General features: G+C 69.2%; 112 protein-coding genes. 60 read left to right on the top strand and 52 right to left on the bottom strand.

Features of this window, described 5'->3' with window-relative positions; translation table 11 throughout:
• Positions 1-191: 191 nt before the first annotated feature.
• Both ABZV40_RS26900 and ABZV40_RS26905 read right to left on the bottom strand, forming a co-directional pair.
• Positions 192-653 carry a hypothetical protein gene (locus tag ABZV40_RS26900; RefSeq protein WP_355447089.1) on the bottom strand — a complete coding sequence of 154 codons (462 nt, stop codon included), beginning with the start codon at positions 651-653 and terminating at the stop codon, positions 192-194.
• Positions 650-964 carry a hypothetical protein gene (locus ABZV40_RS26905; protein WP_355447092.1) on the bottom strand — a complete coding sequence of 105 codons (315 nt, stop codon included), beginning with the start codon at positions 962-964 and terminating at the stop codon, positions 650-652. The genes ABZV40_RS26900 and ABZV40_RS26905 overlap by 4 nt, the downstream gene beginning before the upstream one ends.
• A 189-nt stretch (positions 965-1,153) precedes the next feature.
• On the opposite strand from ABZV40_RS26905, the gene ABZV40_RS26910 reads away from it, so the two are divergent.
• The 8 genes from ABZV40_RS26910 (at position 1,154) to ABZV40_RS26945 (ending at position 9,050) form a co-directional block, all read left to right on the top strand.
• Positions 1,154-1,645: a GNAT family protein gene (locus tag ABZV40_RS26910; protein WP_355447095.1), complete on the top strand. Its 492-nt coding sequence runs from the start codon at positions 1,154-1,156 to the stop codon at positions 1,643-1,645.
• A 75-nt stretch (positions 1,646-1,720) separates the two neighbouring features.
• The gene (gene thrS / locus ABZV40_RS26915; RefSeq protein WP_355447411.1) at positions 1,721-3,727 is read left to right on the top strand and encodes a threonine--tRNA ligase; all 2,007 of its coding nucleotides are present in this window, start codon (positions 1,721-1,723) and stop codon (positions 3,725-3,727) included.
• A complete protein-coding gene (locus ABZV40_RS26920; RefSeq protein ID WP_355447098.1) occupies positions 3,724-4,272 on the top strand; it encodes an HIT domain-containing protein in 549 nt (182 codons plus the stop codon). The genes thrS and ABZV40_RS26920 overlap by 4 nt, the downstream gene beginning before the upstream one ends.
• Positions 4,273-4,578: 306 nt before the next feature.
• Entirely contained in the window at positions 4,579-5,418 is an 840-nt protein-coding gene (locus ABZV40_RS26925; RefSeq protein ID WP_355447101.1) for a helix-turn-helix transcriptional regulator, read from the top strand.
• Positions 5,419-5,492: 74 nt separating this feature from the next.
• Entirely contained in the window at positions 5,493-6,095 is a 603-nt protein-coding gene (gene pgsA / locus ABZV40_RS26930) for a phosphatidylinositol phosphate synthase (RefSeq protein ID WP_355447104.1), read from the top strand.
• A complete protein-coding gene (locus tag ABZV40_RS26935) occupies positions 6,092-6,994 on the top strand; it encodes a phosphatidylinositol mannoside acyltransferase (RefSeq protein ID WP_355447107.1) in 903 nt (300 codons plus the stop codon). Before pgsA ends, ABZV40_RS26935 begins: the two co-directional genes overlap by 4 nt.
• On the top strand, positions 6,991-8,103 hold the full coding sequence (locus ABZV40_RS26940; protein ID WP_355447110.1) for a glycosyltransferase family 4 protein: 1,113 nt from the start codon (positions 6,991-6,993) through the stop codon (positions 8,101-8,103). The genes ABZV40_RS26935 and ABZV40_RS26940 overlap by 4 nt, the downstream gene beginning before the upstream one ends.
• Entirely contained in the window at positions 8,100-9,050 is a 951-nt protein-coding gene (locus ABZV40_RS26945; protein WP_355447113.1) for an NUDIX domain-containing protein, read from the top strand. Before ABZV40_RS26940 ends, ABZV40_RS26945 begins: the two co-directional genes overlap by 4 nt.
• Positions 9,051-9,107: 57 nt before the next feature.
• On the opposite strand, the gene ABZV40_RS26950 is transcribed toward ABZV40_RS26945, so the two are convergent.
• The 6 genes from ABZV40_RS26950 to ABZV40_RS26975 form a co-directional block, all read right to left on the bottom strand.
• Positions 9,108-9,299, bottom strand: a complete 192-nt coding sequence (locus tag ABZV40_RS26950) for a hypothetical protein (protein ID WP_355447116.1) — start codon at positions 9,297-9,299, stop codon at positions 9,108-9,110.
• An 18-nt stretch (positions 9,300-9,317) separates the two neighbouring features.
• Entirely contained in the window at positions 9,318-10,160 is an 843-nt protein-coding gene (locus ABZV40_RS26955) for a hypothetical protein (protein ID WP_355447119.1), read from the bottom strand.
• A 577-nt stretch (positions 10,161-10,737) separates the two neighbouring features.
• Positions 10,738-11,736 (bottom strand): TIGR03842 family LLM class F420-dependent oxidoreductase, encoded by a 999-nt coding sequence (locus ABZV40_RS26960; protein WP_355447122.1) that lies wholly within the window; start codon positions 11,734-11,736, stop codon positions 10,738-10,740.
• A 14-nt stretch (positions 11,737-11,750) separates the two neighbouring features.
• Positions 11,751-13,136, bottom strand: coding sequence for a dihydropyrimidinase (hydA, locus tag ABZV40_RS26965; RefSeq protein ID WP_355447125.1), 1,386 nt, complete (start codon positions 13,134-13,136; stop codon positions 11,751-11,753).
• Positions 13,133-13,975, bottom strand: a complete 843-nt coding sequence (locus ABZV40_RS26970; protein ID WP_355447128.1) for a nitrilase-related carbon-nitrogen hydrolase — start codon at positions 13,973-13,975, stop codon at positions 13,133-13,135. The genes hydA and ABZV40_RS26970 overlap by 4 nt, the downstream gene beginning before the upstream one ends.
• On the bottom strand, positions 13,972-15,480 hold the full coding sequence (locus tag ABZV40_RS26975) for an NCS1 family nucleobase:cation symporter-1 (protein WP_355447131.1): 1,509 nt from the start codon (positions 15,478-15,480) through the stop codon (positions 13,972-13,974). Before ABZV40_RS26975 ends, ABZV40_RS26970 begins: the two co-directional genes overlap by 4 nt.
• A gap of 155 nt (positions 15,481-15,635) precedes the next feature.
• Here ABZV40_RS26975 and ABZV40_RS26980 point away from each other — a divergent pair, with 155 nt between their 5' ends.
• Entirely contained in the window at positions 15,636-16,349 is a 714-nt protein-coding gene (locus tag ABZV40_RS26980) for a hypothetical protein (protein ID WP_355447134.1), read from the top strand.
• On the opposite strand, the gene ABZV40_RS26985 is transcribed toward ABZV40_RS26980, so the two are convergent.
• Genes ABZV40_RS26985 through ABZV40_RS27000 form a run of 4 tightly spaced genes read right to left on the bottom strand, consistent with a single transcriptional unit; the run spans position 16,321 to position 19,453 of the window.
• Positions 16,321-17,529 carry a hypothetical protein gene (locus ABZV40_RS26985; RefSeq protein WP_355447137.1) on the bottom strand — a complete coding sequence of 403 codons (1,209 nt, stop codon included), beginning with the start codon at positions 17,527-17,529 and terminating at the stop codon, positions 16,321-16,323. The two genes, ABZV40_RS26980 and ABZV40_RS26985, sit on opposite strands and share 29 nt — an antisense overlap.
• Positions 17,526-18,029, bottom strand: coding sequence for a hypothetical protein (locus tag ABZV40_RS26990; protein ID WP_355447140.1), 504 nt, complete (start codon positions 18,027-18,029; stop codon positions 17,526-17,528). The genes ABZV40_RS26985 and ABZV40_RS26990 overlap by 4 nt, the downstream gene beginning before the upstream one ends.
• Positions 18,030-18,080: 51 nt before the next feature.
• Positions 18,081-18,686: a class I SAM-dependent methyltransferase gene (locus ABZV40_RS26995; RefSeq protein WP_355447143.1), complete on the bottom strand. Its 606-nt coding sequence runs from the start codon at positions 18,684-18,686 to the stop codon at positions 18,081-18,083.
• Between the two features lie 59 nt (positions 18,687-18,745).
• Positions 18,746-19,453 carry a MerR family transcriptional regulator gene (locus ABZV40_RS27000; protein ID WP_355447145.1) on the bottom strand — a complete coding sequence of 236 codons (708 nt, stop codon included), beginning with the start codon at positions 19,451-19,453 and terminating at the stop codon, positions 18,746-18,748.
• A 127-nt stretch (positions 19,454-19,580) separates the two neighbouring features.
• Between ABZV40_RS27000 and ABZV40_RS27005 the strand changes: the two genes are divergently transcribed.
• Positions 19,581-20,039, top strand: a complete 459-nt coding sequence (locus ABZV40_RS27005; protein ID WP_355447148.1) for a hypothetical protein — start codon at positions 19,581-19,583, stop codon at positions 20,037-20,039.
• A gap of 63 nt (positions 20,040-20,102) precedes the next feature.
• Here the strand turns inward: ABZV40_RS27005 and ABZV40_RS27010 are convergent, their stop codons facing one another.
• Entirely contained in the window at positions 20,103-21,695 is a 1,593-nt protein-coding gene (locus ABZV40_RS27010; RefSeq protein WP_355447151.1) for a PucR family transcriptional regulator ligand-binding domain-containing protein, read from the bottom strand.
• A gap of 107 nt (positions 21,696-21,802) precedes the next feature.
• Here ABZV40_RS27010 and ABZV40_RS27015 point away from each other — a divergent pair, with 107 nt between their 5' ends.
• A complete protein-coding gene (locus ABZV40_RS27015) occupies positions 21,803-23,086 on the top strand; it encodes an aspartate aminotransferase family protein (protein WP_355447154.1) in 1,284 nt (427 codons plus the stop codon).
• A gap of 11 nt (positions 23,087-23,097) precedes the next feature.
• Entirely contained in the window at positions 23,098-24,579 is a 1,482-nt protein-coding gene (locus tag ABZV40_RS27020; protein WP_355447414.1) for a CoA-acylating methylmalonate-semialdehyde dehydrogenase, read from the top strand.
• Between the two features lie 86 nt (positions 24,580-24,665).
• On the opposite strand, the gene ABZV40_RS27025 is transcribed toward ABZV40_RS27020, so the two are convergent.
• Entirely contained in the window at positions 24,666-25,451 is a 786-nt protein-coding gene (locus tag ABZV40_RS27025; protein WP_355447157.1) for an amidohydrolase family protein, read from the bottom strand.
• Between the two features lie 103 nt (positions 25,452-25,554).
• On the opposite strand from ABZV40_RS27025, the gene ABZV40_RS27030 reads away from it, so the two are divergent.
• Both ABZV40_RS27030 and ABZV40_RS27035 read left to right on the top strand, forming a co-directional pair.
• On the top strand, positions 25,555-25,911 hold the full coding sequence (locus tag ABZV40_RS27030) for a MerR family transcriptional regulator (protein WP_355447160.1): 357 nt from the start codon (positions 25,555-25,557) through the stop codon (positions 25,909-25,911).
• 6 nt (positions 25,912-25,917) lie between these two features.
• The gene (locus ABZV40_RS27035; protein WP_355447162.1) at positions 25,918-26,556 is read left to right on the top strand and encodes a class I SAM-dependent methyltransferase; all 639 of its coding nucleotides are present in this window, start codon (positions 25,918-25,920) and stop codon (positions 26,554-26,556) included.
• Here ABZV40_RS27035 and ABZV40_RS27040 read toward each other — a convergent pair.
• Positions 26,511-28,568 carry an elongation factor G-like protein EF-G2 gene (locus tag ABZV40_RS27040; protein WP_355447165.1) on the bottom strand — a complete coding sequence of 686 codons (2,058 nt, stop codon included), beginning with the start codon at positions 28,566-28,568 and terminating at the stop codon, positions 26,511-26,513. The genes ABZV40_RS27035 and ABZV40_RS27040 overlap by 46 nt on opposite strands.
• A gap of 206 nt (positions 28,569-28,774) precedes the next feature.
• Between ABZV40_RS27040 and pdxS the strand changes: the two genes are divergently transcribed.
• The gene (pdxS, locus tag ABZV40_RS27045; protein ID WP_355447417.1) at positions 28,775-29,707 is read left to right on the top strand and encodes a pyridoxal 5'-phosphate synthase lyase subunit PdxS; all 933 of its coding nucleotides are present in this window, start codon (positions 28,775-28,777) and stop codon (positions 29,705-29,707) included.
• A gap of 75 nt (positions 29,708-29,782) precedes the next feature.
• On the opposite strand, the gene ABZV40_RS27050 is transcribed toward pdxS, so the two are convergent.
• The 3 genes from ABZV40_RS27050 to ABZV40_RS27060 all read right to left on the bottom strand — a co-directional run bounded on the left by ABZV40_RS27050 (position 29,783) and on the right by ABZV40_RS27060 (position 33,395).
• Positions 29,783-30,442, bottom strand: a complete 660-nt coding sequence (locus ABZV40_RS27050; protein WP_355447167.1) for a hypothetical protein — start codon at positions 30,440-30,442, stop codon at positions 29,783-29,785.
• Positions 30,443-30,556: 114 nt separating this feature from the next.
• Positions 30,557-32,758: an RNA polymerase recycling motor ATPase HelR gene (gene helR, locus ABZV40_RS27055; RefSeq protein WP_355447170.1), complete on the bottom strand. Its 2,202-nt coding sequence runs from the start codon at positions 32,756-32,758 to the stop codon at positions 30,557-30,559.
• An 82-nt stretch (positions 32,759-32,840) separates the two neighbouring features.
• On the bottom strand, positions 32,841-33,395 hold the full coding sequence (locus ABZV40_RS27060) for an XRE family transcriptional regulator (RefSeq protein WP_355447173.1): 555 nt from the start codon (positions 33,393-33,395) through the stop codon (positions 32,841-32,843).
• Positions 33,396-33,452: 57 nt separating this feature from the next.
• Here ABZV40_RS27060 and ABZV40_RS27065 point away from each other — a divergent pair, with 57 nt between their 5' ends.
• The 3 genes from ABZV40_RS27065 (at position 33,453) to ABZV40_RS27075 (ending at position 36,894) form a co-directional block, all read left to right on the top strand.
• A complete protein-coding gene (locus tag ABZV40_RS27065; RefSeq protein ID WP_355447176.1) occupies positions 33,453-34,151 on the top strand; it encodes an AzlC family ABC transporter permease in 699 nt (232 codons plus the stop codon).
• The gene (locus ABZV40_RS27070; RefSeq protein ID WP_355447179.1) at positions 34,130-34,438 is read left to right on the top strand and encodes an AzlD domain-containing protein; all 309 of its coding nucleotides are present in this window, start codon (positions 34,130-34,132) and stop codon (positions 34,436-34,438) included. The genes ABZV40_RS27065 and ABZV40_RS27070 overlap by 22 nt, the downstream gene beginning before the upstream one ends.
• 74 nt (positions 34,439-34,512) lie before the next feature.
• Positions 34,513-36,894, top strand: a complete 2,382-nt coding sequence (locus tag ABZV40_RS27075; RefSeq protein ID WP_355447182.1) for a BREX system ATP-binding domain-containing protein — start codon at positions 34,513-34,515, stop codon at positions 36,892-36,894.
• On the opposite strand, the gene ABZV40_RS27080 is transcribed toward ABZV40_RS27075, so the two are convergent.
• Positions 36,891-37,331, bottom strand: a complete 441-nt coding sequence (locus tag ABZV40_RS27080; RefSeq protein WP_355447185.1) for an Lrp/AsnC family transcriptional regulator — start codon at positions 37,329-37,331, stop codon at positions 36,891-36,893. The two genes, ABZV40_RS27075 and ABZV40_RS27080, sit on opposite strands and share 4 nt — an antisense overlap.
• Before the next feature lie 74 nt (positions 37,332-37,405).
• Between ABZV40_RS27080 and ABZV40_RS27085 the strand changes: the two genes are divergently transcribed.
• From ABZV40_RS27085 to ABZV40_RS27095, 3 genes are all read left to right on the top strand, one after another.
• A complete protein-coding gene (locus ABZV40_RS27085) occupies positions 37,406-38,593 on the top strand; it encodes a PLP-dependent transferase (RefSeq protein WP_355447188.1) in 1,188 nt (395 codons plus the stop codon).
• Between the two features lie 137 nt (positions 38,594-38,730).
• Positions 38,731-40,074 (top strand): amino acid permease, encoded by a 1,344-nt coding sequence (locus ABZV40_RS27090; RefSeq protein WP_355447420.1) that lies wholly within the window; start codon positions 38,731-38,733, stop codon positions 40,072-40,074.
• Positions 40,075-40,195: 121 nt separating this feature from the next.
• Positions 40,196-40,492 carry a hypothetical protein gene (locus ABZV40_RS27095; protein ID WP_355447191.1) on the top strand — a complete coding sequence of 99 codons (297 nt, stop codon included), beginning with the start codon at positions 40,196-40,198 and terminating at the stop codon, positions 40,490-40,492.
• Positions 40,493-40,555: 63 nt separating this feature from the next.
• On the opposite strand, the gene ABZV40_RS27100 is transcribed toward ABZV40_RS27095, so the two are convergent.
• Complete coding sequence (locus ABZV40_RS27100) at positions 40,556-41,005, bottom strand: helix-turn-helix domain-containing protein (protein ID WP_355447194.1); 450 nt, start codon at positions 41,003-41,005, stop codon at positions 40,556-40,558.
• An 84-nt stretch (positions 41,006-41,089) separates the two neighbouring features.
• On the opposite strand from ABZV40_RS27100, the gene ABZV40_RS27105 reads away from it, so the two are divergent.
• From ABZV40_RS27105 to ABZV40_RS27120, 4 genes are read left to right on the top strand one after another with little or no spacing between them, the layout of a single operon-like run.
• Complete coding sequence (locus tag ABZV40_RS27105) at positions 41,090-41,683, top strand: dihydrofolate reductase family protein (protein ID WP_355447197.1); 594 nt, start codon at positions 41,090-41,092, stop codon at positions 41,681-41,683.
• Positions 41,680-42,057: a PPOX class F420-dependent oxidoreductase gene (locus ABZV40_RS27110; protein ID WP_355447200.1), complete on the top strand. Its 378-nt coding sequence runs from the start codon at positions 41,680-41,682 to the stop codon at positions 42,055-42,057. Before ABZV40_RS27105 ends, ABZV40_RS27110 begins: the two co-directional genes overlap by 4 nt.
• A 43-nt stretch (positions 42,058-42,100) precedes the next feature.
• On the top strand, positions 42,101-42,703 hold the full coding sequence (locus ABZV40_RS27115; RefSeq protein WP_355447202.1) for a PadR family transcriptional regulator: 603 nt from the start codon (positions 42,101-42,103) through the stop codon (positions 42,701-42,703).
• On the top strand, positions 42,700-43,137 hold the full coding sequence (locus tag ABZV40_RS27120) for a hypothetical protein (RefSeq protein WP_355447205.1): 438 nt from the start codon (positions 42,700-42,702) through the stop codon (positions 43,135-43,137). The genes ABZV40_RS27115 and ABZV40_RS27120 overlap by 4 nt, the downstream gene beginning before the upstream one ends.
• 13 nt (positions 43,138-43,150) lie before the next feature.
• On the opposite strand, the gene ABZV40_RS27125 is transcribed toward ABZV40_RS27120, so the two are convergent.
• Positions 43,151-44,146 (bottom strand): Rieske 2Fe-2S domain-containing protein, encoded by a 996-nt coding sequence (locus tag ABZV40_RS27125; protein ID WP_355447208.1) that lies wholly within the window; start codon positions 44,144-44,146, stop codon positions 43,151-43,153.
• 134 nt (positions 44,147-44,280) lie between these two features.
• Here ABZV40_RS27125 and pdxT point away from each other — a divergent pair, with 134 nt between their 5' ends.
• Positions 44,281-44,913, top strand: a complete 633-nt coding sequence (gene pdxT / locus ABZV40_RS27130; protein ID WP_355447211.1) for a pyridoxal 5'-phosphate synthase glutaminase subunit PdxT — start codon at positions 44,281-44,283, stop codon at positions 44,911-44,913.
• The gene (locus tag ABZV40_RS27135) at positions 44,910-45,659 is read left to right on the top strand and encodes a YebC/PmpR family DNA-binding transcriptional regulator (RefSeq protein WP_355447214.1); all 750 of its coding nucleotides are present in this window, start codon (positions 44,910-44,912) and stop codon (positions 45,657-45,659) included. Before pdxT ends, ABZV40_RS27135 begins: the two co-directional genes overlap by 4 nt.
• Positions 45,660-45,725: 66 nt before the next feature.
• Here ABZV40_RS27135 and ABZV40_RS27140 read toward each other — a convergent pair whose 3' ends face one another.
• Positions 45,726-46,295, bottom strand: a complete 570-nt coding sequence (locus tag ABZV40_RS27140) for a helix-turn-helix domain-containing protein (protein WP_355447217.1) — start codon at positions 46,293-46,295, stop codon at positions 45,726-45,728.
• A gap of 35 nt (positions 46,296-46,330) precedes the next feature.
• Between ABZV40_RS27140 and ABZV40_RS27145 the strand changes: the two genes are divergently transcribed.
• Complete coding sequence (locus ABZV40_RS27145) at positions 46,331-47,089, top strand: SDR family NAD(P)-dependent oxidoreductase (protein ID WP_355447220.1); 759 nt, start codon at positions 46,331-46,333, stop codon at positions 47,087-47,089.
• Here ABZV40_RS27145 and ABZV40_RS27150 read toward each other — a convergent pair.
• Both ABZV40_RS27150 and ABZV40_RS27155 read right to left on the bottom strand, forming a co-directional pair.
• A complete protein-coding gene (locus tag ABZV40_RS27150) occupies positions 47,067-47,225 on the bottom strand; it encodes a DUF397 domain-containing protein (RefSeq protein WP_355447223.1) in 159 nt (52 codons plus the stop codon). The genes ABZV40_RS27145 and ABZV40_RS27150 overlap by 23 nt on opposite strands.
• Entirely contained in the window at positions 47,222-48,061 is an 840-nt protein-coding gene (locus ABZV40_RS27155; RefSeq protein WP_355447226.1) for a helix-turn-helix transcriptional regulator, read from the bottom strand. Before ABZV40_RS27155 ends, ABZV40_RS27150 begins: the two co-directional genes overlap by 4 nt.
• 113 nt (positions 48,062-48,174) lie before the next feature.
• Here ABZV40_RS27155 and ABZV40_RS27160 point away from each other — a divergent pair, with 113 nt between their 5' ends.
• Both ABZV40_RS27160 and ABZV40_RS27165 read left to right on the top strand, forming a co-directional pair.
• A complete protein-coding gene (locus tag ABZV40_RS27160) occupies positions 48,175-48,675 on the top strand; it encodes a DUF4262 domain-containing protein (protein WP_355447229.1) in 501 nt (166 codons plus the stop codon).
• On the top strand, positions 48,672-49,133 hold the full coding sequence (locus ABZV40_RS27165) for a GNAT family N-acetyltransferase (protein ID WP_355447232.1): 462 nt from the start codon (positions 48,672-48,674) through the stop codon (positions 49,131-49,133). The genes ABZV40_RS27160 and ABZV40_RS27165 overlap by 4 nt, the downstream gene beginning before the upstream one ends.
• A 197-nt stretch (positions 49,134-49,330) precedes the next feature.
• Here ABZV40_RS27165 and ABZV40_RS27170 read toward each other — a convergent pair whose 3' ends face one another.
• Together ABZV40_RS27170 and ABZV40_RS27175 are read right to left on the bottom strand one after the other, a co-directional pair.
• Positions 49,331-49,993 carry a glycoside hydrolase family 75 protein gene (locus ABZV40_RS27170; RefSeq protein ID WP_355447235.1) on the bottom strand — a complete coding sequence of 221 codons (663 nt, stop codon included), beginning with the start codon at positions 49,991-49,993 and terminating at the stop codon, positions 49,331-49,333.
• Between the two features lie 85 nt (positions 49,994-50,078).
• A complete protein-coding gene (locus ABZV40_RS27175) occupies positions 50,079-50,642 on the bottom strand; it encodes a TIGR03086 family metal-binding protein (RefSeq protein ID WP_355447238.1) in 564 nt (187 codons plus the stop codon).
• A 148-nt stretch (positions 50,643-50,790) separates the two neighbouring features.
• Here ABZV40_RS27175 and ABZV40_RS27180 point away from each other — a divergent pair, with 148 nt between their 5' ends.
• On the top strand, positions 50,791-52,260 hold the full coding sequence (locus ABZV40_RS27180; protein WP_355447241.1) for a peptide MFS transporter: 1,470 nt from the start codon (positions 50,791-50,793) through the stop codon (positions 52,258-52,260).
• A 97-nt stretch (positions 52,261-52,357) separates the two neighbouring features.
• The gene (locus ABZV40_RS27185; RefSeq protein WP_355447243.1) at positions 52,358-52,699 is read left to right on the top strand and encodes a hypothetical protein; all 342 of its coding nucleotides are present in this window, start codon (positions 52,358-52,360) and stop codon (positions 52,697-52,699) included.
• A 216-nt stretch (positions 52,700-52,915) separates the two neighbouring features.
• Here ABZV40_RS27185 and ABZV40_RS27190 read toward each other — a convergent pair whose 3' ends face one another.
• The gene (locus ABZV40_RS27190; protein ID WP_355447246.1) at positions 52,916-54,196 is read right to left on the bottom strand and encodes a cytochrome P450; all 1,281 of its coding nucleotides are present in this window, start codon (positions 54,194-54,196) and stop codon (positions 52,916-52,918) included.
• A 31-nt stretch (positions 54,197-54,227) separates the two neighbouring features.
• Positions 54,228-54,821 carry a helix-turn-helix domain-containing protein gene (locus tag ABZV40_RS27195; protein WP_355447249.1) on the bottom strand — a complete coding sequence of 198 codons (594 nt, stop codon included), beginning with the start codon at positions 54,819-54,821 and terminating at the stop codon, positions 54,228-54,230.
• 167 nt (positions 54,822-54,988) lie between these two features.
• On the opposite strand from ABZV40_RS27195, the gene ABZV40_RS27200 reads away from it, so the two are divergent.
• On the top strand, positions 54,989-55,141 hold the full coding sequence (locus ABZV40_RS27200) for a hypothetical protein (protein ID WP_355447252.1): 153 nt from the start codon (positions 54,989-54,991) through the stop codon (positions 55,139-55,141).
• A 221-nt stretch (positions 55,142-55,362) separates the two neighbouring features.
• Positions 55,363-57,849 carry a PQQ-dependent sugar dehydrogenase gene (locus tag ABZV40_RS27205; protein WP_355447255.1) on the top strand — a complete coding sequence of 829 codons (2,487 nt, stop codon included), beginning with the start codon at positions 55,363-55,365 and terminating at the stop codon, positions 57,847-57,849.
• A gap of 45 nt (positions 57,850-57,894) precedes the next feature.
• On the opposite strand, the gene ABZV40_RS27210 is transcribed toward ABZV40_RS27205, so the two are convergent.
• Both ABZV40_RS27210 and ABZV40_RS27215 read right to left on the bottom strand, forming a co-directional pair.
• Entirely contained in the window at positions 57,895-59,241 is a 1,347-nt protein-coding gene (locus ABZV40_RS27210; RefSeq protein WP_355447258.1) for a S8 family serine peptidase, read from the bottom strand.
• A gap of 207 nt (positions 59,242-59,448) precedes the next feature.
• Positions 59,449-60,006 (bottom strand): hypothetical protein, encoded by a 558-nt coding sequence (locus ABZV40_RS27215; protein ID WP_355447261.1) that lies wholly within the window; start codon positions 60,004-60,006, stop codon positions 59,449-59,451.
• Positions 60,007-60,174: 168 nt separating this feature from the next.
• Between ABZV40_RS27215 and ABZV40_RS27220 the strand changes: the two genes are divergently transcribed.
• The 6 genes from ABZV40_RS27220 to ABZV40_RS27245 all read left to right on the top strand — a co-directional run bounded on the left by ABZV40_RS27220 (position 60,175) and on the right by ABZV40_RS27245 (position 67,737).
• Positions 60,175-61,374: a glutamate-cysteine ligase family protein gene (locus tag ABZV40_RS27220; RefSeq protein ID WP_355447264.1), complete on the top strand. Its 1,200-nt coding sequence runs from the start codon at positions 60,175-60,177 to the stop codon at positions 61,372-61,374.
• Positions 61,371-62,660, top strand: coding sequence for an ergothioneine biosynthesis protein EgtB (egtB, locus tag ABZV40_RS27225; RefSeq protein ID WP_355447267.1), 1,290 nt, complete (start codon positions 61,371-61,373; stop codon positions 62,658-62,660). The genes ABZV40_RS27220 and egtB overlap by 4 nt, the downstream gene beginning before the upstream one ends.
• 4 nt (positions 62,661-62,664) lie before the next feature.
• Complete coding sequence (gene egtC / locus ABZV40_RS27230; RefSeq protein ID WP_355447270.1) at positions 62,665-63,390, top strand: ergothioneine biosynthesis protein EgtC; 726 nt, start codon at positions 62,665-62,667, stop codon at positions 63,388-63,390.
• A complete protein-coding gene (gene egtD, locus ABZV40_RS27235) occupies positions 63,387-64,358 on the top strand; it encodes an L-histidine N(alpha)-methyltransferase (protein ID WP_355447273.1) in 972 nt (323 codons plus the stop codon). The genes egtC and egtD overlap by 4 nt, the downstream gene beginning before the upstream one ends.
• 59 nt (positions 64,359-64,417) lie before the next feature.
• Positions 64,418-66,019, top strand: coding sequence for an alpha/beta hydrolase (locus ABZV40_RS27240; protein WP_355447276.1), 1,602 nt, complete (start codon positions 64,418-64,420; stop codon positions 66,017-66,019).
• Positions 66,020-66,126: 107 nt separating this feature from the next.
• On the top strand, positions 66,127-67,737 hold the full coding sequence (locus ABZV40_RS27245) for an alpha/beta hydrolase (RefSeq protein WP_355447279.1): 1,611 nt from the start codon (positions 66,127-66,129) through the stop codon (positions 67,735-67,737).
• Here ABZV40_RS27245 and ABZV40_RS27250 read toward each other — a convergent pair.
• Both ABZV40_RS27250 and ABZV40_RS27255 read right to left on the bottom strand, forming a co-directional pair.
• Entirely contained in the window at positions 67,682-68,650 is a 969-nt protein-coding gene (locus ABZV40_RS27250; protein ID WP_355447282.1) for a hypothetical protein, read from the bottom strand. The genes ABZV40_RS27245 and ABZV40_RS27250 overlap by 56 nt on opposite strands.
• A complete protein-coding gene (locus ABZV40_RS27255) occupies positions 68,647-69,351 on the bottom strand; it encodes a sulfite exporter TauE/SafE family protein (RefSeq protein ID WP_355447285.1) in 705 nt (234 codons plus the stop codon). The genes ABZV40_RS27250 and ABZV40_RS27255 overlap by 4 nt, the downstream gene beginning before the upstream one ends.
• Positions 69,352-69,530: 179 nt before the next feature.
• Here ABZV40_RS27255 and ABZV40_RS27260 point away from each other — a divergent pair, with 179 nt between their 5' ends.
• Positions 69,531-71,297: a LamG-like jellyroll fold domain-containing protein gene (locus tag ABZV40_RS27260; RefSeq protein WP_355447288.1), complete on the top strand. Its 1,767-nt coding sequence runs from the start codon at positions 69,531-69,533 to the stop codon at positions 71,295-71,297.
• On the opposite strand, the gene ABZV40_RS27265 is transcribed toward ABZV40_RS27260, so the two are convergent.
• Complete coding sequence (locus ABZV40_RS27265; protein ID WP_355447291.1) at positions 71,257-72,174, bottom strand: sigma-70 family RNA polymerase sigma factor; 918 nt, start codon at positions 72,172-72,174, stop codon at positions 71,257-71,259. The genes ABZV40_RS27260 and ABZV40_RS27265 overlap by 41 nt on opposite strands.
• Positions 72,171-73,133, bottom strand: coding sequence for a YafY family protein (locus tag ABZV40_RS27270; protein ID WP_355447294.1), 963 nt, complete (start codon positions 73,131-73,133; stop codon positions 72,171-72,173). Before ABZV40_RS27270 ends, ABZV40_RS27265 begins: the two co-directional genes overlap by 4 nt.
• Before the next feature lie 180 nt (positions 73,134-73,313).
• Between ABZV40_RS27270 and ABZV40_RS27275 the strand changes: the two genes are divergently transcribed.
• Complete coding sequence (locus ABZV40_RS27275; protein ID WP_355447297.1) at positions 73,314-73,505, top strand: S1 RNA-binding domain-containing protein; 192 nt, start codon at positions 73,314-73,316, stop codon at positions 73,503-73,505.
• Positions 73,506-73,548: 43 nt separating this feature from the next.
• Here ABZV40_RS27275 and ABZV40_RS27280 read toward each other — a convergent pair whose 3' ends face one another.
• The 3 genes from ABZV40_RS27280 to ABZV40_RS27290 are packed head-to-tail and all read right to left on the bottom strand — an operon-like array spanning position 73,549 to position 75,755.
• Positions 73,549-74,424 (bottom strand): hypothetical protein, encoded by an 876-nt coding sequence (locus tag ABZV40_RS27280; RefSeq protein WP_355447299.1) that lies wholly within the window; start codon positions 74,422-74,424, stop codon positions 73,549-73,551.
• Positions 74,406-74,867 carry a hypothetical protein gene (locus tag ABZV40_RS27285; RefSeq protein ID WP_355447302.1) on the bottom strand — a complete coding sequence of 154 codons (462 nt, stop codon included), beginning with the start codon at positions 74,865-74,867 and terminating at the stop codon, positions 74,406-74,408. Before ABZV40_RS27285 ends, ABZV40_RS27280 begins: the two co-directional genes overlap by 19 nt.
• A 15-nt stretch (positions 74,868-74,882) precedes the next feature.
• Positions 74,883-75,755 (bottom strand): alpha/beta hydrolase, encoded by an 873-nt coding sequence (locus ABZV40_RS27290; protein WP_355447305.1) that lies wholly within the window; start codon positions 75,753-75,755, stop codon positions 74,883-74,885.
• A gap of 50 nt (positions 75,756-75,805) precedes the next feature.
• Here ABZV40_RS27290 and ABZV40_RS27295 point away from each other — a divergent pair, with 50 nt between their 5' ends.
• Positions 75,806-77,455, top strand: coding sequence for a BTAD domain-containing putative transcriptional regulator (locus tag ABZV40_RS27295; protein ID WP_355447308.1), 1,650 nt, complete (start codon positions 75,806-75,808; stop codon positions 77,453-77,455).
• Here ABZV40_RS27295 and ABZV40_RS27300 read toward each other — a convergent pair.
• Positions 77,450-77,926, bottom strand: a complete 477-nt coding sequence (locus ABZV40_RS27300; RefSeq protein WP_355447311.1) for a hypothetical protein — start codon at positions 77,924-77,926, stop codon at positions 77,450-77,452. The genes ABZV40_RS27295 and ABZV40_RS27300 overlap by 6 nt on opposite strands.
• The gene (locus ABZV40_RS27305; protein ID WP_355447314.1) at positions 77,926-79,359 is read right to left on the bottom strand and encodes a helix-turn-helix transcriptional regulator; all 1,434 of its coding nucleotides are present in this window, start codon (positions 79,357-79,359) and stop codon (positions 77,926-77,928) included. Before ABZV40_RS27305 ends, ABZV40_RS27300 begins: the two co-directional genes overlap by 1 nt.
• A gap of 381 nt (positions 79,360-79,740) precedes the next feature.
• Here ABZV40_RS27305 and ABZV40_RS27310 point away from each other — a divergent pair, with 381 nt between their 5' ends.
• The 5 genes from ABZV40_RS27310 (at position 79,741) to ABZV40_RS27330 (ending at position 83,760) form a co-directional block, all read left to right on the top strand.
• On the top strand, positions 79,741-80,235 hold the full coding sequence (locus ABZV40_RS27310) for a hypothetical protein (protein WP_355447317.1): 495 nt from the start codon (positions 79,741-79,743) through the stop codon (positions 80,233-80,235).
• A gap of 9 nt (positions 80,236-80,244) precedes the next feature.
• The gene (locus ABZV40_RS27315; protein WP_355447320.1) at positions 80,245-80,643 is read left to right on the top strand and encodes a Rieske (2Fe-2S) protein; all 399 of its coding nucleotides are present in this window, start codon (positions 80,245-80,247) and stop codon (positions 80,641-80,643) included.
• A 106-nt stretch (positions 80,644-80,749) separates the two neighbouring features.
• Positions 80,750-81,214 (top strand): Rieske (2Fe-2S) protein, encoded by a 465-nt coding sequence (locus ABZV40_RS27320; RefSeq protein WP_355447322.1) that lies wholly within the window; start codon positions 80,750-80,752, stop codon positions 81,212-81,214.
• Positions 81,215-81,256: 42 nt separating this feature from the next.
• On the top strand, positions 81,257-83,173 hold the full coding sequence (gene uvrC, locus ABZV40_RS27325) for an excinuclease ABC subunit UvrC (protein WP_355447325.1): 1,917 nt from the start codon (positions 81,257-81,259) through the stop codon (positions 83,171-83,173).
• A complete protein-coding gene (locus ABZV40_RS27330; RefSeq protein ID WP_355447327.1) occupies positions 83,173-83,760 on the top strand; it encodes an HD domain-containing protein in 588 nt (195 codons plus the stop codon). The genes uvrC and ABZV40_RS27330 overlap by 1 nt, the downstream gene beginning before the upstream one ends.
• Here ABZV40_RS27330 and ABZV40_RS27335 read toward each other — a convergent pair.
• Positions 83,742-83,864: a hypothetical protein gene (locus ABZV40_RS27335; RefSeq protein ID WP_355447330.1), complete on the bottom strand. Its 123-nt coding sequence runs from the start codon at positions 83,862-83,864 to the stop codon at positions 83,742-83,744. The two genes, ABZV40_RS27330 and ABZV40_RS27335, sit on opposite strands and share 19 nt — an antisense overlap.
• 222 nt (positions 83,865-84,086) lie before the next feature.
• Here ABZV40_RS27335 and rapZ point away from each other — a divergent pair, with 222 nt between their 5' ends.
• From rapZ to whiA, 3 genes are read left to right on the top strand one after another with little or no spacing between them, the layout of a single operon-like run.
• Entirely contained in the window at positions 84,087-84,965 is an 879-nt protein-coding gene (rapZ, locus tag ABZV40_RS27340) for an RNase adapter RapZ (RefSeq protein WP_355447333.1), read from the top strand.
• A 5-nt stretch (positions 84,966-84,970) separates the two neighbouring features.
• Positions 84,971-85,939: a uridine diphosphate-N-acetylglucosamine-binding protein YvcK gene (gene yvcK, locus ABZV40_RS27345; RefSeq protein ID WP_355447423.1), complete on the top strand. Its 969-nt coding sequence runs from the start codon at positions 84,971-84,973 to the stop codon at positions 85,937-85,939.
• The gene (gene whiA / locus ABZV40_RS27350; protein WP_109637858.1) at positions 85,930-86,916 is read left to right on the top strand and encodes a DNA-binding protein WhiA; all 987 of its coding nucleotides are present in this window, start codon (positions 85,930-85,932) and stop codon (positions 86,914-86,916) included. The genes yvcK and whiA overlap by 10 nt, the downstream gene beginning before the upstream one ends.
• A gap of 128 nt (positions 86,917-87,044) precedes the next feature.
• Here the strand turns inward: whiA and ABZV40_RS27355 are convergent, their stop codons facing one another.
• The gene (locus tag ABZV40_RS27355; protein WP_355447336.1) at positions 87,045-89,399 is read right to left on the bottom strand and encodes a LuxR C-terminal-related transcriptional regulator; all 2,355 of its coding nucleotides are present in this window, start codon (positions 89,397-89,399) and stop codon (positions 87,045-87,047) included.
• Between the two features lie 123 nt (positions 89,400-89,522).
• On the opposite strand from ABZV40_RS27355, the gene ABZV40_RS27360 reads away from it, so the two are divergent.
• The 6 genes from ABZV40_RS27360 (at position 89,523) to ABZV40_RS27385 (ending at position 93,604) form a co-directional block, all read left to right on the top strand.
• Positions 89,523-89,732 carry a hypothetical protein gene (locus tag ABZV40_RS27360; protein WP_355447339.1) on the top strand — a complete coding sequence of 70 codons (210 nt, stop codon included), beginning with the start codon at positions 89,523-89,525 and terminating at the stop codon, positions 89,730-89,732.
• A 114-nt stretch (positions 89,733-89,846) separates the two neighbouring features.
• Positions 89,847-90,851 (top strand): type I glyceraldehyde-3-phosphate dehydrogenase, encoded by a 1,005-nt coding sequence (gene gap, locus ABZV40_RS27365; RefSeq protein ID WP_355447342.1) that lies wholly within the window; start codon positions 89,847-89,849, stop codon positions 90,849-90,851.
• 20 nt (positions 90,852-90,871) lie between these two features.
• Positions 90,872-92,065 carry a phosphoglycerate kinase gene (locus ABZV40_RS27370; RefSeq protein ID WP_355447345.1) on the top strand — a complete coding sequence of 398 codons (1,194 nt, stop codon included), beginning with the start codon at positions 90,872-90,874 and terminating at the stop codon, positions 92,063-92,065.
• Positions 92,065-92,853 carry a triose-phosphate isomerase gene (gene tpiA / locus ABZV40_RS27375; protein ID WP_355447348.1) on the top strand — a complete coding sequence of 263 codons (789 nt, stop codon included), beginning with the start codon at positions 92,065-92,067 and terminating at the stop codon, positions 92,851-92,853. Before ABZV40_RS27370 ends, tpiA begins: the two co-directional genes overlap by 1 nt.
• 95 nt (positions 92,854-92,948) lie before the next feature.
• Positions 92,949-93,194, top strand: a complete 246-nt coding sequence (gene secG / locus ABZV40_RS27380) for a preprotein translocase subunit SecG (protein WP_355447351.1) — start codon at positions 92,949-92,951, stop codon at positions 93,192-93,194.
• A gap of 65 nt (positions 93,195-93,259) precedes the next feature.
• On the top strand, positions 93,260-93,604 hold the full coding sequence (locus ABZV40_RS27385) for an RNA polymerase-binding protein RbpA (RefSeq protein WP_053738343.1): 345 nt from the start codon (positions 93,260-93,262) through the stop codon (positions 93,602-93,604).
• Positions 93,605-93,714: 110 nt separating this feature from the next.
• Here ABZV40_RS27385 and ABZV40_RS27390 read toward each other — a convergent pair whose 3' ends face one another.
• A complete protein-coding gene (locus tag ABZV40_RS27390; RefSeq protein WP_355447354.1) occupies positions 93,715-94,464 on the bottom strand; it encodes a hypothetical protein in 750 nt (249 codons plus the stop codon).
• 223 nt (positions 94,465-94,687) lie between these two features.
• Between ABZV40_RS27390 and ABZV40_RS27395 the strand changes: the two genes are divergently transcribed.
• Both ABZV40_RS27395 and ABZV40_RS27400 read left to right on the top strand, forming a co-directional pair.
• Entirely contained in the window at positions 94,688-95,401 is a 714-nt protein-coding gene (locus ABZV40_RS27395) for a hypothetical protein (protein ID WP_355447357.1), read from the top strand.
• Positions 95,398-97,005, top strand: coding sequence for a serine/threonine-protein kinase (locus tag ABZV40_RS27400; protein ID WP_355447360.1), 1,608 nt, complete (start codon positions 95,398-95,400; stop codon positions 97,003-97,005). Before ABZV40_RS27395 ends, ABZV40_RS27400 begins: the two co-directional genes overlap by 4 nt.
• A 111-nt stretch (positions 97,006-97,116) precedes the next feature.
• Here ABZV40_RS27400 and ABZV40_RS27405 read toward each other — a convergent pair whose 3' ends face one another.
• The 3 genes from ABZV40_RS27405 to ABZV40_RS27415 form a co-directional block, all read right to left on the bottom strand.
• Positions 97,117-98,379: a histidine kinase gene (locus tag ABZV40_RS27405; RefSeq protein ID WP_355447363.1), complete on the bottom strand. Its 1,263-nt coding sequence runs from the start codon at positions 98,377-98,379 to the stop codon at positions 97,117-97,119.
• A gap of 134 nt (positions 98,380-98,513) precedes the next feature.
• A complete protein-coding gene (locus ABZV40_RS27410) occupies positions 98,514-99,143 on the bottom strand; it encodes a DUF4360 domain-containing protein (RefSeq protein WP_355447366.1) in 630 nt (209 codons plus the stop codon).
• Between the two features lie 73 nt (positions 99,144-99,216).
• Positions 99,217-99,948: a DUF4360 domain-containing protein gene (locus tag ABZV40_RS27415; RefSeq protein WP_355447368.1), complete on the bottom strand. Its 732-nt coding sequence runs from the start codon at positions 99,946-99,948 to the stop codon at positions 99,217-99,219.
• A gap of 92 nt (positions 99,949-100,040) precedes the next feature.
• Between ABZV40_RS27415 and ABZV40_RS27420 the strand changes: the two genes are divergently transcribed.
• Positions 100,041-100,430 (top strand): response regulator, encoded by a 390-nt coding sequence (locus tag ABZV40_RS27420; RefSeq protein ID WP_355447371.1) that lies wholly within the window; start codon positions 100,041-100,043, stop codon positions 100,428-100,430.
• Here ABZV40_RS27420 and ABZV40_RS27425 read toward each other — a convergent pair.
• The 7 genes from ABZV40_RS27425 to tkt all read right to left on the bottom strand — a co-directional run bounded on the left by ABZV40_RS27425 (position 100,418) and on the right by tkt (position 111,646).
• Positions 100,418-103,360, bottom strand: a complete 2,943-nt coding sequence (locus ABZV40_RS27425; protein ID WP_355447374.1) for a substrate-binding domain-containing protein — start codon at positions 103,358-103,360, stop codon at positions 100,418-100,420. The two genes, ABZV40_RS27420 and ABZV40_RS27425, sit on opposite strands and share 13 nt — an antisense overlap.
• Before the next feature lie 135 nt (positions 103,361-103,495).
• Complete coding sequence (pgl, locus tag ABZV40_RS27430) at positions 103,496-104,275, bottom strand: 6-phosphogluconolactonase (protein ID WP_355447377.1); 780 nt, start codon at positions 104,273-104,275, stop codon at positions 103,496-103,498.
• On the bottom strand, positions 104,272-105,300 hold the full coding sequence (gene opcA / locus ABZV40_RS27435; RefSeq protein ID WP_355447380.1) for a glucose-6-phosphate dehydrogenase assembly protein OpcA: 1,029 nt from the start codon (positions 105,298-105,300) through the stop codon (positions 104,272-104,274). The genes pgl and opcA overlap by 4 nt, the downstream gene beginning before the upstream one ends.
• The gene (gene zwf / locus ABZV40_RS27440) at positions 105,297-106,838 is read right to left on the bottom strand and encodes a glucose-6-phosphate dehydrogenase (RefSeq protein WP_355447382.1); all 1,542 of its coding nucleotides are present in this window, start codon (positions 106,836-106,838) and stop codon (positions 105,297-105,299) included. The genes opcA and zwf overlap by 4 nt, the downstream gene beginning before the upstream one ends.
• On the bottom strand, positions 106,835-108,421 hold the full coding sequence (locus ABZV40_RS27445) for a glucose-6-phosphate isomerase (protein WP_355447384.1): 1,587 nt from the start codon (positions 108,419-108,421) through the stop codon (positions 106,835-106,837). Before ABZV40_RS27445 ends, zwf begins: the two co-directional genes overlap by 4 nt.
• Positions 108,422-108,446: 25 nt before the next feature.
• A complete protein-coding gene (tal, locus tag ABZV40_RS27450) occupies positions 108,447-109,559 on the bottom strand; it encodes a transaldolase (RefSeq protein ID WP_355447387.1) in 1,113 nt (370 codons plus the stop codon).
• Positions 109,556-111,646: a transketolase gene (gene tkt, locus ABZV40_RS27455; protein ID WP_355447390.1), complete on the bottom strand. Its 2,091-nt coding sequence runs from the start codon at positions 111,644-111,646 to the stop codon at positions 109,556-109,558. The genes tal and tkt overlap by 4 nt, the downstream gene beginning before the upstream one ends.
• Between the last annotated feature and the right edge of the window lie 146 nt (positions 111,647-111,792).

A 111,792-nucleotide genomic window follows, 5' to 3' on the forward strand; every position in this document is an offset into this window, starting at 1 on the left:
CCGGGCGGAACGCACGCCTCCGCGGAACGAGGGGTATTATTCCCGCGGAGGCGTGCGTTCCTGGCTTTCGGGGTGCGCACGACGCGCGTCGTCGGGGATTGGGGCAGAAACGCGCGTCGTGCGCTCGGTCGGCGGGATGAAGGGCTCCTTGCTCCACCTGAGGTGGATGAAAGAGCCCTTCATCGACCTGGTTACCGGTCCCCGCGGTTGCCGTGGTCGCCGAACGGGCCGCGCTGGTCGAAGCCGCCGCGATCCTGGCCGCGGTCGCCGCGGTCGTACATCCGGACGTGGCCGGGGCCGGAGCGGTGGTCGATGCGGTTGGCCGCGACCGCGCCCACGATGCCGCCGCCGAGGACGAGGCCCAGCAGGCCCACGGCGACGAGCTGGGTGGCGCGGTGGCCGGCGAACCGCCGCACGCGGCCACGGGTGACCGGTGCCGCCGCCGGATGCGTGACGGGTGCTTCCGGTGCCGCGCCGGGGTGCCCGGCGGGTGCTTCTGCGGCCGTCGCCGCCGGTTGTTCGGCAGCGGGTTGCTGACCAGGCGCGGCCGGTGCGTCGGCGGGCAGCGGCGTGGTTGCCTGGTCCGGTGCAGGCCGGGCCGCCTGCGGTTCGTTCTGTGCCCCGTCTCGGGGCGACGGCTCCTGCTCGCTCATGTCCTCAACGATGCGCCGTTCGGCTGAGCTGAGCCTGACAGCCACCTGTTCGTTTCCTGAAGCCGGTCGGGGTGCTTCGCGGAGTTGATCACCGGACGCGAGGCGGAGAAGATGTGCCGCTGGTCGGCGTAGGTGGCGCCGAAGAGCTCCGGGGCGAGGTCGCCCGACCACACGAAGTGCAACGTCGTGCGCGTGCCGTCACGGGCGTCGCGGCGCGCGTAGTGGTCGCGCAGGTCGGCGTACAGCAGGCGCAGTTCGTCCCGGTTGGACTCGGTGAGGCGGACCGGGCACTCGACCACCAAGTCGTGCATGACGGTGCTCCTTAACGCGCGGCAGGCGGGGGCACACAGACTGCTCGCCCTGCCCACTGAGGCGCATCCGAAAAACCACCTGGAACCGGCTGCGCAGCAGAACCACCCGGACGAGTTACCCGGCCTGTGACGCGCGTGCCGCGCCGCCGATTCCGGAAAGGAGTTGCGGGCACCCGGTTCGATGGAGCCATGGAACTCGTACCCCTGCGCAAGGAGTTCGCCGCTCAGATGCACGCGGGCGGCCCGGACCAGGCCGAGGTCATGAAGCTGACCGGCACGCACGCCACGTTCGAGCCGGCGGACTACGAGGCGTACATCGAGCGGACCCTGAACGACCCGGACCGCTACACCCGCGCCATCACCGAGGACGGCCGGTTCCTCGGCGAGGTCGTGCTCACGGTCAACCCGCACAACCGGTCCGCCGGCTTGCGGATCTTCCTGCAGGACGGGTTCGGCAAGGGCTACGGCACCGCCGCGCTCAAGCACGTCCTGGACCACGCGTTCGGGGAGCGGAACCTCCATCGGGTGGAGCTGGAGGTGTACGAGTTCAACGACAGGGCGATCCACGTGTACCGGAAGCTCGGCTTCCGCGAGGAGGGCCGTCGCCGCGACGCCCTGCTCTGGGACGGGCAGTTCTACGACTCGATCGTCATGTCCATCTTGAGCACCGATAACATCTGATCCGCAAACCCAACACCTGATCTAGGAGTCATCGTGTCCGAGTCGCGTCCAGCCCTCGCCCAGAACCCGCCTCGCGTGGTGGTTCCGGCTGGGACGACGGCGGGCACGGCCGTGCGCGAGGCCGGGCTGCCGGGCAAGGGGTCCGACGCGATCGTCGTCGTGAAGGACGCCGAGGGCCACCTGCGCGACCTGTCGTGGACCCCGCAGGTCGACGTCGAGGTCGAGGCCGTCGCCGCGGACACCGAGGACGGCCGCAGCGTCATCCGCCACTCCGCCGCGCACGTGCTCGCGCAGGCGGTGCAGCAGCAGTTCCCCGAGGCCAAGCTCGGCATCGGCCCGCCCGTGAAGGACGGTTTCTACTACGACTTCCAGGTCGACAAGCCCTTCACCCCCGAAGACCTGCAGGCGCTGGAGAAGCGCATGAAGCAGATCATCAAGGGCTCGCAGCGGTTCTCCCGCCGCGTGGTGGAGTCGGTCGACGCGGCCAAGGCGGAGCTGGCGTCCGAGCCGTTCAAGCTGGAGCTCGTCGACATCAAGAGCGACGTCGACACCAGCGAGGTCATGGAGGTCGGCGGCGGCGAGCTGACGATCTACGACAACCTCGACCCGCGCACCGGCGAGCAGGTGTGGGGCGACCTGTGCCGCGGCCCGCACGTGCCGACCACCAAGCACATCCCGGCGTTCAAGCTGACCCGCGTGGCCGCCGCGTACTGGCGCGGCAACGAGAACAACCCGCAGCTGCAGCGCATCTACGGCACCGCGTGGGAGTCGCAGGAGGCGCAGGACGCGTACCTGGAGCGGCTCGCCGAGGCCGAGCGCCGCGACCACCGCAAGCTGGGCGTGGAGCTGGACCTGTTCTCGTTCCCGGACGAGATCGGCTCCGGTCTCGCGGTGTTCCACCCCAAGGGCGGCATCATCCGCAAGGCCATGGAGGACTACTCCCGGCAGCGGCACACCGAGGCGGGCTACGAGTTCGTCTACTCGCCGCACATCACCAAGGGCAACCTGTTCGAGGTCTCCGGTCACCTGGACTGGTACCGCGACGGCATGTACCCGGCGATGCACCTCGACGCGGAGCTCAACGAGGACGGCACGGTCCGCAAGCCGGGCCAGGACTACTACCTCAAGCCGATGAACTGCCCGTTCCACGACCTGATCTTCAAGTCGAGGGGCCGTTCGTACCGCGAGCTGCCGTTGCGCATGTTCGAGTTCGGCTCGGTGTACCGCTACGAGAAGTCCGGCGTGGTGCACGGCCTGACCCGAGTGCGCGGCATGACGCAGGACGACGCGCACATCTTCTGCACCCGCGACCAGATCCGCGACGAGCTGAAGTCGCTGCTGACGTTCGTGCTGGACCTGCTGCGCGACTACGGCCTGGACGACTTCTACCTGGAGCTCTCGACCAAGAACCCCGAGAAGTACGTGGGTGCGGACGAGATCTGGGAGGAGGCGACCGAGACGCTCGCGTCGGTGGCCCGCGAGTCCGGACTGGAGCTCGTGCCGGACCCCGGTGGCGCCGCGTTCTACGGCCCGAAGATCTCGGTCCAGTGCCGGGACGCGCTCGGCCGCACCTGGCAGATGTCGACCATCCAGCTCGACTTCAACCTGCCCGAGCGGTTCGAGCTGGAGTACACCGGGCCCGACGGCTCGCGCGTGCGCCCGGTCATGATCCACCGCGCGTTGTTCGGGTCGGTGGAGCGGTTCTTCGGCGTGCTGACCGAGCACTACGCGGGCGCGTTCCCGGCGTGGCTCGCGCCGGTGCAGGTCGTGGGCATCCCGGTGACCAGCGACAACGCCGACCACCTGTTCGCGGTGCGTGAGGTGCTGCGCAAGAAGGGCATCCGCGTCGACGTCGACGCGTCCGACGACCGCATGCAGAAGAAGATCCGCAACCACACCATGCAGAAGGTGCCGTTCATGCTCCTGGCCGGCGCCAAGGACGTGGAGGCGAACGCGGTGTCGTTCCGGTTCCGCGACGGCACGCAGATCAACGGCGTGCCGGTGGAGCGGGCCGTCGAGCAGATCGTCGACTGGGTGCAGCGCCGGGAGAACGCGTCGCCCACCGCGGAACTGCTCTCGTGACGCCTGAGTTTTCGGAACAGGACGGTGTCGGGGTTCACGACGCTTTGCAGCGTTTGTGGACCCCGCACCGCTTGTCTTATGTCAAGGGTGAGGGCAAGGCGCTCGGCGATGAACCCGAGGGATGCCCGTTCTGCCGTGTTGTCGAGCTCGACGACTCGGCGGGGCTGATCATCGCGCGCGGTGCCGAGGTCTTCGCTGTTTTGAACCTTTACCCGTACAACCCCGGTCATCTGATGGTGCTGCCGTATCGGCATGTACCGGACTACACGGATCTGACGCTGTCGGAGACCGCGGAGTTCGCCGCGTTCACGCAGAAGGCGATGAGGGTGGCGCGGCACGTGGCGGCACCGCACGGGTTCAACGTCGGTATGAACCAGGGTGACGTCGCGGGGGCCGGGATCGCCGCTCATCTGCACCAGCACGTCGTGCCTCGGTGGGGCGGGGACGCGAACTTCATGCCGGTCATCGGGCACACCAAGGTGCTGCCGCAGCTGCTCGGGGAGACCCGTGACCTGCTGTCCGAGGGCTGGAAGGCCGTCGACTGACCAATCGCCGATTCGCTGAACACCGCGTTTAGCGAACTCTGTGATTGAAAGCCGTACCATTTCATGGACAAAAGAGTGACAAAAACCACCCCTCGTTGTCCGGGAGGGACAATCCGGACGGTTTCCACGTGGCAAGGAATGGTTCGGTTGCAACTTTCGGGTGTTTCTCCTCAACCGATCGAGACGTAACGCCAGTACAAAACGATTCCAGGTAGGTGAGATCACCCACCTGGAGGTGTCAACTGCGAGTCAAGTCCCCGCCTATGGCCGATCGTCTCAACGTGTGCAGATGGTTACGGTGCGAACATGACCGCACCTGAGCGTTCGCGATTAGCACGAGAACGGCTTTCGCGTGAGTTACGCCGGTTGCGCACCGAGGCGAAGATGACCGGCACGGCCACCGCCCGTGCCACCGGGATGAGCCAGTCCAAGCTGTCGAAGATCGAGAACGGCATGCTGCTCCCGTCCGTCACCGACGTGGAGCGTCTCGTCGCAGAATTGGCTGCGACGAGAGAGACGCGCATCGAACTGGTCGAACTCGCCAGGTCGCTGCACGCGGAGGCGGAAACCCGCCGCGTCGTGCTGCACCGAGGAGCGCACCGCCACCAGCAGACGATCAGCCGCGTGGAGGCGCGGGCGGCGACATCGAGGTTCTTCCAGGTAAACCTGGTGCCCTCGCTGCTGCAGTCCGAGTCCTACCTGCGGATCGTGCTGGGGACGATGCCGCAGTCGGAGCAGGAGGCCGCTGTGGCCGCGCTGCGGATACGGCGTGCCCGGATGGACGACCTGGCGAAGCAGTTCGTGTTCCTGCTGACCGAGAGCGCCCTGCGCTGGCGGATGGGGTCGGCGGAGCTGATGGCGGAACAGGTCGAGCACCTGACCGCGATCCAGCGCCGTCCGAACGTCCGGCTGTGCGTGGTGCCGTGGTCGGCGGACGCGAACGTCGTCGCCCTGCACGGTTTCCAGATCTACGACGAACGCGTGGTCACGGTCAGCGTGCTCACCGGCAACGCCACCATCACCGACCCCCTGGACGTGCGCGAGTACCTCGCGTTGTTCGGGCGGCTGGAACGGCTGGCGGTGCGGGGGGAGGAGCTGCAGGCGTTGCTGAAGCGGATCGCCGAAGATCACCGGCGACTGGGCTGAACCCGGTTCGCTCGCGGGTGCCGCCTCACCCGCGAGCAGCGCGTTTCAGCAGTCCAGCTAGGCTGCGACACGCCATGCTGAACATCTTCGCTCGCGCGTCCGTCTCGCGCGTCACCGATCCGATCGGGGCGTGGCTGCTGGCGCGTGGCCTCACGCCCAACGTCGTCACCGTGGTCGGCACGGCCGGTGCCGTCGCCAGCGCGCTGTGGTTCATCCCCCGCGGGCAGCTGTTCCTCGGCTGTGCGCTCGTCACGTTCTTCGTGCTGCTCGACCTGATCGACGGGGCGATGGCCCGCGCGCAGGGGCCCACGAAGTTCGGCGCCGTCCTCGACGCCACCTGCGACCGCATCGCGGACGGGGCGCTGTTCGCGGCGCTCACGTGGTACGCGTTCGACACCGGTGCGCGCTGGACGGCCGTGGCCGGCTTCATCTGCCTGGTCGCCTCGCAGGTCATCTCGTACGTGAAGGCGCGTGCCGAGGCGTCCGGGCTCAGCGCCGACGGCGGCCTGGCCGAGCGAGCCGAGCGCTTCATCGTCGCGCTGGTCGGCGCCGGCGTGCAGGGGCTGGGCGTGCCGCACCTCATGGACATCGCGCTGTGGCTGCTCGCGGTCATGACGGTGGCGACGGTGCTGCAGCGGGTCCTGGCCGTGGCGAAGTCCGCGCGGGAGGCCGCGTGAACCTCGCGACCGCCGGGTACACGGCCGGGTGGCGGCTGATCCGCCTGCTGCCGGAGAAGTGGGCGCGCGCGCTGTTCCGCGTGGGTGCCGACTACGCGGCCAGACGCGGCGGTGAGGGAGTCCGGCAGCTGCGCACGAACCTGCGCCGGGTCGTGCCGCAGGCGGGCGAGGAGGAGTTGGACGAGCTCGTGCGCGACTCGCTGCGGTCGTACGCGCGCTACTGGTGCGAGGCGTTCCGGCTGCCGTCGATGGACCTGCGCGCGGTCTACGAGAAGTGCGACTCGATGATCAGCGGCGTGGAGAACCTCGACGCCGCGCTGAAGGAGGGCACGGGCGCGGTCGTCGCTCTGCCGCACAGCGGCAACTGGGACATGGCCGGGGTCTGGCTCGTGGGTCACTCCGGCACGTTCACGACCGTGGCCGAGCGGCTGAAGCCGGAGTCGCTGTACCGGAAGTTCGTCGAGTTCCGCGAGACCCTCGGGTTCGAGGTGCTGCCGCTGCACGGCGGCGACCGTCCACCCGCGACGGTGCTGGCGCAGCGGCTGCGGGCGAACAAGGTCGTCTGCCTGCTGGCCGACCGCGACCTGACCTCCTCGGGCGTCCCGGTGACGTTCTTCGGCGAGCAGACCCTGATGCCCGCCGGACCCGCGCACCTGGCCGCGACGACGGGCGCCGCGCTGCTGCCGGTGGGCTGCTGGTTCACCGACGACGGCTGGCACTTCCGCATCCACCCGCCGATCAAGGTGAGCACCGTCCAGGCGGCCACGCAGGCGGTCGCCGACGTGTTCGCCGCCGACATCGCCGCCCACCCGGCCGACTGGCACATGCTGCAGAAGCTCTGGCTGGCCGACCTGCCTGCGAGCCGTCGCGCCGCACTGGCCAGGAGGCTCTCGCGGTGAAGATCGGCATCGTCTGCCCGTACTCCTTCGACGTGCCAGGGGGAGTGCAGGCCCACGTCGTCGATCTCGCCCGCGCCCTGATCGGCCTCGGCCACACCGTGAACGTCCTGGCCCCCGCCGACGACGACCAGGCCCTGCCGCCGTTCGTCACCTCCGCGGGCCGCGCGGTCGGCATCCCGTACAACGGCTCGGTGGCCCGCCTGTCCTTCGGCCCGGTCTCCTACGCGCGGGTCCGCCGCTGGATCGACGAGCACGAGTTCGACGTCCTGCACCTGCACGAGCCCACCGCGCCGTCGCTGTCGATGCTGGCCCTGATGGTCGCCGACGGCCCGATCGTCGCCACCTTCCACACCTCGACCCCGCGCTCCAAGATGCTCTCGGCGTTCCAGGGCGTCCTGCAGCCGTTCCTGGAGAAGGTCACCGCCCGCATCGCCGTCTCCGCCCTGGCCCGCCGCGTCCAGGTCGAGCACCTCGGCGGCGACGCGGTGGAGATCCCCAACGGCGTCGACGTCGACTTCTTCGCCTCGGCGTCCACTTTGGACGGTTATCCGCGCCCCGGCGGCACGATCGGCTTCGTGGGCCGCTACGACGAACCGCGCAAGGGCATGCCGATCCTGTGGGAGGCCTTCGGCCTGATCGCCGACGAGTTCCCAGACCTGCGCCTGCTGGTCGTGGGCCGCGGCGAGTCCCCCTTCGAAGGACCTCACGCTTCTCGCGTCGACCTGCTGGGCCAGGCCGACGACGTGGAGAAGGCCAGGATGCTGCGGTCGGTGGACGTCTACGTCGCCCCGAACACCGGCGGCGAATCGTTCGGCATCATCCTCACCGAGGCCATGTCGGCCGGCACCGCCGTGGTGGCCTCGGACCTGGACGCGTTCCGCCGCGTGCTGGACGACGGCAAGGCCGGGGTGCTGTTCCCGGTGGGGGACGCCGCCGCGCTCGCGGACGCCCTGCGTTCGGTGTTGCGGGATTCCGCTCTGCGGGCCGAGTACGTGGATCTGGCCTCGCAGCGGGTGCAGGCGTTCGACTGGTCCGTGGTGGCCGGTCAGGTGCTGCGGGTGTACGAGACGGCCATCGCCGCCGATCCGCGCCGGGTGAGTGAGGCGTGACCACCGCGCTCGTCGTCGTCCTGGTCACGCTTCTGCTGTCCGCGTGGATCCTCGCCATCGCGAACCGCCTGGACCGCCTGCACGTCCGCACCGACGCCGCCTGGGCCGCCCTGGACACCGCCCTGGCCCGCCGCGCCGTCGTCACCCGCGCGCTGCTCGACCCCGAGCTGTCCGCTGCCGCGTCCCGTGCCGAGTCGGCTTCGCGGGCCGAGCGCGAACTGGCCGAGAACGAGCTCTCCGGCCTGCTGGGCGCCCTGGACCGCACGAAGCTCCCCCCGGCGCTCGCCGCCGAACTGGCCGACGCCGAGGAACGCGTGGTTCTCGCCCGCCGCGTGCACAACGACGCCGTGCGCGACACGTTGCTCCAACGCCGCCGCCGCATCGTCCGGTGGCTGCGGCTGGCCGGCACCGCGCCGCAGCCGTCGTACTTCGAGATCGCCGAGCCCGCGTCGCCGTCCGACGCCGTCCTGCTCAGGCCCCGTTCGTCCGCCCGCGTGGTGCTGACCGACGCCCAAGGCCGCGTGCTGCTCTTCCAGGGCTTCGACCCCGCCCGGCCCCAGGAGCTCTTCTGGTTCACCGTCGGCGGCGGAGTGGAGGACGGCGAGGAGCTCCGCGACGCCGCCGTCCGCGAGGCCTTCGAGGAGACCGGCCTGAAGCTCGCGCCGGAGTCTTTGGTCGGCCCGATCTGGCGTCGGCGCGCGGTGTTCAGCTTCGCCGGCGAGACGTTCGACGCAGAGGAGTGGTTCTTCCACGCGTCGGTTGCCGAACTTTCGGTTGACACGTCCGGTTTCAACGACGTCGAGAACGCCACCGTGTCCGGGTATCGGTGGTGGACCGCGCAGGAGCTGGAGTCCGCTGAGGACACCGTGTACCCCGTGCAGCTGGCTGAGCTGTTGCCTTCGCTGGTCGCCGCGGAGTGGGACGGCGAGACCCGGATCGTGCGGTAGCGCTGACAGGACCGGTGTTCCGGCAGTGCCGGAACACCGGTCCTGTCCTGAACGGCTCTACTTCGAACTCTCCCCGCTCTTGCCGGAGCGGGCGGAGACGACCGTTGCGATGAACACGGCAAGCGCCGCGACTGCGATCGGTACGCCTACGAGTGCCGGCACCGGCGAGCCTTCGATCGTGGGCACCACCGTGCCGAGCCCGAATATCACCGCACTGGCAATGGAGATCGCTTTCTGGCGAGAGTTCACGGCGCCGCCTCCTCGGAACTAGCCCTGACTTGCTTCGGCGACACAGCCCGCGATGTTCGCGTTTGTCACGCCAGCAGCGGCGAGGATGCACAACAGGCAGCCGGTACCAGCCGAAATGACACACGCGAAGGAACAGGCGACCGTGATCGCGCTCAAGACGGCCCATCCTATACCAAGACTCGCAAGGCAGTTGTTCAACCTGCTCCAGAATCCGTCGGAGGCTGCGACCGAATTGGTCGGGGAAGCCGTGCCGGCGTCACTGACCTGACCCTCCGCGGACGTGATTTTGTTGAGCGACAGCACGCCGTCCTGCCATACGGTCACTTGTGCGGAATTGTTCTCCCTGCCGACGATGAGCATCTCGGAAGTGGAGATCACCGCTCCGGTGGTGGCATTGAACGTGATTCCCAGGACGCTGGCCTTGGCCACGTTCGTTCCCGCCAGGGGCAGACGCAGGATGGTCGGCCCGTTGCCGGACTTCGCCTTGTAGGTGGTGGCCGACGCCACGTCGAATTTCGCGCCGTTCGGGAGGTGAGTCGTGACCCCGCCGGAACCGATCGACGCCCGTGCTTTGTCGAGCAGGACCGCGGTGAGGCTCGGGCTGCCCTTGTCGAAATTCTGGGCGAAGGCCTGTGAGCTCTTCTCCAGTTTGTCGAGAGCCGCGGTGACCTCGGTGGGGACGTTGCCGGCGAGCGGCATGACGGCGGACCGCATCGCCTGTGCGGCGGTCGCCTCGTGCGTCGCGGGCGCCGTGCTCGCGTTCGCCGCGGCGGTGCCGAACGCGACGGCTGTCATCAACGCGGTCGCCGCAGCGGTGATGGCACGGCGCGCTGCGCGGTGCCGGCTGAACCATGAATTCAACTTGATACCCCCATTTTCTCGTTGAACGCCCTGATTCGGGGCAGGGGTGAACCGTGGCCCCGACAGGTGGGAATTTGTTCCCGTCCGCGTGCCGAATCCTGATCTCGGGACGAGGTCGCGAGATCGATTCTGAAAGGACGCGAGTGACTGTTCTGACGACCTGGCGGGATTATGCGGACTTGCGAGGACGGCGCGATGTCCCGTCGTGTGCTTCGATCACGTCAGGAGAAAAGTCGGCAGAAATGCCCGATGACGTCCTCGCGCTCATGTGCCCCCCCCAGGCTGCTCCACGTGGCGGTGAAGCTGTGACGGTCGAGTGCGCAAAAGATCTCGACGTCACATTCATACCGCGACCTGCCGCATTCAGGCGTGGAGTGTGATGTGAATCACAAACAGGGGTCGGATCTGTCTGATTTCAGCTGATTCGACCGCGTGTTTGGATGTCCAGCCAATACATAATTGTGCGATATTGGCGCTTGAGAGGTGAAGGTGGGCGGCGGAAAGTGACGACCGGCCACCGACGGATACTGCCGGGCGTGCCGCCGCATCGTCGCGGCACGCCCGGCAGGTCTTCGCGCTACGCCCCGAACGCGGGGATGACGGCCGATCCGTAGGCGTCGCGCGTCTTGTCCTTCTCGTCGTGCATCAGGTACAGCGCGAAGTTGTCGACGCCGATCTCCTTGAGCTCCTGCAGCCGGTCGACGTGCGCGGACTCCGGTCCCACCAGGCAGAAGCGGTCGACGATCGCGTCCGGCACGAAGTCGGTAGACCGGTTGCCCGCCTTGCCGTGGTGGGAGTAGTCGTAGCCCTCGCGGTCCTTGATGTAGTCGGTCAGGGCCTTGGGCACGACGCCGGAATCACCGTATCGGGCGACGAGGTCCGCCACGTGGTTGCCGACCATGCCGCCGAACCAGCGCAACTGATCCCGCTGATGGGAGAGATCGGTTCCGACGTAGGCAGGAGCGGCCACGCACATCGTGATGGACGACGGGTCTCGGCCCGCGGCCACCGCGGCTTCGCGGACGGAGCCGATGGTCCAGCGGGCGATGTCCGGGTCGGCGGTCTGCAGGATGAAGCCGTCGGCCTGCTCACCGACCATCTTCAACGCGCGAGGCCCGTAGGCCGCCATCCAGATTTCGAGCTTTCCGTTGCGCACCCACGGGATCTGCACCGCTGTGCCGTGGTGTTCCACTGAGCGGCCCTCGGCCAGCTCCTTGATCACGTGCATCGCTTCGCCGAGCGTGGCCAGGGAGGCGGGCTTCTGGCCGATCACGCGGCGGGCCGAGTCGCCCCGGCCGATGCCGCAGACCGTGCGGTTGCCGAACATGTCGTTCAGCGTCGCGAACAGCGATGCCGTCACCGACCAGTCGCGAGTGGACGGATTGGTGACCATGGGGCCGATGATCAGGTCCTTGGTGGCGGCCAGGACCTGGGAGTAGATGACGAACGGCTCCTGCCACAGCACGCAGGAGTCGAACGTCCAGCCGTAGCGGAAGCCGCAGTCCTCGGCGGCGCGGAGGCCTTCCACCACGTCCCGCGCAGGCGGGTCGGTCTGCAGCACGATGCCGAAGTCCACGGGAACGCCCTTCTCTACACGAGGTACTGGTTGAGGTCGCGGGACACGAACCGGCCGTGGCCCGTCGAGCCGTGGTAGGCGCCGTCGGCGATCACCTTGCGGCCGCGGGAGAACACGGTGTCCACCCGGCCGGTGACGTCGAAGCCCTCGTAGGCCGAGTAGTCCACGGCCATGTGGTGGGTCTCGGCGGAGATGGTCTGCGTCGCCGCCGGGTCGTAGATCACCACGTCGGCGTCGGCGCCGGGTGCGATCACGCCCTTGCGCGGGTACATGCCGAACATGCGGGCCGGGGTGGTGGAGGCGATCTCGACCCAGCGTTCGCGGGTGATCTCGCCCTTCACGACGCCCTGGTGCAGCAGGTCGACGCGGTGCTCGACGCCCGGCATGCCGTTGGGGATCTTGGAGAAGTCGCCGAGACCCAGCTGCTTCTGGTCCTTGAAGCAGAACGGGCAGTGGTCGGTGCTGACCACCGAGAGGTCGTTCGTCCGCAGACCCCGCCACAGCGACGACTGGTGTTCCTTGGGGCGCAACGGAGGCGACGCCACGTACTTGGCGCCTTCGAAACCGGGGCGCGCCAGGTCCTCCAGCGACAGGTACAGGTACTGCGGGCACGTCTCCGCGAACACGTTCTGGCCGGTGTCACGAGCAGCGGTCACGGCGTCCAGCGCTTGCGCGGCCGACAGGTGCACGATGTACAACGGGGAACCGGTCACGCGGGCCAGCTGGATGGCGCGGGAGGTGGCCTCACCCTCCAGCTCCGGCGGACGGGTCAGGCCGTGCTGCACCGGGTCGCCCAGGCCGTTCGCCAGCGCCTGGGCCACGAGCTGGTCGATCGCGATGCCGTTCTCGGCGTGCATCATGATCGTGGCGCCGGTCTCGCGCGCCTTCTGCATGGCACGCAGGATCTCGCCGTCCGTGGCGTAGAAGACGCCGGGGTAGGCCATGAACATCTTGAAGCTGTTCACCCCGGCCGCGATGCACGACTCCATCTCCTTCAGCGACGCGTCGTTCACGTCGGAGATGATCATGTGGAAGCCGTAGTCGATCGCGCAGTTGCCGTCGGCCTTGCTGTGCCACTTGTCCAGAGTGGACAGCAACGAGGAACCCTTGGGCTGCACCGCGAAGTCGACGATCGTGGTCGTGCCACCCCACGCCGCCGCGGTCGTGCCGGTCTCGAACGTGTCCGCGGACTGGGTGCCGCCGAACGGCATCTCCATGTGCGTGTGCACGTCGATCCCGCCGGGGATCACGTACTTCCCGGCCGCGTCGATCACCTCGTCGGCCCGCACCTCGAACCCCGGCGTGACCAGGGCCGCGATGTGCTCGCCCTCGATCAGCACGTCGGCGGCGTGCGAGCCGGTCGCGTTGATGACGAGACCGTTGCGGATCAACACGCTCATGGCGTCACCAGGCCCTCGTAGGTGTCGGGGCGGCGGTCGCGGTAGAACGCCCAGGTGTCGCGGACCTCGGTCAGCAGGTCGAGGTCCAGGTCGCGCACGACCAGCTCTTCCTCGGTGTCGGACGCGGCCTCGCCGACCAGCTGGCCGCGCGGCGAGACGAAGTACGTCTGGCCGTAGAACTCGTTGTCGCCCAACGGTTCCACGCCCACGCGGTTGATCGCGCCGACGAAGTACTCGTTCGCGACGGCCGCGGCGGGCTGCTCCAGCCGCCACAGGTACTCGCTCAACGACCGCGAGGTCGCCGACGGGTTGAACACGATCTTCGCACCGGCCAGGCCCAGAGCGCGCCAGCCCTCCGGGAAGTGCCGTTCGTAGCAGATGTAGACGCCGATCCGGCCCACCGCGGTGTCGAACACCGGGTAACCGAGGTTGCCCGGCTTGAAGTAGAACTTCTCCCAGAACCCCTTGACCTGCGGGATGTGGTTCTTGCGGTACTTGCCGAGGTAGGTGCCGTCCGCGTCGATCACGGCCGCGGTGTTGTAGTAGACGCCGGGCTGTTCCACCTCGTACATCGGCACGATCAGCACGATGTTGTTCTGCGCGGCGACTTCCTTCATCAGCTCCGTCGTGGGGCCGTCCGGGATCGCCTCGGTGTAGGAGTAGAAGTCCGCGTCCTGAACCTGGCAGAAGTACGGGCCGTAGAAGAGCTCCTGGAGACACAACACCTGCGCGCCCTGGGAAGCGGCGGTGCGGATGTGCTCGACCGCGTTGGCGATCATCGACTCCTTGTCGCCCGTCCACTTCTGCTGGACGAGCGCCGCCCGGATGATGTTGCTCACCTGGTCGTCTCCTTTGCCGTGTCGTCTTTGAGAGCAAGGAAAACCAGGAAGCCGGCCACGAAACCGACGACCCAGTTGTAGTCGTAGAGCGGCTTGAGGAACGGAATCAGCCCGTCCGCCGGGAACGGCCCGCCGTAGGCGCCGCCGACCGCGAGCACGGAGCCCACGAGCGTCGCCGCGACCGCACGCCAGTTCCAGCCGCCGTTGAACCAGTACGCGCCCGTGCCGTCCAGGTAGAGGTCGCCCAGCTCCAGCCGGGTCTTCTTGATCACCCAGTAACCGGAGACGAACACGCCCGCCACCGAGGCCAGCAGGCCGCCGTAGAACCCGAGCCACGCGAAGATGTAGATGCCCGGGTCGGAGATCAGCCGCCACGGCTGGATCAGGATGCCGACCACGCCGGTGATCAGGCCGCCGATCGCGAACGTGATGCGCTTCGGGAACGCGTTCGAGAAGTCGTAGGAGGGGCTCACGACGTTCGCCGCGAGGTTCGCCGAGATCGTCGCCAGCACCAGCGAGATCAGCGCGATGAGCACCAGGATCGTGCTGTCGAACCGGCTGGCCAGGTCGGCCGGGTCCCAGATCGCCTGGCCGTAGATCGCCTGCGCGCCGGACGTCGTCAGGATCGCCACGATCGCGATGAACGACATCGTGGTCGGCAGGCCCAGGATCTGCCCGGTGACCTGCTTGCGCTGCGAGCCGCCGAACCGCGTGAAGTCGGGCATGTTCAACGACAGCGTCGACCAGAACGCGATCATGCCCATCAGCGAGGGGAAGAAGACCTTCCAGAACTCCGGCCCCCAGCCGAGCTTGCTGGCGCTGTGCAGGATCGGCCCGAAGCCGCCCGCCTTCACCAGCACGTAGCCCAGCAGGATCAGGAACCCGACGCTGACCAGCGGCGCCGTCCAGTTCTCGAACCGCCGGATCGCGTCCATGCCGCGCCAGATCACCAGCATCTGCACGACCCAGAACCCGAAGAAGCACAACCACAACGTCCACGGCTGACCGCCCACGACGGAGGCGTTGCTCCAGCCCTCACCGGCCAGCCTGCCGATGATCACGTGCAGCGCCTTGCCGCCCACCCACGTCTGGATGCCGAACCAGGCGCACGCGATGAACGCCCGCAGCAACGCCACGAGGTTGGCGCCGCGGACGCCGTAGAACGCGCGGGCGAACACGGGGAACGGGATGCCGTACTTCGTGCCGGCGTGGCTGTTGAGCAGCATGGGGATCAGCACGATCAGGTTGCCCAGCGTGATCGTGAGGAACGCCTGCACCCAGTCCATGCCCAGGGCGATCAACGACGCCGCGAGCGTGTAGCTGGGGATGTTGTGCGCCATGCCCATCCACAGCGCGAAGAAGTTGTAGGTCGTCCAGGTGCGCTGCTCGATCGGCACCGGCGCCAGCTCGGGGTTGAAGAACCTGCTGTCCCGGATGGGACTCACGTCGCTCAGTTCGACGCGACCGTCAGGTGTGACCTGGGGCGGAGAGGACTCGACTGCCATCGTTCAACCCCCTGTTACGCTGCTGAAACACGGCGAACGCGGTCGGTTTCCATCGGTGAATCCTGGGTCCGGTGCCGCGGGTCTGGCAGTGTCAAAGTGTCCACGCTTGTCATGATCGGCGCACATTGTGCGCACGTTCTGTTTCACTGGACGGCATGGGGATTCCACGAAGGACGGTCTTGCTGGGCGGCGCGGGCCTGGTCGGAGCACTGGGGACGTACGGGGCGCTGACGCCGCGCGGCCGCCGCCTGCTCGGCTGGACCGGCCCGGACGGCGTGGTGCCGGACGTGCCACCCGCACCGGTTCAGCCGACGCCGTGGGGCGCCTGGATGGGCACGGACGGCCCGACCGTGCTCGTGCTGCACGGCCGCGGCGGCAGCGTGTCGTGGTGGCAGGACCTCGGCCTGCCGCAGTTCCTCAACGGCGCGAAGTTCCGGTGCGCGGTGATCAACGGCGGCGACGACTACTGGGTCAGCCTCACCCCGCCCGTGCCGTTCGACGCGGCGCTGGGCGTGTCGATGGGCGGCTTCGGCGTGCTCGACCTCGCGTCCCGGCAGCCGCTGAAGGCCGTCGCGGCGGTCAGCCCGGCGCTGTTCGCAACGTGGGCCGACGCCCAGACGATCAACGGGTTCGCGTCGGAGGAGGTGTGGGCGCAGCACGAACCGTTGCGGCACACGGCGAGCATCAAGTCACCGGTCGCGGTGTGGTGCGGGCAGGAGGACCCGTTCCACGACGCGGCGCAGGACCTCACACGGGCGGTGGGTGGGCAGGGGTCGTTCGAGCACGGCGCGCACGACGGCGGCTACTGGCGGCGGGTGCTGCCGGACGCGTTGCGGTTCATCAGCTCTCATCTGCCCACATCTCTCTGAACGTCTTCTGCAGCGTTAAAAAGTACTTCTTAGTGACCTGATGGACATATGGTCGAGTCGCCTCCTCGCGTGCGGCGTGGTCAACGTGCCCGGCCTCGTCGAGTTTCGAGATCAAGAGCCAACCGAGGTAGCGCCCAGCGGCAGAACTGCTGTAGTCCTGAACATCGATGAACCGATCGCCGGCCGCGATCACCGCCTGCAACGAGTCATGCCGGTCCCGCAGTTCGTCGGCGAATTCTTGAACGAGGTCGTGGAACCGGTTGTTCTCTTCCAACAGGTGAGCGGTGCGCAGGTCTCGCAGATGCCTCCTTGCCTCCGGGATGGATACACCAGCGAGTGCGGCGGCGTTGACTACTGTGATCATGCCGGTTCGTTGCATCGCCACGAGCCTGAAGAACCGCTGTTGTTCAATCGTGAGTGCTCGGTACGACAAGTCGAAGGCGGCTCGGACGTCGAGGTCATCGTGGCGGAGAAGGCCCAGTCGCACCGTGCGGAGTTCTCCGACCCAGTCGTGGCCGGGGTCTGTCTTCCGCAGAGCCGACATGATCTGCAACGCAAGGGGCAGCCGGCCGCACAGTTTGGCGATCTCGGTGTCACCTGCGATCCGTTCCGCGTCGTGCTGCGGCAGAACACGCAGCTCTAGTTGGTGCGCGTCCAGACCGGTGAGCAGGTGTCGGCTCGTGACGACGACGTGATGCTTTGCGACGACGAGTGGGCGGATCTGCGCAGCAGAGCGGACGTTGTCGAGCACGATGAGCATCGGCTCACGGGCTGCGACCAACGACCGGTACAGGACCGCCGTCTCGGCCTCTTCTTGCGGTACTTGCGTGATGCCAAGAGCGCGCACGAATGAGGCAAGAGCGGGAGAGGCGCCTGTTCGCTTCGAGTCATCATAGCCGTGGAAGTTCCAGAGCAGGCGTCCGCCCGGGAAATCGTTGTTCTCCGCGAACCGCAGCACCAACTCGGTCTTGCCGATTCCGCCGAGTCCGGACACCACGACGAAGTTGTGCTTGGCGAGTTCAGCAAGCTCTGCGGTGCGGCCTGCGAACGACGGCGCGCTCGGCGGCAGACCGTTCAACGCGGTGGTCAGTGGCGCGAGTGAGGTTATGTGAAGAGAGTCGATGTGACCCGCCTGCACCGTGTTGCCGCGGTTGTCATGGATCTCGTTGTTCACCTTCATCGGATCGAGGCTTTGAGGCGCACCACGGCCGTGCCCGCCTTCCGGTCGTGCCACGTCCGCGTCCCGCGCAGGTCCAGCGACTCCACCGCGGACAGCGCCAGCAACGTCACCCCGCCCACCAACAGCAACGAGGCGAGCCATCCCGCAGACCCGATGGGCAGGTGTTCGCCGATGACGACCCACGGCTGCTGCCAGCCGAGGCTCGCCATCAGCGCCGGTTCCCGCCAGCCCAGACCGGTCAGCACCAGGACGACGCCCGCGCCGGGCAGCGCGGTCGTGATCAGGGTGCGGGCCAGCACCCGTCTGAGGCTGAGGCCGGACGCGGGGCCCACGACCCGCAGGCCCGTCAGGGCCTTGCCGAGGGTGTTCCAGCGCAGCAGCAGAGCGTCGTACACCGCCGCGCAGAGCACCACCAGCACGGGTTCGTGGACCAACGGCCACGCCACGACCAGCACCAGCAGCCAGTCGAGCAAACGGGCGATCAGCCGACGAACGAGCATGATTCACGCTATTCGGCCCAAGTCCGTCATAAGTGGCCAGTTCATGGCCACTTATCGTCCGAACTCGGCCAGCCACCGGGACTCGTCGCGGAACACGCGGCGGGCGGACAGGCCGTCGGTTTCGAACGAGAGGATCTCCGACGGCGTCAGCGGCCACGGCGGCCCGTCCGGTTCGGGGCCCTCCTCCCGTGCGACGGCCAGCACGAGCAGCGTGGAGCCGACCAGCGAGGCCGCGCTCTCGATGGCCGCGGCGTGCTGGGAGACGGGAAGTGCCTGCACGGTCATGTTCTCCACGACCAGGGCGAACGCGCGGTGCCACTCGGCGGGCGGGTTGAGCAGGTCCGCGACCACGTAGGAGACCTTCGAGTCCGGGTAGCGCGCCTGGACGGCCGCGATGGCGGTGGGGGAGATGTCGAACGCCGTCACGTCGTAGCCGAGGGAGGCGAGGAACTCCGAGTCGCGGCCGTAGCCGCACCCGACGACCAGTGCGCTGCGGCCCAGACCGTCCGGGGCTTCGCGGGCCCATTCGACGAGGTGTTGCTGGGGATGGGGGAGGTCCCACGGGACGGAGGCCGTGCCGGCTTCGGCCTCCGCGTAGAGATCTTCGAACCATCCGGTCGGGTTGGCGGCCTGCAGTCGTCGGTCATCAGAAGGCATGACCCACTTCTACCGAGCCCGATCTGACCTCACCCGACGATTTTGCCGATTCGGCAACGTCACCGGGCTGCGCGCGCCTGACCGATGTAGTCGACCAGGCCGTCCTCGGCCGGCCAGCCGATCTGCGTGCTGATCGCGGTCTTGTTCTCCTCCCACGTCCGTTGCGCCGCCGCCTGGATCGCCGGGTCGCCGCCGGTGAACTCGGCGCCCAGCGCGTCCCACTGGCGCGACAGCTCGACCACGCGCGGGTCCGTGGGTGGCGTGCCGTCGGCCATGTGCTGCCGCAGCTGCTTGACCAGCTCCAGCCAGGAGGCCTTCAGCGCCTCGACGGCCTCGGTGCCGAGCGAGGCCGCGCGGGAGCGCAGGTCGCCCAGCTGGTCGGCGGTGAAGTAGCTCTCGTACACGGACATCATCTCCAAAGTGGACAGAAGGGATTCGGTGGTGTGACCGTCGAGCAGCGCGGCGATCCGCGACCGCAGCGCGTCGACCTGCCTGGCCTGCTCGGTGAGCGCGGCCAGCTGGGCCTCGAAGAGCGGGCGCAGCGAGTCCGATGAGGACAGCGCCGCGCGGACCTCCTCCAGGGAGAGACCGAGCTGGCGCAGCGATCTCACCTGATAGAGGCGGCGTACGTCTTCCGGGGTGTACCGACGGTGACCGGAAGACGTGCGCTCGGACGCGCCCACCAGTCCGATCTCGTCGTAGTGGTGCAGCGTGCGGACGGTCAGTCCGCTCGCTTTGGCCAGGTCACCGATGCTCCAACGGGTCACACGACGACCGTAGGACCTCCCGCCACGTGAGGTTCAAGTCCTCATCACACGATCGAGCGGATAAATGGCCGAACCGAATGCGCCGATGAAAACGAAGATCGGTCCCCAAACCAGATTGAGGAAAACTGTGTCTCGTTCCGGACTGTTCCGCGCCGCCGCTCTGCTCGCCGCCGGTGCCGCCCCGCTGCTCGCGGGCTCGGCCGGCGCTGTCGAGGCGCCCCACCTGAACAGCGGCGTTCCCGAGGTCGGCGCGGACAAGGTGCTCGACGCCACCCAGCACGCCACCCCGCACGCCAACCCGCTCGACTCGGCGGGCGCGCTCAAGCTCGGCCAGGTCAAGGCGCCGGTCGCCGGTGACGTGCAGACCCCCGACGCACCCGAGGTGCCGGCCGCGCAGGAGCGCACCGCGCCGAACCCGGTCGCGCCCCAGCTCGGCACGCTGCCGGGCCTGCCGAACGCCGAGGGCCTGGCCGACAGCGCGCACGTCGGTGGCCTGAAGGCGCCGAGCCTGTCCGACCTGCCGACCAACGGCGTCGTGCCGAACCCGACCGTGCTGTCCGGCACCCTGCCGACGATCAACGGCTGACAGAAACGATGAACGGCGCATTTGTGCACGTGAGGTGTACAAATGCGCCGTTCATCGTTCACGTCACGGGCCCATTTCGTGCACCAGCAGGGCGACGTACAGCGACAGCACGGACTCCGGGTCCTCCAGCGACACGCCCAGGACCTGCTCGATCCGCGCCAGCTGCTGGTAGTAGGCCGTACGGGAGAGATGCGCGGCCGTGGCGGCCGCCGACTTGTTGCCGCCGTTCTCGCACAGGCACCGCAGCAGCTCCACGAGCCGCGAGCCCTGCGCGGAGTCCCGCGTCAGCAACGGTCCCAGCTCGCGGTCGGCGAACGCCCGCACCCGCTCGTCCTCGCGCAGCAGGTGCAGCAGCCCGCGCAACCGCACGTCGTCGAGCCGGTGGTACAGCTGGGATCCCGGCGCTCGCAACGCCGCACCGGCCACGTGCGCGGCCTCGCCCAGCGACCGCCGAACGTCCGTTGTGGACGTCACGGTCGTCCCCACCGCGATCACCACGGTCGACGCGGCCGTGCGGTGGATCTCGCGCGCGACCTTGCGCAGCACCCCTTCCACACCAACGGTCATCGGCACCGACAGCAGTGCGCGCACCGACGTGTCGTCCACGACGCCGACGAGCGCCGCGACCGTCACCCGCCGTCCGGCCAACGCGGTGGCCTCGGCAAGATCACGCAGAACCTCTTGGGTCGCAAGCGTTTGCCCGTGCAGCACGGTCACCGGCCGGATCGCGACGCCGATCAGCTGCCGTCGCTCCAGCGGCACGCCCAGCGCCGCGGCCCGTGCGCCGAGGTCAGGCGACTGCGGTGCCTGCCCGAGCAGCTGGGCCAGCAAGGTTCGATGCGTCTGCCGTTCCAGCGACTCGCGGTCGCGCGCCACGAGCCGATGCACGGCTAACGCGGACGCGGCACGTTCGGCGACCACGACGTGCCGGTGCGGTGGCGGTTCCGGCGACACCAGCACCAGCCGTCCCCAGTCCGCCCCGCGCGCGCCGACGATCGTGATCAACCATCCGGACGCCGGGTGGTAGGCGGTCCGCTCGGTCACCGTGACCGCCCGCGAGCGTGCCGCCCAGTCGTCCAGCAGCCTCACCGGGTCGTGCCCGGCCGCGTCGTAGGCCAGCACGTCGTGGCTCAGCGTCTCCAGCACCACGGGCAGCCCGGACGTCCGTGCCACCTCGCGCAGCACCTCGGCGGGCTCGGCACCGGCGACCGTGAGCGAGGTGAACGTCTCGTGCACCTGTTCCGCGGCGCGCAGCTCGGCCAGCTGCGCGTCCACGATCAGGCCGACGACCGCCTCGGTGACGGCCACGTACTTCGTCTCCTCCGACAGCGTGACCAGCGGCAACCCGTGCCGCTCCGCCTCGGTGACCAGCGCGGCCGGCACGTCGTCGCGCCACCGCCGGCCCAGCTCGACGACCAGCCCGGCACACCCGACGGCGGCCAGCTCCTCGACGTAGCGGGCGAGGCCGGACTCGGGCAGCATCACGCCGGTCGTGAGCACGAGCTCGCCGCCGCGCAACAGCGGCGCGATGTCTGCGATCTCCGCCACATGCACCCACCGGACCCGCCTGGACAGCCCGGCCGATCCGGCCACCAAACGCGGCTTTCCCTGCCTGATCACCGGGAGAGCGACGACTTCGGCGACGGTCGGGTACATGGACACAACGTAATGCCTAACAGCCGATCCGGGTACAGGTTGTGCATGGCGGCGAACGGGGCACCACAGCAGACTCGTCCTCCAGGAGTTAACCCCTGGAGGACGTGATGGCCCACAAGGAGCTGCTGGCACGACACCGCGCGGTGATGCCGAAGTGGCTGGCCCTCTACTACGACGAGCCCATCGAGATCGCGAGCGCGAGCGGGCGCCGGGTGACCGACCGCGAGGGCACGACCTACCTGGACTTCTTCGCGGGCATCCTGACCAACGCCATCGGCTACGACGTCGCGGAGATCAGCGACGCGATCCGCTCGCAGCTCGACACGGGCGTGCTGCACAGTTCGACGCTGTACCTGATCCGCTCCCAGGTCGAGCTCGCCGAGAAGATCGCGGAGCTCTCCGGCATCCCGGACGCCAAGGTCTTCTTCACCAACTCCGGTACCGAGGCCAACGAGACCGCGCTGATGCTCGCCACCACGGCGCGCCGCAGCGAGCAGGTCCTGGCCCTGCGCAACAGCTACCACGGCCGTGCGTTCGCCACGATCGCCATCACGGGCAACCGCGGCTGGTCGGCCTCCGCGCTGTCGCCGATCAAGGTCAGCTGGGTGCACGGCGGCTATCGCTACCGCAGCCCGTTCAAGTCGTTGTCGGACGCCGACTACATCAAGGCCTGCGTCGACGACCTGCGCGAGATCATCGAGACCACCACGTCCGGTGACGTGGCGTGCATGATCGCCGAGCCGATCCAGGGCGTCGGCGGCTTCACCTCGCCGCCTGACGGCCTGTTCCGCGCGTTCAAGGACGTCCTGGACGAGTACGGGATCCTGTTCATCTCCGACGAGGTGCAGACCGGTTGGGGCCGCACCGGCGAGCACTTCTGGGGCATCCAGGCGCACGACGTGGTGCCGGACGCGATGACGTTCGCCAAGGGCCTCGGCAACGGCCTCGCGATCGGCGGCGTGGTCGCGCGCGGCGACCTGATGGACGCGATCAACGCCAACTCGATCTCCACGTTCGGCGGCAACCCGATCTCCACCGCGGGCGCGCTCGCGACGGTGAACTACCTGCTCGACCACGACCTGCAGGCCAACGCGGCCAAGCTGGGGTCGCGCCTGCTCGGGGGCCTGCGCGAACTGGCGGAGAAGCACCCGGTCATCGGGGACGTGCGCGGCAAGGGCCTGATGGTCGGCATCGAGCTCGTCGGTCCGGAGGGCGAGCCGAACCCCGGTGCCGCGACGGTGGTGCTGAACGAGTGCAAGGCTCGCGGCCTGCTGGTCGGCAAGGGCGGCCTGTACGGCAACGTGATCCGGTTGGCGCCGCCGATGACGCTGACCGAGGACGAGCTCGAAGAGGCGCTGGGGGTTCTGGCTCAGGCGGTGGAGAAGGCGTGATCAAACCCAGGATGATTCAGCACTGGATCAACGGAAAGAACTGGGACGCGGAGCCTGAACGGTCCGGTGACGTCTACGACCCGTCGACCGGGAAGGTGGCGTCGCAGGTCGCCTACGCGTCGGTGTCCGAAGTGGACGCTGCCGTCTCCGCTGCCGCGGAAGCGTTTGCGTCGTGGCGCAACGCCTCGCTCGCCCAGCGCTCGACGGTGATGTTCAAGTTCCGCGAGCTGCTGAACGCGCGCAAGGGTGATCTCGCGGCGATCGTGAGCGCCGAGCACGGCAAGGTCGTGTCGGACGCCGGCGGCGAGATCCAGCGAGCGCTGGAGTCGGTCGAGTACGCGTGCGGCATCCCGCAGCTGCTCAAGGGCGGCTTCAGCGAGAACGCCTCGACGCGCGTCGACGTCTACTCGATCCAGCAGCCGGTGGGCGTGGTCGGGGTGATCTCGCCGTTCAACTTCCCGGCGATGGTGCCGCTGTGGTTCGTGCCGACGGCGATCGCCTGCGGCAACACGGTCGTGCTGAAGCCGTCGGAGAAGGACCCGTCGGCGTCGATCTTCATCGCCGAGCTGTTCGCCGAGGCCGGGCTGCCCGACGGCGTGCTGAACGTGGTGCACGGCGACAAGGTGGCCGTCGACCGCCTGCTCGAACACCCGACGGTCAAGGCGATCTCGTTCGTCGGCTCGACGCCGATCGCCCGGTACGTCTACGAGACCGGCACCGCGCACGGCAAGCGCGTCCAGGCCCTCGGCGGCGCGAAGAACCACATGGTCGTGCTGCCCGACGCCGACCTGGACCTGGCCGCGGACGCCGCGGTGTCCGCCGGGTTCGGCTCGGCGGGGGAGCGCTGCATGGCCATCTCGGTGGTCGTGGCCGTGGGCTCGGTCGGTGACGAGCTGGTCTCGAAGATCAAGTCCCGCATCGCGGACGTGAAGGTCGGCTCCGGCCCGTCGTGCGAGATGGGCCCGCTGGTCACCGGCGCGCACCGGGACAAGGTGACGTCCTACTTGGACGCGGGCGTGGCCGAGGGCGCGTCGCTGGTCGTGGACGGCCGCAACCACCCGATCGACGGCGACGCGCACGGCTTCTGGCTCGGGCCGACGCTGTTCGACCACGTCGGCACGGACATGTCGATCTACACCGACGAGATCTTCGGCCCGGTGCTGTCGGTCGTGCGGTGCGACACGTACGAGGACGCCGTCGAGATGGTGAACGCCAACCGGTACGGCAACGGCACCGCGATCTTCACCAACGACGGTGGCGCGGCCCGGCGGTTCCAGAACGAGATCGAGGTCGGCATGGTCGGCGTGAACGTGCCGATCCCCGTGCCGGTCGCTTACTACTCGTTCGGCGGGTGGAAGGAGTCGCTGTTCGGTGACGCGCACGCGTACGGGCCGCACGGCGTGCACTTCTTCACCCGGTCGAAGGTGGTCACGTCGCGGTGGCTCGACCCGTCGCACGGTGGCGTGAACCTCGGGTTCCCGCAGAACACCTAGCCCGACGGACAAGGCGAGCATTCGTTATCCACAGGGTGCGTCTGCACCCTGTGGATAACCGTCGATGTTGGAGTCGGTGCCTGCGGTCAGAGGTCGAGCAGCTTGGCGAGAGTGCCACCGAGGACGCGCTCGCGCACTGCGCCTGGCCGGGTCACGCGTTCGATTGTGGCGCGAGCGAGAACTGGGTCGCCGTAGGGGGCGTCGGAGCCGAACAGGGTGCGGTCGGGGACCTCGTTGATGGCTAGCCGGACCGCGAAGATGATGTTCGCGGTGGACAGGTCCAGGTAGATGTTCGGGGTTTCCCGGGCCAATTCGATGGCGGTCATCCAGTTCAGTCCGCCGAGTTGGCTGATCACGAGGGGGACGCTGGGATGACGGCGCGCGAGGTCGGCCAGCGTCGCCAGGTCACCCGCCGTGGTGGGTGCGAACCCGTGCACCACGACCGGGAGTCCACCTTGGTCGGCGGCTGCCCGCAGAACCGGCTCGATCTGAGCGGCCTGATCGGGTGGCGGAGTCAGCTCGCCAATGCCCCGGAAACCCCTGCCGACGACCTCCCGCTCGACCTCTGCCGCGATCCGTTCGGCCGACTGGTCCAGGTTCACCTTGCCGAAGCCGATGAACCGGTCGGGATAGGTCGCGAGTGCGGCGTCGAGTTCCCTCCGGGCGGCCTGATAGCTGTCCGGACTGGTGGACCGTCGGCTGATCGTCTCGTGCAGCACGCTCATTTCGCGCCGGAACGAGGCCAGATCGGTGGCCCGCTCGGGATGTGGCCGGGTGCCGAAGAGCACGGCCCGGTCGACTCCGGCCTCGTCCAGCAGGGCGATGTGGCTGTGCAGGGGATCGTGGACGTGGCTGTGTGCGTCGATGATCAACGGCTCTCCCGGTTCTGGCAGACAGCGGCGACGGAATGCGTCCGCTGTCCCCAGTGTTGAAGGTTGACACCGTGTCAAGGTCAAGCCGGCGAAGAGACGAGGGATGATGCTGATCGGGCAGCTGGCCAGACGGACCGGGACGAGCGAGCGCCTGCTTCGGTACTACGAACGGGTCGGTCTTCTTGCCTCAAGCCGCCAGGCGAACGGATACCGGGACTACGACGCTGCGGCCGAGCAGACGGTCCGCCAGATCCGCGCCCTGCTGACGGCTGGGCTGTCTACGACCGTGATCAGGCAGGTGTTGCCCTGTGCTCTCGCGGACGGCTCGCTGCGACCGTGCCCGGGAGTGTTGGACAAGCTGCGTGCCCAGCTCGCCCACCTTGATCAACGCGCGGCCGACTTGGCACAAGCCCGGCAGACCCTGCAACGCGCGATCGCGGCCACTGAACGGGCGGAGTAGATCCGGGTGACGGTCCGAGGCTCGTACGACCGCGTGGCCGCGCGCTACGCCGCCGAACTGAGCGGCGAGCTCGCCGGCAAGCCGCTGGACCGCGCCCTGCTCGACGCCGTCGCCGAGCTGGCGGACGGCCCGGTGCTCGACGTCGGCTGCGGTCCGGGCCATGTCGCCGCCTACCTGGCCGACAGGGTGCCCGTCGTCGGCGTCGACCTGTCACCGCAGATGTGCGCGCACGCAACGGTTCCCACCTGCGCGGGCGACATGACGGCCTTGCCGTTCCGGTCCCACGCGGTGTCGGCGCTCGTGTGCCTGTACGCGGTCATCCACCTCGATGCGGATCAACGCGCGGCGGCCTACGCCGAGTTCGCACGGGTGCTCCGACCCGGCGGGCACGCGCTGGTCGCGTTCCACGTGCGAGACGCGGAAACGCAAGCAGGCGAAGCGAAAACCCTCACGCAGTGGTGGGGTGACGAGGTCGACCTGACCTTCCGGTTCCTCGACCCGGACGAGGAGGCGCGCGCGTTGGCGGGGGCGGGCCTCACCGTGACGGCCCGCCTCGACCGCGCCCCGGACCCGCGTGTCGAGCACGCGAGCGACCGGGCCTACCTGCTCGCGCGTGTGGCCAGCGCCTCCGGCAGCGGGTCGTAGCGGGAGAAGCGGCGCGTGAACGTGCCGGTGCCGGACGTCATCGCGCGCAGCTCGATCGTGTACCGCAGCAGTTCCGACGACGGCACCTCGGCCCGGATCACGGTCCGCCCGCCATCGTCGGCCTCGGTGCCGAGCACGCGGCCGCGCCGTCCGGACAGGTCACCCAGCACGGTGCCCATGTGCTCGTCGGGCAACCGGATCGCGACCTCGTCCATCGGTTCGAGCAACGTGGTGCGCCCGGCGGCCGCGGCCTCCTTCAGGGCCAGCGCGCCCGCGGTCTGGAACGCCGCGTCGGAGGAGTCGACGGAGTGCGCCTTGCCGTCGACGAGCGTCACGCGGACGTCGACCACCGGGGTGCCGTCGTGCAGGCCCTTCTCCAGCTGGGCGCGCACGCCCTTCTCGACGGACGGGATGAACTGGTTCGGGATCGCGCCGCCGACGATCTTGTCGACGAACTCGAAGCCGGAGCCGCGGGGGAGCGGTTCGACGACGATGTCGCACACCGCGTACTGGCCGTGACCTCCAGATTGCTTCACATGTCGGCCGTGGCCTTTTGCCGGTGAGGCGAAGGTTTCGCGCAACGGCACGCGCACCGGTTCGGTGTCGATCTCGGCGCCGCCCGCGCGCAGCCTGGCCAGCACGACGTCCGCGTGGGCCTCGCCCATGCACCACAGCACCATCTGGTGCGTCTCGGCGTTGCGGTCCAGGCGCAGGGTCGGATCGCTCGCGACCAGGCGGTTGAGGTTGCGGGCCAGGTTGTCCTCGTCGCTGCGGGTGCGCGGCACGACCGCGACGGGCAGCAGCGGTTCGGGCATGTCCCACGGCGCCATCAGCAACGGCTGCTCGGGGGCGGAGACGGTGTCACCGGTCTCGGCGGTGGTGAGCTTGGTCAACGCGCACAGGTCTCCGGCCACGCAGTACGGGACCTCGCGCAGGGAGGCGCCGAGCGGGGAGTAGATGTGGGCCACGCGTTCGTCGGCGTCGTGGTCCTCGTGGCCGCGGTCGGACATGCCGTGGCCGGAGACGTGCACCGGGCGTTCGGGGCGCAGCGTGCCGGAGAAGACGCGGACCAGCGACACGCGTCCCACGTACGAGTCGACCGCGGTGCGGACGACCTCGGCCACCAACGGCCCTTCCGGGTCCGGGGCCATGCGCGGCTGGGGGATGCCGTCCACCGATGTCACGGTCGGAAGCTCGTGCTCCAGCGGTGACGGGAACGCGCGCGCGATGCCGTCCAACAGCTCGTTGAGACCCATGCCGGTCGCGGCGCACACGGGCATCACGGGGTGGAAGGAACCGCGTGCGACGGCGGTCTCCAGGTCGGCGATGAGCGTGTCCTGGTCGATCTCCTCGCCCGCCAGGTAGCGGTCCATGAGGGTCTCGTCCTCGCTCTCGGCGATGATGCCCTCGATCAGCGCGGCGCGTTCCTCCGGGTGGTTGTCGCCCTCGGTCAGCAGACCGACGAGCCGGTCGCCCTCCTGCACGTACAGCGGCACGACGCCGGCGCCGAACGCGGCCTGGCACGCGGCCACCTCGTTCATGACGTCCGCACGGTGGTGGTCGGTGCGTGTGATGACGACGGCACGCGGCATGCCGACGAGAGCGCACTCCTCCCACAGCGCGACGGTGGCCGGGTCCACGCCCTCGAAGGCGTTGACAACAAAAAGGGCCGCGTCCGCGGCCCGTAGTCCTGCCCTGAGCTCACCCACGAAGTCGACGTATCCGGGGGTGTCGATCAGGTTGATCTTGATGTCCCCGTGCTGGATCGGGGCCACGGCGAGGCCTACCGATCGTTGTTGCCGGACTGCGGCCGGGTCGTGGTCGCAGACGGTCGTGCCCTCGGTGACCGAGCCCGCTCGGGTCAGTACGCCGGTGGTGGCCAGCAGGGCCTCGGTGAGCGTCGTCTTGCCCGCGCCGGACGGGCCCACGAGCACGACGTTGCGGACCTTGGCCGGGTCGTCCACAGCGACCGCGCCTGCCGGGGCTGAGTTGTCGGAGTTCTTGCTTCCCATGGCGACCTCCGTCAAGTCGTAGTGTTCGATCTCACACCCGTTCACCTCCCGGTACAAGTGCGGAGACCCGACTGGACTCGTCCGCGCTCATGAGGCCGTTTCACTTCCGGGTGCGTGACAGGGGTCACGACCTGCGGTTGATCGGGAAGTGGCCTTCTGGTTCCGGGCTCCAGTGGCTTGGGTGAGGTGGCCACGTGAGACGTAGGATGGGTTCACCGAAACTTCCCCTCGTGAAAGGTTGGCCCGTGAGCACTGATCAGGTCACTGGCACCGCCCGCGTGAAGCGCGGCATGGCCGAGATGCTCAAGGGTGGCGTGATCATGGACGTGGTCGACGCCACCCAGGCGAAGATCGCGGAGGACGCCGGCGCCGTCGCCGTCATGGCGCTCGAGCGCGTGCCCGCCGACATCCGCGCGCAGGGCGGCGTCGCCCGCATGAGCGACCCCGACCTGATCGACGGGATCATCAACGCCGTCTCGATCCCGGTGATGGCCAAGGCCCGCATCGGCCACTTCGTCGAGGCCCAGGTCCTCGCCTCGCTGGGCGTCGACTACATCGACGAGTCCGAGGTGCTGACCCCGGCCGACTACGCCAACCACATCGACAAGTGGGCCTTCACGGTTCCCTTCGTGTGCGGCGCGACCAACCTCGGCGAGGCCCTGCGCCGCATCACCGAGGGCGCGGCGATGATCCGCTCCAAGGGCGAGGCCGGCACCGGTGACGTCTCCAACGCCACCACGCACATGCGCAAGATCCGCGCCGAGATCCGCCGCCTGCAGAACCTGCCGGAGGACGAGCTGTACGTGGCCGCCAAGGAGCTCCAGGCGCCGTACGAGCTCGTGAAGGAGGTCGCGCAGAACGGCAAGCTCCCGGTGGTGCTCTTCACCGCGGGCGGCATCGCGACCCCGGCCGACGCCGCCATGATGATGCAGCTCGGTGCCGAGGGCGTGTTCGTCGGTTCCGGCATCTTCAAGTCCGGCAACCCGGCCCAGCGGGCCGAGGCCATCGTGAAGGCCACGACCTTCCACGACGACCCGGACGTCATCGCCAAGGTGTCGCGCGGTCTCGGCGAGGCCATGGTCGGCATCAACGTCGACGACATCCCCGAGCCGCACCGCCTGGCCGAGCGCGGCTGGTAGGAACTCTTCCCGGCGAAGGCGCATCGCATTCGTGCGATGCGCCTTCGCCGGTCAGCTCCCACGCCCTGCTGGCCGTCAGCGGCCGTACGTGTCGGTGAAGCAGTAGGTGGTCTTGATCTCCGGGTACGCCAGCGCCAGCGCGGGCGACTCCCCGCACGCGGCCTTGTCCACGGTGTTCGCGAGCACCTTCGCCCGCAACGCCGCGTACTTCCCGCACTCCTTCGGCTTGAGCTCGGGGTCGACCGCGATGAACGAGAGGTCGTAGCACAGGCCGTCGACGAACACCGGGATCAGGCACAGGCGGACGTCGTCCTTGCTGAACCTCGTGTACGTGCTGGGGTCCTCGCCGCACTTCTCGCCGCCGGAGCCCAGCACCTTGCTCACGGTGTAGTTGTGCACGCCCGCGTCGCAGGAGACCTTCTCGTACTTGGGGTAGGCGGAAACGCCCGTCACCTTCGCGCAGTCGCCGGCTTTCCCGTACGGCGTGGTGTCGGTGGCCTGAAGGCCGCCGTGCTTCACGAAGACGTAGACGAAGCAGGCGGCCGTGCCGAGCAACAGCACGCCGAGCACGGTCGCGATCGTCAGTCCCACGCGGGACTTTCGCGGCGGTGGACCCGCTGCCGGCAGGGGGAACGGTGCGAGTGGACGGACCGGACCGGCGACCGGGCCCGCGGGTGCTGCCCACGGGTTGACCGGCTCGCCGGATCCGTCCGGTGGAGCGGGTGGAATCGTCATGAAGGCCCCCGTTCGGCGCGGACGTGGATGTGATCGTCTGGCCGACGCGAGCAGTCCCCCCAGACTTCCACCCATCCTAGGGTTGGCCAGGGCTTTCGCGAACCGCTGAACGGATCATGTGCGCACCGTCTCGGTCAGGCCGGACAGCGCTGCGGGCAACGGTTCGTGGTGCAGCACGCCGAGTCGTTGCGTGGCACGGGTCAGCGCCACGTACAGCTCGGCCGCACCGCGCGGTCCGTCGGCCAGAATCCGTTCCGGCGCAACGACGAGCACCGAGTCGTACTCCAGGCCCTTCGTCTCCGACGCCGGCACCGTGCCGGGCACGCCGGGCGGCCCGATCACCACGCTGGTGCCCTCGGAGGACGCCTCGGCCGCCACGAACTCCTCGATCGCGGCCGGCAGCTCGTCCGGTGTGAGCTGCCGGGCCCACGGCTGGACTCCGTTGGCGCGCACCGATTCCGGTGCCTGCACGTCCGGCGCGAACTCGGCGAGCACGCGCGCGGCGACGGCCATGATCTCGGCCGGCGTGCGGTAGTTGACCGTCAGCGAACGGTAGATCCAGCGGCCCCGCACGTACGGGTCGAGCATCTGCGCCCACGACGAGGCGCCCGCCGACGAACGGCGCTGGGCCAGGTCACCCACCACCGTGAAGGAACGGCCGGGGCAGCGGCGCATCAGCACCCGCCAGTCCATTTCGGACAGTTCCTGGGCCTCGTCGACCACCACGTGCCGGTAGGTCCAGCCGCGGTCGGCCGAGGCGCGCTCGACGAGCGTGCGGGTGTCGTGCTCGTCGAAGCGCTCGGCCAGGTCCTCCGCGTACATCAGGTCCGTGGCGAACAGGTGGTCCTCGTCGTCCATGTGGTCCTGGCGGCCGACGAGGCTGTCCAGCACCTCCGCCGCGTACCGGGCCTCGGCCTGCTTCTCGGCCAGTGCCGCCTGGTCGGCCGCCTGCTCCTGGCCGTCCCGGCCCAGCAGCTCGTGCAGCTCGTCGAGCAACGGCACGTCCGAGACCGTCCACGCCTCGCCCTGAACCCGGTGCAGCGACGGGTCGGCGCCCGCCGCCGCGAGCCGTTCCGGGTACGAGTACAGCGAGCCCAGCAGCTGCTCAGGGGTCAGCAACGGCCACAGCTCGTCCAGCGCCCGCGTGAAGGCGTCGTCGTCGGCGAGGTCCTTGAGCAGACCGGAGCGCATGTCCTCCCAGCCCTGCTTGTCCGACCGCGACAGCCAGCCCTTGCCGATCCGGCCGATCGCCCGTTCGGTCAGGACGTACGTGATGATCTCGGCGAACACCTTGCGGGCCTCGTTGTGCGGCAGGCCGCTGTCGCGCGCCTCCTGCCTGGCCCACTCCGCGGTCTCGGCGTTGATCTCGACCACGACGTCCTTCATGCCGATCGGGATCGGTGAGACGGGCAGCCGCTGCCGGTCCGCCACGGCGGCCTTCAGGACGTCCACCATCTTCAGCGAACCCTTGAGCGCCGCGACGTCCGGCGCGTCCTCCCGCGAGGTGCGCAGGCCCGGCAGGAGGTCGCCGGCGGTCGTGAACACCACGTCGGACTCGCCGAGCGACGGCAGGACGCGGCCGATGTGGTTGAGGAACGCCGGGTTCGGGCCGACGACGAGGACGCCGTGCCGTTCCATGCGCTCTCGTTGCGTGTACATCAGATAGGCGACGCGGTGCAGCGCCACGACGGTCTTGCCGGTGCCGGGACCGCCCTCGATCACCAGCACACCGGGGTGGTCGAGCCGGATGATCGCGTCCTGCTCGGCCTGGATGGTCGCCACGATGTCGCGCATGCCCTCGCCGCGCGGCGCGTTCAACGCCGCGAGCAGGGCCACGTCGCCGTGCTCCTCACCGAGCCTGCCGAACACCTCGTCGGTGAAGTCGACGATCGCGCGGCGGCGGGTGTGGAACTGGCGGCGCCGCGCCATGCCCTCCGGCCGGGCGCCGGTGGCGGTGTAGAACGGCCGTGCCGCCGGCGCGCGCCAGTCCAGCAGCACCGGTTCGAAGTCGTTCTCCTCGTCGAACAGGCCGATCCTGCCGATGTAGGAGACGTCACCGTCGACGCTGTCCAACCGGCCGAAGCACAGCCCGTAGTCGGCGACGTTGAGCCGCTTCATCTCACGGTGCCGGGCCCGCACCTCGTTGTCCCGTTCCATCGCGGTCTCGCCGGTGCCACCCAGCGCGGACTGGTATGCCGCCTTCACGCGCGCGCGTTCGGCATCGAGCCGTGCGTAGAGCCCGGCCACGTAGTCGCGTTCGGACTGCAGTTCTTCTTCGTACCCCACGTGCTCCCCACAGCGCCTGTTTTCCGGCATAGGGCGATGAGTGTGAAGGACGCACGGGGCCTTGTGGCAAGGCCCCCTCTCTGCTATACGGTTGAGTGGGAAGAAAACGGTGTCACACCGTGTGCTCCGAGACCAACATCGCGGTCGTCCCCGGTTCCAGCGCCTTGCAGATGTGCGGCAGATCGCCGGGATAGACGATGTAGTCGCCCGGCCCCAGCTCGACCGGGTCGTCGGCGAGTCCCGCCAGGCAGCGCCCGGACGCCACGATCATGTGCTCGACGCTGCCCGGCATGTGCGGATCCGACTCGCGGGCGCCGCCCGGTTCCATGGTCAGCCAGTAGAGGTCGTGCTTGGTGCCCGGACGGCAGGCGGCCAGCAGCGTGGCGGTGTAGTGCGCGCGCTCGGAGTAGATGACCGGGCCTTCGCCGGCGCGGATCACCTGGACGCGTGGCACGGCGGGTTCGACGAGGCTGCCGAACGGGACGCCGAGCGCCACGCCGAGTGCCCACAGGGTCTCCACGCTGGGGTTTCCGGTGCCCGACTCCAGCTGGGAGAGCGTCGACTTCGCGATTCCGGCCTTCTTCGCCAGCTCGGACAGCGAGAGGCCGGCGCGCTCGCGCTCGCGCCGGAGGTTGGCCGCGATGAGGTCCAGTGGTGCGTTCGACACAGAAGTCCATCCGTTCGTCTTGACGAACACCCGTTCAGGTGTTCATCGTAATGGGTGATGCGTTCGATATGGCGAACCCTTGATGCTGTGCTCCTGCGTGACGTGGCCGCAGTGGCACTCGGTGCCGCGGTGACCGGTGCCTCCTTCGGCGCGATCGCGGTCGGCTCCGGCCTGCCGTGGTGGCTGCCGGTGCTGATGTCGCTGCTGATCTTCGCGGGCGGCTCGCAGTTCATGGCCGTGGGCATCGTCGCCGCCGGTGGCAGCCCTGCCGCCGCGGTGCTGGCCGGGCTGGTGCTCAACGCGCGGCACCTGCCGTTCGGCCTGGCGGTCGGCGACGTGCTGGGCAAGAACCTGCTGGCGCGCGTCGTCGGCAGCCACCTGCTCATCGACGAGTCGACGGCCTTCGCGATGTCGCAGAAGGACCCCGCGAGAGCGCGTGCGGCCTACTGGGCGTGCGGCGTTGCGTTGTTCTTCTGCTGGAACATCGCGGTGCTCGTGGGCGCGCTCGCGGGTCAGGCCGTCGGCGACACGGCGGCGTTCGGCCTGGACGCGGCGTTCCCGGCGGCGATGCTGGCGCTCACCCTGCCTGCCTTGAAGGACGCGGCCACGCGCAACGCGGCCCTGGTGGGCGCGGTGACAGCGCTCGCGACGACGCCGTTCCTGCCGGCCGGTGTGCCCGTACTGCTCGCGTTGGTCGGACTTTTCGCGTTCCGCACCACGAAGAAGGAGGAGCCGTGCCCGTCGCCGCAGTCCTGATCCTCGCCGTCGGCACGTTCGCGATCCGGTTCGCCGGGCCGTTGCTGCGCGACCGCGTCACGCTGCCGAAGAAGGTCAACGACCTGATGACGGCATCGGCCACGGTGTTGCTGTTCGCGCTGGTCGCGGTCACGGCGTTGACCAGTGGGAAGCACTTCGGGGGTTGGGCGCTCGCGACCGGTGTGGTGGTGGGTGGGGTGGCGGCGTGGCGGAAGGTGCCGTTCGTCGCGGTGATCGTGCTGGCCGCGGCGACCACGGCCGGGTTGAGGCTCGCCGGGGTGGCGTGATGGCTGCCACCAGGCGTGCGATGTCTCCGCGATAGGCGCCTGATGGGCGACACGCCTCAGATGGACCCATGGGCGTGAAACCTGGACTGGTCGGGCGGGACCGGGAGACGACTCAGCTGGCGGAAGCGCTGGCCGCGGCGGCAGGCGGTGACGGGCACCTCCTGGTGGCCACCGGAGGGCTGGGAGCCGGCAAGACGGCACTGCTCACGACCGCACGCGAGCTGGCCGCGCAACGCGGGTTCACGGTGCTCGCTGCGCGGGGCAGCTATCTCGAGCGGGAGCTGCCGTTCGGGCTGGTCAGCCGGTTGTTCGTGTGCGTGCGGCCCGGTGAGGAGGTGCGGCACCTGCCGCGCATCGCCGCCGCGCTGGGGCAGTCCGACGCACTCGCCGAGCCGGGTCCCGTGACGTTGCCCGAGCTGCACGTCCTGCACCGCGCCCTTGCGCGCATGGCCGCCGAACGGCCCGTGGCCATCGTTGTCGACGATGCGCAGTGGGCCGACCAGCCCTCGCTGCAGTGGCTGAGCACCCTCCCGCACCGCATCGAGCACCTGCCGGTGTTCGCCCTGGCCGGCATCGGTGCGGGTGAGGTGTGCACCGGGCCGCAGACGCTGGAGGAGCTGCTCGCCGCGAGCACCGGCGAGATCCGGCTGGACGAGCTGTCGGAAGACGGCGTGCGGGCGCTGGTCGAGCAGGAGCTGGGGCGGCCGGTCGGCGACGAGTTCGTGACGCTCTGCCGCACGCAGGCGGGCGGCAACCCGTTGCTGCTGCTCAGCCTGATCCGGGCCTGTCCCGGTGAGACCGCGCCGGCGTTGCTGCCGACCGTCAACGTCCGGCTGCGCCGCCTCGCCCCGCACGCCCCCGACGCCCTGCACGCGCTGGCGGTGCTGGGTGGCGAGGTCACGTTGCCGCGCGTCGCCGAACTGATCGGCATCGAACCGTGCGAGCTCGCCGGCACGATCGCCGCGTTGCACCGCATGGGGCTGTTGTCGGCTGACGGTGAGTTGGTGCATCCGTTGGTGCGCAACACTCTTCGCGAAGAGCTGACCATCACCGAACGTCAGGACCTGCACGCCGCCGCGGCCCGCCTGCTGGTCGAGACCGGCGCGTCGGCGGAGGCGGTGGCCGAGCACCTGGTCGAGACCCGGCCGCTGGACGAGGAGTGGGCGACCGAGGTGCTGGTGTCCGCTGCCGGACGGGCCCGCACCCGCAACCGGGTCACCGATGCCGTCCGCTACCTGCGCCGGGCCATGACAGAGCCGGGATCCGGTGCGCTGCTGGCGGAACTGGGCGAGGTGGAGTCCTATGTGGACGTCCCGGCGGCCGTGGAACACCTGGGCGAGGCCGATCCCGCGCACCCCGCGCTGCCAGGACTGCTCGCGCTGCTGGGGGAGGAGCCGGAGTTCGAACCGGACGCGATCGGCGACCCCGACGTCGTGCCCGTGACGCCCTCGGAGTTCGACCCGTACCTGCGGGCGATCGGTTTTCTCAGGACGCGTGGCGAACTGGCGGCCGCCTACGCGCGTGCGGACCGTGCGTTGACCATCGCGCGGAGGTGGCAGCACCGGCCATGCGTGGCGGCGGCGCTCACCGCACGTTCGGCGTGTCTGCGGGACCTCGGACGACTGGCCGGCGCCGAGGCGGATGCCCGCGAAGCGCTCGCCACCCTCGAAAGCTGTGGTGCCGCGCGGTTGTCGACGCCGGTCTTCGCCGCGCTGACCGAGCTCGCGCTCGCGTTGCTGGAGATGGGCGACGTCGAGACGGCGGCGCAGGTGTTCGAGGCCGTGCCGGGCGAGGTGCCCGACCTGTTCGGGGCACCGGCGCTGCTGGCCGCGCGCGGACGGGTGCGGATCGCGGCCGAGCGGCGCAAGGACGGTGTGCGCGACCTGCTGGATTGCGGCGAACGCTTGCGAGCGCGCGGTTGCGACAGCACGTCGTGGCGGTTACCCCTCGGAGGAGACCACCTCGCGGCCGAGGAACGACTCGCGCGCGCGTGCGGCGCGGTGCTGCCGTTGGCCGCGGTGTTGCGCGAACAGGGCGTCAGCAAAGGCATCGAAGGCATTGCGCTGCTTGAGGAATCGGTCGAGCTCCTCGCCAAGACCGGTGCCGTGCTGGAACGGGCGCGCAGCCACTTCGCGCTCGGCCGGGCGCTGCACCTGGCCGGACGGGTCAAGCCCGCCCGCGCCGAGCTGAGGATCGCCGTGGACCTCGCCGACGACTGCGGCGTCGACGACCTCGCCGAGGAGATCCGGCAGGAGCTGGCCGCCGGGCCGGCCGGGCTCACCGAGTCCGAACGACGCGTCGCCGCGCTGGCCGCCGAGGGCAAGATGAACCGGGAGATCGCCGCCGCGCTGTTCGTGCAGCTGCGCACCGTCGAGATCCACCTGACCAAGGTTTATCGCAAACTCGGCATTGACGGGCGTGATCAGCTCGCCCCCGCATTGCGGCTCGCGAGTTAGTGCTTGCGCACGTGCGAAAAGAGGAGATTGGTGTGAACCTCTGTCACCTCTCGCCGACTGGTGAATTTGTCGAGCACGAGCCGTTGCAAGTGACCGACGTCCGATACCGCGACGTGCACCAGGAAATCTTCCGGACCGGTCACGTGTGAAAGCGCAAGAGTTTCGGGCAACGACAGCACGTAAGCCATGAACGGGTCGACGATCTCCTTGGTGTGCGGGCGGATCTTCAACGCGAGCATCGCCTGCACCGGCCGGCCGAGCGCGCTCAGGTCCACCTCGGCGTGGTAGCCGGTGATCACCCCGCGCTCCCGCAGCGCCCGGTGCCGCACCACCGCGGTCGACTGCGCGACGTTCACGCGTTCGGCCAGGTCCTTGTTCTGCAGCCGCGCGTCCTTCCGCAGCTCCCGCACGATCGCCTCGTCGATCGAATCCAGCACGGCGAATCTCCGTTCTGTCGAATCCCCTGCGGTTCGACACCCGTCCTGACGAGGAAGTCTCCACCATTCCGGCCATGACGCGCATCGAGACCATCGCAGTGCACGGCGGCCGCGACGACCTCGCCGAGCTGGGCGTGCACGCACCTCCCATCGACCTGTCCACCACCTACCCCGTGCCCGACCAGGCGCTCGGCGGGGCCGCATTGGGCGAGTGGGCCACGGGCGCGGCGCACGCGTCGTCGCCCGTGTACGCGCGGTTGCACAACCCGACCGTGGCCCGGTTCGAGCAGGCGCTCGCGCGGCTTGAGCACACCGACGCCGCGGTCGCGTTCGGCAGCGGCATGGCCGCGGTCACCGCGGTGATCCAAGCCGCCTGCGTGATGGCCGGAAAGCCGCACGTCGTGGCCGTGCGGCCGCTCTACGGCGGCACCGACCACCTGCTGTCGTCCGGTCTCCTGGGCGTCTCCACCACCTACGTCGAAGCGGGACTGGTGTCCTCCGCGATCCGGCCGGACACCGGGCTCGTCGTCGTCGAGACCCCGGCCAACCCGAACCTCGACCAGGTCGACATCGAGCACGTCGTGCGGCAGGCCGGAGCGGTGCCGGTCGTGGTCGACAACACCTTCGCGACGCCGATCCTGCAGAACCCGGCCCTGCACGGCGCCTCGTACGCGCTGCACTCCGGCACCAAGTACCTCGGCGGCCACGGTGACGTGCTCGGCGGCGTGGTGGCCTGCTCGGAGGAACGGGCGGCGGCGTTGCGGCAGGTCAGGATCATCACCGGGGCCGTGCTGCACCCGTTGGGCGGCTACCTGCTGCACCGCGGGCTGGCGACGCTGCCGTTGCGGGTCGAGGCGGCTTCCCGGTCAGCCGCTCTGCTCGCCGCGCGGCTCGCCGAGCACGACGCCGTGGAGTTCGTGCGCTACCCGTCCGCGTCGGTGCAGCTGCGGGGGACCGGCGCGATGATCGCGTTCGGCGTGCACGGCGACCCGACCGCGATCGTGCGGCGGCTGAAGCTGGTCACGCCCGCGGTGTCGCTGGGCTCGGTCGACACGCTGATCGAGCACCCGTGGGCGCTCACCCACCGGCTGGTACCCGGCGAGGAACTGCGTGCTTCCGGCGTTCCGGAGAATTTGCTGCGCATTTCCGTGGGACTTGAGCACGTCGAGGACATTTGGGAGGACCTGAACGCCGCCCTGTGTGATGTCCCTTACGTTAAGCCTTCCCCAACTGATTACTTGGTGATGACCGCCACTCACTAAGGTCCCCGACAACAGCGCGTCGGGGCGCGGGAGGTTCCGACGCGAGCATTTTTCCGTTTCGGAAGGAACCCCTCGTGAGTTCTCTGGAAACTGATGCGGACGGCTACACCAAGGCGCTGAGCAAGCGCCAGGTGCAGATGATCGCCATCGGTGGCGCGATCGGCGTCGGCCTCTTCCTGGGTGCGGGCGGACGCCTCGCCACCGCGGGGCCGTCGCTGATCCTGTCCTACGCGGTGTGCGGTCTCGCGGCGTTCTTCGTCATGCGCGCGCTGGGCGAGCTCGTGCTGCACCGCCCGGTGGCCGGCAGCTTCGTCGAGTACGCCCGCGAGTTCATCGGCCCGTGGGCGGGCTTCACGTCCGGCTGGATGTACTGGGTCAACTGGGCGATGACCGGCATCGCCGAGATCACCGCCGTCGCGATCTACATGCACAAGTGGTTCCCCAACGCGCCGCAGTGGATCACCGCGCTGGTGGCCCTGGTCGTGCTCGTGTCGATCAACATGCTGTCCGTGAAGTTGTTCGGTGAGCTGGAGTTCTGGTTCTCCGTCATCAAGGTCACGGCCATCGTCGTGTTCCTGGTGACCGGTGTCGGCCTCGTGATCGGCGCCGCGGACATCGGCGGCACCACGGCGTCGGTGTCGAACACCCTCGGCCACGGCGGCCTGTTCCCGCACGGCTTCGGCGTCGCCCTGATGACCCTGCAGGCCGTCGTCTTCGCCTACTCGGCCATCGAGCTCGTCGGCATCGCGGCGGGCGAGACCAAGGACCCCGAGAAGATCATGCCGCGCGCCATCAACGGCGTGGTGTACCGGATCGCGATCTTCTACGTCGGTTCCGTGCTGCTGCTGACGATGTTGCTGCCGTGGGACCACTTCACCGGCACCGAGTCGCCGTTCGTGACCGTGTTCTCGGCGCTGGGCATCCCGGCCGTCGGCGACATCATGAACGCCGTCGTGCTGACGGCCGCGCTGTCGTCGTGCAACTCGGGCCTCTACTCCACCGGCCGCATCCTGCGGTCGCTGGCGCAGAAGGGCGAGGCGCCCGCGTTCACCGGCAAGATGAACTCCCGGCACGTGCCGTACGGCGGCATCCTCTTCACCGGTGTCGCGTACCTGTTCGGCGTGGTGCTCAACTACATGGTGCCCAAGGAGGCGTTCGACATCGCGATCGCCATCGCGTCGTTGGGCGTCGTCTCGACGTGGGCCACGCTCATCATCTGTCAGATGAAGTTGCGCAAGAAGGCCTTGGCGGGACAGGTGGAACGGCCGTCGTACCGGATGCCCGGCGCGCCTTACACCTCGTGGGGCACGTTGGTGTTCCTCGCGCTCGTGATCGGGCAGATGGCGTTCGCCGGCACGGCCGAGAAGATCGCGTTCTGGTCGATTCCCGTTCTTGCTCTCGTGCTGTTCCTCGGGTGGCGCTTCGTGAAGTCGCGCCAGACGGCCGGGGTGGCGCAGGAGCAGCTCGTCACCGTCGACTGACCGTAGCTCGGTGATGATCGCGAGCCGTCCCCTCACGAAGGGGGCGGCTCGCGGCTTTCGGGTGTCACCCGGCCGGGCGGCCCGGCACGCGGAGAACGGTGCGTTGGCGCAGCCTGACCCCATGACAACGAGCCACCTTGAACACGTCGAGCACTCCCACGTCCACGGCGAGGGCTGTGGGCACGTCGGGGTGCCGCACAGCGATCACGTCGACTACGTCCACGACGGCCACCTGCACCGCGAGCACGACGGCCACTTCGACGAGTGCGAACCGTCCGGCCACACCGAGCACGATGCGCACGACCACGCGCACGGCGACGGGTGCGGTCACGTGGCGATCCCTCACGCCGACCACGTCGACTACGTGCACGACGGGCATCGGCATGCCTCTCACGGCGGCCACTACGACGAGCACTGAACGACACGCGGGGAGCTTTCGTGCACTCCTGGCGCACGCAGCGTCCCCGCGTGCACTCGGCGGCTAGGGCGAGCCGGGGCCGGGCAGCACGTCGACGTCGTCGGCGTGCATCGGCTTGCCGCAGTGCGCGCAGCTCAGCTCGACGCTGCTGATCTCCCCGCACGCGTGGTGCCGGTACAGCACCGGCGGACCCGCCTCGCCCGCCAGCCACCGGTCGCCCCACCCGGCCATGACCATCAGCAGGTCGACCAGCTCGGTTCCCTTGGGCGTGAGCACGTACTCGTAGCGCGGGCGGTTGTCGTAGGGGCGCCGTTCCAGCACGCCGTGGTCCACGAGGTGGTTCAGGCGCTCGGTCAGCACCTTGCGGCTGATGCCCAGGTCGGCCTGGAGCTGCTCGAACCGGCACATGCCGACCCACACGTCCCGCAGGATCAACGGTGACCACGGCTCTCCGATGACGTCGAGCGTGCGCGCGATGGAGCACGCCATCCTGCCGAAGTCCGTTCGCTGCATGCCCACGACTTTAGCAACTGGGGTTCCCTCAGGGAACTCAGGAATGCTAGGGTTCCCTCAAGGAACTCAACTGAGGGGAACCCAATGGGCAAGGTGATCAGCGCGCACTCGGTCTCGGCCGACGGGTACATCACGGGCCGCGAGCCCGGTCCCGGCCGCGGGCTCGGCGACGGCGGCATGCTCTTCGACTGGTACTTCGACGGCGACACGCCCAGTCAGGTGTTCGACGGCTTCAAGCTGAGCGAGCCCAGCGCGAAGATCTTCGACTTCCTCGCCGCCCGCGTGGGTGCCGTGGTCGCGGGACGCAACACCTACGAGGACTCCGAGCACTTCGGCGGCGGCAGCCCGCATCCGGGCGCGAAGGTCGTCGTGCTCAGCCACCGCCCGGCGCCGGAGATCACCGAACGGCAGACGCTGGTCACCACCGGCATCGAGGACGCGGTGGCGAAGGCCCTCGAACTGGCCGAGGGCAAGGACGTCGGCCTCATGGGCGGCGGAGTCCTCGCCTCGGCCCTCGAAGCGGGCCTGGTCGACGAGGTGATCCTGCACCAAGTGCCGATCCTGCTCGGCGAGGGACGCCCGTTCTTCCGGAACCTGCCGAAGCACGTGCGCCTGAACCTCGTCGAGGTCGTTCCCGCGCCCGGAGTCACCCACGTCCGTTACGAGGTCCAGCGATGATCAAGCCCGAAGTTCGCGCCGCGCTCGACGGCACCGCGCTCGCCCACCTCGCCACCGTGCTGCCCGACGGCAGCCCGCACTCCGTCCCGATCTGGATCGGCACGCACGGCGACCACATCGCGATCATGACCGGCCCGCACAGTCAGAAGGCTCGCAACCTGCGCCGGGACCCGCGGGTCGCGTTCTCCCTGACGCCCGTGGACAACCCGTTCCACCCGGTCGTCGTCCGCGGCCGGGTCGTGGAGTGGCTGGAGGGCGACGCCGCGTGGGAGGTCGTCGACCGGATCGCCACCAAGTACATCGGCGGCCCGTACTCGCGGGACGAGGAGCGGGTCGTGCTGCTCATCGAACCCGATCGGCAGAGCGCCGGCTGACGCAGGCCTATCTGAAAACAGGTACCTGAGATAAGGTAGGTGGATGCCCCGCAAGGAGACGCCCAGAAATCCCTGGTACTGGACGGTGTTGACGCTCCTGCACGAGCGGTCGATGCACCCATATGAGATCCAGCAGCTGACCACCCAACGCCGGAAGGACCTGCTGGCCGAGCACAAGAGCGGCTCGCTCTACAGCGTGATCGACCGGTTGTCCCGCGACGGGCTGATCGCCCCGGTCGCCACGAACAGGGCGGGCAATCTGCCGGAACGCACCGTCTACCGGATCACCTCGGCCGGTCGGGAGCGGCTGCTCGGCTGGCTGCGCGACGAGCTGGGGGAGCTGGACCGGCGTGATCTGCCCCGGTTCGCCTTCGCGCTGGAGAAGGCGGCCCACCTCGACCCGGTCACGGTCCGAGAGCTGCTGGAGCGCAGGATCCGTGCCGTCGAGGCGCAGGTCGCCGAGTTCGACGAGATCGAGCGGTACAGGGCGGCCAACGATCTTGACCGGGTGTCTTTCCTGGAGATCGAGTACGCCCATGCGGTTCGCCGCGCCGAGCTGGGCTGGTTGCGGCAGGTGGCCGACGACCTCGTGGCGGGCAGTCTGGACTGGGCGGTCGTCGCGGCACCCGCGCAGGACGCCACATGAGCGGCAGGAAGGATCTCGTTCCCGGTCCGTGGACCCGGCCACAGCAACTGGCCGTCGCCGCCTACGGGATCTGGTCGGCTTTCTGGACGCTGCTCATCGCGTTCGTGCTGCTCACCCCGCCGCGGCCGGCGGTCGTCGCGGGAGCCGCGATCGCCGTGCCGGTCTGCCTGGTGCTCGGCGTTCTCGCCTACCGGGGCGTTCGCCGGGTGTTCTGGCCCGCGCTGGTCTACTTCACCTTCACCGGGCTCGGCGCGATCTGGGTGCCGCTGCGCCCGCAGGCCCACGCCGGCGAGAACCTGTTGACGCTCATCGTGCACGCCTTCGTGGCCGACCTGCCCGGCCTGTTCGTCGGCGGGTGGCTCATCGTCGGCCTGATCCGCTACCGCCACACCTGGTCGCAGGTACCCCGGAACGCTTCCGGCCACGTCGAATGAGTTCCCCGCTCGGTCACGAACCGGCGGAGCCGCCGGGGTAGAACTGGGCGTACCAGCGCCGCAGCGCCTTGATGCCGCGCTCGTGCTGCAGCAGCACGGGACGGGCCTGGTGGATCTTGTGGTCCCAGATGCGGACCTCCTCGCGCACCTCGCCGAGAGCCTGCGTGCGGAAGACGAGCTTGAGCAGCGGCGCGAGGAACGGCAGCCCCGCGGGCTTGCGCACGTGGTAGAGCATCCGCAGCTCGCTCGTCCTGTCGTCGATCGGGGTGGTGAGCGCGATGGCGGTCAAGGAGAGCAGCTTGCCGAACACGCGCACCACCATCACGCCGGGGCCGTACATGAACACGTCGAAGGTGTTGTCGAGCTCCCAGGCCAGCACCCGCCGCCCGAAGCGACCCCGGACCTCGGCGAACGGGCCGTCCACGACGAGGTCCTGCACGGGCGGCTCGCTCTGGCCGTGGATGAAGTGGAAGTGGGACTCGTCGACGATGTTCTCGCGCATCTCCTGGATGTGGATGCGCGCGGTCTGCACGTCGTCGATCGGCTGCGCGAACTCGCGGGCGGTGGCCTCCGGGATCTCCGGCACCTCCCACGCCGGCGCGTCCTGCCCGGTGTGGACGAAGATCAGGCCGCTGTGCTCGCGGACCTCGAACCCGCCGATCGACACCTTCGGCGGCCGGGCCGCGAACGGCGCGTAGGTGCACCGGCCGTCCGCGCCGAACCGCCAGCCGTGGAACGGGCACTCGACCTGCCCGTCCACCACCTTCCCGCCGACGCCGAGGTGGGCGCCGTAGTGCGGGCAGTGGGCGTCCCGCACGGCGGGCCGCCCGTCGGGACCGCGGAAGGCGATGAGGGCCCGGCCGAAGTAGTGCAGGGGCACGACCTTCCCGCGCGGGAGCTGGACGCTGCGCAGAACCGCGTACCAGCCGTTCGGCACGAACGGCATCGGGTACTCGTCGGCGCGCGGGTCGCGGGGCAGGGTGGTCATGTGGTCGTCGATGCTGGACACCCTGTCGAGTTAACGTCGTTAACTCGACAGGGTCGACGCCCGTCGGGAGGAAAAACGATCACCGCGCACTGGGCTGAAACGCCCAGGGGCGACCACTGTCAGGAGTCCCCGGCGGCTGAAATATGCTGGTGGGCATGGTTGTCGCTGCCCCACCCGTCATCGGCGTGCTCGCCCTGCAGGGCGACGTCCAGGAGCACTTGATCTCGCTGGCCAAGTGTGACGTCACCGCACGCCCCATCCGCCGTCCGGACGAGCTCGACGAGCTGGACGGCATCGTGATCCCCGGTGGCGAGTCGACGACCATCAGCAAGCTGCTGGACAACTTCGAGCTGCTCGAGCCGCTGCGGGCCAAGATCAAGGCGGGCTTCCCCGCGTACGGGTCGTGCGCGGGCATGATCCTGCTGGCCAACACCGTGCTCGACGGCCGCGAGGACCAGCACCAGCTCGGTGGTTTGGACGTGACGGTCCGGCGGAACGCCTTCGGGCGGCAGATCGACTCGTTCGAGACCGACCTCGACCTCGCCGGTGAGAAGGTGCACGCCGTGTTCATCCGTGCGCCGTGGGTGGAGGCGGTGAGCGGAGACGTCGAGGTGCTCGCTACGGTGCCCGTTACGGCTGAGGCGGGCGACGCCGCCGGTAGGATCGTCGCGGTCAGGCAGGGCAACGTGCTGGCCACGGCGTTCCACCCGGAGCTCACGGGGGACGAGCGCGTCCACCGCCTGTTCGTGGACATGGTTCGTGGTTTGACTGGTTCGGAGGAGAAATGAGCGGCCACTCCAAGTGGGCGACCACCAAGCACAAGAAGGCCGCCATTGACGCCAAGCGCGGCAAGCTCTTCGCGCGGCTGATCAAGAACATCGAGGTGGCGGCCCGCACCGGTGGTGGGGACCCGGATGGCAACCCGACGCTGTACGACGCGATCCAGAAGGCCCGCAAGAACTCGGTGCCGCTCGACAACATCGAGCGCGCCCGCAAGCGCGGCGGCGGCGAGGAAGCCGGCGGCGCCGACTGGCAGACGATCATGTACGAGGGCTACGGCCCCAACGGTGTCGCGGTGCTCATCGAGTGCCTCACGGACAACCGCAACCGCGCCGCCACCGAGGTCCGCACCGCGATGACCCGCAACGGCGGCTCGATGGCCGACCCCGGCTCGGTGGCGTACATGTTCAGCCGCAAGGGCGTCGTGATCGTGCCGAAGGCGGGCACGACCGAGGACGACGTGATGATGGCCGTGCTGGAGGCCGGTGCCGAGGAGGTCAACGACCTGGGCGAGGCCTTCGAGGTCGTGTCCGAGGCGGGCGACCTGATCCCGGTGCGCAAGGCGCTGCAGGACGCGGGCATCGACTACGAGTCGGCGGAGTCGAGCTTCCTGCCGTCGGTGTCGGTGCAGCTGGAGGCCGAGGGCGCCAAGAAGATCTTCAAGCTGATCGACGCGCTGGAGGACTGCGACGACGTGCAGAACGTCTTCGCGAACTTCGACGTGTCGGACGAGGTCATGGCCGAGGTCGGCTGACCCTCCCGTTTTCTCGATGAACGGCGCATTTGCCCACCTCACGTGGACAAATGCGCCGTTCATCGTTTACAGGTCGGGCCAGGCGAGCTTCAGGCGGGCGAACGCGGCGGCCAGGGCGGCGGGCGGGTTGGGGTCGGTGCCCGCCAGGTCCGGGATTTCCAGGACGTACCGGGCGAGCTGGCGCAGTGAGAAGTCATCGGCCTCGGTTTCTTCGGCGATGACCTGGGCGAGCGTGGTTTCGCAGCCGGTCCACAGCGATCGGGCGTAGGCGCGCAGGGCCGGGGTGGCGACGACGAGGGCGGCGAGGCGGGTGTCCTGCCGGGTGGGGTCGGGGTCGAACGGGCCGCGCGTGGCGAGGAAGTCGTGCAGGGCCTGGAGGATCGACACGCCTTCGGGGCGTTCCTTGATCGCGGCGGTCAGCGACTGCTCGCGTTCGGTCCGGTCGCCGAGGACCAGTGCCTCCTTGCCGCCGGGGAAGTGCGCGAACAACGTCGACACCGCCGTGTCGGCCTCTTCGGCGATCTCGGCCACCGTGACCTGGTCGAACCCGCGCTCCAGGAACAGCCTGCGCGCGGCTTCGGCCAGGGCTCGGGTGGTGGCGGCCTTCTTGCGTTCACGGCGTCCGGTCGGAGTCATACCGAAATCGTAGCGACTTCGATTATTGTGCGAGTATGAGTGCTGAGGGGAAGACCTTTCTGGTCACGGGTGCCAATGCGGGCATCGGGTATCACGTCGCCGAGCAGCTCGCCGGTACCGGTGCCACGGTGATCCTGGGCAGCCGGAGTGCGACGAAGGCTGACGCAGCGATGGCGTCCATCCGTGCTGTGGTGCCGGGTGCGCGCGTGCGTCACCTACAGCTTGATCTCGCTGACCTCACGTCGTTGAAGGCCGCTGCGGGCGAGCTGGACAGGCTCGACGCGGTCGTGTGCAACGCCGGGGTCATGATCGACGACGCCGAGTTGATGTACACGACCAACCACCTCGGACACTTCGTGCTGGTCAGCTGGCTGATGCCGTTGCTCGCGGCCGCGCCGGAAGGCCGGGTCGTCACCACCGGCAGCCTCAGGGGCAAGAAGGTGAAGGACGGAGACGCCTACGCCAGGTCGAAGCAGGCGCAGATGCTGTTCGGCTTCGAGCTCGCTCGGCGCCAGAGCGCGGTGACGAGCATCGTCAACCACCCCGGCGGCGCACTCGACTCGATCACGTTCCCCGCGTCGCTCTTGTTGCAGGACAAGGCCGCCGGCGCGTGGCCGGCGGTCCAGGCCGTGCTGGACCCGGACGTGCGCAGTGGGCAGATGCTGGGGCCGCGCGTGTTCGGGCTGCGCGGCAAGCCTCGGATCGAACCCGTCCGCGGTCAGCTCGCGGACGAGGCGCTCGCTGCCCGCGTGTGGGAGGAGAGCGTCGAGCTCACCGGCGTCGAGCCAGCTTGAGGAACGCGGTCCAGGCTTCGCGGGAGACGGGCAGGTGGGTGGACGGCGCCTTGCTGTCCCGGATGCCGATGCCACGACCGACTTCCACGCAGTTGTCGCCGTCACCGCTGTAGCTGCTCTTGCGCCAGTGGGTCATTGGAGGCCCTCCAAGATGCTGTTGATCACCTCCCTCGATCCTGCCTCATCCAGCGCGACGGCCGCGAGCGCCTTCAGGACGTTCTCGTAGAGGTCGACGGTTTCCTTGTCATCGAAGAAGAGGGAGCACCTGAGGCTCTCGACGTAGACGAGGGGTGGGTACTTCGGAAATTTCATCAGCCTGAAGTCGCCTGAAGCACCTGCGTGGACACCTGCCGACCGAGGCACGATCCGGATCGTGATGTAGGGCCGCACCGACAACTGCAACAGGCGAACCAGTTGGGAACGCCACACCTCCAGGCCGCCGACCGGTAGCCAGAGAGCCTGCTCGTGCACGAGGAAGGTGAACTTCCTGCTGTGCTCGAGGATCTTTCCTCTGGCGGCCCTCGCGGCAATGGTCGCCGCGATGTTGTCGGGGGAGACGGTTTGCGCCTTGGCGGTGACCGCCTCGATGTACTCGTAGATCTGAAGCAGGCCGGGCACGAGGATCATCGACCAACAGAGGATCTCGTTGGCTTCCTTCTCGTGCTCGATCAATGTGCGGACCTGGTCCGGCACGCCGTCTTCGGGAATCTGGAGCCAGCCCTTCTCCCTCGACTCCCGGAACAACGCGATCAGGTGCTCGCGTTCCCTGACCGGGGTGCGGCAGTACGCGAGCAGTTCGCGGACTTCCGTCTCGCTGCAACCGCCTTTGCCTGCGAGCAGGTCGGAGATCTTGGCTTCCTGCCAGCCGAGCAGCTCGGCGAGCTTGCGCTGGGTCAGGCCCGTTCGTTCGATGACTTTGCGGACGCCGTTGCCGAACTCTCGCCCCACCACGCTGGATTCTCTCTTGGGCATGGAGGAACGCTAGGAGCGGAACCCGGTCGGACTCCATCGTTTCGCCGCAAATCTGCCTGAAGGTGGGAGCCTTGGAGAAGCTCTAAGCTGTTTCGCTGCGTAGGGTGGATGCCGTGCTTTCCGACGAAGACATCGCATTGCGTGCCCGGCTGCTCTCCGCCGCCGACCGGTACGGCCACACCAACATCGTCGTGAACCCGGACGCCGAGGGCGCGGGCTACGTGTTCTCGGTGGGGGCGTGGCGGCGGTTCGGAGTCGCGGAGGCCGTGGTGATCGGGCTGCCGCAGGGCATGGGCGAGAACCTGATCAACATGTACGTCAAGAGGGCGAGCGGTGGTGAGCGGTTCGTGCCGGGACAGCTCTACCACGACTTCTTCGAGGGCGTGCCGGTCACGTTCGAGCGGGTGTACAAGGGGTTCTACCCGGAGTTCTTCGGCAGCGCGTACCTGCTCTACGACGGGTCGGAGTTCGCGGCGTTGCAGATCATCGTGCCGACGCCGCAGGGGCAGTGGCCGTGGCAGCCGGACGCGCCGGAGGGGTTCCACGACCACCAGATCATCCTCACCGAGAGCGGGCTGCCGGAGAGCTGGACGCCGGGGGTCACCGGGCCGTGACCGTCCACATCGGACCACTCGCGCCGGGGCACGCCGGCGAGGTCATGACGATCCAGCGCGCCGCCTACCTCGCCGAGGCCAGGCGGTACGGCGCGTGGGAGCTGCCGCCGCTCGTCGAGACGGTGGAGGAGATCAGGAAGCACGTCGAGTCCGGCATGCCCGCGCTCGGGGCGTGGGACGGGCATCGGCTCGTGGGCAGCGTCCGGGGGAAGGTCGACGGCGCGCGCATGGAGGTCGCACGGCTCGCGGTCGCGCCGGACCAGCAGGGCAGGGGGCTCGGGCGGCGGTTGCTCGAAGCGGTCTGCGCGCTGGCGCCCGACGAGGTCGTCTGGCTGTTCACGGGGGCCGAGAGCGACGAGAACCTGCGGCTGTACGAGAGCGCCGGGTTCGTGAAGTCCGGCGAGCACTTCGACGCCGTGGGCATCAGGTGCGTCACACTCGAGAAGAAGGTCGCCTGACGTTCAGGGGCCGGAGACCAAAACGTTGTCCGGAGGTCGTTGTCCAGTCGTCACGCTCCGACACCGGACAACGATCGACCTGTAGAAATGCACTGCGGCCAAACCAGTCCGGGGGGATCTGAGAAGCCGCGATCGGGGGAGGAGCGCCCCGCCACGCAGGAGGCAGAGGGGGATGCGGGGCGGGGCGCTTCAAGCACTCAGTTGTTGTTGAGGAACTGCTGGGCCAGGGCCTCGCCGGTGGACGTCGCCTTCGCGTGGTCCTCGATCGGCGACACCTTCGAGTTCTTGAAGTAGATGTAGTGCACCGGGCCGTCGGTCCCGCCGTTCTTCGGGTCGGGGTTGATGCCCAGGCTCGCGGCGGTGGCGTAGGACGCCTCACCGATGATGTTCGTCGGGCCCGTGTCGCCGACGACGGCGTACGTGACCTTGTTGTTGTAGATGACGGCCACGACGCCACCGCCCTGGATGCCGAACTTGCGGTAGTCCCACGTGCCGCTGGCCGACGGCACGACCACGTACGGGAGCTTGTCCGCGACCAGCGGCTTGCCCTTCGAGTCGTGGAAGGCGGTGTCGGACTGGAACCACGGGTCGGTGTTCTTGTTGCACTTGCTGGTGACCTGACCGTCGCAGTCGACGTCCAGGTCGGCCTTGTACCAGACCGCGCCGTTCTTGCCGCAGACCGGGATGTTCGCGGCGGTCTCGGTGTCGCTGCGGTACTTGCCGTTCGAGATCTGCTGGCACGACGTGAGCTTGGCGAGCAACTGCGAGGCGCTCGGACCGGCGGCCTGGGCGGCGGGGGAGGCCAGGACGGAAGCCACGAGCGCGGACACGGCGAAAAGCCCTGGGGCGAGCTTGCGCATTGCCACCTCTTTCGACAGGTAACTTTCCTTACTGAAAGCGGCGGTGGCACTACTTTGCGCAACTTAAGCAACAGGCGTCAAGGGGCTACGGCTTACGTCCCAAGAGTCCTATTAGCCGGGTTTGGTCGTCGGCGTCCGGTGCGACCGGCACCGGTGAGTCGAACGCCGAAGTTCCGCTCCAGTCTTCGACATTCCGCTCCACGTAGGCCAGGACCGTCGAGGCGAGGTCCGGATCGATCCGCTCGTCGGCACCGATGGACCGCGCCAGGTCCCACGCGTGGACGGCGAGGTCCGTGGTCATCTGCCAGCAGTACTCCTCGGCGTCGATCGTCCCGGACGACACGCTCACGGTCCTGGTCAACGCCGACGGCTCCAGCCACGCCTCGCGCGCCGCCGCGGCCGCGACCACCCACGACACCAGCGGGTCGTCGCCCAGGTTGTCGTGGTCGAACCTGTCGCCGACCTGTTTGACCGTGCAGCCCGCGAGCAACTCCGGGGCCCAGAGCTGTTCGTACACCAGGTGTCCGACGAGGTCTCTGACGGACCACTCGCGGCAGGGCGTGCCGAGCACCCACTGCTCCGGTGCGATCGCTCGCACCCGCCGGTCGAACTCCGTCATGGCCAACCCGTGCGCCTGGATCAAGTCCATGTCAGCAGTGCATCAAATCCCGCTCAATCCCGCACCCCGGCAGGAGAGCTGGGCCACTTGGACGCAACCTCGATTTCCAGCCGTACGAGCGTTCGGCGTAATGTCCACCGAATCCGCCGTGACATCGTTGACACGAGAGGACGATGACGTGAGCGCACCCAGCGCCAGCATCTCCGCGCAGGACAAGGGCTTCTTCGGACACCCCCGAGGCTTGTCCACGCTGTTCTTCACCGAACTGTGGGAACGGTTCTCGTACTACGGGATGAAGGCCATCCTCGGCCTCTACCTGTGGACGGCCGTGTCGCAGGGCGGTCTGGGCGTCGACAAGGCGCTCGCGCTGTCCGTCGTCGCCATCTACGGCACCGCGGTCTACATGTCCGGGGTCGCCGGCGGCTGGCTCGCGGACCGCGTGTTCGGCGGCCAGCGCGCCACGTTCTACGGCGGCGTCCTGATCATGTGCGGTCACATCGCACTGGCGCTGCCGATCGGGATCGCGGGCGTGTACCTCGGCCTGATCTTCATCGTCTTCGGCACCGGCCTGCTCAAGCCGAACATCTCGACCGTCGTCGGCGGTCTCTACGAGAAGCACGACACGCGCCGCGACGCCGGCTTCACCGTCTTCTACATGGCGATCAACATCGGTGGCTTCGTCTCGCCGTTGATCACCGGCGCGCTCGCGAAGGGCATCGGCTTCCACGCGGGCTTCGCGGTCGCCGCGGTCGGCATGGCGCTCGGCCTGATCCAGTACCAGCTCGGCCGCAAGCACCTGCGCGGGTCCGCCGCCGTGCCGCCGAACCCGTTGCCGGCGCAGGAGAAGGGCCGCGTCTACGGCGTCATCGGCGGCATCGTGGCCGCGATCGCCGTGCTGGGCGTCGTGTCGTACCTGCTGGGCGGCGTCGAGGGCGTCATCCTGATGATCAGCATCATGTCGATCGTCCTGCCCGTCACGTACTTCACCGTGATGCTGCGCAGCAAGAAGACGCTGCCCGAGGAGAAGCCGCGCGTCATCGCGTACATCCCGCTGTTCATCGCGGCGGCGATGTTCTGGCTGATCTTCGAGCAGAGCGCGTCGGTCATCGCCGAGTTCGCCGACTCGCACGTCGACAACCACGTCCTCGGCTGGGAGTTCCCGGTCGCGTGGTTCCAGTCGATCAACCCGATCATGATCATCGCGCTGGCGCCGGTGTTCGCACTGCTGTGGGTGAAGCTCGGCGACCGGGCGCCGTCCACGCCGCGCAAGTTCGCGAGTGCGCTCGTGCTGGTCGGACTGTCGTTCGTGCTCATGTACTTCGCGAGCAACTCGGCCGCCGACGGCAAGGTGACGCCGCTCTGGCTGGTCGTGATGTTCCTGATCATGACGTGCGGTGAGCTGATGCTGTCGCCGGTCGGCCTGTCGGTCACGACGAAGCTGGCGCCCAGGGCGTTCGCGTCGCAGACGATGAGCCTCTGGTTCCTCGCGGTGTCGGCCGGTACCGGTGTGGCCGCGCAGCTCGTGAAGTTCTACACGACGAGCCCGTCGGCGTACTTCTTCACGCTGGGCGGTGCGGCCGTGGTGCTCGGCGCCGCACTGGCCGTGGGTGCACCGGTGATCAGGAAGTTGATGTCGGGCGTCGAATAGCACGGGAAGTCTTTCCTCATTGCTCGAAATTCGTCTGTTTCGCGCCTTTCGCTCCGTAACGTCGGTTGCGGGGATCGGCTGCGAGAAAGGCGGAGAAATGGGTCGGGCAAAGGTGTTGTTCGCGGCTGCGGCGTTGTCGGCCGGTGTGGTGGCGGTGACCGCCGGACCGGCCGTCGCCGAGGCCTGCCAGGCCGGTGGCCACACGGCCTGCGTGGCCGTCAGCTACCAGGTCGACTGGGTCAAGAGCATCCGGGTCAACGGGCGGTGCCTGATCGGCTCCTCCGGCAAGTACTCGAGCGTCGAGGTCGACCGGTTCGGCACGCCGGACGTGCTGACGTACGGCGGTAGCAGGTGTGAGGGCGGCACGCACAACTCGGCCCGGGTCACCTGGGGTTCGGAGGACCCCGAGGGCTACCGCTGGGTGTGGATCAGGTCCTGACCGCGAGCGATGAAGGGCTCCTTCATCCACCTCACGTGGATGAAGGAGCCCTTCATCGACAAAAGGCGAGAGGGAGGCCCGTCGCGGCGGCGGTGCGGCGGGTCTCCCTCTCTGCTTTCAAGCATGCACTACGGAGAAGTGTCATTGGGGCACGAACATTGCTCCAGCCGGGTGAAGTCGAGCACGTGTCGCGACGGATTTCGCCCCACGTCAGCTCTAGTTCACCGCCAGTGATCGTTTGGTTTCGTTCGCACGAACCGGAAGTCGCAACGCGCCGCGAATCAGCTTGGACTTCCTGCGCGCCACCGGGCCGTCCGGCGCGAGGTTCGGGAACCGCTTGAACAACTCGTGCAACGCGATGGCGCCCTCGATGCGGCTGAGCCCCGCGCCGATGCAGTAGTGGATGCCCGCGCTGAACGACAGGTGCTCGCGCGCGTTGGACCGCGTCGGGTCGAACTTCAACGGGTCCTTGAACACCCGCGGATCGCGGTTGGCCGCCGCGAGCATGAGCATCACCGGCATGCCCTTGGGCAGCGAGACACCCGCCAGCTCGAGGCGTTCCTTCGGCCAGCGGATCGTGTACTGCACGGGCGGGTCGAGCCGCAGGACCTCCTCGACGAACCCCTCGGCGTACTCGGGGCTCTGCGCGAGCGGGGCGACGGTGTGCGGGTTCTCGAACGCCTTCAGCACGCCGTTGCCGATCAGGTTGACCGTCGTCTCGAACCCGGCGAACAGCAACAACCCGGTGGTGGCGACGAGATCCTCGCGGGTGAGGTCGGCGTGCTGCGTGACGAGGTGGCTGACGATGTCGTCCTGCGGGTTGCGGCGGCGCTCGTCCATCAGGCCGTCGATGTAGTCGTTGTACTCGATGATGGTGGCGTGCAGGCTCTTCAGCTGCTTGTACGACCACACGCCGTCGAGCGTCTCGGCGAGCGAACTGCCCCAGCGGGCGAAGATCTCCTTGTCGCTGTCGGGCACGCCGAGCAGGTCCGCGATGACCTGGATCGGCACCTGCGCGGCGAACTCGCTGACCACGTCGAACCGGCCGTCGAGCCGGTCCAGGTAGTCGATGACGATCTTCTGGATGGACTCGGTGCGGTCCTTCAGGGCGCGTGGCGTGAAGAACGGCTGGACGAGCTTGCGCAGCCGGGTGTGGTGGGGAGGGTTCATCATCAGGAACGAGTCCTGCACCGGGTTGACGATCTTCTCGCCGTCCTTGACCAGCTTGACCGGCACCAGCGACGCCTCGTCGAACGTCATCGTGATGAACCGGTTGTCGCGCAGCACCGAGTCGCAGATCTCGCGGGACGGCGTGACGTAGGCGCCCATCCTGCTGCGGACCATGTCGCCCTTCGCGCGCACCTTCTCGTACAGGGGGTACGGGTCGCGGTCCGGCGGCGAGGCGATCACACCGGCGTACGGGTCACCGAGCAGCGCGTAGCCGCGGACGAGCGTGCGCAGCGCGAAGAACTGGGCGGCGGTCTTCAGCGTGGACATGGGTCCACAGTGCGGGCTACGTGAAGAAGCTTCAAGAGCTTCGGCGGTGTCTCCGCACGGTTTCTTCGACGAGATCGAGCACGGGTTCCATGTCGTCGGCCGGAAGGCCCATGGCGAGGTGCGAGACCAGTCCTTCGAGGACCAGTTCCAGGAAGTTCGTCAGGACGGTGACGTCGACGTCGTCACGCAGGTTGCCGGCCTCGCGCTGGCGGATGAGGCGCTGCCGGGTGGCCTGGGTGAGCTGCTCGCTGCGCTCGGCCCAGCGGGCGCGGAAGTCCGGGTCGGTGCGCAGCCGGCGGGAGACCTCCAGCCGCGTGCCGAGCCAGTCCGCCGCGTGCTCCTCGTCCCGCTTCTCCGGTTCGTCGAGGAGGTCGCGCATCACCTGGACGAGGCCCTGTTCGGCCACCACGTCGGCCATGCGCAGCGCGTCGTCCTCGGCGAGGGCCAGGAACAGCGACTCCTTGTCGCGGAAGTGGTGGAAGATCGCACCGCGGGACAGGCCCGTCGCCTCCTCCAGGCGGCGTACCGTGGCACCCTCGTAGCCGTGGCGCGCGAAGCAGGCACGCGCGCCGTCGAGGATCTGACGGCGGCGGGCGTCGAGGTGGTCCTGGCTCACCCTGGGCACCGGTAGATGGTCGCAGGGCGGGAGCGGGAAATCCAATCCGTACGTACGGATTGGACGGCTCCATCTGTGTGATCTTCGGCGTGATCTTTTCGGAGCGGACCCGTTCGTGTGGATCATCGGCCGGGCCTGCGCCGACGGCTGTGCCACCACCAATATCCTCCACCGCCATGGAGACGCAGGAGATCGTCAAGCTGTCGACGCTCGCGGAGCGCCTGGGGTGGCAGCGGCGTGAGTCCACAGGCGTCCACGTGGTCGATCTGCTGGTGAGCCGAGCGGTCTCCGACCTGATCGCCGCGCTCGCCCAGAACCGGGACCTGTAAGCGCTTTCCCGCACCTCGTGAGGGGATTGACAGCTGTTGTCATGCGATGGTGTGATCTGCGCGACAGATAGGAAAGTTTCTATCCAATAACTGAACCCGCCGCCGCATGGAGTGATCCCCCTACCCGTCTTGTGGGAGGCACAACAGTGGCACCGAGCAGAAGCCGGGCGTTACGCGCGCTCGGCGCGATGGGTGTTGCGTTCGCGACGGCCATCGCATTGATGTCGGTATCCGAGAGCGCCCACGCGGCGCCCGCTCTGGATCAGGAAGCGGAGAACGCGACGATCTCCCAGGGCGTCGTCGAGTCGAACCACGCCGGGTTCTCCGGCACCGGCTTCGTCAACTACGACAACGTGGTGGGCTCGTACGTCGAGTACACCCTCACCGCGGACCAGGCCGGTGAGCACGAGCTGACGTTCCGCTACGCCAACGGGACGACAACCGACCGCCCGGTCTCGGTGACCGTGAACGGCGGTGCGGCGCAGACCGTGTCGTTCCCCGGGACCGGCGCGTGGACGACGTGGCAGACGCGGACCGCGAAGGTCACGCTCAAGGCGGGGGCGAACAAGATCCGCGCCACCGCCACGACCGCGAACGGCGGCCCGAACGCCGACAAGATCTCCGCGGTCCGGCTCGGCCCGGTGGACACCGAGCCGCCGACCCCGCCGAAGAACCTGCAGTTCGTCTCCTCGACGGCCACCACGGTGTCGCTGAAGTGGGAGGCGGCCACGGACAACGTGGGCGTGACCGGCTACGAGATCTACCAGCACGGCCAGCACGTGCTGAGCGTCGGCAACGTCCTGGAGGCGACCGCCACCGGTCTGCAGCCCGACACGGACTACGACTGGACCGTGTTCGCCAAGGACGCCGCGAACAACGTCTCGCAGGCCTCCAACAACGTCCTCGGCCGCACCCAGCCGGCACCGCCGGACAACGAGGCGCCGACGGTTCCCGGCAACCTGCGCTCGACCGGCAAGACCGCGACCTCGGTCGACCTCGCCTGGAACGCCTCCACCGACAACGTGGGCGTCACCGGGTACGAGATCTACGTCAACGGTGAGGCCAAGCAGACCGCCGACGGCAACGCCACCTCGGCGACGGTGGCCGGGCTGACCGCCGGCACCGAGTACGCGTTCCGGGTGCTCGCGAAGGACGCGAAGGGCAACAGGTCCGGGCTGTCCAACGAGATCAAGGTGACCCCGGCGGCCGGTGGGCCGTCCGGCACGCCCGACCCCGGCACGGTGTCCACGATCGCGTCCGGTGTGGACGTGGCGTGGGGCCTGGTGTTCCTGCCGGACGGTTCGGCGCTCTTCAGCGAGCGCAACACGTTCAACATCTACCGGCTGACCAAGAGCGGGCAGAAGACGCTGGCGGGCAAGATCAGCCAAGCCGTCGGCACGAACGGCGAGGGCGGCCTGCTCGGCCTGGAGATCGCGCCGTCGTTCAGCACCGACCACTGGCTGTACGTCTACCACACGGCGTCCGAGGGCAACCGCGTCATCCGGATCAAGTACGAGAACGGCGCGCTGGTGCAGAGCTCGTACCAGATCCTGTTGCAGGGCATGGCGAAGAACCGCTACCACAACGGCGGGCGCCTGCGGTACGGACCGGTCGACGGCAAGCTGTACGTGTCCGTCGGCGACGCGCAGAACCCGGACAACAACCCGCAGAACAACAACTCGCTCAACGGCAAGATCCTGCGGATCAACCTGGACGGCTCGATCCCGTCCGACAACCCGTTCGGCAACGCCGTCTGGTCGAAGGGCCACCGCAACCCGCAGGGCCTCGACTTCGACTCGAAGGGCCGGCTGTGGGAGTCCGAGTTCGGCGACTCCACGCAGGACGAGGTCAACCTGATCGTCAAGGGCGGCAACTACGGCTGGCCGAACTGCGAGGGCACCACGGGCAGCTGCTCCGGCTACATCGCGCCGAAGAAGACGTGGTCGACCTCGCAGGCCTCACCGTCCGGCCTGACGATCATCAACGACTACGTGTTCGTGGCCACCACCGTGGGGCAGCGCGTCTACCGGATGCGGATCGACGGCGACACGCTGGTCGACCAGAAGGTGTACTTCCAGGGCACCTACGACCGGTTGCGCACGGTCGAGGTCGACCACGACGGTGACATCTGGCTGACCACGACCACGGACAAGGACGGCACCCCGAACAACGACCGCATCCTGCTGATCGACATCCAGTACTCGGGCGGCGGGGGCGGCGGCTTCAAGCTGACGTCGTCGGCGTTCGCGGACAACGCGATGATGCCCGCCAAGTACACGTGCGCCGGTGACGGCACGGCGGGCCAGGACCCGTCGCCGCCGCTGGCGTGGGGCGCGTCCTCGGGTGCGCAGGGCTACGCGATCGTGTTCGCCGACAAGGCGAACAACGGCAACAAGCTGCACTGGGCGATCTGGGACATTCCTGGTTCGACGACCTCGTTGCCGGAAAACCTCGGTGCCGGTTTCAACGTGCCCAACCAGGGCGGGGCGAAGCAGAAGGCCATGGGCAGCGGGGCGAGTGCGCTGAAGTACTTCGGCCCGTGTCCCGGCGGTTCCACTCACCCGTACACGTTCACGTTGTACGCGTTGAACACCGCCACCGTGCCCGGCATCACCTCGTCGTCGACGATGGCGCAGATCGAGACCGCCATCAAGAACGCCTCCACCGCGAACACGGTGCTGCGCGCTCAGTCGAACGCCGCGGCGTGATGAGTGGACGGTGAAAGGCGGGGCCTCCTGCGAGGCCCCGCTTTTTCACTTCTTGGGCAGGGTGACGGCCCAGCTGTCGAGGATTCCGACGTCGCCTTCACTGCGGTCGCGCACGAGCAGCTGCCAGGTGCCGTTCTTGGTTTCGCTCGAGAGGTCGACGGTGTAGTAGGGCTGGAACTCGGTGCCCGTGCCGTTGGCTTTCAACAGGTACGTGCGGCCGCTCGGCCCGGCGAGCTCGATCCGCACGTCGCTCGGTGCCGAGTGCCTGATCGTCACCTCGACCTTGGTGGCCTTGGGGGCGTTGCCCTTGCACCCCGCGTACCGGATGGCCGTGCCGACGTACTCGCCGGCGTCCGGGATCTCGACGTCGTTGTCGTTGGTCTTGCGGCCGCAGCCGGGCGTGGGCGGTGGCGGCACGATGCCGTGGTCGGTGTAGAGCAGCTCGTTGGGGGAGTTGGCTCCCGGGTTCGTGACCTTGCCGGGGGTGGCTTGGTGCACGAGGGCGTCGCGGACCTCCCGCGGGGTGGCCGCGGGGTGCTTGGCGAGGTAGAGCGCGGCGGTGCCGGCGACGTGCGGCGAGGCCATGCTCGTGCCGGACGCGTTCAGCGTGGCCGTGTCGGAGTCCTTCCAGCTGCTCAGGATGCCGAGGCCGGGCGCGAAGAGGTCCAGGCAGGTGCCGTAGTTGCTGAAGTAGGCGCGGCTGTCGTCCCGTGCGGTCGCGCCGACCGTGATGGCGCTCGGCTCTCGCGCGGGCGATTGGGTGCACGCGTCGCCGTTGCTGTTGCCCGCGGCGACCGCGTACGTGATGCCTGCCGCGATGGAGTTCCTGAGCGCCGCGTCCAGGACGTCGTCCGCGTCGCCGCCGAGCGACATGTTGGCGACGGCGGGCCTGATCGCGTTCTTCGTCACCCAGTCGATGCCCGCGACGACCTGCTCGGTGGTGCCGGAGCCCTTGCAGTCCAGGACGCGGACGCCGTGCAGCGCGACCTTCTTGGCGACGCCGAAGTCCTTGCCGCCGATCGTGCCGGAGACGTGCGTGCCGTGGCCGTGGCAGTCGTCGGGGTTCGCGTCGTTGTCGATGGCGTCGAAGCCCTCCTTGACCCTGCCCTCGAACTGCTGGTGCGTCGCGCGGATGCCGGTGTCGACGACGTACGCGTGCACGTTCGCCGCGTCCGTTGAGTAGTAGTAGGTCTGGTCGAACGGCATGTTGCGCTGGTCGATCCGGTCCAGGCCCCACGCCTGCGGGTTGTTCTGCGCGTCGCTGATGCGATGGATCTTGTTGCGCTGGACCATGGCGACGTTCGGGTCCTTGCTCAGCTGTGCGGCTTTTTGCGCGGTCATCGTGGCGCTGAACCCGTTCAGCGCCGATGAATACGTGTGGCGGACCTGCACGTCGTATTGAGATGTGACTTTTGTGCTGAGAATGTGCTCCCGCAGGACCACGACGAACGTGTCTTCAGCGGCTTGTGCGGGGATACCGATTCCTGTAAGCGCTACCGCCGCGGCGAGTCCGAGCCGGAATTTCGGCATTGTTCTCCCTTGTGAACGCGTCTCAAATGAGTGTTCACGCGCGACGGATACGCGAACTCGTCGTCGAGATTAGTTCAATTCCGCGGTGAGAACGAGCTGATCGGCGTGCCGGGTGAGCAGCACGAGGTTGCCCGGTTCGAGATCGACGAGCACGAGACCTCCTTCGCGCACGTGCCTCGCCCAGGCCCACGGGATGGTCGTCGAGCAGAGCGCGATGATCCGGTCGAACGGCGCGTGCTCCTCCAGGCGGTGCGTGAACACCCGGTCCGGGCCGAGCCGGTGCGCGAGCAGCGCGGCCAGGTAGCCGCAGCCGGTCGCCAGCACCCGGTGGCCGTCGCGCACGTCGAGGGCTTCGAGCATCCGCACCAGACGACTCGGCTTGGCCGAGGAGGACAGCGTCACCGGGTCGGTGACGAGCGGCTCGTTGCGGTACACCTCGGCGAGCCAGCCGTCGTCCGCGGAGGTCGTCTCCGCCCACGTGCCGTCTGGCCGCCGCAGGTAGAACCTCGGCACGAACGCGTGCCGCGGAGTCGCTTCCAGGGCTTCGCGCCACACGGAGGTGCGCAGAACGCCCTCCGCCGCGACCGCTCCGGCGAGGCCCTGGGCTCGTAGACGCCAAGTAGTCATGTGATCACGGTATGAGTTGGAGGTCTGCCAAGGAAGCCGCGCGGATTTCCCCCGTGCGCACGCGTGCGGGCAGCTAGATCCTTGATCTGTAAGGATTTGCGAGCGTGCAACTGTCAGACCCCGCGTGTAGCGTCGGACGCGCCATTCGATCACGGGGAGTGTGGCAGCGTGACTGCGTTGCGTGACCAACCGGCGCCGGCGATGTTCGCCGACCGCGCCGAGGCCGAGGCGTACGTGGCCTCGGTCTGTTTCAAGCACGGACCTCCGCGGCTTTACGGCGTGGAGCTCGAATGGACCGTTCACCACGCGGAAGACCCGGCCCAGCAGCTGGACCGCCATCGGCTGGCCGCGGCTCTCGGAGAGCACGCGCCGCCCACGCTGGTTCCGGACAGCCCCCAGCGGCCGCTGCCCAGCGGCACCCCGTTGACCGTCGAACCCGGCGGGCAGGTCGAGATCTCGACTCCTCCCTGCACCAGCCTCCCGGACCTCTTCCGGACGGTCGCGGAAGACATCTCCCAGCTCACCGCCATGCTGGCGGACCACGGTCTCGTGCTCGGCGACCGCGGCGCGGACCAGCACCGCAGCCCCACGCGCATGCTGCGGGTGCCCCGGTACGCGGCGATGGAGCACGCGTTCGAGCGCGTCGGCGGCGACGGCATCGCCATGATGTGCAACACGGCCGGACTGCAGGTGTGCCTCGACTTCGGCGAGGAGAAGCACCTGCGGGACCGGTGGGCCGCCGTGCACCAGCTCGGGCCGGTGCTGATCGCGCTGTTCGCGAACTCGCCGAGCATCGGCGGGATGCACCGCGACTGGGCGTCGGCCCGGATGCGGACGCTCTACGGCACGGATCCCGTGCGCACCAGGCCAAGCGCCGTGTGCGCCGATCCGGCGGCCGCCTACGCCCGGCGGGTGATCGACGCGCCGGTGATCGTCGTGCGCGGGCCGAGCGCCAGCTGGATTCCGCCGCGCCGGCTCTCGTTCGCCGACTGGGTCGACGGGGCGCTCGACCGCAGTCCCACCAGCGACGACCTCGACTACCACCTGACCACGATGTTCCCGCCGGTGCGGCCGCGCGGGTACATCGAGATCAGATACCTCGACACGCCCGCGCCCGGCGGGTGGATCGCGCCGAGTGCGCTGCTCGTCGCGCTGTTCAGCGATCCGTCCGTCGTGGACGGTGTGCTGGCGGCGACGGAACGGGCGGCCGGGCGGTGGCTCGTCGCCGCGCGGCACGGGATGGCGGACGAACGCATTGCCAGAGCGGCACGAGACGTCGTGGCGCTGGGCATCGAGTCGTTGCACCGCACCGGTCTCTCACACGATCAGATCAGCGCCATCAGCTCCGAGCTTGAGGGGAAGCTGTGACGGAAGAACTCCGCGAGCACGTTGCGGAGGAACTGTTGCGTTCGCGCGCGCGTTCCACCGCCTTGACCGATGCCGTCGACGAGCACGACCTCGTCCGGCAGCACTCGAAGCTGATGTCGCCGCTGGTCTGGGACCTGGCGCACATCGGCAACCAGGAGGAGCTCTGGCTCGTTCGCGACGTCGGCGGTCGTGAACCGGTCAGGAGCGACATCGACGAGTACTACGACGCGTTCAAGTACGGCCGGTCGGTTCGGCCCGAGTTACCGCTGCTGAACCCCCGCGAGGCCCGCCAGTACGTCGGTGACGTGCGCGGCAAGGTGTTCGACGTGCTGGAGAAGGTGCCGCTGCAGGGCCGCCGCCTCGTCGAGAACGGCTTCGCGTTCGGCATGATCGTCCAGCACGAGCAGCAGCACGACGAGACGATGCTCGCCACGCACCAGCTGCGCACCGGCGAACCCGTCCTGCACGCGCCGCTGCCGCCGCACGGAAACCTCGTTCCCGCAACGGAAGCGTTCATCCCGGGTGGACCGTTCGAGATGGGCACGTCGGACGAACCGTGGGCGCTCGACAACGAGCGCCCCGCGCACGCCGTCCACGTCGACTCGTTCTTCATCGACACCACCCCGGTCACGAACGCCGAGTACGCCGAGTTCATCCTGGCCGGCGGCTACGACGACCGTCGCCTGTGGACGGACGCGGGCTGGGAACACCGCACCACGGCCAAGCTGGTGGCGCCGCGGTTCTGGCGACGCGAGGGCAACAGCTTCGTGCGCACGGCGTTCGGCGTGACTGAACCGATCGTGCCGGACGAACCCGTTGTGCACGTGTGCTTCCACGAGGCGCAGGCGTACGCGACGTGGGTGGGCAAGCGACTGCCGACCGAGGCGGAGTGGGAGAAGGCCGCGCGGTTCGACCCGGACACCCGGACCTCGCGGCGGTACCCGTGGGGCGACGAGGACCCGACCGAGCTGCACGCCAACCTCGGCCAGCGCCACCTGCGCCCGGCCCCGGTCGGCGCGTACCCGGCGGGCGTGTCCGCGAGCGGCGTGCACCAGCTGATCGGCGACGTCTGGGAGTGGACCTCGACGGACTTCCACCCCTATCCGGGCTTCGAGGCCTTCCCGTACCGCGAGTACTCGGAGGTCTTCTTCGGACCGGACTACAAGGTGCTGCGCGGTGGTTCGTTCGGCACCGACTCCTCCGCGATCCGGGCGACGTTCCGCAACTGGGACTACCCGATCAGACGGCAGATCTTCGCCGGCTTCCGCTGCGCCAGGGACGCCTGACCCGATGTGCCGCCACCTGGCGTACCTCGGCACCGCCGTGCCCTTGGCAGGCTTGCTCTACGACGCACCGCACTCGTTGGAGCACCAGTCGTACGCGCCGCGCGACATGCGGGCCGGTGGAACCGTGAACGTCGACGGCTACGGCGTCGGCTGGTTCCCCGGCCCCGTCCGGTACCGGCGTGCGGGCACGTTGTGGAGCGACGCGAACCTCAGGCAGCTGGCCGGTGCGGAGTCGACGGCGTTCCTGGCCGCGGTCCGCAGCGCCACCGTCGGCATGCCGGTGGCGGACGCGGCGTGCGCTCCGTTCACCGACGGCACGTGGTTGTTCAGCCACAACGGTCGTGTCGACGGCTGGCCGCACACCGTCGCAGAGCTCGCGAAGACGTTGCCGGTGACCGATCTGCTCACGCTGGACGCACCGACCGACTCCGCGCTGCTGTGGGCGGTGCTGAGACGTCGCCTGGAGACCGGGAAGAACCCGGACCAGGCGCTTGTTGAACTCGTGCGAGAGGTGGCGGACGCGGCGCCGAAGTCGCGCCTGAACTTCTTGCTGACCAACGGAAGGGTGCTCGTGGGGACGACGTGGACACACGCCCTGTGGGTGCTCGACAGAGGACAGAGCGTGACGCTCGCGTCCGAACCGCTTGACGACGACCCGGGCTGGCGGGAGATCCCCGACCGGCACGTGGTCACCGCCGTTCCATCCACTGTGGAGGTTCGACCGATATGACCGAGCCGGTGCTGGACGTTCATCTCAAACCGGAGGACGCCGCACACGCGCTTCGTGCCGACGTGCGCGCGGGCCTCACCGCGGACCCGAAGTGGGTGTCGCCGAAGTGGTTCTACGACGCGGTGGGCAGCGCGTTGTTCGAGGACATCACGAGGCTGCCCGAGTACTACCCGACGCGTGCCGAACGCGAGGTGCTGGCCGGGCGCGCCGGTGAGATCGCGGCGACGACCGGGGCGCACTCGTTGGTGGAGCTGGGTTCCGGGTCGTCGGAGAAGACCAGGCTGCTGCTCAGCGCGTTGCGGGAGCACGGCACGCTGCAGGAGTTCGTGCCGCAGGACGTCTCGGTGTCGGCGCTCACCGAGGCCGCGCACGCGATCATGGCGGACTATCCCGGCCTGCGCGTGCACGGCGTGGTCGGCGACTTCACGCAGCACCTGTCGTTGCTGCCGGGCGAGTCGCCGCGCGTGGTGGCGTTCCTGGGCGGCACGATCGGCAACCTCATCCCGGAGGAGCGGGAGAAGTTCCTGCGCACGGTCCGCGACGTGCTGCAGCCGGGGGAGTGGCTGCTGCTCGGCACGGACCTGGTCAAGGACCCGGAAACCCTGGTGCGGGCGTACGACGACGCGCAGGGCGTTACCGCCGAGTTCAACCGAAATGTGCTGAACGTGCTGAACCGCGAAGTCGGTGGCGATTTCGACGTGGACGCGTTCGAGCACGTGGCGTTGTGGAACGCCGAGCAGGAGTGGATCGAGATGCGGTTGCGGGCCAGGCGGGACATGCGGGTGACGCTCGCGGACCTCGGGCTCACCGTCGAGTTCGCCGCGGGCGAGGAACTGCGCACCGAGGTGTCGGCCAAGTTCCGCGAGGACGGCGTGCGGCAGGAGCTGGAAGACGCGGGGTTCGCCCTGCACCGGTGGTGGACCGACTCCCAGGGGCGGTTCGCCGTCTCACTTGCTCAGGCGAGTTAGTTTCACAACCCTCCGAACGACGGGTACAACCGGCGAACTGTCGGTGGTGGGCTGTGGCGATGACGTCAACTCCCGCATTCACGCGTGCCGCGCGCGTGGCGCTGGCCGGAGCCCTCGCGCTCGGCACCGTCATCTCGGGCTCGGGTGCTGCCCAGGCGCAGCCCCAGTCCACCACCGTCAGACCCGCCGCGTGGGGGCCGTGCGCGGCCGACGTGCTCGCGGAGATTCCCGCGGCCCAGCGCGACAAGGTCAGCTGTGCTGTCCAGGAGGTGCCCGTCGACCACTCGCGCCCGCGCGGTGGCACGACGGGCATCATCATGATGAAGCGCCCGGCGGGTGATCCGGCGAAGAAGATCGGCTCGCTGTTCATCAACCCCGGTGGCCCCGGTGGCGCCGGCCTGATCTACAGCGCGTACGGCTCCAGCTTCTTCACCCCGGAGGTGCTGGAGAAGTTCGACCTCATCGGCTTCGACCCGCGTGGTGTCGGCCGCAGCGCGCCGTTGCGCTGCTTCCGCACCCAGGAGGAGGCCGACGCGGTCAACGACGGCTGGTACTCGTTGCCGATCACCGAGGACGAGATCGCGAGCTCGATCCGGCAGTCCAAGGCCTACACGGACTACTGCGGGATCAACGCCGGTCCGCTGCTGAACTTCATGTCGACCGAGGCCGTCGCCCGTGACCTCGACATCATGCGCGAGGCCGTCGGCGACAAGCAGCTCAACTACGTCGGGTTCTCGTACGGCACGCTGCTCGGCGCCACCTACGCCAACATCTTCCCGCAGCGGTCACGCGCGCTGGTCCTCGACGGCAACGTCGACCCCTTCCTGCGTCTCACCAACGGGACCGAGTACGACCGCGAGCGCGCCCGGGGCTTCGAGATCTCGCTCGACGCGATGCTGAAGCGCTGCGACGCGGTCGGTGTGGCGAAGTGCGCCTTCGCCGGTGGCGCCCGCAAGAAGTTCGACGACCTCCGCGAGTCGCTGCGCAAGGCCCCGACGACGTTGCCGGACGGCACGAAGGTCACGCTGACCGACGTGGTCAGCAGGACGTCCAGCAACCTGTACAGCCCGTCGACGTTCAAGGCCCTCACCGCGTGGCTGCAGTCGATCCACGCGGCCCAGCACCCCGGCGCCCTCAGCGTCCAGTCCGTTGTGGACGCTCCGAAGCCGGTCGGCAACAACGGTGGCAAGGCGGACGTGCGAGCGCTGCCGGACACCCCGTACACCGCGGACGACTCGTACTACGCGGTGAACTGCACCGACAAACCGTTCCCGCGGACGACCCGCGACTGGGCGGGCACGGCGGCCAGGTGGGAGAAGGAGTCGCCGACGTTCGGCCGCTACCAGGCCGCCTCGGACCTGCTGACCTGCGCGACGTGGCCGACGCGTCACCCGGACCGCTGGATCGGTCCGTGGAACCGCAGGACGCCGAACCCGGTCGTGGTGGTGGGCAACTACTACGACCCGGCGACGCAGTACGCGTTCGCGCAGCGCATGGCCAAGGAACTGGGCAACGCGCGGCTGATCAGCGTTGACGCGTTCGGTCACTGCATCCTCGGCGACTCGGCCGGGGCCGACGCCGCGGTGACGAGGTACCTGGTCGACCTCACCGCGCCCGTGCACGGCGCGGTGTTCCAGCCGAACGCGCAGCCGTTCGCCTGATTTGGGTGAAACGCGGTGGCGGCGCTGGGAAAGTGCCGCCACCGCGGACACAACCCTCCGAACGACGGGTACAAACGGTGCACCGTCAGTGATGGGGTGCATCCGTGATGTCATCCCTTGCCTCCGCCCGCCTCGCACTCGCGTCCGCGCTCGTGCTCGGCACCCTCGTTTCCGGTCTGGGCACAGCGAGTGCCCAGGCCGAGGCCGCCGCCGTCAGACCCGCTGCCTGGGGGCAGTGCGCGGCCGACGTGCTCGCCTCCCTGCCCACCTCGGTCACGCCGGAGGAGCGGGCCAGGCTCACCTGCGCCGTGCAGGAGGTGCCCGTCGACCACTCGCGTCCGCGCGGGGAGAAGACCGGCATCGCCATGATGAAGCGGCCCGCGAACGACCCGGCGCACAAGATCGGTTCGATCTTCCTCAACCCCGGCGGCCCCGGTGGTTCCGGCCTGATCCGCGGCGCCGTCTCGAAGAACTACTTCCAGCCGCAGGTGCTCGACCGGTTCGACGTCATCGGCTTCGACCCGCGCGGTGTCGCGCGCAGCGCCCCGTTGCGCTGCTTCCGCACCAAGGAGGAGGCCGACGCGGTCAACGAGGGCTGGTACGCCCTGCCCAGGACCACGGAGGAGATCACCAGCTCGATCCGGCAGTCGAAGGCCTACACGGACTACTGCAAGATCAACGCCGGTCCGCTGCTGAACTTCATGTCGACCGAGGCCGTCGCGCGCGACCTCGACATCATGCGCGAGGCCGTCGGCGACAAGCAGCTCAACTTCGTCGGCTTCTCCTACGGCACGCTGATCGGCTCGACGTACGCGAACATCTTCCCGCAGAAGTCGCGGGCGATCGTGATCGACGGCAACGTCGACCCGCAGCTGCGCCTGAACAACGGCACCGAGTACGACCGCGAACGCGCCCAGGGCTTCGAGATCTCACTCGACGCGATGCTCAGGCGCTGTGACACCGCCGGTGTCGCCAAGTGCGCCTTCGCCGGCAACGCCCGGCAGAAGTTCGAGGCCATGAAGGTCGCGCTGGCCAAGGGCCCGGCCACGCTGCCGGACGGCTCGAAGGTCTCGCTCGCCGACATGATCGGCCGCGTCTCCGGTGACCTGTACTCGGTGCCGCGCTTCGCGGCCCTGGTGGCGTGGCTGCAGAGCATCCACAACGCCCTCAACCCGTCCGCCGCGACGACCTTCTCGGTTCAGTCCGTTGTGGACCTCCCGGCACCGCTGAACAACGGCGGCGGCCGCATGGACGTCGACCCGCTGCCCGAGACCCCGTACACCGCCGACGACTCGTACTACGCGGTGAACTGCACCGACAAGCCGTTCGCCCGCACGAACCGCTTCTGGGCGCAGACGGCCGCCAAGTGGGAGAAGGAGTCGCCGACGTTCGGCCGCTACCAGGCCGCCTCGGACCTGCTGACGTGCCCGACCTGGCCGACGCACAACCCGGACCGCTGGATCGGCCCGTGGCACCGCAAGACCCCGAACCCCGTCGTCGTGGTGGGCAACTACTACGACCCGGCCACGCAGTACCGGTTCGCGCAGCGCATGGCCAAGGAGCTCGGCAACGCACGGCTGATCAGCGTCGACTCGTTCGGCCACTGCATCCTGGGCCGCTCGGCCGCCACCGACGCGGCGGTGGCGAAGTACCTGGTGGACCTCATTCCGCCGGCTGAGGGCTCGGTGTTCCAGCCGAACGTCCAGCCGTTCGCCTGATCGACAGCGCGGTGGCGACCAGGATCAGGACCGCCGGGCTCAGCCGGCTCGACTGAACGGGCACCTGATCCTGGGACAGCCACTGCATGCCCGTCTTCGCCGGCGTGGGTGGCGCGGTGAACCAGGCCACGCCGACGACCGCGGTGGCGACGGCGAGCCCGAACCAGGCGCGCCGCCTGACCAGTGAGGCGGCCAGCAGCACTCCCGCACTGAGGAACGGCGTCAGCGAGACCGAGGCCAGCGCCACCAGCGCCACGGCACCGTTGACGCCGTCCTTCTCGACCAGTGCCCAGATCCCGAGTCCGAGCGTGGCCGCGATGGCGACGATCGTGACCATCAACGTCCACGGTCCCTGCGGGTGCACCAGCGCGAGCGCCATGATCCCGACACCGGCCAGGTAGCGGATGTCCCTGCGCGGTCCCGCAGCCGCCGCCGCGGCAGCGAACAGCACGATCGGGGCGTCGAACGGCAGCAGCACCACCGCGAGGCCGTACCCCGCGCCCGCGACGGCCGTGCGCCAGCTGCGGCGCCGGATCGCCCAGCCCAGCACGCCTGCGACGACCAGCCAGGCCGGGACGATCGGCAGTTCCAGGAAGAACTTGGTGACACCAGGGGAGTAGAACGGCTCCGCCGGGTCGTACCAGTCAGGCTGAGTGCCGCTGCAGATTGCGCTGCCGTTGAGACAGACGGCGTCTATGTGCTGGAAGTCGACTATGAGGAACACCCAGCGCACCAAGTGCGCGGCGAGCCCGGCGATCAGGAGCGCGACCCAGGCCGGACGAGGTGCCACGACGACCAGCAGCACCGCGATCACCAGCGCGGCGAACTGCAGCGGTGGCAGCCAGTGCATCTGGTCGTTGATCAGGGCGAGTGCGGCGAGCACCGCCCCGAAGACGATCTTCCCCCAGTTCACAGCAGTGCACTCCTCACGATCAGCACGACGGCGCTCGCCCCGGCCACGACCAGCATGGGCGTCCGGATGCCGCCCGCGTCGACCTTCCGGCGCAACGGCCCCGAAAGCAGGAAGCCCGCCACCAGGAACGGGATCAGCGCGAGCCCCGTCCACAGCTGGTGCGCGGTGACGTGCCCGGCCGCGACCAGTCCGAGCACCGAAACCCCCGAGCCGAGCACGAAGAACGCCGCCAGCGTGGCCCTGACCTGCGGGCCCGTCTGGTTCTGGTAGAGCAGCGCGACCATCGGGCCGCCCACCGACGTCGCCGTGCCGAACGACCCGCTCGCGAACCCGGCCGTCACCAGCGATCTCGGCCGGGGCTGCGGGCGCCACGCGGTGATCGACAGCAGCACGCACCCCAGCACCGAGCCGCCGACCACGAGCCCGAAGCCCTTGGGGTCCAGCGCGTCGACGATCCAGATGCCGACCGCGGTGCCGGGAAGGCGGCCGAGCATCGCCCAGCCGACGCCGCGCCAGTCGACGTGGCCGAACTCGCGGGCGAGCGACATCGAGGCGTGTGCGGTGGCGACCATCAGCACCGGGACCGGCAGCAGCGTCGGGTCGAGCAGTGCGATCAACGGCACCGCGATCAACGCCAGCCCGAACCCGATCAACCCCTGCAACAACCCACCGAGCGCCACCACCAGCCCGGCAACCGCCATCCCCCAATACATAGTTAGCCATGCTATCGAGTACGCGGGGAGCTTTCGTACTCTCCTGGAGTACGCGGGGGCCCCGCGTGCGCTCCAAGCGAACGAAAGCTCCCCGCGTGCGCTTTGCACGGCGCAGGGTTCGTTCGGTGTTCGCCTGGTGTTGGTAAAGCTTGCTTACGCTCCGCGCCATGACTGCGTCCCGCCGTTCTTTTCTGCTCGGCACCGGTGCGACCGCCGCCGCTGCTGCCCTGGTCAGGCCCGGTTCCGCCAGCGCTGACATCGTTGTCGGGGGAGGGCGGCCGGATCCCGAGGCACGGCGGTTCACGCTCGCCGTGATCCCGGACACGCAGTACATGTTCGACCTCGACCGCGGCGACTCCGCGCCGATGAAGGCGACGCTGCAGTACCTGATCGACCACCAGCGGTCCGAGAACATCGTCTTCATCAGCCACCTCGGCGACCTCGTCGAGAACGGGCAGACCAGCGAGATCGACGACATCAGCGCGCGGTTCGAGGTGCTCGACCGGCGCCGGGTCGGCTACAGCGTGCTCGCGGGCAACCACGACCTGCCGGACTCGCGCACCGACGACCAGCGCGGCCGCACGCCGTACCTCGACAAGTTCGGGCCGCAGCGGTTCCGGCACTCGCCGACGTTCCGCGGTGCGAGCGCGGACGGCTACAACTCGTTCCACGTCTTCCGGGCCGCGGGCAAGGAGTGGCTGGTCCTGGCGCTGGACTGGCGCATGTCCGCCAAGGGGTTCGTATGGGCGCGCGACGTGCTGAAGCAGCACCCGAAGCTGCCGGTCATCCTCACCACGCACGAGTTCGTCTACGACGGCGGTGAGGGCAACGCGACGATGTCCGACTACGGCCGCAAGCTGTGGGACGAGCTGATCAAGGACAACGACCAGATCTTCCTGACAATGAACGGGCACTTCTGGCCGCCGGCGCGGGCGACGATGCGCAACGCCGCCGGCAACGACGTGCACGTGCACATCACGAACTACCAGGACCGCTACTACGGCGGCGGCGCGATGATCCGGCTGTACCACTTCGACCTGGACCGCAAGACGATCGACGTGCGGACGCTGTCGCCGTGGCTGCTCGGCAAGAGGACGCTCAACCCGTTGGAGCGCAAGGAGATCGAGCTGACCGGACCGGCGGACCGGTTCAGCGTGCCGATCGACTTCGAGCAGCGGTTCGCCCGGTTCGACCCGCCGGTGCTGCCTCCCGTCCAGCCCGCGCGCGAGGTCGTGATCCCCGGAACGGTCGCGTACTGGCGGCTCGGCGAGGGTCTGAAGGACCTGTCGGGCAACGGGAACGACCTCAGGCAGACCGGCACGCTGACCGCCGGGGACGACCACCACCGCTTCGCGCCGTCACACCGCTCGCTCCACTTCGGCAAGAACGGCTATCTGACCACCGTGGACGGTGCGCCGATCAACGGGATGTCGTTCGAGCGCGGCTACACGATCGAGCTGTTCCTCAAGCTGCCCAAGGACTTCGACCACCCGTGGTGCGGCCTGTTCACCAAGCTCGCGCCCGGATCGGCGGCGGGCAAGACCGGCGACGACCCGAGCGAGCCGATCGCCACGCTGAACCTCGCGGGCGGTGGCTCGCTGCAGTGGGCGGTGTTCCCGCGCAACCAGTCCGGGCTGTCCACCAACTGGGGCCACGAGATGGCCTACGAGACGTGGTGGCACGTCGCCGTGGTCAACGACGGCGTGCACACCACGTTGTACGTCGACGGCTCCCGCCTGCTGCGCAACCCGTCCACCCCGGCGCGCGGCATCTCGACGGCCGGTGACCCGTGGCTGGTCGGCGCCTACGCGTACAACAAGAACGTGGAGAAGTCGTTGTACGGCTGGATCGGCGACCTGCGGGTGGTGAACCGGCCGCTCGGCACCCGTGAGTTCATGCGGTCGAAGGGAGCCCGAACTTCGGGAACAGACTGAGGTCGAAGAACGACGAGACGTGCGTGATCCGGTCGTCGCGGACCTCCAGCACCTGGAGGTTGAACGGCCGGAACACGCCGTCTTCTTCTCTCAGATACAGCCCGTACGCGGCTTGTCCGTTCGCTTCCACGGCGATCATGCGCGCGCCGTGCGGGACGGCCGGGCACTGGTTCGTGAGGTGCCACGCGACCATCTCCGGTCCGCGGTACCACTGCGGGTACGGCGGCATCTCCCAGACGACGTCCTCGGTGAACATGCCGATGATCGCCGGGATGTCCTTGGCCTCGAACGCCTTGACCCACCTGTCGAGCAGCGGTTTGGCGTCCGCGGGCTCGGTGACCTGGTCCTCGCTGAGGTCCTTGAGCTGCGCGTGCGCTCGTTGCAGGGCGCTGTTGACCGCCGCGACGGTCATGTCGAGCTGGTCGGCGGTCTCGGCGGCGGTCAGCTTGAGGACGTCGCGCAGGATCAGCACCGCGCGCTGGCGTGGCGGCAGGTGCTGCAGTGCCGCGACGAACGCGAGCCGGGTGGACTCGCGTTCGGTGACGATCGCGGCCGGGTCGGTCGGGAACGGCTCCAGCCACGGGACCTCGTGGTCCTGGGTGAGCGGGTCCTCCTGCGTCGAACTGGTGGACAGGCCGAACGGCAGCGGCCTGCGCGTGCGGGTGTCGAGCGCGGTGAGGCAGACGTTCGTGGCGATGCGGTACAGCCAGGTGCGCACCGACGAACGGCCCTCGAACCGGTCGTACGCCTTCCACGCGCGCAGGTACGTCTCCTGCACCAGGTCCTCGGCGTCGTGCAGTGAGCCGAGCATCCGGTAGCAGTGCGCGAGCAGTTCCCTCCGGAACGGGTCCGCCGCGGTCTCGAAGTCCACTGTCACCCTTGCACTCTAACGGCGTTCTGCAGCCGTCCGATGATGTTGTGCAGATGGTCGCGGAGCTCCGGCGGTTCGTGCACGTCGAACTCGAAGCCGAGGAACATCAGGTGGAACACGATCCGGTCGAGCGCGTCTGCGCCGGTGCGCATGAGGCAGGAGCTGTCGTCGATCGGTTCCAGCGACGCCGACACGGGCGTGGTGCGTTCCGCGACCGCCCGCAGAGGTGCGTGGATCGTCAGCACCGCCTGGTAGGTGTACACGTTCGACGAGACCTGCCGTGACACGAACTCGCCCAGGGACTCCGCCGGTGGCTCGCGCGGCGTGAAGCGGGCGGCGAGGGTGGGCTCGGCCGGGATGCGGTCGACGCGGAACGTGCGCCAGTCCTCTTTGGACACGTCCCAGGCGACGAGGTACCAGCGGCGGCCGGTGTGCACGAGGCCCTGCGGTTCGACGAGCCGTTTCGCCGGCTCGCCCTGCAGCGGCGCGTAGGTGAACCGCAGCTGCTGGTGGTCGCGGCAGGCCGCGGCGATGATCGTGAGCGTCTCCGGGTCGACCGTCGGGCCCTCGTTGTGCAGGGCAGTGGTGTGGGCCTGCAGCGCCTGCACACGTCGTCTGAGGCGGCTCGGCAGGATCTGTTCGAGCTTCGTGAGCGCGCGGACCGACGTCTCCTCGATGCCCGCGATCGTGCCGTTGGCCGCAGTTCTGAGACCTACCGCCACGGCAACGGCTTCGTCGTCGTCGAGCAGCAACGGCGGCAGCTCCGCGCCGGCACCGAGCTGGTAGCCGCCGGTCGCACCGGGCAGCGACGTGACGGGGTAGCCGAGGCTGCGGAGCTTGTCGACGTCACGGCGAATCGTGCGGACGTCGACGCTCAGCCGCTCGGCCAGCTCGGGGCCCGTCCAGTCGCGCCGCACCTGCAGCAGGGACAGGAGCTTCAGCAGCCGTGCGGACGTCTCCAGCATGTGACGAAGTCTAGGTTCCATTGCGGACAACGGCCTCTGCTGGCTAAGGTTGACGACATGACTGCCGGGTCGGCCTTGTGCCGTGAGCGGAACGGTTGCCCGGCCCTGACTTGATCAGGGCCCCTCCGGATCCCGCGCTTCTCAGGTTGGAGATGCGCGTGGGAGAGGAGGTGATGCGCAATGCTTCCCAACGTTGGTGATGTCTTTTCCGGGAAGGTCGTCTCGACCGTCCCGTTCGGTTCGTTCATCGAGCACCCCGCCGGTGCACACGGGCTGCTGCACGGTCAGCAGGCCGAGGTCGGCTCGACCGTGCAGGTGAAGGTCCTCATGGTGGACGCCGACAAGCAGCGGTTCAGCCTTGAGCTGGCCTAGAGCATGAGTTTCACCGGACAGAGGCGCCCTGTCCGGTGACATCTCACGCCTTCCGGTACTCCGCGCACTCCACGATCAGCCGGTCGTGGAGGTCTCTGCGATGCCCTTGTTCCTGCGGTGCCCGGCCGAGCGCGTTCGCCGGGCTCGTCACGTCGTGCAGCAGCCGGTACAACACGACATCCGTTGCGGTGTAAAGCCAATCGTCCGCCTTGCCGGGCGGTGCGGCCGGTCCGAGCATGTTCTCGAACCACGCCGGGAAGAGCAGGTCGCGCGCGACCGCGTCCTCGATGCGGGCGCGGATCAGCTCGCGTGCCCGGCCGACGGCCTCGTTGCCCGCCGACTTGGCGGCGGAGTCGCCGGCGTGCTCGTTCTCGTCCGGTGCCTCGGGCCGTTCCATGCTCCTGATCACGCGCCACTGCCGGTACTTCTTGCGCCACAACGCTTCCGCGTTCGGCGGCAACGTGGTGAGCGCTTCGGCGGCGTCGATCGCGGCCAGCGCGGCCCGGTCGTACTCGGCGACGGCCTTGCGGGTGTCCTTGGCCTCCTGCGGCGTGAACGTCTTGCGCGCGTAGGCTTCCTGGCCCGCGAGGATCCGGGCGAGCAGCGACTTCTCGATCTCCGGCCAGGTGTCGAAGTCGGCCTTCTGCGTCTCGCTCGCCCGCACCTTCCGGTTGAGCGCCACCAGCAGCCGTTCGAGCCGGTGCACGCTCTCGGCGAGCTCGGTGAGCCTGTCGTTGGTCTTGGCGATCTTGCGCGTCGTGTCGCGGATCTGGTTCGTGGTGCTCAGTTGTTGTTGAGCGGCATCGGTTTGCGCGTTGTCGACGCGCTCGCCGAGCGACCTGAGGTCTTTCTTGAGGCGCTCGACCTTGTCGTCCAGCGCCTTGACCGGATCGATGTTCATCACAGCAACGTCCTCCACGCCCACCACGCGACGCCCGCCAGCACGGCCAGCGCTGCCCAGCCGTTCGCCAATGGTGTCAGCAGGACGGCGAGCAGTGCCGCCGCGATGGCCGCCGTCCTGGCGCGCGGCTCCCAGATCCGGCGGCCGACGGGATCGACGAGGACGGCCGCCGCCACGGCGACCGCGAGCAGCACGGACAGCAGCGACCAGCCGTCGAACCAGCCGATGACGACGACGAGGGCCGCGACGGCGGTGCCCGCCGCGATCGCCCGGTTCGGGGCGGTCAGGCGGGCCGCCTCGACGTCGCGGCGGGCGCGCATGACGGCCTCGACCTCTTTGTCGGTCTCGGCCAACAGCGCGGCGAAGTCAGGGCTACCGGGTCCCGCCGCCTGCAGTGCTCGTAGTGCTGTTCGCAGTGCGTGCTGGCGGTCGGCCAAGCGGGCGAACGGTTCGGCTGCCATGCCCCGAAATCGTGATCAACGAGCCCTCTCCGCCGCCAGACCGGTGGGCGGAGTTGGTCCGGTTGCCGACGAACTTCCCTCAACCGGAGCAACGAGGTCACGAATCAGTCGCACAACGTCGTCCGGTGCCTCTTCGGCCACGAAGTGACCGGCCGTGGTGGTCGTGAAGCGCAGGTCGGTGGCCCACTTGCGCCAGAGCTCGGTGGGGTCGAAGCCGAGCTGACCACCCCAGTCCTGCTGCAGGACGGCGACGGGCATGGTGAGCTTGCGGCCGTTGTCGAGGTCCTCGCGGTCGTGGTCGACGTCGATCGTCGCCAGGGCGCGGAAGTCCTCGATGATCGACGGAATCGAGTCCCGTGCGGCCTTGAGGTACTCGGCCCGGACGTCTTCCGGGAACGGGCTCTTGGCCCAGAGGTCGAGGAAGTGGCCGAAGAACGCGTCGGAGCTGTTGGTGACGAGCTGCTCAGGCAGGTCGGTCGGCTGGGCCAGGAGGTAGAGGTGGAAGGCCACCGCGGCTTCGCGGCCGTGCAGGACGTTCCAGGTGTCGAAGGCCGGGACGCTGTCGAGCAGGCCGAGGTGGCTCACCCGGTCCGGGTGGTCGAGGGCGGCGCGGAAGGCCACGTGCACACCCCTGTCATGGCCGACCAGTGCGAACGTGCCGAGGTTCAGCTCGTCGGCCAGGTCGATCACGTCCTGGGCCATCGTGCGCTTGTCGTAGCCGGTGCGCGGCTTGCCGCTGGCGCCGTAGCCGCGCAGGTCGGGGCAGATGACCGTGTGGTGCTCGGCGAGCTTCGGCGCGACGTGGCGCCACATCAGGTGGGTCTGCGGGAAGCCGTGCAGCAGGATGACCGGGGAGCCTTCGCCGGTGACGACGGTGTGGAGCTTCATGCCGCCCAGCATCGGGCAGCCCGATCAGCAGGCGATTAGCATCCACGTCCGTGCAGATCAGGGTGCTTGGACCGGTCACGGTCGTCGGCACCGATGGGCGTGAAGTCGCCGTGGGCAGCAAACGTCGTCGTGAGTTGCTCGGTCGTCTCGTGGCCGCCGGCGGGCGTGTGGTCCCGCTTGACGTGCTGATCGACGACCTCTGGGAAGACCCGCCGGCAAATGCCGTTGGTGCGGTGCGGACGTTCGTGTCGGAGCTGCGTGCCGCGTTGGGGTCTGCCGCTATCGCGACGGTTGGTCGTGGGTATGCGCTGAAGGTCCCCGACGTGGACGTGTGGCGGTTCGAGGAGTCGCCTTCGTCGGTCAGCTGGGGTGAGCCCTACGCCGATCTCGATCCGTCGCCGTGGGTGCTGCAGGAGCGCGCTCGGTTGTTGGAGCTGCGTGCGCGCGCTCTGCTCGATGAAGGCCGTGGAGCGTCTCTGATCGGGGAGCTTTCGTCGTTCGCCCAGTCGCACCCGTGGCGGGAGAAGGCGCAGGTGCTGCTGGCGCACGCGCTCTTCCAGGACGGGCGCCAGGTCGAGGCGTTGACCGTGCTGCGCGAGGCCAGGGCTCGGCTGGTGGACCGGTTCGGGCTGGACGCCCTGCCGGATCTCGACCGGGCCGAGGCGGACATCCTTCGCCATGCCGTGGCACGGGGTGGTGGCTCGTACGCGCGGTTGCGGTCCGCGAGTGTGGTCGCTGGAGAGGCAGCGCTGACGGGCGGTCTGGCGCTGGCTCAGGCCCAGCGGTTCGCCGCGGTCGCCGAGGCCGAACGGCTGGGCAACCCGCTGCTGACCGCACGCGTCCTGACCGCCTACGACGTGCCGGCGAACTGGACCGTGAGCGACGACCCCGCTCAGTCCGCGGCCTTGGTCTCGACGGCCCGGCGCACGGTGCGACTCCTCCCAGAGGACGCTCCGATCGCGTTGCGAGCGCGGCTGCTCGCCACGATCGCGCTGGAGCACCGCGGGACGCGCGACCGGTGGGCTGAGGAGGCGGCCTTCGAGGCCGAGCAGCTCGCCCGCGAGCTCGGCGATCCGGCCGTGCTCGCGGTGGCGTTGAACGCGCGGTTCGTGCAGTCGTTCCAGCAGCCCGGCCGGTCCTCGGAACGAGCGCGGATCGCCGCTGAGCTGATCGAGGTGTCCGCCCGGCACGACCTCCCCGCCTACGAGATCCTCGGCCATCTCGTAGGGATGCAGGCCTGGTCCGCGCTGGGGGACTTCGCCGCGGCCGCACGTCATGCGGACGCGGTCGAACAGCTCGCCGAGACCCACGAGTCGCCGTTGGCCCGCGTGTTCACGGCGGGGTTCCGCTTGATGCTCGCGCCGGATGAGGCCGGTTACCGCGCGCTGGACCTCTCGGCCATGCCGGGGGTGGCGGCCGGGTTCCTGCCGCTGGCCCTGATGTCGACGGGACTCCCGCCCGACCCGACGCTCGACTGGGGCCCGTACCGGCCGTGGGCCGACGCGCTGGTCATGGCGGACCGGGAGGTGCCGACGCCGCGCGCGGACCACTACTACGAGGTGCTGTGGTGGATCACCGCACGGATCGCGGAACAGCGCGGCGACGAGGTGCTCGCCGAGACCGCGCGGCAGGCGCTCGAACCGGCCCGCGGCGAGATCGTGGGCGGCACCACGGCGATGCTCTCGTTCGGCCGGCTATGACCTGCGGCGCGCCTCCGGCGGCCACACCACGTGGATCGGCACGCCCGAGGCCCGTGCCTGCTCCACCACGTCCGCGGTCCCGCCCTTGCCCTGCGCCGGCACCCCGTCCCAGACCGCCACGAGCATCTCGACCGACGCGAGCATGCGTTCGTTGGCGGCCACGTAGGCGAGCCGTCCCGACGACATGTGCGGCAGCACGCTGACGACCGTGGCGGCCGCCCGCAGCTCGTCGTACTCGGCGAGCTGGTGCGGCTTGAGCTTGTCCCGGTAGTCCAGCGCGGGCAGCACGACCTCGACCTCGCCGCCGAGCTCGAGCACGGCCCGCGCGAACACCTGGTCGGCGCCCGGCGCGAGGCACGTCACGCCGACCAGCGGCCGTCCTAACTCCGCCAGCACCTCGGCGATCGCGGCCTGCACGGCCGGGATGCACTCAGGCACCAGGTTGGTGTGTCCGGTGACCCCGATCCGCATCAAGCCGTCCGGATCGCTCTGATCGCGTCGCGGGTCTCCTGAACGGCGCGGATGTGGCGGTGCCGTGCCGCCTCCTTGGCGAAGTCCTCCAGCTTGCGCAGCACGCGCCCCGAGGAGAGCTTCGCCGCCGTGGGCAGAACCTCGTTGATCAACCCGCACGCCGCCTCCGGGTCTCCCGCGACCATCTTGGTGCGCGCCAGTCCGATCACGTCGAACGCGCGGTTGCGCACCTTCGACGGGTCCCGCAGCTCCAGTGCCCGCCGGATGTGCTGCTCGGCGTACACGGCCTGGGCCGGGTCGTGCCTGGCGAGGTCGCGGCACCGCGCCCCGATCACGCCCTCCAGCTCGGCCTCGTCGAAGCTGTGCAGGTAACGCGGCTCGGTGTCCGCGTCCCGCTGCGAGAAGCTGTCCTGTGCCATGCCCACGACCTGGTGGAACTCGCGAACCTTGCCCATCTGCGCGTACGCCCACGCCTCACGCGTGAGCAGCAGCGCCTTGAGCGTCGGCGTGCCGGTGCGGCGGGTGCCGTACTGGCCGAGCTGCACGAGCTCCAGCCCGTCCTCCGGCCTGCCGAGGTCGAACATCTGCCGTGCCATCGCGGCGAGGCACAGCGCCGCGAAGCCGTCGTTGTGGCCCGCCTTCGCCATCCGGACGGCCAGCACGTAGTAGCGCTGGGCCGCGTTGTGCAGCCCCGCGTCGAACGACATGCTCGCCGCCACCTTGGACAGCTCGGCGCCGATGAAGAACGCGCGTTCCGTCGTCGGGCCCGCAGGCGCGCGCTGCAGCCGTTCGGCCAGCTCGTCGAGCTGACCCAGCACGGCCTTGCGCGCCAGTCCGTACCCGCCCCGGCCGCCCCAGCCGCGCAGCCCGTCCGCGACGCGCTGCAGGGCCAGCAGCTCCTCTTCGCTGATCGCCGCGTGCGACGACCACTTCGACAGGTTCTGCAGGGGGTGCAACCACCGCTGCAGCGGCTCGACCAGTGCGGATCCCACCGTCACCGCGGCAGCTCCGGTGAGTGCCGCTCGTCTGCTGATCGCCAAGTCGCTCCTCGCCGTCTCCTCGACCGAACGGGCAATGCTCGTCGCCTCCCAGGGGGCGGCGAGCACATCTGGCGGCCCCGTTTCGGGGGAGCCCACCTGAGCTGGGATGGCGACTCGGTCGAACCACAGTCGTTCGCCCGGTACACCGAGCACGAGCGCGAAGTGGCGCAGCCGGTCGAGCCGGTCGATCTGGTTCTCGCCCGACTCGTAACGCGAGAGCTGCGCCTGGCTGATGCCGAGCCAGCCCGCCATGCGGTCCTGGCTGATCCGGCTGAGGTGCCGCGGGTGGTGCCGGTAGGCGGAGATGAGCGCACCCATGTCGCGATCCGCGCAGGCCGCGGTGATCGCGGGGTGGTCCCAGAAGTCATCCGGGACGGCAGGGGGTCCGTGCACGTCGGAACGAGCGTTGCGGCGGCACCGGTGACACAGCCGGTCGGTGTTGTCTGCGGCGATGAACGCTCCACACGGGCAAGCGCGCCTGGAACTGGGTCTCGCTGTGTCCATCGGCATCGCCCCCGTCACTGAGCGTTTTCCCAGTGTACGGAGACGTGATCGTCAGTCCATCCATCTCATGCATAAGACGTAATGGATTCGCGTGTCGCAGTCCCGGTGCCTCCGTGCGGCGGATGAGCTTCATACGTCCGCTGCATGAAGCTCATGCAGCGGCCGAGTGGTGTTGGCGTGGAGCGCGACGCACCCTGCACATCGCAGGTCGCGGGCCGATCCCCGTGGCCCTGCCAGTGCCTGACCCACCACCGGGGAGGACGACCGCCGATGAGCATCACGACCGCGGAGACCGGCACAGGAAGTGCCGGAATCCCACAGAACAGGGGACACGATCGGGCGATCGGTGAGGCCGTGGCCGGCTACCGGTTGCTCGGTTGGCAGGTGAGCGTCACCGAGCAGGGTGTGTTCCTACCCCTGGGCCCCGCCACGACAGCCCTGGCGATGCCGGCGCGGATCGGGTCGCGAGTCCTGGCCGATCTGAAGTCGCGCATGCTCGCGGGTCCCGTGACCGTCATCCCCGGTCCCCGCGAGCACTGGATCTTCCTGGCCGAGCTGGTGGCGTTGCTTCCGACGCACCTCAAGGCGCCGCCGGAGGTCCAGTTCGTGCGATCCCCGCACCGGATCGCGCTGCCGCCCACGATGACCAGGTACGGATCGCTGCGGTGGGCCAACCCGCCGTCGCACTCGCGGCACTGGTTCCCGCCGTTCACCGCCGTGCTGGCGCTGGCCCGGACGGCCGCCGCGGAGGACCAGCGCCGATAATCGGTGCTCGTGGATCGACGTTCAGCGTTGTTGTTGTGCGGGCTCGCTGCTTTGAGCGCCTGTGGCGAGCCTGCTCCTCGCAAGACGGGCGGTGTCGGGACCGCCCGGCCGGGGGACCGCGTGGCTTCCGCCGCGTCCGTGCCGGTGGGCAGTGGCGTGCTGGTGGACATGCCCGGCAACGCCCAGCTGCTGGTGGTGCAGCCTCGATCGGGTGAGTTCCGCGCGTTCAACCCCTCCTGCCCCCACGTGGGCTCGCTGGTCAACCCTCCCGCGGGTGGTGTCATCACCTGCCCGCTGCACGGGAGCGCTTTCGACCCCTCGACGGGTGCCGTCCGCAAAGGACCTGCGACTTCCGGACTGACCGAGGTCGCCATCGCCCTTTCAGGTGAAGATCTGGTGTTGTCCTGAGACCTGTGAGGTTCCTGTGCATTGGGCCTCGCGCTGAACTCCCGCTGACCGCTTCGCGTAATGCTGTGGTGTGAACCCGGACACCCACCACCACGGAGGAACGGTCGTGAACACCGAAAGCCCGGTCAGCAGGCGGGCGGCGCTGTGCGGAATCGTCGTTGCCCTCGCCGTGCCCAGTGGCCTCGTGACCGCGTGCAGCTCCGGTTCAGCGGGCACCGGTTCCAGCGGCTCGACTCCTGAGAAGCAGAGCGGTTCCCAGACGACGGGATCCTCCGGCACCAAGCTCGTCGCGCTCGCGGACGTGCCGGAAGGCGGCGGCACCGTCGTCGACGGACCCGGTGGCAAGAAGATCGTCGTCGCCCGTGTTTCCGCCACCCAGGTCAAGGCCTACGACGCGACTTGCCCGCACCAGGGCGTGACGGTCGGGGAGCCCGCCGCCGGAACGATCACCTGTCCCGCGCACGGCAGCCAGTTCGGTGCCGCCGACGGCAAGGTGAAGAAGGGGCCCGCGACGTCGGGTCTGCGCGCCGTCGCCGTGAAGGTGGACGGCGAGCAAGTGGTGCTCGCCTGACCGTTTCCGTTTTTGTCGGACCCCGTCGTTAGTCTTGACGGCGTGGCAGATCCTTCGACGTACCGCCCCGCGGTGGGCACGATTCCCGAGGCTCCCGGCGTCTACAAGTTCCGCGACGCCGGTGGCCGGGTCGTGTACGTCGGCAAGGCGAAGAGCTTGCGCAGCAGGCTGAACTCGTACTTCGCGGATCTCGCCGGGCTGCACCCGCGCACCCGCCAGATGGTGACGACGGCGGCCTCCGTCGAGTGGACGGTGGTCACCACCGAGGTCGAGGCGCTCCAGCTCGAATACAACTGGATCAAGGAGTTCGACCCGCGGTTCAACGTCCGGTACCGCGACGACAAGTCGTATCCGGTGCTGGCGGTGACGTTGCACGAGGACTACCCGCGGCTGCACGTGTACCGCGGGCCGCGCAGGAAGGGCGTGCGGTACTTCGGTCCGTTCGCGCACGCGTGGGCGATCCGCGAGACGCTGGACCTGCTGTTGCGGGTGTTCCCGGCGCGCACCTGCTCCGCCGGTGTTTTCAAGCGGCACAACCAGATCGGGCGCCCCTGTCTGCTCGGGTACATCGACAAGTGCTCGGCGCCCTGCGTGGGCAAGGTCTCCGCGGACGAGCACCGGGCGATCGTCGAGGACTTCTGCGACTTCCTGGCGGGCAAGACGGACCACATGATCCGCCGCCTGGAGCGGGAGATGACCGCGGCGGCCGAGGAGCTGGAGTTCGAACGGGCGGCGCGCCTGCGCGACGACCTGGGCGCGCTGCGCCGCGCGATGGAGAAGCAGGCGGTCGTGCTGGGCGACGGCACGGACGCCGACGTGATGGCGTTCGCGCAGGACGAGCTGGAGGTGTCGGTCCAGGTGTTCCACGTCCGCGGCGGCCGGGTGCGCGGTCAGCGCGGCTGGGTGCTGGACAAGGTGGAGGCGGTCGACGACGCGGCGCTGGTCGACCAGTTCATCATGCAGTTCTACGGCGACAACACCGAGAGCACCCCGCGCGAGGTGCTGGTGCCCGTGCTGCCGGACGACGCGCCGGCGCTCGAAGACCTGCTGTCCGAACAGCGCGGCTCTCGCGTGGTTCTGCGCGTTCCGCAGCGCGGCGACAAGCGCGCTCTGATGGAAACGGTGGCGCGCAACGCCTCCGAGGCGTTCGCCCAGCACAAGCTCCGCCGCGCGGGCGACCTGACCGCGCGTTCCGCCGCCCTGCAGGAGCTGCAGGACGCGCTGGCGCTGGACACGGCTCCGTTGCGCATCGAGTGCATCGACATCAGCCACGTCCAGGGCACCGACGTGGTGGCGTCGCTGGTCGTCTTCGAGGACGGCCTGGCCCGCAAGTCCGAGTACCGCCGCTTCGCCATCCGCGAGGCCGCCACCGAGGGCGACGTGGCCTCGATCGCCGAGGTGGTCCGCCGCCGTTTCCAGGCGATGCTGCGCGAAACCGCGTCGGGCGGCCCGAACCCGGGCATCGACCCGGAGACCGGCAAGCCGCGCAAGTTCGCCTACCCGCCCAACCTCCTGGTGGTCGACGGCGCCGCGCCCCAGGCCGCCGCGGCCGCCGACGTCCTCGCCGAACTGGGCATCACCGACGTGGCGGTGGTGGGCCTCGCCAAGCGCCTGGAGGAGGTCTGGGTCCCCGGCGAGCCCGACCCGGTGATCCTGCCCCGCACCAGCGACGCCCTGTACCTGTTGCAGCGCGTCCGCGACGAGGCCCACCGCTTCGCCATCGCCTACCACCGCCAGAAGCGCTCGAAGCGCATGACGGCGTCCGAACTGGACGACGTGCCGGGCCTCGGCGAAACCCGCAAAGCCGCTCTGCTCAAGCACTTCGGCTCGGTCCGCAAACTCCGGCAGGCCACAGTGGACGAAATCAGCGGGGTGCCCGGCGTGGGCCGCCGCACCGCCGAGGCCGTGGTGGCCACACTCGCCTCGCCGTCTTCGTCGTCCTCGGAGGCGAAGTCCTGATGCCCCTGTCGCCCCGCGCGCACCAGGCCCTGACCGAGGACGCCGACCTGCGCCCGCTCCCCGCCGAAGCCGTTGCACCGCTGGAAGACCTGCAAGCGCCACCCCGCCTGGTCGCCCACCTCCGCGCGGTGCACGACGTGGCCTGCCAACTGGCGGACTGGGTCTCCCGGCACCACCCGGCCGCCACCTTCGACCGCGAAGCCGCCCTGTACGGCGCCGCCACCCACGACATCGGCAAGGTGCTGCACCCAGAAGAACTGTCCGGCCCCGGCTCACAGCACGAACCGGCGGGCCACGAACTGCTGCGCGCCCGCGGCGTGGACGAACGCCTCGCCCGCTTCGCCCGCACGCACGCCTCCTGGACCCCGGCGTCGAGCCTGGAAGAGCTCCTGGTCAGCCTCGCCGACAAGGTGTGGAAGGCCAAGCGCGTCGCGGACCTGGAGCAACTGGTGACCGCCCGCCTCGCGGTCGCGTCCGGCCAGGAGCCGTGGGAGGTCTTCATGACCCTGGACGACGAGCTGGACCGCCTCGCGTCCGGCGCCGACGCCAGGCTGGCGTTCCAGTCGAGCTACCCGGTGACGCCGTGACCGCCCAGCGCCGGCCGGCGGCACGACCGCGAGGGCCGCAGGATCCAGTTCCGCGCGACCAGCCGGACCCGCGTGCCGCGACCCCAGGCCTTCGCAGCGGCCACCCATCCCCACCTCCCGAGCGAGGAGCGGACCCGACCGGCCCGGCACCCGAGACGTCCACCCCCGCGGCGCGGACGTCTCAACTGCCGAACCTGCCGCGCGAACGCGCCGGATCGGTGGAGACTTTCCCGGGGAGACTCTCCCCCGGGGCGCGTCCGGTCGTGGCGCGGCCCCCAGCACAGCCCGAGAGCGTCAGCTCATGAACAGGTAACGGAGTCGTAGTCGTGAACGCGGAGAAGTCCGGCATCGAAGTCGCCGTGGTGACCGGGCTGTCCGGTGCGGGCCGCAGCACCGCGGCCAAGTGCCTGGAGGACCTCGGCTGGTTCGTCGTGGACAACCTGCCGCCGGAGCTCATCGCCACCATGGTCGAGCTCGGCGCGCAGGCGCGCGGGGCCATCACCAGGGTCGCGGTCGTCATGGACGTGCGCAGCCGCGCGTTCACCGAGGACCTGGCGGCCATCATCAAGGACCTCGACGCTCGCGGGTACAAGCCGCGGGTGCTGTTCCTCGAGGCCACCGACGCCGTGCTGATCCGCCGGTTCGAGGCGGTGCGGCGCGGTCATCCCATGCAGGCGGACGGGCGGTTGCAGGACGGCATCGAGGCCGAGCGGATCCTGCTCACGCCGCTCAAGCAGGAAGCCGACCTGGTGCTGGACACCTCCGCGCTGAGCGTGCACCAGCTGCGGGCGAAGATCGAGGACACGTTCGGCACCGAGGCCGCCACGCGCACCAGGGTCACGGTGCTGAGCTTCGGCTACAAGTACGGGCTGCCGATGGACGCGGACCTGGTCATGGACGTGCGGTTCCTGCCCAACCCGTTCTGGATCCCGGAGCTGCGGGAGCAGACGGGGCTCGACGGCGAGGTGCGCAACTACGTCCTCAGCCAGGAAGGGGCCGACGAGTTCCTCGACCGGTACCACGAGCTGCTCCGGCTCATCGGTGCCGGTTACCGCCGGGAGGGCAAGCGGTACCTGACGCTCGCCATCGGGTGCACCGGCGGCAAGCACCGCAGTGTGGCGCTGAGCGAGGAGCTGGCCGCGCGGCTGGCGAGCGAGGACGGCATGGCCGTCAAGGTCGTGCACAGGGATCTGGGACGCGAGTGACGAAGTTGAAGGCTGTTGCACTGGGTGGCGGACACGGGCTGCACGCGACGCTTAGTGCGCTCAAACGCGTCACCGACGACGTGACGGCCGTGGTGACCGTCGCGGACGACGGTGGCTCGTCCGGGCGGCTGCGGCGTGAGCTCTCCGATCTGCTGCCGCCGGGTGACCTGCGCAAGGCCATGGCGGCGCTGGCGGCGGAGGACGAGCAGAGCCGGCTCTGGACGTCCCTGTTCAAGCACCGGTTCGGCGGCACGGGTGCGCTCGCCGGCCACGCGGTCGGCAACCTGGTGATCGCCGGGCTGCTGGAGCAGCTCGGCGACCCGGTGGCGGTGCTCGACACGGCGTCGAGGCTGCTGGGCGTCCGCGGCCGGGTGCTGCCGATGTCGAACGAGCCGCTCGACATCGAGGCCGACGTCATCGGGCTGGACGAGGACGAGAAGGACGTGCGGCGCATCCGCGGGCAGGTCGCCATCGCGACCACGCCGGGGCTCGTGCAACGCATCCGGTTGACTGCCCCGAACGGGCGACCTGTCGGTTGTCCGGAAGCAGTACAGGCTGTACTTGATGCCGATCTCGTGGTACTCGGGCCCGGATCGTGGTTCACCAGCGTGTTGCCGCATCTGCTGGTGCCCGAACTGCACGACGCGCTCGTGCGCACGCGGGCGAGGAAGGTCCTGGTGCTCAATCTTGTCCCCCAACCGGGCGAAACCGCCGGTTTCTCTCCGGAGCGCCATTTGGACGTAGTCTGCGAACACGCACCCGAGCTGAAGGTGGACGCGGTGATCGCCGACGTCGACTCGGTCCCCACCCCGGACCGGCTGACGCGAGCCGCCTCGGCACTGGGCGCGCGGACGCATCTGGCCAAGATCGCCGCACCGGACGCCGCCGACCGGCATGATCCGGAGGCACTGGCCGGTTGCCTGAGGCAGGTGGTCGATGAGACCGGAGTGGGAGGGACAGGCCCGTGGCGATGACGTCGGCGGTCAAGGACGAGCTGAGCAGGCTCGCGGTATCCAAGACCTGTTGCCGCCGCGCGGAGGTGTCCTCTCTGCTGAGGTTCGCCGGTGGCCTGCACATCGTGTCCGGCCGCGTGGTCGTCGAGGCGGAGCTGGACCTCGGAAGTGCCGCTCGCAGGCTGCTCAAGGAGATCCAGGCTCTCTACGGTCACCACGCCGAGGTCTTCACCATCCAGTCGAACGGCCTGCGCAAGGGCACCCGGTACGTCGTCCGCGTGGTCAAGGACGGTGAGGGGCTCGCCCGCCAGACCGGTCTGCTCGACCCGCGCGGACGGCCTGTCCGCGGCCTGCCCGCGCCCGTGGTGTCAGGTGGCGTGTGCGACGCGGAGGCGGCGTGGCGCGGTGCGTTCCTCGCGCACGGCTCGCTGACCGAACCCGGTCGCAGCTCGTCGCTGGAGATCACCTGCCCCGGTCCGGAGGCGGCCCTCGCCCTGGTCGGTGCGGCGCGCCGGATGGGCATCTCGTCGAAGTCGCGCGAGGTCCGCGGCGCCGAGCGCGTGGTGATAAGGGACGGCGACGCCATCGGCGCGATGCTGACCAAGCTGGGCGCGCACGACAGCGTGCTGGCGTGGGAAGAGCGCCGGATGCGGCGTGAGGTCCGCGCCACGGCCAACCGCCTGGCCAACTTCGACGACGCGAACCTCCGTCGCTCGGCCCGCGCGGCCGTCGCCGCCGCGGCCAGGGTGGCCCGAGCCCTGGAGATCCTCGGCCCGGAGGCACCCGACCACCTGGCCGCCGCCGGTCAGCTCCGGCTCGCGCACCGCCAGGCGTCGCTGGAGGAGCTGGGCCAGCTGTCCGACCCGCAGATGACCAAGGACGCGGTCGCCGGCCGGATCAGGCGGCTGCTCGCCATGGCGGACAAGCGCGCCAAGGACCTGGGCCTGCCGGACACCGAGTCCGCGGTGACCGCGGAGATGCTCGAAGCCGAGGTCTGAGCACCCGGCAAGAAGCTCTGCACACAACTCGTCCAGGCGCGGCGCGCCTGCTGCTCGATGAAGGGCGCCTTCATCCACGTCAGGTGGATCAAGGCGCCCTTCATCGACAGCGAATGCCCGGCCGAGATCTAAGGTGCGTGGCGGCCCGCCCACACCGCGAGCTGCGCCCGTGACCGCAGGCCCAGCTTCGTGCGGGCGTGCGTCACGTGCCGGGCCACGGTGTGCGGCGAAATGCCCAGCCGCTGCCCGATCTGCCGGTTCGTCAGGCCTTCCGCCACCAACGTGGCGACGTGCCGCTCGCGTGCGGAGATCACGCCGTCGTCGTCCTCGGTGACGGGAGGCGCGGTCAGGGCGTAGGAAACGGCCTGCGCCAACGACATCCGCTCGCCGGTCGACTCCGCGGCGCGCAACCGCCCGGCCGTGATCCGGGTCCGGCAGACCGAGCGCGCCTCGTCCAGCAACGCCTGCCAGTAGGGTTCGGCGCGGAAGTCGAACCGGGTCCGCACCATGGAAGCCGCCGTGAGCAGCGACAGGGCGCGCTCGTCGTCGGAACCGACGCCCACCAGCCCGAGCGCCAGGCCTTCCAGCTCGTAGAACTGGTCCATCGGGTGCTCCGAGCCGGCCTCGAGGCTCTCCCGGAACAGGTCCACGGCCTCGGGATAGCTCTGCCGCGCCAACGCGATCGCGCCCGCGGTGTGCAGGGTCGGGTTGAGCAGGTGCGGCGCGCCCTCCAGCCGCACGAGCGTCAACGCCTCGCGCACCAGCGGGGCCGCGAGCTCCGGTTCGCCGTGCTGCAGCAACGTCCAGCCGTAGGAGTTCAACAGCACGCCTCGCGCGAGTTTGTCGTCGGAGCCGCGGAGGAGCTCGACGGCCTCGTCGAAGAGCCGCCAGGCCAGCTCCGGGTTGCCGGTGTGGGCCTCGGCCGACGCCAGCACCTCCAGCGCGCGGGCGAGCGTGCCGGGACGTGACGCGCCGGCGCGTTCGATCGCCACGGACTCCTGGGCGAAGCGTCGCGTCACGTGCCAGCCGCCGCGCACCCGGTGGTGCATGGCGGCCAGCACCGTCAGCACGCTGCGGTACGCGGGCGGCATCGGCTGGGACAGCGCGCGGTGCAGCAGCTCGGTGGGGGCGCCACGCGGCCCGCGCGGGGTCGACGTCCAGGCCGTGGCGACGATCGTGAGCGCGTGCCGCTGCCAGTCCCCGGTCTCCGCCGTGCGCGCCGCGGCCAGCTCGACCAGGCCGATGTTGCGGTCCAGCCGCAGCACGACCCGCGGTGCCGGGAAGAACGACGAGATCTCGGGCTCGACGACCGAGCACACCCAGTCCACCACCCGGTCGGCCACGACCGGGACGTCACCGTGCTCCGCGGCGCGTTCGCGGCAGTAGAGGCGGATCGACTCCAGCTGACGGAACGTGGTGTGGCCGGAGGACCGTTCGACCACCAGCAGGGACTTCTGCTCAAGGCTGGTCAGCAGCTCAAGAGCGTCCGGCACGTCGCACACCGCACTCGCGACGCCCAGGTCGAACGGCACGCCCAGCACCGCGAGGCGACGGCAAGCCGCCTGCTCGTCCTCCGACAGCAGGTCGTAGCTCCAGCCGATCGCCGCCCGCAGCGTGCGATGCCGGTCGTCGGACGCGCGCGGCCCCGCGGTCAGCAACGCCAGCCGGTCACCGAGCCTGGCCAGCACGTCGGCGGGGGACAGGACGGTGATGCGGCGCGCGGCCAGCTCGATGGCGAGCGGCATGCCGTCGAGCGACCGGCACACCGCTACGACGTCCGCGACGTTCGACGGGTCGACCTCGAACGAGCGGTCCACTGAGACGGCACGATCGCTGAACAGCTGCACCGCGTCGTAACGCAGGGCCTCGGCGACGCTCGCTCCGGCGGGCGGCAGCTCCAGCTCTCCCAGCGCGAAAACCTGCTCACCGGCCAGCCGCAGCGGCTCGCGGGACGTCACCAGGACGCGCAACCGGGGGCAGCAGGCCAGGAACTCGGACACCACGTCGGCGGCCTCGGCCAGCACGTGCTCGCAGTTGTCCAGCACGAGCAGCGGACGCCGGTGCTGGTCGATCTCGGCGATCACGGCGTCGCGCACCGAGCGGTTCGGCAGCGGGTGCGCACCGACCGCGTGGTAGATCTCCTGCACCACGTCCGACGCGGACGCCAGGGCCGTCCACCACACCTGATCTGCGCGTTTGGTCACGTGCTGGACCGCGAGCCTGGTCTTGCCCGACCCCGCCGGGCCGACCAGCGACACCAGCCGGTGCTCCGAGCACAGCCGCGCCAGTGCCGCGAGCTCCTCGCGGCGGCCCACGAACGTGTCGAGAGGCGCGGGCAGGGCCGCGTCATGTGGTGCGTCGCCGCGTGCCGAACTGCGCTCGCGATACGCGCGCTGACGGCACGCGTTGGAGCAGTAACGCCGTCCGGAGACCGCGTCGTCGAGCGGGTTTCCACATGTCAGGCAGGCGGCATTGGCCGTCATGGGGAATGACCGTACCGGTGCGTAACGGTCCGTAACACCCGCTGTTTCGGGGTATTGAAGGCTCCTTCGAAGGGCGGACATGATCCGGGCCGGTGCCGCCGCCACCAACCAGGAGGTCCGGTCATGACTGCACCAATCCGACAGCCGAACGTCTCCCTCGTGCCGCCGCAGGACCGGGAGGTGGTGGACGAGTGGATCACGCGCATCGTCGCCGTCGTCGGCAGGGACGCGCGCGAGCACAGCCCGGAGGCGTGCCGCACCGCCGCCGAGGCCGCGGAGGAACTGAGCGCGTACCTCTGGATGCTGCGCGCCCTGCGCCGCCGAACGGCCTAATCAGGGGCCATTTTTCTGGCTCGATCAAGAGATACGCACTATCCGTGTGACCAGCGGCGCAGTTCGACAGATAGGGTGGGCTTGTTCCTGCCAGTCGAACGCAAGGAGTCCGTCGTGACGGTTCGTGTAGGTGTCAACGGTTTCGGTCGCATCGGGCGCAATTTCTTCCGCGCCGTGAGGGCTGGCGGCCACGACATCGAGATCGTCGCGTTCAACGACCTCGGTGACGTCGCCACCATGGCTCACCTGCTGAAGTACGACAGCATTCTCGGTCGTCTGGACGCCGACGTGCAGGTCACCGACGAGGGCATCTCCGTCGACGGCAAGGTCATCAAGGCCCTGGCCGAGCGCGACCCCGGCGCCCTGCCGTGGAAGGACCTCGGCGTCGACGTCGTCGTCGAGTCGACCGGCTTCTTCACCGACGCCCCCGCCGCGCGCAAGCACGTCGACGAGGGTGGCGCCAAGAAGGTCATCATCTCCGCGCCGGCCAAGGGCGAGGACCTGACCATCGTCATCGGCGCGAACGAGGACAAGTACGACGGCTCGCAGACCGTCATCTCGAACGCGTCCTGCACCACGAACTGCCTCGCGCCGCTGGCCAAGGTCCTGCACGACAGCTTCGGCATCGAGCAGGGCCTCATGACCACGATCCACGCGTACACGCAGGACCAGAACCTGCAGGACGCGCCGCACAAGGACCTGCGCCGCGCCCGCGCCGCCGCGTTGAACATCGTGCCGACCTCGACCGGTGCCGCGAAGGCCATCGGCCTGGTGCTGCCGGAGCTCAACGGCAAGCTCGACGGCTACGCGCTGCGCGTGCCGATCCCCACCGGCTCGGCCACCGACCTGACGGTCACCCTCAAGCGCGAGGTCACCGTGGACGAGGTCAACGCCGCGTACAAGGCCGCCGCCGAAGGCCCGCTGGCCGGCATCCTGAAGTACTCGACCGACCCGATCGTGTCGGCCGACATCGTCACCGACCCGCACTCGTGCATCTACGACGCGCCGCTGACCAAGGTGATCGGCAACCAGGTCAAGGTCGTCGGCTGGTACGACAACGAGTGGGGCTACTCCAACCGCCTCGCGGACCTGGTCAAGCTCGTCGCGTCCAAGATCTGATCAGCGGGAACGGAAAGTCAGTGAAGACTCTCAGCGACCTGCTCGCGGAGGGTGTCGCGGGTCGGCGCGTCCTGGTGCGCGCCGACCTGAACGTCCCCCTCGACGGAGACAAGATCACCGACGACGGCCGCGTGCGCGCGTCGGTGCCGACGATCAAGGCCCTCGCCGACGCGGGTGCCCGCGTGATCGTCACCGCTCACCTCGGCCGCCCCAAGGGCGAGCCGGACCCCAAGTTCTCCCTGGCCCCGGCCGCCGCTCGCCTCGGTGAGCTGCTCGGCTCCGAGGTGGCGCTCGCGAAGGACCTGGTCGGTGAGTCCGCCAAGGCCGTCGTCGAGGCGCTCACCGACGGTGGCGTCGTGATGCTGGAGAACGTCCGCTTCGACGCCCGCGAGACCTCGAAGGACGACGCCGAGCGCGCGGCCCTGGCCGAGGAGCTGGCGGCGTTCGCGGACGCGTTCGTGTCCGACGGCTTCGGTGTCGTGCACCGCAAGCAGGCCTCGGTCTACGACGTGGCGAAGAAGCTGCCCGCGTACGTCGGCGGTCTCGTGGAGACCGAGCTCGGCGTGCTGCGCAAGCTCACCGACGACCTGGAGCGCCCGTACGTCGTGGTGCTCGGCGGCGCGAAGGTGTCCGACAAGCTCGGCGTCATCGCGAACCTGCTGACCAAGGTCGACAAGCTGCTGATCGGCGGCGGCATGGCGTACACGTTCCTCAAGGCCCAGGGCCACGAGGTCGGCACGTCGCTGCTGCAGGAAGACCAGCTCGACCAGGTGCGCGGGTTCCTCGCGGAGGCCGAGAAGCGCGGCGTCGAGCTCGTGCTGCCGGTCGACGTGCTGGTGACGGCCGAGTTCGGCAAGCCGGAGCACGAGGTCGTCGGCACCGACGCGATCCCCGCGGACAAGATGGGCCTCGACATCGGCCCGAAGTCGCGGGAGCTGTTCACGTCGAAGCTCGCCGACGCCAAGACCGTGTTCTGGAACGGCCCGATGGGCGTCTTCGAGATCGAGACCTACGCCGGCGGCACCCGTGCCGTCGCCGAGGCCCTCGTGAAGTCCGACGCGTTCACCGTGGTCGGCGGTGGCGACTCGGCGGCCGCGGTGCGCGCACTGGGTCTGCCCGAGGACGGTTTCTCGCACATTTCCACGGGCGGCGGTGCCTCCCTGGAGTTCCTCGAAGGCAAGGAACTCCCCGGCATCAGCGTTTTGGAGTCCTGATGGCAGCCCGGCTCCCGCTGATCGCGGGCAACTGGAAGATGAACCTCAACCACCTCGAAGCGATCGGCCTCGTGCAGAAGATCGCCTTCTCCCTGCCGGAGAAGTACTTCGCCAAGGTCGAGGTGGCCGTTCTCCCGCCGTTCGTCGACATCCGCAGCGTCCAGACGCTGGTCGACGGCGACAAGCTGCTGATCAAGTACGGCGCGCAGGACATCTCGCAGCACGACTCCGGTGCCTACACCGGTGAGGTGTCCGGCCCGATGCTGAAGAAGCTCGGCTGCCACTACGTGGTGGTCGGGCACTCCGAGCGTCGCGAGTACCACGGCGAGACGGACGCGCTGGTCAACGCCAAGATCAAGGCGGCGCTGAAGGTCGAGGTCACCCCGATCTTCTGCTTCGGCGAGAAGCTGGAGACCCGCGAGGCCAAGGGCCACCTGGAGCTGGTGCGCCAGCAGCTGGAGGACGGGCTCGCCGGCTTCACCGCCGAGCAGGTCGCCAAGATCGTGTTCGCCTACGAGCCGGTCTGGGCGATCGGCACCGGCCGCACGGCGTCCTCGGCCGACGCGCAGGAGGTGTGCTCGCTGGTCCGCTCGTTCGTGGCGGAGAAGTACGGCGAGGAGACCGCGGCCGTGGTCCGGGTGCTTTACGGCGGTTCGGTGAAGTCGTCGAACATCGGTGAGCTGATTCAGCAGAAGGACATCGACGGCGCTCTCGTGGGCGGCGCGAGCCTTCAGGCGGACGAATTCACCAAGCTGTGCGCCCTGGCCGCAGGCGGGCCTCTACCCTAAGTTGATCTGAATAAACCCGCACACCCAAGTGGTTGCACACGTTCGGCAGTCGAACAGGTACTCTATGGCGTCGGCTGCCTGTCAGTGAGGAAGAAATGGTCCTGTTCCTGCAGATCCTGTTGATCGTCTCCAGCGTGCTGCTGGTGCTGCTCGTGCTGCTGCACCGCGGTCGTGGTGGCGGCCTTTCTTCGCTGTTCGGCGGCGGCATGCAGTCGAGTCTGTCCGGTTCCTCCGTCGTGGAGAAGAACCTCGACCGCCTGACGCTGTTCGTCGGGGCGGTCTGGGTGATCGCGATCGTGGGCATCGGACTGCTGATCAAGCTGCCCGGCGCGGGCAGCTGATCTCCGTTCAGCGGCAGAAGCCCCTCGGGGCTTGGGGTAACCACTTGGTGGGGGTGTAACGGTCGATGTCCGGTGGTAACGCGATTCGCGGTACCCGCGTCGGCGCAGGCCCGATGGGTGAGTCGGAGCGCGGCGAGTCCGCGCCCCGCCGTCGGGTGTCGTACTGGTGCGCGAACGGTCACGAGTCCCGGCCATCTTTCGCGGTCGACGCGGAGATTCCGGAGAACTGGGACTGCCCGCGTTGCGGCCTGCCGGCAGGGCGGGACGAGCAGACGCCACCCGCGCCTCCGCGCAACGAGCCGTACAAGACGCACCTTGCGTACGTGAAGGAGCGGCGCTCCGACGCGGACGGCGAGGCGATCCTCGAAGAGGCTCTCGCCAAGCTGCGCCGCCAGCGCGAAGAGCCGTAGACCCGGCTCGGTCAACAGCTTCAACGCGAAAGGCCCCCTCGCCGCAGTGAGGGGGCCTTTCGCGTGCCTTTTTCGCGTTGTCAGAGGAAACGCGGGGCCCCCGCGTTCCGTCAGCGGCGCAGGCCGGTGAACTGGCGGCGCAGCATTGCGGCGCCGACCAGCAGGAAGAACAGCAGCACCACGAGCGTGCTGGTCGTGCCGCCGGACGAGCTGGACAGCGTCACGTCGACGTTGCCGACGAGCACGATGCCGCACTCCGCGCGCACGACGTGCCGTCCCGGTTCGATGTTCGCGAACTTCACCGGCGAGGTGAACTCGCCCTTGTCGTTCGCGACGGTCTTGCCGACCTCCTCGCCGAGCGAGTGCAGGGTCACGTCGGCACCGTTCGGGCAGCCCGTTCCGGTCGCGGTCAGGTCCTCGCCGGGCTGGATGTTGTCCTTGTCCAGCACCAGCACGCCGTCACCGGGGCCGGACGACGTGGTGGAGGAGGACGAGGTCTGCGAGGACGACGACGGCGTGTCCGTGGTCGTGGTGGTGGTCGGGGGAGTGGTCGTGACCGGCGGGCGCGTCACGGGCGGGTTGGTCACCGGCGGGTTCGTCACTGGCGGCTGGGTGACGGGCGGCTGGGTCGTCGTGGTCGTCGGTGGCACGACGACGCGAAACGCGGTGCCCGCGCTGCCGCACTTCAGGTTCGACGACTGGGCGGTGAGCTTGTGGCTACCCGCCGTGGTGCCCGCGGGCACGGTGGCGCCCACCGAGCCGCTCGCGCTGGAGGCCGCGGTGGCGATCTGGGTGCCGTCGAGCGCGAAGGCGATGGTGACGGCACGACACGTCGTGAATCCGCTCCAGGAAATGGTCACGGGGCCACCGGCTGTGGCAGGCTGCGGCGCCGCGGTCAGCACGGCCGGAGGTACCGGCGTGGTCGTCTGGGCTGCCGCCGGTGTGGCGCTCAGCACCGTAACACCGGCTGCAACAGCCACGAGTAAGTCTGAAGACCGCATTCCCTCTCCCCGGATCAGAACCTAAGGTGCGCTAGTGAGACGTCGCTTGGCCGGTGCAGGTTTACTGCTGTGCTGCGGAATTATGCTGCTGCCGTCAACGGCCTTCGCGCAGGACGGGTCCGTGCAGCTCGAGGCCGATGTGGACGGTAGGCCGGTCGGCGTAGGAACCCTCGTGCTCGACCCGGCGAAGACCGCCAAGGTCGCCATCACGGTCCGCAACAACACGAACACGCCGCAGCACGTGAAGACCGTGCGGATCAGCGGAACGGCGCTCGCGCTGACCTTCTTCTCCTACGACACAACGGTTCCGTTCGACGTGGCGCCGAAGTCGGAGCAGAGCCGCTCGTTCCCGCTGGAGCCGTCGGACCTGGGCACGCAGGCGCTCGGTCTCCTTCCGGTCACGGTTGAGGTCATCGATCAGCAACGGGAGACGATCGCGTCCCTGGAGACGACCGGGGACGTGCGAGGCTCGCTCTGGTCGGTGTACGGGGCGTTCGGGCTGGGAGTGCTGGTGCTGACGGGGTTGTCGTGGGCGGGTGCCCTGATCGCCCTGGCGCGCCGCCGGCTGCCCCCGAACCGCTGGCAGCGGGCCATGAGGTTCCTGCCGGCCGGTGTCGGGACCGGGCTGGTCGCGGTGATCTCGTTGTCGGTGCTGCGGTTGGTGGCGCCGTCGCCCACAGCCGAGATCCCGTTCATCGTCGGTGCGGCCGCTGCCGCGTTGCTTCTCGGCTACGTGACACCGCATCCGGGTGAGCAGCAACCGTCCGAAGTGGATACCGTGAGGATTCGACGTTGACTTTGTCGAGTGTGGTCGCCGCCCTGCCGCAGTACGCGATCGGCGAGCAGATCGGCGAGGGCGGGATGGGCGTCGTCTACGGCGGTGTGCACCGTCAGCTCGGGCGTCCCGTGGCGATCAAGCGGCTGCCGCACGCGGTGGCCGAGGACCCGCGGATGAGCGAGCGCTTCGAGCACGAGGCGCGGCTGCTGGCCCGGCTCGACCACCCGCACATCGTCCCGGTCTACGACTACGTGCGGCAGCAGGGCGAGCACCTGCTGGTGATGGAACGGCTCGACGGTGGCACGGTCTGGTCGCGGTTCTCGACCGACGGTCTCACCGCGCAGCAGTCGTGCGCGATCGTGCTGGCGACGCTGTCCGGGCTGCACGCCGCGCACGAGGCCGGCGTGCTGCACCTCGACGTCAAGCCGAAGAACCTGCTCTTCACCTCCAGCGGGCTGGTGAAGGTGGCGGACTTCGGCATCTCGCAGGTCGTGTCGGAGGGTGCGACGCTCGTGACGCACGGCGGCGCGGTGCTCGGCACGCCCGCCTACATCGCGCCGGAACAGGCGATGGGCAACGCGCTCACGCCCGCCGCCGACGTCTACGCGACCGGCACGGTGCTGTACGAGCTGCTGTCCGGCGACCTGCCGTTCGAACGCGGCGGCGGGCCGATCGCGATGATCCAGAAGCGGGTGTACCAGGATCCGCGGCCGTTGCGGAACGTGCCGGAACCCCTTGCGGGCGTGGTGATGCGCAGCATCGCGCGGGACCCGGACGCCCGCTACCGCAACGCCGAGACGTTCGCGATCGACCTGGCGGCCGCGGCGGGTCATCTCTTCGGGCCGGACTGGCTGCCCCGGCTCGGCATGCCCGTGCACCTCGCGCCGCAGGTGTCGGCGTCGTCCACCCGTCCGTCGCTGCGGCCGGTCGAGCGCGACACCGTGTCGCTCACGCAGCAGCCGATCCGGGCCACGCTGGTCGACCCGGTCCCGGCCGCGCGGCTGAGCGGCAGCAGCACGCTGGTGCCGGCCGCGTCGGTGCTCAAGCCGCCGTCCACGCCGTGGGCGCTGTGGCTGGTGGCCGCGCTCGCGTTGCTGGCGCTCGCGGTCGTGCCGTTCGTGGCGGGCGGTCAGCTCGGCAAGGTCATCACCCAGGACCTCGCCGACCCGGTGAACGTCGAGGGCACCCGGCTTTCCGTGACGCTGGCGGGGATTCCGCTCGCGGACGTGACCGAGCGAGGGCCGACGGGCTTCGTGCTCCCCGGCGCCACGCGGTGGATCGTCGGCGGCGTGGTGACGGCGAAGGTCGACGGGCCGGACGGGGTGTTCCTGCTCGGGTCCAACCGGACGCCGTGGCTCAGCCTCATGGGCACCGGCTCGGCGTTGCTGCTGCTCTTCACGCTCGCGTACCTGGAGTCGAACCTGCGGGCGTTGCGGCGCCGGCAGACCGGCGTGGCCGCGGTGATCGCGTCGGTGCCGCTCGGGTTCGGGTTCGGCCTCGCCGTGTGGCTGCTCATCTCCGTGTTGCTGAAGCACGAGCCGACGATGCCCATCGCCCTGACGTGCGGTGTGCTCGGCGCGGCGGCGGCGATCAGCGCCTCGCTCGCGTCCAGGCCCCGCTGACTCGCCGTCTGGTGAGGTGGATGAAGGGCTCCTTCCTCCACCTGGTGTGGATGAAGGAGCCCTTCATCCACGTAGCTGCCCGGCAGACGGGGTTACGCGGACAGGCAGCGCTCAGTTCGAACCAGAGCGCTGCCTCGGGAACGACGCCATCACGACGAAGCCGCCCTCTTCGGTCGGCCCCGCGGAGAACTCGCCCCCGAGCAGCGTGGCGCGCTCGCGCAGGCCCACCAGGCCGTGACCTCCGCTGGGCAGCGACGGCTGGGCCGGCGAGGGCGTCCCCGCGGTGTTGCGCACCTCGACCAGCACGTCGTCGGAGTCGGCGTCGACGAGGACGGTCGCGCTCGCTCCGGCGGCGTGCTTGCGGATGTTGGTCAGCGCCTCCTGGACCGTCCGGTAGACGGCGCCGGCCACCGGTGCGGCCAGGTCGTCGACCGGGCCCTTGACCTGCATGGACACCTCGAAGCCCGCGTCGGCGGCGAGCTCGGGCAGCTCGTCGACGCCCGGCTGGCTGTCCTCGGTCGTGCGCAGGACGGACACGAGCTGACGGAGCTCGTCGAGAGTGCGGGTCGACAACGTGCGGATGGTGCCCGCGACCTGCTTGTGCTCGGCGTCGGCCACGGCCATGCGCAGCGCGCCCGCCTGCATCGCGATGAGGCTCACCTGGTGTGACACCACGTCGTGCATCTCGCGGGCGAGCTTTGCCCGTTCGTCGGCTCTGATGGCGTGCGCGTGCAGCACGCGTTCGCGTTCCCGCGACTCGGCGAGCTCGGTGATGCGGTCGGCCAGCTCCTGCCGGGCGTGCGCCAGCAGGGCGATCGCGATCGGCAGGCCGATCACCAGGAAGCCGTAGATCGCCGAGTGGAAGTGGCCGGAGATCGGGGTCTTGGTGAACTCCGACGGCGGCCAGGTCATGAAGCGGCACGACCACACGAGCACGCCGGCCACGACGGTCTGCCAGCCGGTGATGTACCGGCGCGCGACCGTGTAGAGGGCGATCATCGCGGCCATCTGCGCCCAGCCGGTGAAGAAGCCGGGGATGGTCAGCACCAGCACCACGAACGGGAAGCGGCGGCGCCCGACCAGCGCGGCGACCGCGAGCCAGTTGAACCACTCCTGGTAGGGCTCGACGGCGGGGAAGTTCGGGTCCGGCGGCAGCGCCTTGAGCCACTGCGACTTCAGCCAGACGTCGAGCAGCGCGACGAGGATCATCGCCAGGTCGATCAGGACCTGTCGGCGGTTGCCGCGCAGCGACCAGCGCGAGCCGGCCTCCGCGCCCTCGGCGCGTCTGGCCGGAAGCAGCGTGGCGGTCAGGATCCGACCTCCCTTGTGAGCCTTCCGGCCCTCACCGTACTGCGCGTATGTCGCGGTTGGCATAACTGCTGCCCCTTTGCCCCGACCTGCCCCGTCACACAGTGCAGACGGCCAGACACGCGGATTGGTACGGCGCTCGGCTCACTTATGTGCTACCGCACACGCATCGGGCGTGCGCGGTAGCCGTTCAGAGGCGGTTACGAGCAGTGCTTCCAGGCGAAGTGGTACGTCGTTTCGAGGCTGCCGTCGGTCGAGTCCATCGTCATGAAGCTCGTGGTCGTGGCGGTGTTGGAGGTGCCGCCGTAGACCCGGAGCTCTGTGTTGATGTTGAAGTTCCGCTTCTCGCCGCACGGGGAGTAGACGATCGCGGCGACCTCGGTCGTGTCGGTGGCCTGCCAGTCCTCGCTGACGGGCCCGTTGTACCGGTGGGAGATCTGCTCGGTCTGCGACATGCCCTGGAAGTAGTAGTTCGCCTTCTGGACGGAGTACGCACCCGGTTCCAGGTGCGCGAAACCTCTGTAGTCCGCCGAGGCGATGCCGTAGGTGAAGCCCTGCGGCACGTTGACCCGCAGGTTGAGCTGGCAGTTCTTGCGCAGGTCTGTCGGCTTCGCGCCGACGCCGACCTGGGCCAGGTAGTCGCTGTAGGTGACGGTGAACGCCTTGTTGTCCTCGGACACCGCGACGGCTGCCGTGCCCGCGGGGCAGCCCGAGCCGTTGATCGTGACGATGTCGATCGTGATGTGGTCGGGCGGCGGCGTGTCGTTCGGCGCGCCGGGCGGGATGACGATCGCTGAGGCCAGCAGGGCAGCGGCAACCGCGTTGATCATGGGACACCTTTCCAACGCAACTCGCAGGGTGGGTGGCGGCGGTTGAGCAGGGAGGCGGCGGCCTGTGCGGGAATCAGCAGCGCTTCCAGGAGAAGTGGTGCAGCGTGCGCACTTCTCCGCGCGTGTAGTCCATCGTCAGGAAACTGTTTTCATTGGCGTCCGAGGTTCCCTTGTCGACCTTCAGGGAGCTGTTGACGTTGAGATTCCGCTTCTCGCCGCACGGCGACCAGACGATCTCCGAGAACTCGGTCCGGTGGGTGATCGACCAGTTGTCGTCGAACGGCCCGGTGAACGAGTGCTTCCACGTGGTGGTGGCCGATTGACCCTGGAAGTAGTAATTCACCGACTGCGACCCGGTGGCGCCGCGCTCAAGGTGCCCGTAGCCCGCGTACTCCGCTTCCGCGATGCCGTACGAGTAGCCTTGCGGTGAGTTGATCTGCAGGGTGAGCTGGCAGTTCTTGCGGATCTCCGTCGGGCTGGCACCTTTGCCCGTCTGGGCGAGGTAGTCGCTGTAGATCACCCAGAACGACGTGTTGTCCCCTGCCACGACCACTTCCGCGGTGCCCTGCTTGCACCCGGATCCGTTCACCATCACCACGTCGATCGTCACGCGGTCCGAAGGAATCGCCTCGGCGGCGTGTGCGGGTGTGGACGACAATGTGAACAGCACGGCCAGAGCGGCTGCTGCCGTCGCTTTACGCATGAAGTTGGCCTTTCCTGGTGCCTCTTTCTCAGCGTGGAGCGGCAGCGGTGCCGCGAAGGTTAGCGCAGACCCACAACCAATGGTGTGATCCAAATGGACCATGTCATCCTGATGGAGCAGTTCGTGAAGAATTCCCGGAAATAGTTGTCGACCTGGTGCTGAGGGCACGAATAGTTTCCGGCATACTGACGCGCATGTCGCAAGCTGGGCTGGTGCTCGTGGTCGAGGACGAGGACCCCGTGCGGAGGTACACCGTGAGCCTGCTCGAAGAGCTCGGCTTCACAGTGCTGCAGGCCAGCGACGGTTCCGAGGCGATCGCGATCCTGCGCGAGCGCAGTGCGGAGGTCAGCGCGATGCTGCTCGACCACAGCATGCCGGGCCTGTCCGGTGAGCAGGTGCTGGCCGAGCTGGCGCGGGAGGGCCTCACCGTGCCGGTCGTGCTGACCAGCGGCCACGACCGCACGTCGCTGGAACGCCGGTTCGCCGGGCACGACATCGCGGGCTACCTGCAGAAGCCGTTCCGCATCGAGGCGCTGGACGAGACGGTCCGCGCCGCCGTAGCGCGTCGTGCTCAGGCGTCCTGACGCAGTGCCTCCCGCACGCGTTCGAGCAGCTCGCTCTCCACGTACGGCTTGGTGATCAGCACCTCGTCGTCGAGGACCTCGTCGGTCGTGTAGCCGGACATGTAGATGACGGCGGGCGCGGCACCGGTCGAGCGCAGCAGCCGGACCAGCTCGGGGCCGCCCATCTTCGGCATCACGACGTCGGTCAGCACCAGGTCGATCGTGCTGCGGTGGGCAGTGGCGAGCTGCAGCGCCTCCTGCCCGTCGCTCGCCTCGATCACCGCGTAGCCCGCGCTCTCCAGCGACCGGCGGGTCATGACCCGCACCTGGCTGTCGTCCTCCACGAGGAGCACCGTGCCCGCTCCGCGGTGCGAGGTCGTGCGACGCGCGCACGGCGCTTCCGGCGTGCCGTCGTGGTCGTGCGGCACCGGCAGGTAGACCTCGATGGTCGTGCCTTTGCCGGGCGCGCTGATCAGCTCGATCTGGCCGCCGGACTGCTGCACGATGCCGAACACCGTGGACAGGCCGAGGCCGGTGCCCTTGCCGACCGGTTTGGTGGTGAAGTACGGCTCGAACACCTGCGCCTGCACGTCCGGTGCCATGCCCGCACCCGTGTCCTGCACGCGCATCACGACGTACTGGCCGGGACGGACGCCGACGATGCGACCGGTGTCGCCGGGGCCGAGCGTGGCGTCCGCGATCGCGATGGTGAGCTTGCCGCCGTCGGGCATCGCGTCCCGCGAGTTGACCGCGAGGTTGAACAGGATCTGCTCGACCTGGCCCGCGTCCGCCCACACCCGTGCCACGTTCTCCGGCAGGTCCAGCTCCAGCTCGATCCGGTCGCCGACGAGCGTGCGCAACATCGAGTGGACCTTGGTGAGGTTGTGCTTGAGGTCGAGCGACTCGGGGTGCAGGACCTGCTGGCGGGTGAACGCGAGCAGCTGCCTGGTGAGGTTCGCGGCCCGTTCGCCGGCGTGCCGGATGTCCTCGATCGCCGTGCGGCGCGGATCGTCCTGCGGGGTGCGGCGCAGCAGCATCTCGCTGTTGCCGTTCACGACGGTGAGGATGTTGTTGAAGTCGTGCGCGATGCCGCCGGTCAACCTGCCGATGGCTTCCATCTTCTGCGCGTGCCGCAGCTGCGCTTCCGTCTCGCCGACACGTTCTTCGAGCCGTGCGCGCGCGTCCTTCAGCTCCTGCATCAGCCTGATGCCCCGCAGTGCGCTGCTTAGCTGCTGCTGCAACGCCTCGTAGATCCAGCCGGGTTCCGGGCCCTGCTCGAAGATCGCGTACCCGAGGTGGTCCTCGTCGGTGTAGAGCGGGACGCACATGGCGCTGAACGGCTGGCCGCGGTGGAACGGGTACGGCGTGAGGTTGATGGCCGGGAACGGCGTGCTGACGTGATCCTGGAGCTGGTTGTCCTCGTACCGCACGAGCGCGCGCGCCATGCCGGGGGAGTCGTACGCCATGACGTGACAGCCGGGGATGCCGAGACGCGGGAGTTCCTCGGTGAGGGCGGCCGTCAGCTCGTCGACGTCACGTGACGCGATGAGCCGTTGCCCGGCCTCGCGCACCGTCTGCTCGTGACGCTCGTGCGAGAGGTACTTGAACCGTGCCTCCGTGGCGAACGCATCGCCGACAAGGAGCTGCACGCGCAACCACAGGTCGTTGACGAGCGTGGCGTCACTGATGCGTGCCGTCACGAACCGATGGAGGTCGAACAGCGGCGGCCACCACCGTTCGGGCTCGCACCCGGCGCGCGCACTCGTGCGGATGTACTCCGCGAGCAGCTTGAGGAACTCCGCGCCTTCGACCTCCCCTCGGCCCGCCGCCATCAGCTCGACGATGAGCTGCTCGGCCCAGCCCTCCGGCAGCCTGGTGGACGGCGGCCCGAGCGAGCTGCGCAGGTGGTCGGCCACGGTAGCCGCGGTCGCCGACTCGGAGATGTTCAACCGGCCGTGCGCGGGCGCGTGATCACCGAGTCCGGACGGCAGGCAGCCGCACGACCGCCGGACGATCAGCTCGGTCGGCATGGTCTGCCGTGGCAGCGTCGGCCTGCCCTGCACGAGCGCCAGCGCCAGTTCCGCGGCCCGGACCCCCATCTCGTGGAACGGCGCGCGCACGGTGGTGAACGCGGGCGTCGCCGCGTCGATGTTCACCTCGCGCCGCACCCGGTCCGGCGGCCAGTCACCCGTGGCCGTGACGTAGCCGAGATCGTGCGTGCGGACGTTGGTGTGGTTGTCGTACCCGACGACCGCGATGTCCTCCGGCGTGCGGAACCCCAGCTCCTCCAACGCGGACACGACCCCGATGGCGTAGTCGTCGTTCGCGGCCGCGATGGCGTCCGGCGGCTCCTGAAGCCTGATGAGCATCTTGCGCACCGCGTCGGCCGCGCCGCTGGGCTCCCAGATGAACGAGCCGGGCATGGTGATGAGCTCGGGTTCGAACGGGATCCCGTGCTTGCGCAACGAGTCCAGGTACCCCTGGAACCGCTCCTGCGCCCCCGCATGCGTTTGCGGCCCCCGCACGAACGCGATCCGCCGCTTCCCGTGCACCTCGACGAGGTGGTCGACGGCCTGCTCCATGCCGTCCCGGTTGTCCATCATGATGGTGGGCCACTGCGCGAGGGACGTCTCCACACTCACCATCGGCATGGGCGCGTACCGCTTCACGAACTCCTGCATGCCCTCGGACCCGACGAGCTGCCCCACGCGCGTAGTCCACACGACGAGCGCATCGATCCGGTTGGGCGAGATCAGGTCGTACACCGTGTTCGCCCGCCGCTTGTGCAGGTCCGGGTGGTCCAACTCGTTGCCCACGAAGCACAGCAGGTCGCACCCGAGGTGCTGCGCGCCGTCGCTGACACCACGCCACTGCTCGCCCGCGAGCTCGATGAGCGGGCCCGCGGTGATCATCCCGATGGTGGGACGCCGCTTCGCACTGCCGTTCGCCACAAAACCCCCGCTACTGAACGCGATTCGGGATGATACGCGTTGTCGAGAGGAATGCCTGTCCTGTTACCTATGGGCTGCCCCAAAGGAAAACGGCCCCCAAAGCCGAAGCCTTGGAGGCCGGTCGAACCGGAACCGTCACGCCAGCGGCGGCTTGAACAACGCGGGCACCTTCGACGCGGCCGCGTCGTCCAGCAGCCACAACGTCCGCCGTCGCCCGGTCGCTCCCGCGGCCGGCAGCTGAACCTCGCCCGCCCCGGTCAGCGCCATGGCCACCGCGGCGGCCTTGGCCTCACCGGTGGTCATCAGCCAGACCTCCTGCGCGCACCGCACCGACGACAGGGTCAGCGAGACGCGCGTGGGCGGGGGCTTCGGGCAGTTGCGCACCGCGACGACGGTCCGCTCCTTCTCGTACACCGCGGGAGAAGCGGGGAACACCGAGGCCACGTGGCCCTCCTCGCCGACGCCCAGCATGCAGACGTCGAACGTGGGCACGTCGCCGTGGTCCTCCGGGCGCGCCAGCGCTGCCAGCAGTGACGCGTAGGCCTCGGCGGCGGCTTCCGGGTCGTCGCCGAACTTGCCGTCCGACGGCTCCATCACGTGCACGCGTGAGGGATCCACCGGCACGTGGTCCAGCAGGGCGGCGCGGGCCTGGGTCTCGTTGCGGTCCGGGTGGCCCGAGGGCAGGAAGCGCTCGTCGCCCCAGTACAGGTCGACGCGCGACCAGTCCACGGCGTCGCGGGCCCCGTTGCGGTTCAGGTGTTCCAGGACCGCGGTGCCCGTGCGGCCGCCGGTCAGCACGACGGACGCGTAGCCGCGGGCGGCCTGGGCGTCGACCATGCGGGTCACCAGGCGGGCCGCCGCGGCGGCGGCCAGGAGGTCGCCGTCGCGGTGGACCACAACTTGCGGGTTGCTCACGAGCTCGCCTTCGCCTTGGACTTCTTGGCAGCGGGAGCGGGAGCCGCGGCCTTGCCGTTGGAGGACTCGGGCGAGGTTTCCTCGGGCTTCGCAGCCGAGGGCGCGCGGCCCTTCGCGACCTTCGACAGCGACTTCAGCGCCGCGGCGTAGATCTCGTCCGGGTCCAACCGGCGCAGCTCCTCGGCCAGGCAGTCGCGGATGGAACGACGCTGCAGCGCCACCCGCCGCGACGGCTGGCCGGGCTGCGACAGCGTGCCCACCTTGCCGTCCGGGCGGATCAGCTCGACGGCGCCGGACGCGCGGTCCAGCTTGACCTGCACGATGCCCTCGCCGCTGGTCGCCTTGTAGCGCTTGGCCGGGACCTTCAGCTTGTCGGTCAGCCACGCGGCCAGCAGGTCGGTGGACGGCGAGTCGGCCTCACCGGTCACCTCGGCCTCGACGATCTTCTCGTACGGCGGCAGGTCCAGCGACGCCGCCAGCATGGCGCGCCACAGCGTCAGGCGCGTCCACGCCAGGTCCGTGTCGCCCGGCGCGTAGTGGGCGCGGCGGGACTCCAGGGCCTTGATCGGGTTCTTCTCGGCCGCCGCGTCGGTGATGCGGCGCTGGGCGAGCTGGCCGATCGGGTCCTTGGACGGCGACACCGGCGCGTCGAACGGCCACCACGCCACGACCGGGGTGTCCGGCAGCAGCAGCGGCATGACGCACGAGGCACCTTCCTTGGCCAGCTCTCCGTACAGACGGAGAACGACGACCTCGGAAGCACCCGCGTCACCGCCGACGCGGATCTGCGCGTCCAGCCGGGGCGCGGCCTGGCGGGCGCCGCGGGCCACGACGATCACGCGACACGGGTGCTCGCGCGAGGCGTCGTTGGCCGCGTCGATCGCGGCGTCGGTGCGCTGGCCGTCCTCGGTCACGATGACCAGGGTCAGCACGCGACCGAGCGTCGTCGCACCGCCCTCGTCGCGCAGCCGGACCAGCCGCGAGTTGATCTGCGAGGTGGTGGTCGAGGGAAGGTCGATGATCACGGACGCCTCCAGTGCCTTCCGGTCCTGGCGGTCATCGCGTCCGCCGACGGCGGACCCCAGGTTCCTGCCTTGTACTTCTCCAGCGGCGGCTCGTCCTTGCGAGCCCAGAAGTCGAGCACCGGGTCGAGGATCTCCCAGGAGAGCTCGACCTCGTCGTTCTTCGGGAACAGCGACGGCTCACCGAGCAGCACGTCCAGCAGCAGCCGCTCGTAGGCCTCCGGCGACGACTCGGTGAACGAGTGGCCGTAGCCGAAGTCCATCGTGACGTCGCGGACCTCCATCGTGTTGCCCGGCACCTTCGAGCCGAACCGGATGGTCACGCCCTCGTCCGGCTGCACCCGGACCACCAGGGCGTTCTGGCCGAGCTCCTCGGTGGCGGTGTCGTCGAACGGCAGGTGCGGCGCCCGCTTGAACACCACGGCCACCTCGGTGACGCGACGGCCCAGCCGCTTGCCGGTGCGCAGGTAGAACGGCACCCCCGCCCAGCGACGCGTGTTGATCTCGCAGGTGATCGCACCGAACGTCTCGGTCTTCGACTCGGGCGAGAACCCGCCCTCCTCCAGCAGACCGGGCACCTTCTGACCGCCCTGCCAGCCACCGGTGTACTGACCGCGCGCGGTGGTCTCCTCGAACGGCTCCAGCGGCCGCGTCGCCGAGAGGATCTTCACCTTCTCCGCGCGCAGGTCCGCCGGCTTGAACGAGACCGGCTCCTCCATCGCGATCAGCGCGAGCAGCTGCAGCAGGTGGTTCTGGATGACGTCGCGCGTCGCGCCGATGCCGTCGTAGTAGCCGGCGCGGCCACCGAGACCGATGTCCTCGGCCATGGTGATCTGCACGTGGTCGACGTAGTTCGAGTTCCAGATGGGTTCGTACAGCTGGTTCGCGAACCGCAGCGCCAGGATGTTCTGGACGGTCTCCTTGCCGAGGTAGTGGTCGATGCGGAACACCGACTCCTCGGGGAAGACCTCGTTGACCGTCCGGTTCAGCTCCTTGGCCGACTTGAGGTCGTGGCCGAACGGCTTCTCGATGACCACGCGGCGCCACTGGTCGCGCGAGGTCTGGGCGAGACCGGCGCGCTTGAGCTGGTTGATCACCGTCGGGAACGCGCCCGGCGGGATCGACAGGTAGAACGCGTGGTTGCCGCCCGTGCCGCGCTCGGCGTCCAGCGCCGCGAGGCACGAGGCCAGGTTGTCGAACGCCTGGTCGTCGTCGAACGTGCCCTGCACGAACCGGATGCCTTCGGCGAGCTGCGACCACACGTGCTCGTTGAACGGCGTGCGGGCGTGCTCCTTCACCGCGTCGTGCACGACCTGCATGAAGTCCTGGTCGGCCCAGTCGCGGCGGGCGAAGCCGACGAGCCCGAAGCCCGGCGGCAGCAGCCCGCGGTTGGCGAGGTCGTAGATCGCGGGCATCAGCTTCTTGCGCGACAGGTCACCGGTGACACCGAAGATGACCAGCGCGCTCGGGCCCGCGATGCGGGGCAGGCGCTTGTCCGCCGCGTCCCGCAGCGGGTTGCGCCACTTCTCGGATGTGGTCACGAGCCGTCCTCCTGGACTGCCTCGACGAGCTGGGCCAGACCTGCGATGCGGTCGGTCAGGTGCAGCCGCAGCACCGGACGACCGTGCTCGGCCAGCACCTGACCGTCGCCGAGCGCCTGCGCGAGCTGCAGCTGCGCCAGCGTGTACGGACGGCCGGGCACCTCCAGGTCGTCGCCGGACTCGCCGGTGATCTGGATGAACACGCCGTTCTGGTGACCGCCCTTGTGGTACTGGCCGGTCGAGTGCAGGAAGCGCGGACCCCAGCCGAACGTGGTCTGCAGGTGCGTCCTCTTCGCGATCTCCGCGCGGAGCAGCTCGAACGACGCGTCGTCGATCCTGTCCAGGTACGCCTGAACCGAGATGTAGCCGTGGTCGGGCGCCACTTCGACCAGCGCCGCCAGTGCTTCGGCGACGGTGTTCACCTCGCGCGGGGCCCAGTCCGTGCCGTGGCCCTCCACCGGACCATCCACAAAGGACGGCTCGGACGACGACGCGACCGGCGCGTCCAGCAGCGCGCGGGCGGCCTTCTTCGCGGCCTCCACGTCGGGCTGGTCGAACGGGTTGATGCCGAGCACCCGGCCGACGAGCGCGGTCGCGTACTCCCACAGCAGGAACTGCGCGCCCAGCTTGCCCTCGACCGCGACGTTCGCCGAGCCGGTGGCCGGTCCGATCGCGACGGTCGTGGCATCCGAGCGCGCGTCCACGAAACCGGGTGCGCCGGGGCCCTCGACGACGACCGGCAGCAGGCCGGTGCCGTTCTTGCCGGTCGACTCGGCGATCAGCTGCTCGGCCCAGTCGCCGAAGCCCTTGATGCCGGAACCGGTGTCGGCGAACACGACCTTCTCGGCACCGTGCGCGTGCGCGGCACCGAAGATCGCGGCCAGCACGACGGCGGGGTTCTCGACCGAGTCCTGCGCGAGGACCTTGGCCTCCTCGGCCGCGTCGTCGAGCAGCGACTCGACGTCGGCACCGGCGAGGTACGACGGCACGAGACCGAACGCGGTCAGCGCCGAGTAACGGCCACCCACGTGCGGATCGGCCAGGAACACCTTGCGGTAGCCCGCTTCCTCCGACGCCTTCTGCAACGGCGAGCCGGGGTCGGTGACCACCACGATGCGCGACGCGGCGTCGATGCCCGCGTCGGTGAAAGCCTTCTCGAAGATGCGCCGGTGGCTGTCGGTCTCGACCGTGCCACCGGACTTGGACGACACCACGATCACCGTGCGCTCGAGGTCACCGGCGAGCGCGTCGGCGACCTGGGCGGGATCGGTGGTGTCCAGCACGACCAGCGGGACGCCGGCGGTCCGCGTGATCACCTCGGGGGCGAGCGACGAGCCCCCCATCCCGGCGAGAACGACGCGGTCGACGCCCTCGGCGTGCAGTTCCTCGCGCAGAGCCTTGAGATCGGGGAGCAGTGCCCGGGACGTCTCGTGCAACGTCGTCCACGAGAGACGAATGCTCGCCTCGGACTCGGCTTCCGGCCCCCACAGGGTCGGGTCCTGCGCGGTCAGCTTGCTCGGCACCGAATCCGCGACCAGGTCAGCAGCGATGGTGCTGACCTGGTCGGCGTTCGGTGACCTCACGATTTCGACGGAGGTCACTTCGTGATCAGCCCTTCAGTTGAGCCAGTTGGTTCGTCACCGTCTCGAGCAACTCTTCCCAGGACTTCTCGAACTTCTCGACGCCCTCGTTCTCCAGGACGACGAACACGTCCTGCAGGTCGATTCCCACGGCGGCGAGCTGGTCGAACACCTCCTGGCCCTCTGCGGCGCGTCCGGTGACCGTGTCACCGGTGATCTTGCCCGCGTCGGCGACGGCCCGCAGCGTCTTCTCCGGCATCGTGTTCACGACGTCGGCGACGACGAGCTGGTCGACGTAGAGGGTCGGGGAGTAGCTGGGGTCCTTGACACCGGTCGACGCCCACAGCGGGCGCTGCGCGTTGGCGCCGTCGGCCTTCAGGGCCTCCCAGCGCTCGCCCTGGAACGTCTTCTCGAACGCGCCGTAGGCGATCCACGCGTTGGCGAGAGCCGCCTTGCCGCGCAGCGCCTTCGCCTCGTCCGAACCGATGGCGTCGAGCCGCTTGTCGATCTCGGTGTCCACCCGGGACACGAAGAACGACGCGACGGAGTGGATCGAGCGCAGGTCGTGGCCGTTGGCCTTGGCCTGCTCCAGACCGTCGAGGTAGGCCTCCATGACCTTCCGGTAGCGCTCGACGGAGAAGATCAGCGTGACGTTGACCGAGATGCCCTCGGCGATCGTCTTCGTGATCGCCGGCAGACCCGCCTCGGTGGCCGGGATCTTCACCAGCAGGTTGGGCCGGTCCACGGTCTTCCACAGGTCCTGCGCCTCGGCCACGGTCTTGTCCGTGTCGAACGCCAGGCGCGGGTCGACCTCGATGGAGACGCGGCCGTCCACCCCGTTGGTCGAGTTGTAGATGTCGCGGAACTTGTCGCACGCGTTGCGCACGTCGGTCGTGGTGACCTCGCGGATGGTCGCCTCGGTGTCGGCACCCCGGTTGGCGAGCTCGCGGACCTGCTCGTCGTAGGACTCGCCCTTCGACAGCGCGCCCGCGAAGATCGTCGGGTTCGTCGTGACCCCGACGACGTTCCAGTCGCGGATCAGCTCGTCCAGGTTGCCGCTGGTGAGGCGCTCACGCGACAGGTCGTCCAGCCAGATCGAGACGCCCGCTCCGGACAGAGCGTCCAGCTTCTCCTTGCTCACTTGTTACCCCTCACTCGCTCCAGCGAACGGCGCGCCGCGGCGACGACGTTCTCCGTCGTGAAGCCGAACTCCTTGAACAGGACCTGGTAGTCGGCCGAGGCGCCGAAGTGCTCGATCGACACGATCTCGCCGTTGTCGCCGACGTAGCGGTACCACGGCTGCGCGATACCGGCTTCCACGGCGACGCGTGCCTTGACCGACGCCGGGATGACGGACTCGCGGTACTCGGCGTCCTGCTTCTCGAACCACTCGATGGACGGCATGGACACCACACGCACTGCAACGCCCCCGCCCTGCAGAACCTTCCCCGCTTCGGCGGCAACCTGCAGCTCAGAGCCTGTTCCGATGATCACGATCTCGGGGTTGTCGTCACCGAAGAGCACGTAACCGCCGCGCTTCACGCCCTCCGCGGAGGTGCCCTCCAGCGTCGGCAGGTTCTGCCGGCTCAGCGCGAGGCCGACCGGGCCGAGCTGCTCGATGACGGCCTTCCAGGCGAACGCGGTCTCGTTCGCGTCACCGGGGCGGACGACCGCGAAGTCCGGGATCGCGCGCAGGGCCGCGAGGTGCTCGATCGGCTGGTGCGTCGGGCCGTCCTCGCCCAGGCCGATGGAGTCGTGCGTCCACACGTACGTGACGGCGGCCTTCATGATCGCGGCCAGGCGCACGGCCGGGCGCATGTAGTCGGAGAACACGAGGAACGTGCCGCCGAACGGGCGGGTCGGGCCGTGCAGCGCGATGCCGTTGAGGATCATGCCCATGGCGTTCTCGCGGACACCGAAGTGCAGCACGCGGCCGTACGGGTCGGCGCTCCACATGCCCGTGGAGATCTCCGCCGGACCGAACGACTTGGCGCCCTTGATGGTCGTCAGGTTCGACTCGGCCAGGTCGGCCGAACCGCCCCACAGCTCGGGCAGGTGCTTGGCGAGGGCGTTGATGACCTCGCCGGAGGCCTTGCGGGTCGGCAGGCCCTTGGCGTCCACCGGGTAGGACGGCAGGTCGGCGTCCCAGCCCTCGGGCAGCTCGCGGGCGACCAGGCGGTCCAGCAGCGCCTTGTTCTCCGGGTTGGCCGAGGCCCACGCGTCGAAGGACTTCTGCCACTCGGCCTTGGCGTGCTCACCGCGCTTGACGACCTCGCGGGTGTGCGCGAGGACCTCGTCGGCGACCTCGAAGGTCCGCTCGGGGTCGAAGCCGAGGATCTCCTTGGTGGCCTTGACCTCGTCGACGCCCAGCGCGGCACCGTGCGCGGCACCGGTGTTCTGCTTGTTCGGCGCCGGGTAGCCGATGATCGTGCGCAGCAGGATGAAGGAAGGCTTGTCGGTGACGGCCTTGGCCTTCTCGACCGCTTCGAGGATGCCCTTGACGTTCTCGCCGGACTCGACGACCTGGACGTGCCAGCCGTAGGCCTCGTAGCGCGCCGCGGTGTCCTCGGACAGCGCGATCGTCGTGTCGTCCTCGATGGAGATCTTGTTGTCGTCGTAGAAGACGACCAGGTTGCCCAGCTGCTGCGTGCCGGCCAGCGACGAGGCCTCGGAGGTGACGCCCTCCTCGATGTCACCGTCGGAGGCGATCACGTAGATGTGGTGGTCGAACGGGCTGGTGCCCGGCGCGGCGTCCGGGTCGAACAGGCCGCGCTCGCGGCGGGCGGCCATGGCCATGCCGACGGCGGAGGCGAGACCGGAGCCCAGCGGGCCGGTCGTGATCTCGACACCCCTGGTGTGGCCGTGCTCCGGGTGACCGGGCGTCTTCGAGCCCCACTTGCGCAGCGACTTGAGGTCGTCCAGCTCCAGGCCGTAGCCCGACAGGAACAGCTGGATGTAGAGCGTCAGGCTGGAGTGGCCCGCGGAGAGCACGAACCGGTCGCGGCCGATCCAGTCCGCGTCGGCGGGGTCGTGCCGCAACACGCGCTGGAACAGCGTGTACGCGAGCGGGGCGAGGCTCATCGCGGTACCGGGATGGCCGTTGCCGACGTTCTGCACGGCGTCCGCCGCGAGCACGCGCGCGGTGTCGACGGCGCGCTTGTCCAGCTCCGTCCAGTCGTCAGGCAGATCGGCCTTGGTGAGCCGGGTGATGTCGTCGGTGACGGTCACGGACTTACAGCTCCACTCTATGTAGCTCGGGCGGGCAGGCTTGATCGATCCCGAACGGCCTGACCCGCATCTCTCCCTCGTCCTCCGGCCAGCCTAGTCCTGAGCGATTCGGATGTTGCTCTGAAAGGTCCCAGGAAGCGTTACAG

This window comes from Lentzea sp. NPDC004782 (genome assembly GCF_040609115.1).
In the GTDB taxonomy this organism is placed as follows: domain Bacteria; phylum Actinomycetota; class Actinomycetes; order Mycobacteriales; family Pseudonocardiaceae; genus Lentzea.

What these genes read in the sequence shown, in the direction of transcription:
- ABZV40_RS26900 (WP_355447089.1), bottom strand. Translation starts at nt 653, where the DNA reads ATGAGCGAGCAGGAGCCGTCGCCCCGAGACGGGGCACAGAACGAACCG.
- ABZV40_RS26905 (WP_355447092.1), bottom strand. Translation starts at nt 964, where the DNA reads ATGCACGACTTGGTGGTCGAGTGCCCGGTCCGCCTCACCGAGTCCAAC.
- ABZV40_RS26910 (WP_355447095.1), top strand. Translation starts at nt 1,154, where the DNA reads ATGGAACTCGTACCCCTGCGCAAGGAGTTCGCCGCTCAGATGCACGCG.
- ABZV40_RS26925 (WP_355447101.1), top strand. Translation starts at nt 4,579, where the DNA reads ATGACCGCACCTGAGCGTTCGCGATTAGCACGAGAACGGCTTTCGCGT.
- pgsA (WP_355447104.1), top strand. Translation starts at nt 5,493, where the DNA reads ATGCTGAACATCTTCGCTCGCGCGTCCGTCTCGCGCGTCACCGATCCG.
- hydA (WP_355447125.1), bottom strand. Translation starts at nt 13,136, where the DNA reads ATGAGCGTGTTGATCCGCAACGGTCTCGTCATCAACGCGACCGGCTCG.
- ABZV40_RS26975 (WP_355447131.1), bottom strand. Translation starts at nt 15,480, where the DNA reads ATGGCAGTCGAGTCCTCTCCGCCCCAGGTCACACCTGACGGTCGCGTC.
- ABZV40_RS26980 (WP_355447134.1), top strand. Translation starts at nt 15,636, where the DNA reads ATGGGGATTCCACGAAGGACGGTCTTGCTGGGCGGCGCGGGCCTGGTC.
- ABZV40_RS26985 (WP_355447137.1), bottom strand. Translation starts at nt 17,529, where the DNA reads ATGAAGGTGAACAACGAGATCCATGACAACCGCGGCAACACGGTGCAG.
- ABZV40_RS26990 (WP_355447140.1), bottom strand. Translation starts at nt 18,029, where the DNA reads ATGCTCGTTCGTCGGCTGATCGCCCGTTTGCTCGACTGGCTGCTGGTG.
- ABZV40_RS26995 (WP_355447143.1), bottom strand. Translation starts at nt 18,686, where the DNA reads ATGCCTTCTGATGACCGACGACTGCAGGCCGCCAACCCGACCGGATGG.
- ABZV40_RS27010 (WP_355447151.1), bottom strand. Translation starts at nt 21,695, where the DNA reads ATGTACCCGACCGTCGCCGAAGTCGTCGCTCTCCCGGTGATCAGGCAG.
- ABZV40_RS27015 (WP_355447154.1), top strand. Translation starts at nt 21,803, where the DNA reads ATGGCCCACAAGGAGCTGCTGGCACGACACCGCGCGGTGATGCCGAAG.
- ABZV40_RS27020 (WP_355447414.1), top strand. Translation starts at nt 23,098, where the DNA reads ATGATTCAGCACTGGATCAACGGAAAGAACTGGGACGCGGAGCCTGAA.
- ABZV40_RS27030 (WP_355447160.1), top strand. Translation starts at nt 25,555, where the DNA reads ATGATGCTGATCGGGCAGCTGGCCAGACGGACCGGGACGAGCGAGCGC.
- ABZV40_RS27040 (WP_355447165.1), bottom strand. Translation starts at nt 28,568, where the DNA reads ATGGGAAGCAAGAACTCCGACAACTCAGCCCCGGCAGGCGCGGTCGCT.
- pdxS (WP_355447417.1), top strand. Translation starts at nt 28,775, where the DNA reads ATGGGTTCACCGAAACTTCCCCTCGTGAAAGGTTGGCCCGTGAGCACT.
- ABZV40_RS27050 (WP_355447167.1), bottom strand. Translation starts at nt 30,442, where the DNA reads ATGACGATTCCACCCGCTCCACCGGACGGATCCGGCGAGCCGGTCAAC.
- helR (WP_355447170.1), bottom strand. Translation starts at nt 32,758, where the DNA reads ATGCCGGAAAACAGGCGCTGTGGGGAGCACGTGGGGTACGAAGAAGAA.
- ABZV40_RS27065 (WP_355447176.1), top strand. Translation starts at nt 33,453, where the DNA reads ATGCGTTCGATATGGCGAACCCTTGATGCTGTGCTCCTGCGTGACGTG.
- ABZV40_RS27085 (WP_355447188.1), top strand. Translation starts at nt 37,406, where the DNA reads ATGACGCGCATCGAGACCATCGCAGTGCACGGCGGCCGCGACGACCTC.
- ABZV40_RS27090 (WP_355447420.1), top strand. Translation starts at nt 38,731, where the DNA reads ATGATCGCCATCGGTGGCGCGATCGGCGTCGGCCTCTTCCTGGGTGCG.
- ABZV40_RS27095 (WP_355447191.1), top strand. Translation starts at nt 40,196, where the DNA reads ATGACAACGAGCCACCTTGAACACGTCGAGCACTCCCACGTCCACGGC.
- ABZV40_RS27100 (WP_355447194.1), bottom strand. Translation starts at nt 41,005, where the DNA reads ATGCAGCGAACGGACTTCGGCAGGATGGCGTGCTCCATCGCGCGCACG.
- ABZV40_RS27105 (WP_355447197.1), top strand. Translation starts at nt 41,090, where the DNA reads ATGGGCAAGGTGATCAGCGCGCACTCGGTCTCGGCCGACGGGTACATC.
- ABZV40_RS27110 (WP_355447200.1), top strand. Translation starts at nt 41,680, where the DNA reads ATGATCAAGCCCGAAGTTCGCGCCGCGCTCGACGGCACCGCGCTCGCC.
- ABZV40_RS27115 (WP_355447202.1), top strand. Translation starts at nt 42,101, where the DNA reads ATGCCCCGCAAGGAGACGCCCAGAAATCCCTGGTACTGGACGGTGTTG.
- ABZV40_RS27120 (WP_355447205.1), top strand. Translation starts at nt 42,700, where the DNA reads ATGAGCGGCAGGAAGGATCTCGTTCCCGGTCCGTGGACCCGGCCACAG.
- pdxT (WP_355447211.1), top strand. Translation starts at nt 44,281, where the DNA reads ATGGTTGTCGCTGCCCCACCCGTCATCGGCGTGCTCGCCCTGCAGGGC.
- ABZV40_RS27135 (WP_355447214.1), top strand. Translation starts at nt 44,910, where the DNA reads ATGAGCGGCCACTCCAAGTGGGCGACCACCAAGCACAAGAAGGCCGCC.
- ABZV40_RS27140 (WP_355447217.1), bottom strand. Translation starts at nt 46,295, where the DNA reads ATGACTCCGACCGGACGCCGTGAACGCAAGAAGGCCGCCACCACCCGA.
- ABZV40_RS27145 (WP_355447220.1), top strand. Translation starts at nt 46,331, where the DNA reads ATGAGTGCTGAGGGGAAGACCTTTCTGGTCACGGGTGCCAATGCGGGC.
- ABZV40_RS27150 (WP_355447223.1), bottom strand. Translation starts at nt 47,225, where the DNA reads ATGACCCACTGGCGCAAGAGCAGCTACAGCGGTGACGGCGACAACTGC.
- ABZV40_RS27155 (WP_355447226.1), bottom strand. Translation starts at nt 48,061, where the DNA reads ATGCCCAAGAGAGAATCCAGCGTGGTGGGGCGAGAGTTCGGCAACGGC.
- ABZV40_RS27170 (WP_355447235.1), bottom strand. Translation starts at nt 49,993, where the DNA reads ATGCGCAAGCTCGCCCCAGGGCTTTTCGCCGTGTCCGCGCTCGTGGCT.
- ABZV40_RS27175 (WP_355447238.1), bottom strand. Translation starts at nt 50,642, where the DNA reads ATGGACTTGATCCAGGCGCACGGGTTGGCCATGACGGAGTTCGACCGG.
- ABZV40_RS27185 (WP_355447243.1), top strand. Translation starts at nt 52,358, where the DNA reads ATGGGTCGGGCAAAGGTGTTGTTCGCGGCTGCGGCGTTGTCGGCCGGT.
- ABZV40_RS27190 (WP_355447246.1), bottom strand. Translation starts at nt 54,196, where the DNA reads ATGTCCACGCTGAAGACCGCCGCCCAGTTCTTCGCGCTGCGCACGCTC.
- ABZV40_RS27200 (WP_355447252.1), top strand. Translation starts at nt 54,989, where the DNA reads ATGGAGACGCAGGAGATCGTCAAGCTGTCGACGCTCGCGGAGCGCCTG.
- ABZV40_RS27205 (WP_355447255.1), top strand. Translation starts at nt 55,363, where the DNA reads ATGTCGGTATCCGAGAGCGCCCACGCGGCGCCCGCTCTGGATCAGGAA.
- ABZV40_RS27215 (WP_355447261.1), bottom strand. Translation starts at nt 60,006, where the DNA reads ATGACTACTTGGCGTCTACGAGCCCAGGGCCTCGCCGGAGCGGTCGCG.
- egtC (WP_355447270.1), top strand. Translation starts at nt 62,665, where the DNA reads ATGTGCCGCCACCTGGCGTACCTCGGCACCGCCGTGCCCTTGGCAGGC.
- egtD (WP_355447273.1), top strand. Translation starts at nt 63,387, where the DNA reads ATGACCGAGCCGGTGCTGGACGTTCATCTCAAACCGGAGGACGCCGCA.
- ABZV40_RS27240 (WP_355447276.1), top strand. Translation starts at nt 64,418, where the DNA reads ATGACGTCAACTCCCGCATTCACGCGTGCCGCGCGCGTGGCGCTGGCC.
- ABZV40_RS27245 (WP_355447279.1), top strand. Translation starts at nt 66,127, where the DNA reads ATGTCATCCCTTGCCTCCGCCCGCCTCGCACTCGCGTCCGCGCTCGTG.
- ABZV40_RS27255 (WP_355447285.1), bottom strand. Translation starts at nt 69,351, where the DNA reads ATGGCGGTTGCCGGGCTGGTGGTGGCGCTCGGTGGGTTGTTGCAGGGG.
- ABZV40_RS27260 (WP_355447288.1), top strand. Translation starts at nt 69,531, where the DNA reads ATGACTGCGTCCCGCCGTTCTTTTCTGCTCGGCACCGGTGCGACCGCC.
- ABZV40_RS27270 (WP_355447294.1), bottom strand. Translation starts at nt 73,133, where the DNA reads ATGCTGGAGACGTCCGCACGGCTGCTGAAGCTCCTGTCCCTGCTGCAG.
- ABZV40_RS27275 (WP_355447297.1), top strand. Translation starts at nt 73,314, where the DNA reads ATGCTTCCCAACGTTGGTGATGTCTTTTCCGGGAAGGTCGTCTCGACC.
- ABZV40_RS27285 (WP_355447302.1), bottom strand. Translation starts at nt 74,867, where the DNA reads ATGGCAGCCGAACCGTTCGCCCGCTTGGCCGACCGCCAGCACGCACTG.
- ABZV40_RS27290 (WP_355447305.1), bottom strand. Translation starts at nt 75,755, where the DNA reads ATGAAGCTCCACACCGTCGTCACCGGCGAAGGCTCCCCGGTCATCCTG.
- ABZV40_RS27300 (WP_355447311.1), bottom strand. Translation starts at nt 77,926, where the DNA reads ATGCGGATCGGGGTCACCGGACACACCAACCTGGTGCCTGAGTGCATC.
- ABZV40_RS27310 (WP_355447317.1), top strand. Translation starts at nt 79,741, where the DNA reads ATGAGCATCACGACCGCGGAGACCGGCACAGGAAGTGCCGGAATCCCA.
- ABZV40_RS27330 (WP_355447327.1), top strand. Translation starts at nt 83,173, where the DNA reads ATGCCCCTGTCGCCCCGCGCGCACCAGGCCCTGACCGAGGACGCCGAC.
- ABZV40_RS27355 (WP_355447336.1), bottom strand. Translation starts at nt 89,399, where the DNA reads ATGACGGCCAATGCCGCCTGCCTGACATGTGGAAACCCGCTCGACGAC.
- ABZV40_RS27360 (WP_355447339.1), top strand. Translation starts at nt 89,523, where the DNA reads ATGACTGCACCAATCCGACAGCCGAACGTCTCCCTCGTGCCGCCGCAG.
- tpiA (WP_355447348.1), top strand. Translation starts at nt 92,065, where the DNA reads ATGGCAGCCCGGCTCCCGCTGATCGCGGGCAACTGGAAGATGAACCTC.
- secG (WP_355447351.1), top strand. Translation starts at nt 92,949, where the DNA reads ATGGTCCTGTTCCTGCAGATCCTGTTGATCGTCTCCAGCGTGCTGCTG.
- ABZV40_RS27385 (WP_053738343.1), top strand. Translation starts at nt 93,260, where the DNA reads ATGTCCGGTGGTAACGCGATTCGCGGTACCCGCGTCGGCGCAGGCCCG.
- ABZV40_RS27395 (WP_355447357.1), top strand. Translation starts at nt 94,688, where the DNA reads ATGCTGCTGCCGTCAACGGCCTTCGCGCAGGACGGGTCCGTGCAGCTC.
- ABZV40_RS27405 (WP_355447363.1), bottom strand. Translation starts at nt 98,379, where the DNA reads ATGCCAACCGCGACATACGCGCAGTACGGTGAGGGCCGGAAGGCTCAC.
- ABZV40_RS27410 (WP_355447366.1), bottom strand. Translation starts at nt 99,143, where the DNA reads ATGATCAACGCGGTTGCCGCTGCCCTGCTGGCCTCAGCGATCGTCATC.
- ABZV40_RS27415 (WP_355447368.1), bottom strand. Translation starts at nt 99,948, where the DNA reads ATGGTCCATTTGGATCACACCATTGGTTGTGGGTCTGCGCTAACCTTC.
- ABZV40_RS27420 (WP_355447371.1), top strand. Translation starts at nt 100,041, where the DNA reads ATGTCGCAAGCTGGGCTGGTGCTCGTGGTCGAGGACGAGGACCCCGTG.